Origin of the sequence: Streptomyces sp. NBC_00385 (assembly GCF_035917155.1) — a bacterium.
GTDB classification, from domain to species: domain Bacteria; phylum Actinomycetota; class Actinomycetes; order Streptomycetales; family Streptomycetaceae; genus Streptomyces; species Streptomyces poriferorum.
Genome location: NZ_CP107951.1, coordinates 6259065 through 6373888, shown reverse-complemented (window position 1 = coordinate 6373888; position 114824 = coordinate 6259065). Strand labels below are relative to the sequence as shown.

Annotated in this window: 100 protein-coding genes and 4 pseudogenes (2 of these 104 cut by a window edge); 62 read left to right on the top strand and 42 right to left on the bottom strand. The window is 70.2% G+C overall.

Annotated features, from left to right (window positions below):
* Window positions 1–185, bottom strand: partial view of a carbohydrate-binding module family 20 domain-containing protein gene (locus OG959_RS28460; protein WP_326663030.1) — the 5' portion only. 1531 nt of this gene lie to the left of the window's left edge; only the first 185 of its 1716 coding nucleotides appear in the window; it begins with the start codon at window positions 183–185; its stop codon lies off the left edge, out of view.
* Window positions 186–681: 496 nt separating this feature from the next.
* Between OG959_RS28460 and OG959_RS28455 the strand changes: the two genes are divergently transcribed.
* Window positions 682–1278: an NAD(P)H-dependent oxidoreductase gene (locus OG959_RS28455; protein ID WP_326663028.1), complete on the top strand. Its 597-nt coding sequence runs from the start codon at window positions 682–684 to the stop codon at window positions 1276–1278.
* An 89-nt stretch (window positions 1279–1367) separates the two neighbouring features.
* On the opposite strand, the gene OG959_RS28450 is transcribed toward OG959_RS28455, so the two are convergent.
* The 5 genes from OG959_RS28450 to OG959_RS28430 form a co-directional block, all read right to left on the bottom strand.
* On the bottom strand, window positions 1368–2426 hold the full coding sequence (locus tag OG959_RS28450; protein ID WP_326663026.1) for a LacI family DNA-binding transcriptional regulator: 1059 nt from the start codon (window positions 2424–2426) through the stop codon (window positions 1368–1370).
* Entirely contained in the window at window positions 2411–4087 is a 1677-nt protein-coding gene (locus OG959_RS28445) for a glycoside hydrolase family 13 protein (RefSeq protein ID WP_326663024.1), read from the bottom strand. Before OG959_RS28445 ends, OG959_RS28450 begins: the two co-directional genes overlap by 16 nt.
* 107 nt (window positions 4088–4194) lie before the next feature.
* On the bottom strand, window positions 4195–5079 hold the full coding sequence (locus tag OG959_RS28440) for a sugar ABC transporter permease (RefSeq protein ID WP_389059286.1): 885 nt from the start codon (window positions 5077–5079) through the stop codon (window positions 4195–4197).
* On the bottom strand, window positions 5073–6089 hold the full coding sequence (locus tag OG959_RS28435) for a carbohydrate ABC transporter permease (RefSeq protein WP_326663020.1): 1017 nt from the start codon (window positions 6087–6089) through the stop codon (window positions 5073–5075). Before OG959_RS28435 ends, OG959_RS28440 begins: the two co-directional genes overlap by 7 nt.
* Window positions 6090–6110: 21 nt before the next feature.
* Window positions 6111–7388, bottom strand: coding sequence for an extracellular solute-binding protein (locus OG959_RS28430; RefSeq protein ID WP_326663018.1), 1278 nt, complete (start codon window positions 7386–7388; stop codon window positions 6111–6113).
* A 382-nt stretch (window positions 7389–7770) separates the two neighbouring features.
* Between OG959_RS28430 and OG959_RS28425 the strand changes: the two genes are divergently transcribed.
* Both OG959_RS28425 and OG959_RS28420 read left to right on the top strand, forming a co-directional pair.
* Window positions 7771–8838, top strand: a complete 1068-nt coding sequence (locus tag OG959_RS28425; RefSeq protein ID WP_148017618.1) for a LacI family DNA-binding transcriptional regulator — start codon at window positions 7771–7773, stop codon at window positions 8836–8838.
* A gap of 135 nt (window positions 8839–8973) precedes the next feature.
* Window positions 8974–9894 (top strand): phosphatase PAP2 family protein, encoded by a 921-nt coding sequence (locus OG959_RS28420; RefSeq protein ID WP_326666656.1) that lies wholly within the window; start codon window positions 8974–8976, stop codon window positions 9892–9894.
* Window positions 9895–10011: 117 nt separating this feature from the next.
* Here the strand turns inward: OG959_RS28420 and OG959_RS28415 are convergent, their stop codons facing one another.
* Entirely contained in the window at window positions 10012–13011 is a 3000-nt protein-coding gene (locus tag OG959_RS28415) for a bifunctional [glutamine synthetase] adenylyltransferase/[glutamine synthetase]-adenylyl-L-tyrosine phosphorylase (protein WP_326663015.1), read from the bottom strand.
* Window positions 13012–13347: 336 nt separating this feature from the next.
* Between OG959_RS28415 and OG959_RS28410 the strand changes: the two genes are divergently transcribed.
* On the top strand, window positions 13348–13863 hold the full coding sequence (locus OG959_RS28410) for a pyridoxamine 5'-phosphate oxidase family protein (RefSeq protein WP_326663013.1): 516 nt from the start codon (window positions 13348–13350) through the stop codon (window positions 13861–13863).
* A 49-nt stretch (window positions 13864–13912) separates the two neighbouring features.
* On the opposite strand, the gene OG959_RS28405 is transcribed toward OG959_RS28410, so the two are convergent.
* Complete coding sequence (locus tag OG959_RS28405) at window positions 13913–14704, bottom strand: putative protein N(5)-glutamine methyltransferase (RefSeq protein WP_326663011.1); 792 nt, start codon at window positions 14702–14704, stop codon at window positions 13913–13915.
* A gap of 214 nt (window positions 14705–14918) precedes the next feature.
* Here OG959_RS28405 and OG959_RS28400 point away from each other — a divergent pair, with 214 nt between their 5' ends.
* The gene (locus OG959_RS28400) at window positions 14919–15509 is read left to right on the top strand and encodes an acyl-CoA-like ligand-binding transcription factor (protein WP_326663009.1); all 591 of its coding nucleotides are present in this window, start codon (window positions 14919–14921) and stop codon (window positions 15507–15509) included.
* Window positions 15510–15541: 32 nt separating this feature from the next.
* On the opposite strand, the gene OG959_RS28395 is transcribed toward OG959_RS28400, so the two are convergent.
* From OG959_RS28395 to glnA, 5 genes are all read right to left on the bottom strand, one after another.
* Window positions 15542–15964 carry a universal stress protein gene (locus OG959_RS28395; RefSeq protein ID WP_326663007.1) on the bottom strand — a complete coding sequence of 141 codons (423 nt, stop codon included), beginning with the start codon at window positions 15962–15964 and terminating at the stop codon, window positions 15542–15544.
* Window position 15965: 1 nt separating this feature from the next.
* Window positions 15966–17459 (bottom strand): APC family permease, encoded by a 1494-nt coding sequence (locus tag OG959_RS28390; protein ID WP_326663005.1) that lies wholly within the window; start codon window positions 17457–17459, stop codon window positions 15966–15968.
* Window positions 17460–17588: 129 nt separating this feature from the next.
* Complete coding sequence (locus OG959_RS28385; RefSeq protein WP_326666654.1) at window positions 17589–18809, bottom strand: saccharopine dehydrogenase family protein; 1221 nt, start codon at window positions 18807–18809, stop codon at window positions 17589–17591.
* Between the two features lie 153 nt (window positions 18810–18962).
* Complete coding sequence (locus OG959_RS28380) at window positions 18963–20186, bottom strand: NADH:flavin oxidoreductase (RefSeq protein ID WP_326663003.1); 1224 nt, start codon at window positions 20184–20186, stop codon at window positions 18963–18965.
* A gap of 183 nt (window positions 20187–20369) precedes the next feature.
* Window positions 20370–21731, bottom strand: coding sequence for a type I glutamate--ammonia ligase (glnA, locus tag OG959_RS28375; RefSeq protein ID WP_136324925.1), 1362 nt, complete (start codon window positions 21729–21731; stop codon window positions 20370–20372).
* 243 nt (window positions 21732–21974) lie between these two features.
* Between glnA and OG959_RS28370 the strand changes: the two genes are divergently transcribed.
* The 6 genes from OG959_RS28370 to OG959_RS28345 all read left to right on the top strand — a co-directional run bounded on the left by OG959_RS28370 (window position 21975) and on the right by OG959_RS28345 (window position 28052).
* A complete protein-coding gene (locus tag OG959_RS28370; protein WP_326663001.1) occupies window positions 21975–22652 on the top strand; it encodes a DUF3105 domain-containing protein in 678 nt (225 codons plus the stop codon).
* Window positions 22649–23395 (top strand): DUF305 domain-containing protein, encoded by a 747-nt coding sequence (locus tag OG959_RS28365; protein ID WP_326662999.1) that lies wholly within the window; start codon window positions 22649–22651, stop codon window positions 23393–23395. The genes OG959_RS28370 and OG959_RS28365 overlap by 4 nt, the downstream gene beginning before the upstream one ends.
* Before the next feature lie 121 nt (window positions 23396–23516).
* Window positions 23517–23942, top strand: a complete 426-nt coding sequence (locus tag OG959_RS28360) for a CBS domain-containing protein (protein WP_326662998.1) — start codon at window positions 23517–23519, stop codon at window positions 23940–23942.
* Window positions 23943–24143: 201 nt separating this feature from the next.
* A complete protein-coding gene (locus OG959_RS28355; RefSeq protein WP_326662996.1) occupies window positions 24144–24590 on the top strand; it encodes a hypothetical protein in 447 nt (148 codons plus the stop codon).
* Window positions 24591–24649: 59 nt separating this feature from the next.
* Window positions 24650–26218: a multicopper oxidase family protein gene (locus OG959_RS28350; protein WP_326662994.1), complete on the top strand. Its 1569-nt coding sequence runs from the start codon at window positions 24650–24652 to the stop codon at window positions 26216–26218.
* 79 nt (window positions 26219–26297) lie between these two features.
* Window positions 26298–28052: an NAD+ synthase gene (locus OG959_RS28345; protein ID WP_326662992.1), complete on the top strand. Its 1755-nt coding sequence runs from the start codon at window positions 26298–26300 to the stop codon at window positions 28050–28052.
* 167 nt (window positions 28053–28219) lie between these two features.
* On the opposite strand, the gene OG959_RS28340 is transcribed toward OG959_RS28345, so the two are convergent.
* The 4 genes from OG959_RS28340 to OG959_RS28325 all read right to left on the bottom strand — a co-directional run bounded on the left by OG959_RS28340 (window position 28220) and on the right by OG959_RS28325 (window position 33353).
* Window positions 28220–29461: an MFS transporter gene (locus tag OG959_RS28340; RefSeq protein ID WP_326662990.1), complete on the bottom strand. Its 1242-nt coding sequence runs from the start codon at window positions 29459–29461 to the stop codon at window positions 28220–28222.
* 223 nt (window positions 29462–29684) lie between these two features.
* Window positions 29685–30707 carry an endonuclease/exonuclease/phosphatase family protein gene (locus tag OG959_RS28335; protein WP_326662988.1) on the bottom strand — a complete coding sequence of 341 codons (1023 nt, stop codon included), beginning with the start codon at window positions 30705–30707 and terminating at the stop codon, window positions 29685–29687.
* A 204-nt stretch (window positions 30708–30911) separates the two neighbouring features.
* Window positions 30912–31664: a TetR/AcrR family transcriptional regulator C-terminal ligand-binding domain-containing protein gene (locus tag OG959_RS28330; RefSeq protein WP_326662986.1), complete on the bottom strand. Its 753-nt coding sequence runs from the start codon at window positions 31662–31664 to the stop codon at window positions 30912–30914.
* A gap of 90 nt (window positions 31665–31754) precedes the next feature.
* Window positions 31755–33353 carry an MFS transporter gene (locus OG959_RS28325; protein WP_326662985.1) on the bottom strand — a complete coding sequence of 533 codons (1599 nt, stop codon included), beginning with the start codon at window positions 33351–33353 and terminating at the stop codon, window positions 31755–31757.
* A gap of 185 nt (window positions 33354–33538) precedes the next feature.
* Here OG959_RS28325 and panB point away from each other — a divergent pair, with 185 nt between their 5' ends.
* The 3 genes from panB to OG959_RS28310 all read left to right on the top strand — a co-directional run bounded on the left by panB (window position 33539) and on the right by OG959_RS28310 (window position 36434).
* Window positions 33539–34426, top strand: coding sequence for a 3-methyl-2-oxobutanoate hydroxymethyltransferase (gene panB, locus OG959_RS28320; protein WP_219568687.1), 888 nt, complete (start codon window positions 33539–33541; stop codon window positions 34424–34426).
* A 143-nt stretch (window positions 34427–34569) separates the two neighbouring features.
* On the top strand, window positions 34570–35580 hold the full coding sequence (locus OG959_RS28315; RefSeq protein WP_326662981.1) for an ATP-binding cassette domain-containing protein: 1011 nt from the start codon (window positions 34570–34572) through the stop codon (window positions 35578–35580).
* The gene (locus OG959_RS28310; protein WP_326662979.1) at window positions 35577–36434 is read left to right on the top strand and encodes an ABC transporter permease; all 858 of its coding nucleotides are present in this window, start codon (window positions 35577–35579) and stop codon (window positions 36432–36434) included. The genes OG959_RS28315 and OG959_RS28310 overlap by 4 nt, the downstream gene beginning before the upstream one ends.
* Before the next feature lie 27 nt (window positions 36435–36461).
* On the opposite strand, the gene OG959_RS28305 is transcribed toward OG959_RS28310, so the two are convergent.
* Window positions 36462–39779, bottom strand: a complete 3318-nt coding sequence (locus tag OG959_RS28305) for an ATP-binding protein (RefSeq protein WP_326662977.1) — start codon at window positions 39777–39779, stop codon at window positions 36462–36464.
* A gap of 112 nt (window positions 39780–39891) precedes the next feature.
* Between OG959_RS28305 and OG959_RS28300 the strand changes: the two genes are divergently transcribed.
* Window positions 39892–41460, top strand: a complete 1569-nt coding sequence (locus tag OG959_RS28300) for a recombinase family protein (RefSeq protein ID WP_442805647.1) — start codon at window positions 39892–39894, stop codon at window positions 41458–41460.
* Between the two features lie 30 nt (window positions 41461–41490).
* Window positions 41491–42288 (top strand): site-2 protease family protein, encoded by a 798-nt coding sequence (locus OG959_RS28295; RefSeq protein WP_326662975.1) that lies wholly within the window; start codon window positions 41491–41493, stop codon window positions 42286–42288.
* A 13-nt stretch (window positions 42289–42301) separates the two neighbouring features.
* Here OG959_RS28295 and OG959_RS28290 read toward each other — a convergent pair whose 3' ends face one another.
* Both OG959_RS28290 and npdG read right to left on the bottom strand, forming a co-directional pair.
* Entirely contained in the window at window positions 42302–42481 is a 180-nt protein-coding gene (locus OG959_RS28290; RefSeq protein ID WP_326662973.1) for a hypothetical protein, read from the bottom strand.
* Between the two features lie 96 nt (window positions 42482–42577).
* Window positions 42578–43288, bottom strand: a complete 711-nt coding sequence (gene npdG, locus OG959_RS28285) for an NADPH-dependent F420 reductase (RefSeq protein WP_326662971.1) — start codon at window positions 43286–43288, stop codon at window positions 42578–42580.
* 140 nt (window positions 43289–43428) lie between these two features.
* Between npdG and OG959_RS28280 the strand changes: the two genes are divergently transcribed.
* Both OG959_RS28280 and OG959_RS28275 read left to right on the top strand, forming a co-directional pair.
* The gene (locus tag OG959_RS28280) at window positions 43429–44031 is read left to right on the top strand and encodes a hypothetical protein (protein WP_326662969.1); all 603 of its coding nucleotides are present in this window, start codon (window positions 43429–43431) and stop codon (window positions 44029–44031) included.
* An 80-nt stretch (window positions 44032–44111) separates the two neighbouring features.
* Window positions 44112–45422: an MFS transporter gene (locus OG959_RS28275; protein WP_326662967.1), complete on the top strand. Its 1311-nt coding sequence runs from the start codon at window positions 44112–44114 to the stop codon at window positions 45420–45422.
* 57 nt (window positions 45423–45479) lie between these two features.
* Here OG959_RS28275 and OG959_RS28270 read toward each other — a convergent pair whose 3' ends face one another.
* Window positions 45480–45713: a hypothetical protein gene (locus OG959_RS28270; RefSeq protein ID WP_219573907.1), complete on the bottom strand. Its 234-nt coding sequence runs from the start codon at window positions 45711–45713 to the stop codon at window positions 45480–45482.
* Between the two features lie 58 nt (window positions 45714–45771).
* Between OG959_RS28270 and map the strand changes: the two genes are divergently transcribed.
* Window positions 45772–46629, top strand: a complete 858-nt coding sequence (gene map / locus OG959_RS28265) for a type I methionyl aminopeptidase (protein ID WP_148017596.1) — start codon at window positions 45772–45774, stop codon at window positions 46627–46629.
* 222 nt (window positions 46630–46851) lie between these two features.
* Complete coding sequence (locus tag OG959_RS28260) at window positions 46852–47517, top strand: biliverdin-producing heme oxygenase (RefSeq protein ID WP_326662963.1); 666 nt, start codon at window positions 46852–46854, stop codon at window positions 47515–47517.
* Window positions 47518–47625: 108 nt separating this feature from the next.
* On the opposite strand, the gene OG959_RS28255 is transcribed toward OG959_RS28260, so the two are convergent.
* From OG959_RS28255 to OG959_RS28245, 3 genes are all read right to left on the bottom strand, one after another.
* Window positions 47626–48300 carry a PhzF family phenazine biosynthesis protein gene (locus tag OG959_RS28255; RefSeq protein WP_326662961.1) on the bottom strand — a complete coding sequence of 225 codons (675 nt, stop codon included), beginning with the start codon at window positions 48298–48300 and terminating at the stop codon, window positions 47626–47628.
* Between the two features lie 68 nt (window positions 48301–48368).
* On the bottom strand, window positions 48369–49928 hold the full coding sequence (locus tag OG959_RS28250; protein ID WP_326662958.1) for an HtaA domain-containing protein: 1560 nt from the start codon (window positions 49926–49928) through the stop codon (window positions 48369–48371).
* 66 nt (window positions 49929–49994) lie between these two features.
* Window positions 49995–51404 carry an HtaA domain-containing protein gene (locus tag OG959_RS28245; protein ID WP_326662956.1) on the bottom strand — a complete coding sequence of 470 codons (1410 nt, stop codon included), beginning with the start codon at window positions 51402–51404 and terminating at the stop codon, window positions 49995–49997.
* Between the two features lie 136 nt (window positions 51405–51540).
* On the opposite strand from OG959_RS28245, the gene OG959_RS28240 reads away from it, so the two are divergent.
* The 7 genes from OG959_RS28240 to OG959_RS28210 all read left to right on the top strand — a co-directional run bounded on the left by OG959_RS28240 (window position 51541) and on the right by OG959_RS28210 (window position 59024).
* A complete protein-coding gene (locus OG959_RS28240) occupies window positions 51541–52620 on the top strand; it encodes a heme/hemin ABC transporter substrate-binding protein (protein WP_326662953.1) in 1080 nt (359 codons plus the stop codon).
* Window positions 52617–53693, top strand: coding sequence for a FecCD family ABC transporter permease (locus OG959_RS28235; RefSeq protein ID WP_326662951.1), 1077 nt, complete (start codon window positions 52617–52619; stop codon window positions 53691–53693). Before OG959_RS28240 ends, OG959_RS28235 begins: the two co-directional genes overlap by 4 nt.
* On the top strand, window positions 53690–54529 hold the full coding sequence (locus OG959_RS28230; RefSeq protein WP_326662949.1) for a heme ABC transporter ATP-binding protein: 840 nt from the start codon (window positions 53690–53692) through the stop codon (window positions 54527–54529). Before OG959_RS28235 ends, OG959_RS28230 begins: the two co-directional genes overlap by 4 nt.
* A gap of 190 nt (window positions 54530–54719) precedes the next feature.
* Window positions 54720–55856, top strand: a complete 1137-nt coding sequence (gene efeO, locus OG959_RS28225; protein ID WP_326662948.1) for an iron uptake system protein EfeO — start codon at window positions 54720–54722, stop codon at window positions 55854–55856.
* Window positions 55857–55879: 23 nt separating this feature from the next.
* Window positions 55880–57145, top strand: coding sequence for an iron uptake transporter deferrochelatase/peroxidase subunit (gene efeB / locus OG959_RS28220; protein WP_326662946.1), 1266 nt, complete (start codon window positions 55880–55882; stop codon window positions 57143–57145).
* A gap of 30 nt (window positions 57146–57175) precedes the next feature.
* Window positions 57176–58159 carry an iron uptake transporter permease EfeU gene (efeU, locus tag OG959_RS28215; RefSeq protein ID WP_326662944.1) on the top strand — a complete coding sequence of 328 codons (984 nt, stop codon included), beginning with the start codon at window positions 57176–57178 and terminating at the stop codon, window positions 58157–58159.
* Window positions 58092–59024, top strand: a complete 933-nt coding sequence (locus OG959_RS28210; RefSeq protein ID WP_326662942.1) for a hypothetical protein — start codon at window positions 58092–58094, stop codon at window positions 59022–59024. The genes efeU and OG959_RS28210 overlap by 68 nt, the downstream gene beginning before the upstream one ends.
* Before the next feature lie 76 nt (window positions 59025–59100).
* Here OG959_RS28210 and OG959_RS28205 read toward each other — a convergent pair whose 3' ends face one another.
* Entirely contained in the window at window positions 59101–59847 is a 747-nt protein-coding gene (locus tag OG959_RS28205) for a bifunctional DNA primase/polymerase (protein WP_326662940.1), read from the bottom strand.
* A 351-nt stretch (window positions 59848–60198) separates the two neighbouring features.
* Between OG959_RS28205 and ddaH the strand changes: the two genes are divergently transcribed.
* Complete coding sequence (gene ddaH / locus OG959_RS28200) at window positions 60199–61014, top strand: dimethylargininase (protein WP_326666652.1); 816 nt, start codon at window positions 60199–60201, stop codon at window positions 61012–61014.
* Window positions 61015–61187: 173 nt separating this feature from the next.
* Here the strand turns inward: ddaH and OG959_RS28195 are convergent, their stop codons facing one another.
* Complete coding sequence (locus OG959_RS28195; protein ID WP_326662938.1) at window positions 61188–62186, bottom strand: small ribosomal subunit Rsm22 family protein; 999 nt, start codon at window positions 62184–62186, stop codon at window positions 61188–61190.
* A gap of 177 nt (window positions 62187–62363) precedes the next feature.
* On the opposite strand from OG959_RS28195, the gene OG959_RS28190 reads away from it, so the two are divergent.
* Window positions 62364–63719 carry a hypothetical protein gene (locus OG959_RS28190; protein WP_326662937.1) on the top strand — a complete coding sequence of 452 codons (1356 nt, stop codon included), beginning with the start codon at window positions 62364–62366 and terminating at the stop codon, window positions 63717–63719.
* Window positions 63720–63792: 73 nt separating this feature from the next.
* Here OG959_RS28190 and OG959_RS28185 read toward each other — a convergent pair whose 3' ends face one another.
* Entirely contained in the window at window positions 63793–65106 is a 1314-nt protein-coding gene (locus OG959_RS28185) for a multidrug effflux MFS transporter (RefSeq protein ID WP_326662936.1), read from the bottom strand.
* Window positions 65107–65532: 426 nt separating this feature from the next.
* Between OG959_RS28185 and OG959_RS28180 the strand changes: the two genes are divergently transcribed.
* The gene (locus OG959_RS28180; RefSeq protein WP_326662934.1) at window positions 65533–66537 is read left to right on the top strand and encodes a Gfo/Idh/MocA family protein; all 1005 of its coding nucleotides are present in this window, start codon (window positions 65533–65535) and stop codon (window positions 66535–66537) included.
* 19 nt (window positions 66538–66556) lie between these two features.
* Here the strand turns inward: OG959_RS28180 and OG959_RS28175 are convergent, their stop codons facing one another.
* Window positions 66557–68185, bottom strand: a complete 1629-nt coding sequence (locus OG959_RS28175) for an alkaline phosphatase D family protein (RefSeq protein ID WP_326662932.1) — start codon at window positions 68183–68185, stop codon at window positions 66557–66559.
* A 292-nt stretch (window positions 68186–68477) separates the two neighbouring features.
* Here OG959_RS28175 and OG959_RS28170 point away from each other — a divergent pair, with 292 nt between their 5' ends.
* Together OG959_RS28170 and OG959_RS28165 are read left to right on the top strand one after the other, a co-directional pair.
* A complete protein-coding gene (locus OG959_RS28170) occupies window positions 68478–69251 on the top strand; it encodes an SDR family oxidoreductase (protein WP_326662930.1) in 774 nt (257 codons plus the stop codon).
* 184 nt (window positions 69252–69435) lie between these two features.
* A complete protein-coding gene (locus OG959_RS28165; protein ID WP_326662928.1) occupies window positions 69436–70320 on the top strand; it encodes a PhzF family phenazine biosynthesis protein in 885 nt (294 codons plus the stop codon).
* 36 nt (window positions 70321–70356) lie between these two features.
* Here OG959_RS28165 and OG959_RS28160 read toward each other — a convergent pair whose 3' ends face one another.
* A complete protein-coding gene (locus OG959_RS28160; RefSeq protein ID WP_326662926.1) occupies window positions 70357–71289 on the bottom strand; it encodes an NAD-dependent epimerase/dehydratase family protein in 933 nt (310 codons plus the stop codon).
* A complete protein-coding gene (locus OG959_RS28155) occupies window positions 71286–72362 on the bottom strand; it encodes a ScbA/BarX family gamma-butyrolactone biosynthesis protein (protein WP_326662924.1) in 1077 nt (358 codons plus the stop codon). Before OG959_RS28155 ends, OG959_RS28160 begins: the two co-directional genes overlap by 4 nt.
* Window positions 72363–72488: 126 nt before the next feature.
* Between OG959_RS28155 and OG959_RS28150 the strand changes: the two genes are divergently transcribed.
* Window positions 72489–73151: a ScbR family autoregulator-binding transcription factor gene (locus tag OG959_RS28150; protein WP_326662922.1), complete on the top strand. Its 663-nt coding sequence runs from the start codon at window positions 72489–72491 to the stop codon at window positions 73149–73151.
* 130 nt (window positions 73152–73281) lie between these two features.
* Window positions 73282–73659 (top strand): VOC family protein, encoded by a 378-nt coding sequence (locus tag OG959_RS28145; protein ID WP_442805643.1) that lies wholly within the window; start codon window positions 73282–73284, stop codon window positions 73657–73659.
* A gap of 150 nt (window positions 73660–73809) precedes the next feature.
* Here OG959_RS28145 and OG959_RS28140 read toward each other — a convergent pair whose 3' ends face one another.
* The gene (locus tag OG959_RS28140; RefSeq protein WP_326662920.1) at window positions 73810–75063 is read right to left on the bottom strand and encodes a tyrosine-type recombinase/integrase; all 1254 of its coding nucleotides are present in this window, start codon (window positions 75061–75063) and stop codon (window positions 73810–73812) included.
* 127 nt (window positions 75064–75190) lie between these two features.
* The gene (locus tag OG959_RS28135; protein WP_326662918.1) at window positions 75191–75430 is read right to left on the bottom strand and encodes a helix-turn-helix domain-containing protein; all 240 of its coding nucleotides are present in this window, start codon (window positions 75428–75430) and stop codon (window positions 75191–75193) included.
* 594 nt (window positions 75431–76024) lie between these two features.
* Between OG959_RS28135 and OG959_RS28130 the strand changes: the two genes are divergently transcribed.
* Window positions 76025–77208 (top strand): IS3 family transposase gene (locus OG959_RS28130; RefSeq protein ID WP_326662916.1). Its coding sequence is split into 2 segments (ribosomal slippage): window positions 76025–76312 and window positions 76315–77208, totalling 1182 coding nucleotides; the frame shifts between segments, so codons are not numbered across the junction.
* Between the two features lie 12 nt (window positions 77209–77220).
* Here the strand turns inward: OG959_RS28130 and OG959_RS28125 are convergent.
* The 4 genes from OG959_RS28125 to OG959_RS28110 form a co-directional block, all read right to left on the bottom strand.
* Complete coding sequence (locus OG959_RS28125; RefSeq protein ID WP_326662914.1) at window positions 77221–78186, bottom strand: hypothetical protein; 966 nt, start codon at window positions 78184–78186, stop codon at window positions 77221–77223.
* Window positions 78187–78188: 2 nt separating this feature from the next.
* A complete protein-coding gene (locus tag OG959_RS28120) occupies window positions 78189–78356 on the bottom strand; it encodes a hypothetical protein (protein WP_326662912.1) in 168 nt (55 codons plus the stop codon).
* 612 nt (window positions 78357–78968) lie between these two features.
* The gene (locus tag OG959_RS28115) at window positions 78969–80903 is read right to left on the bottom strand and encodes a UvrD-helicase domain-containing protein (protein WP_326662910.1); all 1935 of its coding nucleotides are present in this window, start codon (window positions 80901–80903) and stop codon (window positions 78969–78971) included.
* A complete protein-coding gene (locus OG959_RS28110; RefSeq protein ID WP_326662908.1) occupies window positions 80900–82759 on the bottom strand; it encodes an ATP-dependent nuclease in 1860 nt (619 codons plus the stop codon). Before OG959_RS28110 ends, OG959_RS28115 begins: the two co-directional genes overlap by 4 nt.
* A gap of 140 nt (window positions 82760–82899) precedes the next feature.
* Here OG959_RS28110 and OG959_RS38765 point away from each other — a divergent pair.
* Window positions 82900–83053 (top strand): annotated as a pseudogene (locus OG959_RS38765) (DUF5655 domain-containing protein); the annotation flags it as partial.
* A 46-nt stretch (window positions 83054–83099) separates the two neighbouring features.
* On the opposite strand, the gene OG959_RS28105 reads toward OG959_RS38765, so the two are convergent.
* Both OG959_RS28105 and OG959_RS28100 read right to left on the bottom strand, forming a co-directional pair.
* The gene (locus OG959_RS28105) at window positions 83100–84254 is read right to left on the bottom strand and encodes a hypothetical protein (RefSeq protein WP_326662906.1); all 1155 of its coding nucleotides are present in this window, start codon (window positions 84252–84254) and stop codon (window positions 83100–83102) included.
* A gap of 168 nt (window positions 84255–84422) precedes the next feature.
* Window positions 84423–85169 carry a DNA-methyltransferase gene (locus tag OG959_RS28100; RefSeq protein ID WP_326662904.1) on the bottom strand — a complete coding sequence of 249 codons (747 nt, stop codon included), beginning with the start codon at window positions 85167–85169 and terminating at the stop codon, window positions 84423–84425.
* 577 nt (window positions 85170–85746) lie between these two features.
* Between OG959_RS28100 and OG959_RS28095 the strand changes: the two genes are divergently transcribed.
* A complete protein-coding gene (locus OG959_RS28095) occupies window positions 85747–86880 on the top strand; it encodes a C40 family peptidase (protein ID WP_326662902.1) in 1134 nt (377 codons plus the stop codon).
* A 148-nt stretch (window positions 86881–87028) separates the two neighbouring features.
* Here OG959_RS28095 and OG959_RS28090 read toward each other — a convergent pair whose 3' ends face one another.
* Window positions 87029–87466, bottom strand: coding sequence for a cytidine deaminase (locus OG959_RS28090; RefSeq protein WP_326657776.1), 438 nt, complete (start codon window positions 87464–87466; stop codon window positions 87029–87031).
* A 326-nt stretch (window positions 87467–87792) separates the two neighbouring features.
* On the opposite strand from OG959_RS28090, the gene OG959_RS28085 reads away from it, so the two are divergent.
* The 10 genes from OG959_RS28085 to OG959_RS28040 all read left to right on the top strand — a co-directional run bounded on the left by OG959_RS28085 (window position 87793) and on the right by OG959_RS28040 (window position 100804).
* Window positions 87793–88452 carry a TnsA-like heteromeric transposase endonuclease subunit gene (locus OG959_RS28085; protein ID WP_326657777.1) on the top strand — a complete coding sequence of 220 codons (660 nt, stop codon included), beginning with the start codon at window positions 87793–87795 and terminating at the stop codon, window positions 88450–88452.
* On the top strand, window positions 88449–90503 hold the full coding sequence (locus OG959_RS28080; RefSeq protein ID WP_326657778.1) for a helix-turn-helix domain-containing protein: 2055 nt from the start codon (window positions 88449–88451) through the stop codon (window positions 90501–90503). The genes OG959_RS28085 and OG959_RS28080 overlap by 4 nt, the downstream gene beginning before the upstream one ends.
* On the top strand, window positions 90500–91588 hold the full coding sequence (locus tag OG959_RS28075) for an ATP-binding protein (RefSeq protein ID WP_326657779.1): 1089 nt from the start codon (window positions 90500–90502) through the stop codon (window positions 91586–91588). Before OG959_RS28080 ends, OG959_RS28075 begins: the two co-directional genes overlap by 4 nt.
* Window positions 91585–94599 carry a TniQ family protein gene (locus tag OG959_RS28070; protein ID WP_326657780.1) on the top strand — a complete coding sequence of 1005 codons (3015 nt, stop codon included), beginning with the start codon at window positions 91585–91587 and terminating at the stop codon, window positions 94597–94599. The genes OG959_RS28075 and OG959_RS28070 overlap by 4 nt, the downstream gene beginning before the upstream one ends.
* A gap of 106 nt (window positions 94600–94705) precedes the next feature.
* Complete coding sequence (locus OG959_RS28065) at window positions 94706–95014, top strand: DUF6112 family protein (protein ID WP_103510059.1); 309 nt, start codon at window positions 94706–94708, stop codon at window positions 95012–95014.
* On the top strand, window positions 95014–95703 hold the full coding sequence (locus tag OG959_RS28060; RefSeq protein WP_326662898.1) for a hypothetical protein: 690 nt from the start codon (window positions 95014–95016) through the stop codon (window positions 95701–95703). Before OG959_RS28065 ends, OG959_RS28060 begins: the two co-directional genes overlap by 1 nt.
* Window positions 95704–95730: 27 nt before the next feature.
* Window positions 95731–97158, top strand: coding sequence for an SCO6881 family protein (locus tag OG959_RS28055; protein WP_326662896.1), 1428 nt, complete (start codon window positions 95731–95733; stop codon window positions 97156–97158).
* A 146-nt stretch (window positions 97159–97304) separates the two neighbouring features.
* A complete protein-coding gene (locus tag OG959_RS28050) occupies window positions 97305–98777 on the top strand; it encodes an SCO6880 family protein (RefSeq protein ID WP_326662894.1) in 1473 nt (490 codons plus the stop codon).
* 42 nt (window positions 98778–98819) lie between these two features.
* Window positions 98820–99272, top strand: a complete 453-nt coding sequence (locus tag OG959_RS28045; RefSeq protein ID WP_306104624.1) for a DUF6238 family protein — start codon at window positions 98820–98822, stop codon at window positions 99270–99272.
* 26 nt (window positions 99273–99298) lie between these two features.
* The gene (locus OG959_RS28040; protein WP_326662888.1) at window positions 99299–100804 is read left to right on the top strand and encodes an ATP-binding protein; all 1506 of its coding nucleotides are present in this window, start codon (window positions 99299–99301) and stop codon (window positions 100802–100804) included.
* Between the two features lie 184 nt (window positions 100805–100988).
* On the opposite strand, the gene OG959_RS28035 is transcribed toward OG959_RS28040, so the two are convergent.
* Entirely contained in the window at window positions 100989–101309 is a 321-nt protein-coding gene (locus OG959_RS28035; protein ID WP_326662886.1) for a hypothetical protein, read from the bottom strand.
* A gap of 180 nt (window positions 101310–101489) precedes the next feature.
* Here OG959_RS28035 and OG959_RS28030 point away from each other — a divergent pair, with 180 nt between their 5' ends.
* The 9 genes and pseudogenes from OG959_RS28030 to OG959_RS38755 all read left to right on the top strand — a co-directional run.
* Window positions 101490–102179, top strand: a complete 690-nt coding sequence (locus OG959_RS28030; RefSeq protein WP_326662884.1) for a hypothetical protein — start codon at window positions 101490–101492, stop codon at window positions 102177–102179.
* An 807-nt stretch (window positions 102180–102986) separates the two neighbouring features.
* The gene (locus tag OG959_RS28025) at window positions 102987–103748 is read left to right on the top strand and encodes a hypothetical protein (RefSeq protein WP_326662882.1); all 762 of its coding nucleotides are present in this window, start codon (window positions 102987–102989) and stop codon (window positions 103746–103748) included.
* A gap of 26 nt (window positions 103749–103774) precedes the next feature.
* On the top strand, window positions 103775–104272 hold the full coding sequence (locus OG959_RS28020; RefSeq protein ID WP_266412469.1) for a hypothetical protein: 498 nt from the start codon (window positions 103775–103777) through the stop codon (window positions 104270–104272).
* Between the two features lie 183 nt (window positions 104273–104455).
* A pseudogene (locus OG959_RS28015) lies at window positions 104456–106244 on the top strand (type IV secretory system conjugative DNA transfer family protein).
* A complete protein-coding gene (locus tag OG959_RS28010) occupies window positions 106241–106468 on the top strand; it encodes a hypothetical protein (protein ID WP_266412468.1) in 228 nt (75 codons plus the stop codon). Before OG959_RS28015 ends, OG959_RS28010 begins: the two are co-directional and overlap by 4 nt.
* Entirely contained in the window at window positions 106465–107634 is a 1170-nt protein-coding gene (locus OG959_RS28005) for a DnaB-like helicase N-terminal domain-containing protein (protein ID WP_326662879.1), read from the top strand. Before OG959_RS28010 ends, OG959_RS28005 begins: the two co-directional genes overlap by 4 nt.
* Window positions 107635–107717: 83 nt before the next feature.
* A complete protein-coding gene (locus OG959_RS28000; protein ID WP_326662877.1) occupies window positions 107718–108251 on the top strand; it encodes a hypothetical protein in 534 nt (177 codons plus the stop codon).
* Window position 108252: 1 nt separating this feature from the next.
* A pseudogene (locus tag OG959_RS38760) lies at window positions 108253–108435 on the top strand (hypothetical protein); the annotation flags it as partial.
* Window positions 108436–108550: 115 nt separating this feature from the next.
* Window positions 108551–108760: pseudogene (locus OG959_RS38755) on the top strand (DNA cytosine methyltransferase); the annotation flags it as partial.
* A 165-nt stretch (window positions 108761–108925) separates the two neighbouring features.
* Here the strand turns inward: OG959_RS38755 and OG959_RS27990 are convergent.
* Window positions 108926–110152 carry a hypothetical protein gene (locus OG959_RS27990; protein WP_326662873.1) on the bottom strand — a complete coding sequence of 409 codons (1227 nt, stop codon included), beginning with the start codon at window positions 110150–110152 and terminating at the stop codon, window positions 108926–108928.
* Between the two features lie 3 nt (window positions 110153–110155).
* On the bottom strand, window positions 110156–110818 hold the full coding sequence (locus OG959_RS27985; RefSeq protein WP_326662871.1) for a DUF6000 family protein: 663 nt from the start codon (window positions 110816–110818) through the stop codon (window positions 110156–110158).
* Between the two features lie 314 nt (window positions 110819–111132).
* Between OG959_RS27985 and OG959_RS27980 the strand changes: the two genes are divergently transcribed.
* The 6 genes from OG959_RS27980 to OG959_RS27955 all read left to right on the top strand — a co-directional run.
* Window positions 111133–111366: a hypothetical protein gene (locus OG959_RS27980; RefSeq protein ID WP_326662869.1), complete on the top strand. Its 234-nt coding sequence runs from the start codon at window positions 111133–111135 to the stop codon at window positions 111364–111366.
* A 93-nt stretch (window positions 111367–111459) separates the two neighbouring features.
* On the top strand, window positions 111460–112053 hold the full coding sequence (locus tag OG959_RS27975) for a DUF4913 domain-containing protein (protein ID WP_326662867.1): 594 nt from the start codon (window positions 111460–111462) through the stop codon (window positions 112051–112053).
* On the top strand, window positions 112050–112823 hold the full coding sequence (locus OG959_RS27970) for a glycosyl hydrolase (protein WP_326662865.1): 774 nt from the start codon (window positions 112050–112052) through the stop codon (window positions 112821–112823). The genes OG959_RS27975 and OG959_RS27970 overlap by 4 nt, the downstream gene beginning before the upstream one ends.
* The gene (locus OG959_RS27965) at window positions 112820–113293 is read left to right on the top strand and encodes a hypothetical protein (RefSeq protein ID WP_266796363.1); all 474 of its coding nucleotides are present in this window, start codon (window positions 112820–112822) and stop codon (window positions 113291–113293) included. The genes OG959_RS27970 and OG959_RS27965 overlap by 4 nt, the downstream gene beginning before the upstream one ends.
* A complete protein-coding gene (locus tag OG959_RS27960; RefSeq protein ID WP_326662863.1) occupies window positions 113290–113961 on the top strand; it encodes a hypothetical protein in 672 nt (223 codons plus the stop codon). Before OG959_RS27965 ends, OG959_RS27960 begins: the two co-directional genes overlap by 4 nt.
* A 128-nt stretch (window positions 113962–114089) precedes the next feature.
* Window positions 114090–114824, top strand: partial view of a DUF317 domain-containing protein gene (locus OG959_RS27955; RefSeq protein WP_326662861.1) — the 5' portion only. Its footprint extends 126 nt past the window's final position; 735 of the gene's 861 nt are visible here — the first part of the coding sequence; the start codon lies at window positions 114090–114092; the stop codon falls past the right edge of the window.

Sequence of the window (114824 nt, the reverse complement as noted above, 5' to 3'; positions counted from 1 at the left end):
CCGTAGCCGGCCGGGCCGAGGGAGTCCGTACAGGCCTTGGCCACGGAGTCGAACTTCCACTCGAAGAGGACTGCGGTGACGTCCTTGGTACCCGGGGCGGAGGCCTGCGCGTTCGTGGCGGGGACCACGAGTGCGGCGGCGCCTGCTATCAGTGCGAGCGCGGCAGACAGGGGTCTGCTGGCCATGGTTTCCTCCTGCGGTGGGGGAAATGCGGGTGAGGTGCAGCCTCATACGGCAACGCGCCCTGCCCTCAAGGCTCCTGAATGTTCTTGCTGCAAGAATGCAAACCTTGCTGCGGGGAGACCGTACGAGTCCGCCAGGTCCCGGTCAACCCTTTGGACACGAGCTGCTCACATCCACGAAATACTGGAGATTTCTTCCTGCAAGGACTTACGCAAGACATTGCAGCGCTGTTACCTTTCTCCCGACTCCGGTCCGGCCGGCCGGGGGTCCCGTCACCCACGGGCCCCACGCGCCCGGCCGGCCGGACCGGTCACGTACGAGGGGCACCTGGGGGTCACACTCCCCGCCGACCCGTCCGGGTCGACTCCCGGTGCCCCTCGTGTGCGTGACGGGGCCCTGTCCCCCGGCCCCACCCGACCCGTCATGATGGGCACCGAGCGGGGGTTGCTCCACGCCCCCGCGGCTGATGACCACGCAGGACGCCATGGGGGAAACGGCATGTCACGTACCGGGGTCTACCTCGCCCATCCGCGGCCCGGAAGCTTCAACCACGCGGTGTTCGACGCCGTGGTGCGGGAGCTCCGCGACCGGGGTTCCGACGTACGGGCGCACGATCTCTGCGCGGAGGGATTCGCAGCCGGGCTGACCGCCGGCGAGACGGAGACGGTCCGGTCCGCCTCGGACAGCCCGGACGCCCAACTGGCCTCGTACCGGGCCGAGGTGGCCACGCTCGACGCCCTGGTGTTCATCCACCCCAACTGGTGGGGCATGCCGCCCGCCGTCCTCACCGGGTGGGTCCAGCGCGTGCTGGTGCCCGGCGTCGCCTACAAACTCGGCACCTCGGACGGGGAGCCGCAGGGGCTGCTGAAGGCCGGCCGGGCCCTCGTCCTGAACACCTCCGACACCCCCGCCGACCGTGAGGCGCGCGAGTTCGGGGATCCGCTGGACCGGATCTGGTCGGCATGTGTCCTGCCGTACGTGGGCGTGACCGATGTACGCCGGGTCGTCTTCCGGACGGTCACCGACTCCTGTGACGAGACCCGCGCTTCCTGGCTGCGCGAGGCACGCGAACACGCCCGCGCCCTGCTGACCTGACACACCCGGCCACCCGGGCCGTACGTGGAAGCGGGGCCGGTTCCCCCCTCCGGAACCGGCCCCGCTCACACGTCGCCTCAGGCGCGGCCTCAGGCGCTGCGGAGCGCCGCCGTCGAGCCCCGTACCACCAGCTCCGGCTGGAAGACGTACTCCGTGCGCTGTACGGGACTTCCGCCGATCTCCTCCAGCAGCGCGCCCACCGCGGCCGCCGCCATCGCCTGCACGGGCTGGCGCACCGTGGTCAGCGGCGGGTCGGTGAACGCGATGAGCTGCGAGTCGTCGAAACCGACCACCGACACGTCGCGCGGCACGTCGAGCCCGCGGTCCCGGGCGGCACGCACCACGCCCAGCGCCATCAGGTCGCTGCCGCAGACGATGCCGGTGCACCCCTGGTCCAGCAGTGCGCCGGCCGCCACCTGGCCGCCCTCGACGCTGAACAGCGTGGAGCAGACCAGGTTCTCGGCGTCCTCGCGGTCCAGCCCCAGCAGGGAGACGGCGGCGTCCACGAAGCCGTCCCGCTTGCGGCGGGAGGGAACGTAGCGCTGCGGTCCGATCGCCAGGCCGACCCGGCGGTGGCCGAGTTCGGCGAGGTGCCCCACGGCCATCCGCACGGCAGCGTTGTCATCGGGCGAGACGAACGGGGCGCTGATCCGCTCGTTGTAGCCGTTGATCAGCACGAACGGCACGCCGCGGTCGGTCAGCGCGGCATAGCGCGCCGGGTCGGCCGAAGTGTCGGCGTGCAGTCCGGAGAGGAACACGATGCCGCCGACGCCGCGTTCGACGAGCTGCTCGACGAGCTCGTCCTCGGTGGCGCCGCCGGGCAGCTGGGTGCAGAGCACCGGGGTGTAGCCGTGGCCCGCCAGGACCTGTTCCACGGACTGAGCGAACGCCGGGAAGATCGGGTTGGTGAGCTCGGGCGTCACCAGTCCGATCAGCCCGGCGCTGCGCTGCCGCAGCCTTACGGGGCGCTCGTAGCCCAGGATGTCGAGCGCCGCGAGCACCCGCTGACGCGTGGTGTCCGCGACGCCCGGCTTGCCGTTGAGCACCCGGCTGACGGTCGCCTCGCTGACGGACGCCTGACCGGCGATGTCCGAGAGCCTCAGCGCGCTGCCGGCCCTGGGCGGGGGGACGGTCACACCGTCCACCACACCGTGGTGTCCGCGGGCAGCTCGATCTCGGCGCCGTCGGCCTGGACCGGGCTGCTCGACAGCAGGACGGTGCCGCGTACGGGGATGCGGACCGGCGCACCCGTGGTGTTGACGGTGCAGACGAAGCCGGGACGGGCGAAGACCAGCACGCCCTCGGGGCCGTCCAGCCACTCCACCGCGGTCCCGGCGCCGAGACCCGGGTGCACCCGGCGGGCGGCGATCGCGGCCCGGTACAGCTCCAGGGTGGAGCCGGCCGCGCCGGTCTGGGCCTCGATGCTCAGCTCGCCCCAGCCGGTGGGCTGCGGCAGCCAGCTGCCGCCGTCGCCGAAGCCGTACGAGCTGCCCTCACGGGTCCACGGGATCGGCACACGGCAGCCGTCGCGGAAGCCGTCCTGGCCCTCGGCCCGGAAGAACGACGGGTCCTGGCGGGCCTCGTCGGGCAGGTCGGTGACGTCGGGCAGGCCGAGCTCCTCGCCCTGGTAGACGTACGCGGAGCCGGGCAGCGCCAGCATCAGCAGGCTGGCCGCACGGGCCCGGCGCAGGCCCAGCTCGCGGTCGCCCGCGGTCCGGATCTGGGTGCCGAGGCCGGCCGGGTTGGCGAACCGGGTGGCGTGCCGGGTGACGTCGTGGTTGGAGAGCACCCAGGTGGTGGGGGCGCCGACCGGACGCATGGCGTTCAGCGAGGTGTCGATGACGGTGCGCAGCTCGGCGGCGTCCCAGGCGGTCGACAGGTACTGGAAGTTGAAGGCCTGGTGCATCTCGTCGGGGCGCACGTAGTTGGCGGTGCGCTCGACGGTCGGGGTCCAGGCCTCGGCCACGGCAATACGGTCGCCGGGGTACTCGTCGAGGATGGTGCGCCAGCTGCGGTAGATCTCGTGCACACCGTCCTGGTCGAAGAACGGCATCACATCGTTTCCGAGCAGCTTCAGCTGGTCGTGTGCGCCCAGGTCGGGCAGGCCCTCGGCCTTGACGAGCCCGTGTGCGACGTCGACCCGGAAGCCGTCGACGCCCATGTCGAGCCAGAAGCGCAGGATCGAGCGGAACTCGTCGGCGACGGCCGGGTGTTCCCAGTTGAAGTCGGGCTGCTCGGGCGCGAACAGGTGGAGGTACCACTCGCCGGGCGTGCCGTCCGCGTCGGTGGTCCGGGTCCAGGCCGGGCCGCCGAAGATGGACTCCCAGTCGTTGGGCGGGAGTTCGCCGTCCGCGCCCTTTCCGGGGCGGAAGTGGTAGCGCTCGCGCAGGGCGGAGGCGGGGCCCTCGGCGAGCGCGCGCTTGAACCACTCGTGCTGGTCGGAGGAGTGGTTGGGCACCAGGTCGACGATGATCCGCAGGCCCAGGTCGTGGGCGTCCCGGATCAGGGCGTCGGCATCCAGCAGGGTGCCGAACATGGGGTCGATGGCCCGGTAGTCGGCGACGTCGTAGCCCGCGTCGGCCTGCGGGGAGGCGTAGAAGGGGCTGAGCCACACCGCGTCGACGCCGAGGTCCCTGAGGTACGGGAGCCGGGCGGTGACGCCTGCGAGATCGCCCATGCCGTCGCCGTTGCCGTCGGCGAAGCTGCGCGGATAGACCTGGTAGATCACCGCGTCCTGCCACCAGCCGGTGCGGTGGCCCGGGGCGTCGTCGGACGTGCCGGTGGAGGGGGCAGCGAGGTGCTGGGTCATGTCGTCCCTGGGGTGTCTGGGTGGGGGGTGGCGCCGGGACCGGGTCGGGATGCCGGCGCCACCGTGACTGGTGCGTGCGGGTCGTACGGCCGTGCTGTCGCTGACGCTCAGCCCTTGACGGCTCCGGCGGACATGCCGGTGACGAGGTGCTTCTGCGCGAACAGGAAGACCAGGGCCGCGGGTATCGCGATGAGCACGGACGCGGCGGTCATCGGACCCCACTGGGCCCCGTACTGGTTGACGAACAGCTGGAGTCCGCCCGCGAGCGTGAGGTTGTCCTCGCCGACCATGAAGGCGGAGGCGTACGCCACCTCGCCCCAGGCGGTGATGAAGGAGTAGAACGCGGTGACGGCGAGGCCCGGCTTGGCCAGCGGCAGGATGAGCCGCCAGAACGTGCCGAACGGGGTGAGGCCGTCGACCTGGCCCGACTCGTCGATCTCGCGCGGGATGGTGTCGAAGAAGCCCTTCATCATCCAGGCGCAGAACGGCACCGAGATGGTGAGGTAGGTGATGACCAGACCGGCCGGCTGATTCAGCAGCCCCATGCCCGCCATGATGTTGTAGATCGGCACGATGAGGACGGCGACCGGGAACATCTGGGTGATCAGCAGCGTCCACATCAGCCCGCGCTTGCCGGGGAAGCGGAAGCGGCTGACCGCGTAGCCGGTGGAGGCGGAGACGATCACGCCGAGGAGCGTGGTGAGTCCCGCGACGACCACCGAGTTGCCGAACCAGGTCAGGAACTTCGTGTTCTGGAGCAGGTTCGTGTAGTTCTCGAACGTCGTCTCTTTGAAGAAGTCCGTGGTGGTCGCGAACGCGGCGGGCTTCAGCGAGGTGAGCAGGACCCAGAGCACCGGGAAGACGGCGATCACGGACGCGACGATCAGCGTCAGGTGCAGTGCGGTGGAGGCCAGCGGTGAACGTTCCCCGCGCAGCCTGACCTTGGGCGCGGAGTGCCGCGCGGCGGTGGTGGGTGCGGTGGTGGTCACCAGTCGTCTCCCTGGGTGCGGAGGACTCGCCGGTACACGGCGGCGAAGAGCAGCAGGAGCACGAGGATCAGCACGCCCCACGTGGAGGACTGCGCGAAGTCGCGCGGGCTGATCTCGAAGGAGAACTTGTACGCCTGCGTCACCAGGATCTGAGTGGCGTCACCGGGTCCGCCCCGGGTCAGCAGGAAGATCACCGGGAACATGTTGAAGGTCCAGATGGTGGAGAGCAGGATCACCGTCGTGGAGACGGGCCGCAGTCCGGGCAGCGTGATGTGACGGAAGCGCTGCCAGGCGGTGGCGCCGTCCATCTCGGCGGCCTCGTAGTGCTCGCTGGGGATGGACTGCAGTCCGCCGAGGAGGGCGACCATCATGAACGGCACGCCGAGCCACACGTTGACGGCGATGACGGAGACCTTCGCCCAGGTGGGGTCGTCGAGCCAGGCGATGCCGTCGAAGCCGCCGCCGGAGAGGATCTTGTTGAGGAGGCCGCGGTCCTCGTTGTAGAGGAAGCGCCAGGCGAAGACGGAGACGAAGCCGGGGATGGCCCAGGGCAGGATGAGCGCCATCCGGTACGCCGAGCGGCCGGCGATCCTGCGGTTCAGGATGTTGGCGAGCGCCATACCGAGGGCGAAGGTGATGGCCACGCAGGAGACCGTCCACACCAGGGTCCACCCGAGCGTGCCGAGGAACTGGTCACCGGTGAGCGCGTCGGCGTAGTTGTCCAGGCCCACGAACTCGTACGTGGCGGGCATGTGGTTGACACCGATGGACCGCGCGACGTTGCGCTCGTTGGCGTCGGTCAGCGACAGGTAGATACCGCGGACCAGGGGGTACCCGATGATCACGCCGATCACGACGACGACCGGGGCCACCATCGTCCAGGCGTACCAGTGCGTCGACAGAGCCCGCCGGAGCCTGCTCGGCGGCGGGGGGTTACCAGTACCGCGGCTCCGGCCGCGGGCGACGTCGTCGCCCGCGGCCTTCGCCACCGACTGGCTGGTGTGGACAGCCATCAGTCGGCCTGCCTTCCTGAGTTACTTCCAGCCCTTGAGGAGCTTGCGGTAGGAGTCGCCGGTCGTCTTGACGGCCTTCTCCGGGGAGGTCTGGCCGGTGAGGACCTTGGTGTACTCGGTGACGAGCGGCGCGAAGAGGCTGCCGGTCTCCGGGATCCAGGGGCGCTCGACGGCGGACTCGACGACCGGCTTGAAGAAGCCGACGATCTCGTTGTCGACGACGGCCTCTTCGGCGTAGGCCGAGGTGCGGGTCGGCAGGAGGTTGAGCTCCTTGGTGACCTGGGCCTGCGTCTTGACGGAGGTCATGTAGTCGACGAAGGCGTAAGAGGCGTCAAGGTTCTTGGAACCGGCGTAGACGGCCAGGTTGTGACCACCCTGCGGGGCACCCTGCGCGGCGGAGCCGGCCGGGACCGGGGCGACGCCCAGGTTCGTCTTGTCCTTGAACTCCTTGCCGGCGTACGTGTCGGCGACGGCCCACGGGCCGTTGATCATCATCGCGACGTCGCCGTCCTTGAAGGACGACTGCATGTTCTCCCAGCCGTCCGTCGCGTCGGTCTTCGCGGCACCGGAGTCGACGAGGTCCTTGACCACGGTCATGGCCTTGACGCCGGCGGCGTTGTCGATCGTGACGGACTTGTTGGCGGCGTCGACCATGTCGCCGCCCTCGCCGTACAGGAAGGAGAGGAACCAGTACGCGTCGTCGCCGCGCAGGTAGAGACCGGTCTTGCCGGTCTTCTCCTTGATCTTCTTGGAGACGGTCTTCAGGTCGGCGATCGACTCGGGAACCTCGACGCCGGCCTCCTTGAAGATCTTCTTGTTGTAGAAGATGCCCATGGAGTCGATGACCTGCGGCACCGCGTACGTCTTGCCGTTGTACTTGGTGGACGCGGCGGCCTGCTTCAGGAAGTCGTCCTGCTTCACCAGGGCGGCGGTGCCGTCCAGCGGGGCGAGGTAGCCGAGGTCGGCGAACTCGGGCGTCCAGGCGACCTCGGAGCGGATCACGTCGGGCGCGCCGGAGCCGGACTGGGCGGCGTTCTTGAACTTGTTCTGCGCATCGCCGAAGGGGACGTTGACGTACTTGACGTCGACCTTCGGGTGCTCCTTCTCGAAGCCCTCGGCGATCTTCTTGAAGACCTTGTCCTCGCTGCCCGCGGTGGAGGTGTCCCACCACGTCACGGTGCCGGAGAGCTCGCCCGAGCCCTTGGAGGTGCCGTTGGAACTGTCGTCATCGCTGCCGCAGGCGGTCGCCGCGAGCGCCAGGGCCGCGACCAGGGCGGTGGCCGTTATGCCACGTCGCATCTGAACTCCTTCAACTGCCGTACCGCTCCGTCGCGGCGCCGGGTCGACGTGAACGTAACAAGGATGAAAGACGGCCGAAAGAGTTTGCGGAAGATTTCTGCAAGCTCCGGCGATCGTTACATTCGCGTGTCCTCACGGTTGCCGTCAAGCCTCTTGACGGCAGCGCCCGACCCCTGGCAGTAGCGGGCGACCGCGCCTGATTCCTCAGTGCGACGATCTGATCGCACCCGGCAAACCCGCCCCGCAAGACCTTGCAAGACGTTGCTGCCGACATGGCAGGCCACCCACTCCCGACCGGGCACGCAAGGGTCCACCCGGGCCCTGTCGCCCGATTCCTGCGCATGGTGGGCAATCCGACCCACGCCCGGTACAGTCCAGTCACATGACCGCACGGCTTGCCGATATCGCAACTCAGGCGGGGGTCAGCGAAGCGACGGTCAGCCGCGTACTGAACGGCAAGCCCGGTGTTGCCGCGACCACCCGCGAATCCGTCCTCGCGGCGCTCGACGTCCTCGGCTACGAACGCCCCGTCCGGCTGCGCCGGCGCAGCGCGGGCCTGGTCGGCCTGATCACGCCCGAGCTGGAGAACCCCATCTTCCCGGCGCTCGCCCAGGTCATCGGCCAGGCGCTGACGCGGCAGGGCTACACGCCGGTGCTGGCGACCCAGACGCCCGGCGGCTCCACCGAGGACGAGCTCACGGAGATGCTGGTCGACCGGGGCGTCTCCGGCATCATCTTCGTCTCCGGTCTGCACGCCGACACCTCGGCCGATATGCAGCGCTACGAACAACTGCGCGCCCAGGGCGTCCCCTTCGTCCTGGTCAACGGCTTCTCCCCCAAGGTGCAGGCACCTTTCATCTCACCGGACGACCGGGCCGCGATGCGGCTCGCGGTGACGCACCTGGTGTCGCTCGGCCACACCCGGATCGGTCTGGCGGTCGGCCCGAAGCGTTTCGTTCCCGTGCTCCGCAAGATCGAGGGCTTCCACGCCACGATGCAGGAGCAGTTGAACCTCACGGCGGACCAGGTCGAGGCGCTGATCCAGCACTCCCTGTACACGCTGGAAGGCGGTCAGGCCGCCGCCTCGGCTCTGATGGAGCGCGGCTGCACGGCGGTCGTGTGCGCGAGCGACATGATGGCGCTCGGTGCGATCCGCGCCGCCCGCCGGCTCTCCCGGGACGTCCCGCGCGACCTCTCGGTGGTCGGCTACGACGACTCCCCGCTCATAGCGTTCACCGATCCGCCGCTGACCACGATCCGCCAGCCGGTGACGGCGATGGGCCAGGCCGCGGTGCGCACGCTCCTGGAGGAGATCGGCGGCACACCCGCCCCGCACAGCGAGTTCGTCTTCATGCCGGAGCTCGTCGTGCGCGGCTCGACAGCCGCGGGCCCGGGCCCGGACGCAGCCTCGGGTGCTCCGGCTGTTCCAGGGTCCCACGCGCGTTCGTAACCCGCAGGACGTGCAACCCGCTCCCCGCCGGAGGATCATCGGTGAGAGGGGGCAAATCTGGCAGACTCTGTGCCTATGGGTGAATTGAGCGTGAAACCACAGGAAGGCCGCACGGAGGCCACCCCGTCACCCATCGTGAACGAGGCGGCCCCCGAGGCGAATACGCAGCAGAACCGCGACGGAACCCGGATCGGCAGACTGCTCGACCGCGGTCTGGCAGGCCTTCGCTCCCCACGGTCGCCCCGGCGGCCACGCATCTGGTTCGAAATCCTGCTGATCGCGGTCAGTTACTGGCTGTACTCCCTGGTGCGCAACGCCGTCCCCGAGCAGAAGGCGGCGGCCCTGTCCAACGCCGACTGGCTCTGGTCGGTCGAACGGTTCCTGGGCATCGCCGTGGAACAGTCCGTCAACCACGCGGTCAACTCGGTGACATGGCTGATCGTGTCGATGAACTACTACTACGCGACCCTGCACTTCGTCGTCACCATCGGTGTGCTCATCTGGCTGTTCCGCCGCCACCCCGGCCGCTACGCACCGGCCCGCCTGGCCCTGTTCGCGACCACGGCCGTGGCGCTGCTCGGTTACTACCTGTATCCGTTGGCCCCGCCCCGGCTGATGAACGGCGGCAACTTCATCGACACGGTCATGGTCCACCAGACCTGGGGTTCGATGGCTTCGGGCAACTTCAAACAGATGTCGAACCAGTACGCGGCGATGCCGTCGATGCACATCGGCTGGTCGCTGTGGTGCGGCCTGACCGTCTTCGCCCTGGCCTCCGCCCCGTGGGCGCGCATCCTGGGCCTCGTCTACCCGACGGTGACCCTGATCGTCATCGTGTCGACCGCGAACCACTTCTGGCTGGACGCGGTGGGCGGCATGGCGTGCCTGGCCTTCGGTTACGCGGTGTCGTACGCCTGGTACGGGGCGCTGCCGCACCACCTGCCGAAGCTGATCCCCCCGAAACCCACACGCCGCCCCCGCCTGGCCGCGGTGACGAGACGCCACACGGGCCGCCTCAAGAGGCACCCGGCCACCTCAAGCCCCTCCGGCGATTGAGGAGCGGGGCCCGACTCAAGCCCCTCCGGACGATTGAGGAGCGGGGCCCGGGGCAGCGCCCCGGAAACCCCGACGCACCCGCACCCACGCACCCCGGCCCGGCCCGCCCCGCACACCTCACCCCCCGTAGAACCGCTCCTCCACCACCGCCCGGGCCCTGCGCGTAATGCGCCGGTAGTCGTCCAACATGTCCCCGACATGCCCGGGCTCGTACCCCAGATACCGCCCCACCGCGGTCAGCTCCCGCGGCCCGGAGGGGAACGTGTCCGAGGGCCTCCCCCGCACCAGCATCACCGCGTTGCGGACCCGCGTCGCCAGGACCCACGCCTCGTCCAGCGTCTGCGCGTCCTCGCCCGAGATCAGCTCCGCCGCGCACGCCGCGGCCAGCGCCTCCCTCGTCCGGGTGGTCCGCAGCCCCGGCTCCGCCCAGCCGTGCTGCATCTGCATCAGCTGGACCGTCCACTCCACGTCGCTCAGCCCGCCCCGGCCCAGCTTCGTGTGAAGGGTCGCGTCCGCGCCGCGCGGCATCCGCTCCGACTCCATCCGGGCCTTCAGCCGCCGGATCTCCCGCACCGCGTCCTCCCCGAGCCCCTCCATGGGGTACCTCAGCGGGTCGATGAGCTCGATGAAGTCGCGGCCCAGGTCGATGTCGCCCGCCATCGGCTGGGCGCGCAGCAGCGCCTGGCTCTCCCAGACCAGCGACCAGCGCCGGTAGTACGCCTCGTACGACTTCAGGGTGCGCACCAGCGGCCCGCTCTTGCCCTCGGGGCGCAGATCCGCGTCGATGAGCAGCGGCGGGTCGGCGGTGGGCAGCTGGAGCAGCCTGCGCATCTCGGCGACCACCCGGTTCGCGGCCCGGCTCGCCTCCTGCTCGTCGACGCCCTCGCGGGGCGCGTGGACGAACAGGACGTCCGCGTCGGAGCCGTACGAGAGCTCGTGGCCGCCGAAGCGGCCCATGCCGATCACCGCGAACCGGGTGGGCAGGGTGTCGCCCCACTCCGCGCGGACGGCGGCGCGGAGCGCTCCGGCGATCGTGACGGCGTTCAGATCGGTGACGGCGCTGCCGACCCGGTCCACGAGGGCCCCGGGGTCGGGTTCGGCCGGGCTCTCCTCGGTGCCGTACGAGCCGATGAGGTCCGCGGCCGTCGTACGGAACAGCTCGCGCCGCCGCACCCCGCGCACGACCGCCACCGCCGACTCCGCGCCCTCCGAGCGCCCCACCGCGGCCAGCACCTCCTGTTCCAGGTGCTCCCGGCTGCGCGGCTTCAGCCCCTGCGGGTCGCCGAGGATCGCCACCGCCTCGGGGGCGCGCAGCAGCAGGTCGGGGGCGAGCCGGCCGGCGGACAGGACCCGGGCGAGGTTCTCGGCTGCCGCGCCCTCGTCCCGCAGGAGGCGCAGGTACCACGGGGTCTTGCCGAGCGCGTCGGACACCTTGCGGAAGCCGAGGAGTCCGGCGTCCGGGTCGGCGGAGTCGGCGAACCAGCCGAGCAGTACCGGCAGCAGCGTGCGCTGGATGGCGGCCTTGCGCGACACCCCGGAGGACAGCGCCTCCAGATGCCGCAGGGCGGCCGCGGGGTCCTCGTAGCCGAGAGCGACGAGACGGTGGGCGGCTGCCTTCGCGCTGAGCCGGGACTCGCCGGGGGCGAGCTGGGCGACGGCGTCGAGCAGCGGCCGGTAGAACAGCTTCTCGTGCAGCCGTCGCACCACGGAGGCGTGCCGCCTCCAGGCCTGGTTCAGTTCGGCGATGGGATCGGTGCGCATACCGAGGGAGCGCCCGAGCCGCCGCAGGTCCGGCTCGTCGACCGGGACGAGATGGGTGCGTCGCAGCCGGTAGAGCTGGATGCGGTGCTCCATGGTGCGCAGGAACCGGTAGGCGTCGTCCAGCTGGGCGGCGTCCACCCGCCCCACGTATCCGCCCCGGGCGAGCGCGCCCAGGGCCTCCAGCGTGGATCCGCTGCGCAGGCTGGGGTCGTTGCGGCCGTGGACGAGCTGGAGCAGCTGGACGGCGAACTCGACGTCCCGCAGTCCGCCGGGGCCGAGCTTGATCTCGCGGTCGACGCGGTCGGCGGGGATGGTGTCGATGACCCGGCGGCGCATCTTCTGTACGTCGGGGACGAAGTTCTCCCGGTCCGCGGCCTGCCAGACGAGCGGCGAGACGGCCTCGACGTACTCGGCGCCCAGCTCGGGGTCGCCGGCCACCGGGCGGGCCTTGAGGAGCGCCTGGAACTCCCACGTCTTGGCCCAGCGCTGGTAATAGGCGAGGTGCGAGCTCAGCGTGCGCACCAGGGGCCCGTTGCGGCCTTCGGGCCGGAGGTTGGCATCGACGGGCCAGATGGTGCCCTCGACGGTCTGGTCGGAGCAGATCCGCATCATGTGCGCGGCCAGCCGGGTGGCGGCCTGCATCGCCGCGCTCTCCTCGGCGCCGTCGGTGTGGTCGACGGGTTCCGCCACGAAGATGACGTCGACGTCGGAGACGTAGTTCAGCTCGTGGCCGCCGCACTTGCCCATCGCGATGACGGCGATCCTGCACTGCGTGGCGTCGGCGGGCGTGGCCGTACGGGCGATGGCGAGCGCGGCCCGGAGCGTCGCGGTGGCCAGGTCGGCCAGCTCGGCGGCGGCCTCGGCGACATCGGTCGTACCGCACACGTCGCGTGCCGCTATCGACAGCAGGCACCGGCGGTAGGCGACGCGCAGCGAGTCCGGGTCGACGGCCCCGGCCAGCTCGCACTCGAACTCGGGAACCCCGGGGTGCAGATCGGCCGCCTCGTACGTGACGAGGGCCTGCCAGTCGCGCGGATGCCGGGCCAGGTGGTCACCGAGCGCCTCGGAGGCCCCGAGCACCCCGAGGAGCCGGTCCCGCAGGGGCTTGGCGGTGACAAGGGTGTCCAGCAGGATCTGCCGCTCGTCGGCCTCCTCGGCCTCGACGAGCCGGACGACCCCGCGCAGCGCCAGATCGGGGTCGGCGGTGGCCCCTAGGGCGTCGAGAAGGACCGGGTCGGAGCGAACGGAGGAGAGTTCCGGCAGGTCCAGCAGCCGCTCGGCGGCGGACGGATCGGTGAAACCGTGCCGCAACAGTCGGGTGAACGTACTGCTCCTGCGCCCCGGCAACGTCGTCATTCCGCGCTCTCCTGCCCGCCGCCCGATCACCACCCGCTTCTACGAGCTTAGACCGACCGGCACATGGGGGGCGGGTGAAGGAGCGGGGCTGGGTGCGTGGAGCTGCAAGTCGGAGGACTGAGGCATGGCGGAGCCATGGTGGTTGACGACAACGCGGGAGGGGGCCCCTCCCGGCTCGAGCGAAGCCGAGAGTTGGGGGAGCGCGTGCCCAGCCCCGCGACGCCGCCCCCCGTGTGCCGGCCGGTCCAAGCCCTGCACCGATGAATGTGGGGCGGATGCGCAGTCCGTACTCGGTAGGCAGGATTGCTTTTCCGGACCCGACCAGGAGGACCGACCATGTCCGCATCCGAACCCGTCGCCGAGCTGGACCCCCGCTACAGCAGCCCCGGCGCGGTGGCCGGCCCCTGGGCCGGTGCCCGGCGGCTGCTGTCCGAGGCCGAGCTGTACTGGCTGAGCACGGTCCGTCCGGACGGCCGCCCGCACGTCACCCCGCTGATCGGTCTCTGGTGGGAGGGCGCGCTGCACTTCTGCACGGGCTCCGAGGAACGCAAGGCCCGCAACCTGGCGGGCAACGACGAGGTCGTCCTCACGACCGGGAGCAATTCCTGGTCGGAAGGGCTCGACGTGGTGGTCGAGGGCCGGGCGGAGCGGGTGACCGACGACAGCAGACTGGCCCGGCTGGCGAAGGCGTGGGAGGCGAAGTACGGCACGGACTGGCACTTCGACGTGGCGGACGGCGCGTTCGTCGGCGCGCAGGGCAACCGGGCCGAGGTCTTCGCGGTGTCCCCGCGGACGGTGTTCGGCTTCGGCAAGGGCGATCCGTTCACGCAGACCCGGTGGCGCTTCGTCTGAGACGGCGACCCGAACGGGCCCGGCGTACGGGCCCGTTCGGGGTTCCGGCTCAGCCGGCCGGCAGGGTGCCGATGACGACGGTGGCGTACCACTCGTCGGAGGTGACCACGCGCGGGACGAGCCCGCTGCCGGCCACGGCCTCCTCGGCCCGTGCCGCCTGACGTTCGCTCGTCTCGACGAGCAGGCTGCCGCCCGGGGCGAGCCACTGCGGCGCCTCGGCGGCCACCCGCCGCATCACGTCGAGGCCGTCGCCGCCTCCGTCGAGGGCGACGAGGGGTTCGTGGACGCGCGCCTCGACGGGCAGCAGGGCGACATCGCCCGTCGGTACGTACGGCACGTTGGCGAGGAGCACGTCGACGCGTCCGCGCAGGGAGCCGGGAAGGGGGGCGAAGAGGTCGCCCTCGTAGACCCGGCCGAGCTCGCCGACGTTGCGCCGGGCACAGCGGACGGCGGCGGGTTCGACGTCGGCGGCGTGCAGCTCGACCCCGTCCAGCGCGGCGGCGAGGGCTGCGCCGAGCGCACCCGAACCGCAGCAGAGGTCGACCACGACGGCCGGGCTCGGGGCCAGTTCCGCGGCCTGGCGGATCAGGAACTCGGTGCGGCGGCGGGGGACGAAGACACCGGGGTCCACGGCGATGCGCAGACCGTTGAACTCGGCCCAGCCGAGGACGTGTTCCAGGGGGTGTCCGGCGACGCGCCGTTCCACCATGGCCGTGAGTTCGGCATGACCGGCCGCGGTGGCGGCGATCAGATCCGCCTCGTCCTCGGCGAAGACGCAGCCGGCGGAGCGGAGGGTGGTGACGAGAGAGGAGAGAGCGAGCGGTGACAGCGGGACCGGCATGGAGCGGAGAGCCTTTCGGGAAAACGCCGATGGGTGCTCCGCGGCCGGTTACGTCCGGTCGACCACGCGATCATGTGGGGCGAGCACCCAGCCTGATACAGCGGTAATGGGTCCCACCTCCTTCGGTACGTCCCCGTGCGGGGATGCGACACACTACCTCAGCCCGGCCCCGGCCGGGCCCGCCCGCCTGCTCCGGCCCCGGATAATGGCGGCCATGGAGCGCGCTGTGGGACTGCGGGAACGCAAGAAGGAAGCCACCCGGCAGGCCGTGCACGAAGCGGCCTTGCGGCTGACCGTCGAGCACGGCTTCGACCAGCTCACGGTGGAGGCCGTGGCGGATGCGGCCGGGATCTCCCGCAGAACGTTCTCCAACTACTTCGCCGGCAAGGAGGACGCCCTGCTTTACGGCGAGGAGCAGCAGACCAGGGAGCTCGTCAGGGCCGTACGCGAACGTCCCGCCGAGGAGGCTGCCTGGACGGCGCTCCGGGCGGCCATGACGCAGTTCGCCGAGCGCGTCGCACCACCGGAGCGCGAATGGGCCGTCCGCACCCGGCTCGCCATGCGCCACCCCTCCCTCCTGGCCCGCCAGCTCGCCAACCACGCGACCCTGGAACAGGACTTGGCCGAGGCCGTGGCTGCCCGCCCGTCCCACTCGCCGGAGCCGGTCCGCCCGCTGGTCCTCGCCGCGGCGTTCCTGTCCTCGCTGCGGATCGCGATGCGCCTGTGGATCGAGGAGGACCTGGCCCGGGAGCCGATCGAGGTGATCGACGAGATCCTGGACGAGATGGGCCGGAGCTTCGGCTGAGGGCTGTCGGCGGCCATGCCCGTGCACAGGTCTCAGTCCTCCGCCTCCGTCGGTACGCAGAGCACCGGCACGGTCGACAGGTGGAGGAGCTTGTGCGGGGTGGAGCCGAGCAGCGCCCCCCGGATCGGGCTCTCGCCCCAGCTGCCCACCACGATGACCCGGGCCCCGTGACGTGCGGCGGCCTCGATCAGGGCCTGCGCCGGACTCCGGTCGATCACCTCGACGGTGGCCGGCACGCCCGCCTCGTCGGCCGCGGCGACCGCGCGTTCCAGGCCCGAACGGCCTGCCTGACGGACGGCTTCGTAGTGAGCCCGGTACTCCTCGCCGGACGGGCCGGGCGGCGCCGCCCCGTAGACCAGGACCAGCGGCTCGCCGTAGGCGGCGGCCACCTCGATGGCGATGCGCAGAGCGCGTGCCGCACCGGGAGACTCGTCGTAGCCGAGGACCACGGACATGTCAGGACTCCTTGCCGTGCACGAGGCCCGGGTCGACCACACTGCGGCGCTCGGCCCAGAAGAGGGGCGACCGGAACCGCCACACCACCATGAGCACCACGCCGATCAGGCTGATGCAGATGCCGATGACGAGCGGCGGGCCGAGGCCGAACCACGAAGTACCGCTGTAGGAGTTCGCCGGATCCGACATGTCGATGACGGACCGCACGAGCAGCCAGGCCAGCAGACCGGATCCGATCAGCGGGGCAAGGCCGATGAGCACGAAGCTCCGTACGCTCTCGGTCAGATGGTGGCGGTAGTAGACCGCGCAGGCCACACCGGTCAGCGCGTAGTAGAAGGCGATGAGCAGGGACAGTGCCGTCAGCGAGTCGAACAGGGCGTTCTCGCTGATCCTGTTGACGACGAGATACCAGGCGATGGCGATGGCCGCCACCCACCAGGTGCTGACGTCAGGTGTCCGGAACCGCGGGTTGATCCGGGCGAAGTGCGCCGGCAGCGCATGCCTGCGGGCCATCGACAGAGCGGTGCGGGAGGCGGGAATGATGGTGGTCTGGGTCGAGGCGAGCGCGGACGTCGCGACCGCGAGCAGCACGATCCAGTCCCAGCCGCCCATGACCTCGCGGGCGAGCAGGGCGAAGACGAACTCCTCCTCGTCGGCGTTCTCGGCCAGGTACGCCGTTCCGGCGAACGCGACGACGGCGAAGCCGACGGACAGGTACGTCACCAGCAGGATGACGGTCGACCACACACCCGCCTTGCCGGGGGCGGTCGCGGAGTCCTCGACCTCCTCGGTGAGGTTGACGGCGGACTCCCAGCCCCAGTAGATGAACACGCCCAGCAGCAGGCCGCTGGTGAGAGCCGCACCACCCGCCCCGAAGGGGTTGAGCCACTCGGCCGAGGGACGGATGGAGTCGAACGAGGTCGTGCCCGCGTAGACGCGGTACAGCGCGACGATCACGAAGACGATGAGGAAGGCCACCTGCGCCAGGATCAGCACGTTCTGCACCTTGGCCGACAGCTCGGTACCGATGACGCACAGGCCCGTCATCACCAGGATCAGGATCACGGTGAGCAGCTGGCGTACGAAGGTGTTGTCGGCCCAGCTGTCGAGTCCGACGGCCAGCAGGCCGAAGCTGACGGCAACGTCCGCGAGCGACCCCACGACGAGCACGCCGGTCATCGTGATGGCCCATCCCCCCAGCCACCCGGTCCACGGCCCCATCGCGCGGGTCACCCAGGAGAACGTCGTCCCGCAGTCCTGGTCGACCTTGTTCAGGTAGTAGAACGCCGAGGCGATGAAGAGCATCGGCACGAAGGAGGCGAAGAGCACTCCGGGTGCGTAGATACCGACGAGCGCGACGATCGGCCCGATGACGGCCGCCACGGAGTAGGCCGGGGAGGTGGCGTTCAGCCCGATGACGAGCGCGTCGACGAAACCGATCGCGTTGGCCTTCAGGGTCGCCGGCCGCGCGGGTCCGGCCAGTTCCTCTGCCATGTGTCCTCGCTACGTCACGGGCCCGAGGAGGAAGCGGAATGGGCCTTTTCCATGCTAGGGAGACGGCTCGGATCCGCGCGTCCGCCACGCACACGGGCCGGCGGATGTACGCACCATCGGTCGCACCGGTCACTGCTCGCGCATGCCCCACGGTGAGCCGTACTCGGTCAGCAGATCGAGGAACGGCCGCGGTGGCAGCGCCTCGGGCCCCAGCACTCCGCTGCCGCCCCACACACCGCCCGCGAGGAGTTCGAGGGCGGCCACGGGATTGATCGCGGTCTGCCAGACGACGGCCTGGGATCCGTACTCCCGCATCGACCACTGGTTGTCGACGACGTGGTAGAGGTACACCTCCCGTGGCCGGCCGTCCTTGACGCCCTTCACCCAGGTTCCCGCGCACGTCTTGCCGTGCATCCGCTCGCCGAGTCCGGCGGGGTCGGGCAGGCAGGCGGCGACCACGTCACGGGGCGAGACCGCGGCCCGCCCCAGGTCGCTCTGCACGGACACCGGATCGGTCCGGTCGAGTCCGAGCAGGTGGAGGGTCCGGAGCACCCGGATGAACTCGTCGCCGAGCCCGTACTTGAAGGTGACCTTCCCGGCCTTCAGCCACCGCGGGACCAGGAGCACTTCCTCGTGCTCCACGTTGACGCACTCCACGGGCCCGATACCGTCGGGGAAGTCGAAGACCTCCGGCTCGCTGAAGGGGGCGGTGGTGTACCAGCCCCGCTCCTGCTCGTACACGACCGGCGGGTTCAGGCATTCCTCGATGGTCGTCCAGATACTGAAGGACGGTGCGAAGTCGTAGCCGTCCACCGTCAGATTCGCCCCGTCACGGATTCCGATCTCCTCGATCTCGTCGAAGAGTTCGTCGGAGGCGTACCGGGCGAACAAATCGGACATCCCCGGCTCCACCCCCATCCCCACCAGCGCGAGCCGCCCCGCGGCCTCCCACTCCGCGGCCCGCTCGAACTGCGCGTCCCCGAGCTTGACCCCGCACTCCTCGTACGGACGGGCCGGGTGCGGCCGGGACAGGGACATGGCCATGTCCAGGTAGTGGGCGCCGTGGGCGAGGGCCGACTCGAACAGTGGCATCACGAAGCGGGGGTCCGTGGCGTTGAGCAGGACGTCGCAGCGGTGCCGGCCGAGCGTTTCCAGCACCGCTGCCCGGTCCGAGGCGTCCAGCCGGACGGCGTTGAACCGGTCGCCCCGCTCCCCCAGGGCCGCGACGGCACTCTCCGCCCGTCCGAGGTCGTAGTCGGCGACCGTCATGTGCTCGAAGAACGGCCGGCGGGCCGCGATCCGCGTGATCGCCGTACCCACACCTCCCGCTCCGACCAGGAGGACACGCAAGGGGACACGCATGGGGACACCGCTCCTTCTCCGTGACGCCGGGGCGTCACCGGCACAGCCGTCCGTCCGGTGGAGAGCGGACGCTAACAGCCGAAGGGCCCCGGGACGCGCAACCGGCCTGCGGTGTCCGGAACACCGCACCGCCGGTGCCGCTCAGGGCGCCCGTTCCCCGATCAGCGGGCAGTGGGTCCCCGTGTAGATGGTGGGCATGCAGCGGTTGCAGTGGACGCACTGCGATCGGGTGGCGGCGTCGCGCCCGATGCGGTGCAGCAGGTCGGGCTCGCGCAGGAGGGCGCGGGCCATCGCGACGAACTCGAACCCCTCCGCCATGGCACGGTCCATGCCCTCCCGGTCGGTGACCCCGCCGAGCAGGACGAGCGGCAGACCGAGCGCGGCGCGGAACCGCTGCGCGGATTCGAGCAGGTACAGGGGCCGGTAGGGATACGTACGGAACACCCCGCGCCCCACCGCCCGGATCGCGAGTCGCTGCGGAAGCGGGAAGTTGGCCGCGAACTCGGCGACGGGGGCGCCGCCGCGGAACAGGTACATCGGGTTCAACAGGGAGCTGCCCGCCGTCAGTTCCAGGGCGTCGACACTGCCGTCCTCCTCCAGCCAGCGGGCGACCTGGAGGCTGTCGTCCACCGTGAGTCCGCCGGGCGCCCCGTCCTTCATGTTCAGCTTGGCGGTGATGGCGAGCCGGTCGCCCAGCGCGTCGCGCACCGCCCGGGTGACGCCCAGCGCGACGGAGGCGCGGGCGCGCAGGGAGCCGCCGAAGGCGTCGGTGCGGCGGTTCAGCCGGGGACTGAGGAAGGCGCTGGCCAGGTAGTTGTGGCCGAGATGGATCTCCACGGCGTCGAATCCGGCCTCGGCCGCGAGGAGGGCCGCCTCCGCGTGTGCCTTGATGACCCGGTCGATGTCCTCGGCGGTGGCCGCCTTGTTACGGCGCATGCTCAGCGCGTTGAACCCGGCCATCGGGGCGAGGGAGGCCAGCCCGTTGGACCGCCCGTCAGCCACCGGCCCGGCGTGGCCCAGCTGGGCGGAGACGGCCGCACCGGTACCGTGCACCGCCTCGGTCAGCCTGCGCAGCCCGGGCAGCGCCTCGGGCCGCATCCACAGCTGACGGCGCTCGGTGCGGCCTTCCGGCGCCACGGCGCAGTAGGCCACGGTGGTCATGGCGACCCCGCCCTCCGCGGGGCGCAGGTGGTAGTCGATGAGCTCCTGGGTGACCAGCGCGTCGGGCGTGGCACCCTCGAAGGTCGCGGCCTTGATGACCCGGTTACGCAACCGGAGCGGCCCGAGCCGGGCGGGCGCCAGTACATCCGGGGCGCCGCGGGGTGCCTCTCCGGTGGGCTCTCCCGTTCCCGGTCCATCCGCCATGGCGCGGAGCATCGCAGAGATCTGACGAATAGTCAGTAGCCGTGCGGCCGCGGATTACACCCTTGCGCCCCGCCCCGAGAACCGCGTTCCGACCGGAAAGCCGCCCGGAACGGCTTCGGGCCGACGGTAGGAAACCGTCGGCCCGAAGCCACGCTCAAGCGCCTCAACGGCGCCGGCCAGAGGTTACAGCACCGGCAGGAGCGCCTTCAGCTCGAAGGCGGTGACCTCGCTGCGGTACTCCTCCCACTCCTGCTTCTTGTTGCGCAGGAAGAAGTCGAAGACGTGCTCGCCGAGCGTCTCGGCGACCAGTTCGCTCTTCTCCATCAGCGCGATCGCCTCGCCCAGGTTCTGCGGCAGCGGCTCGATGCCCATCGCGCGGCGCTCGGCGTCGGACAGGGCCCAGACGTCGTCGTCGGCACCGGCCGGGAGCTCGTAGCCCTCCTCGATGCCCTTGAGGCCCGCGGCCAGGAGCACCGCGTACGTCAGGTAGGGGTTGGCGCCGGAGTCGATGGAGCGGACCTCGACGCGGGCCGAGCCGGTCTTGCCGGGCTTGTACATCGGGACACGGATCAGCGCGGAGCGGTTGTTGTGGCCCCAGCAGATGTACGAGGGGGCCTCGCCGCCGGCGCCCGCGGCGCGGGAGGAGCCGCCCCAGATGCGCTTGTAGGAGTTGACCCACTGGTTGGTGACGGCGGAGATCTCCGCGGCGTGCTTGAGCAGACCCGCGATGAACGAGCGGCCGACCTTGGAGAGCTGGTACTCGGCGCCGGACTCGTAGAACGCGTTGCGGTCGCCCTCGAAGAGGGAGAGGTGGGTGTGCATGCCCGAGCCGGGGTACTCCGAGAACGGCTTCGGCATGAAGGTGGCCTGCACGCCCTGCTCCAGCGCGACCTGCTTCATGACCAGGCGGAAGGTCATGATGTTGTCGGCCGTGGAGAGCGCGTCCGCGTACCGCAGGTCGATCTCCTGCTGGCCGGGGGCGCCCTCGTGGTGGCTGAACTCGACCGAGATGCCCATGGATTCGAGCATGGTGATCGCCTGGCGGCGGAAGTCCATGCCGACGTTCTGCGGGGTGTGGTCGAAGTAGCCGGAGCTGTCCGCGGGGGTCGGGCGGGTGCCGTCGACCGGCTTGTTCTTCAGCAGGAAGAACTCGATCTCGGGGTGGGTGTAGAAGGTGAATCCCAGGTCGGAGGTCTTGGCCAGGATCCGCTTGAGCACGTAACGCGGGTCGGCGAAGGACGGCGAGCCGTCGGGCATCAGGATGTCGCAGAACATCCGGGCCGTGCCGGGGGCCTCCGCGCGCCAGGGCAGGATCTGGAACGTGCCCGGGTCCGGCTTGGCGATCATGTCCGACTCGTACACCCGGGCGAAGCCCTCGATGGCGGAGCCGTCGAAGCCGATTCCCTCGTCAAACGCCTGTTCCAGCTCGGCGGGGGCCACGGCCACGGACTTGAGGTAACCGAGCACGTCGGTGAACCACAGCCGTACGAACCGGATGTCGCGCTCCTCAAGCGTCCTGAGGACGAATTCCTGCTGCTTGTCCATAGCCACATCCTTGCAGTTCAGACGGTCCGTGCACCACCGCCCGGGGTAAGGGGGAGAGTCCAGTATCACGACCCCGGATTTCACCCAGATTACGCACCCGACGTGAGATGGAGCACTCGGCCACCCACTACGATCGTCGGCCATGGTGCGTACGGGGTGCGGCGGCCTCGCAACTGCCCCGCGCGCACCGGCCTCCCGACCCGTTCCGTCCTCTCATCGCCCCTTCGCAGAAGGACCCACGACATGAGCTTCGACCGCAGGACCCGCATAGAGCAGATGCGCAAGGCCGACCGCGCGCGTGACCGCCGCACCCGCGTGCTGGTCATAAGCCTCAGCGCCGTCGTCGTCGCAGGTCTCGTCAGCTTCGGCGCCTACACACTCGTCGACCGGTCCGAGGCCTCGGCCGACCAGAAGGCCTCCGACGCCAAGAACGCCGAGCAGTCCGAGGCGGAGAAGAAGGAACTGGCCGACGGGCCGATCCAGGGCGAGAAGACGTGGGACGCGAAGAAGCTGACCCGCAACCACGTCACCGAGACCGTCTCGTACCCGATGAAGCCGCCGGTCGGCGGTGACCACAGCCCCGTCTGGATGAACTGCGACGGCGACGTATACAAAAAGGCGATTCCCGACATGAACGCCGTGCACGCGCTGGAGCACGGGTCGGTGTGGGTGACGTACACGGACAAGGCCTCGGCTGCGGACGTGGACAAGCTGGCCGACCGGGTCGCGAAGACGCCGTACTCGCTCATGAGCCCGTACAAGGACCAGGCCGGCAGCATCATGCTGAGCGCCTGGGGCAAGCAGGTCACGGTGGACAGCGCCGACGACCGCAGGGTGGCGCAGTTCTTCGCCAAGTACGTGCAGGGCCCGCAGACGCCCGAGCCGGGCGCCGCGTGCACCGGCGGACGGGCGGCTCCGTGACAGAGGGGCCGGAGGAAGGGGAGGCTCCAGGGAGCCTCCGGCGCATCCGGTGGGCCGCCGGTTCCGCCGTCGCGCTCGCGCTCCTGTTCGCGGGCGCGGCGACCGTCGCCTCCGCGCGGGGCGACGGGGACGGGGACGGGCAGCACGCCGCCCCCGCCGCGCGGGTCCCGGTATCCGCTTCCGCGGACGCAGGGTTCGCCCGCGACATGGCCGTCCACCATCAGCAGGCCGTGGAGATGTCCTTCATCGTGCGCGACCGCACGGACGACGAGGACGTACGCCGTCTCGCCTACGACATCGCCAACACGCAGGCCAACCAGCGGGGCATGCTGCTCGGCTGGCTGGACCTGTGGGAGCTGCCGAAGGCGGCCGCCGGGCAGGAACCGATGGCCTGGATGGCCGCCGGACAGCACGCGGGCCACGACATGGCCGGGATGCCGGGCATGGACGGCGGTTACGAGGCCCATGACGGGTCCCTCATGCCCGGTATGGCGACCCGTACCGAGCTCGGACAGCTCCGCCGGGCCAGTGGCAGACAGGCCGAGGTCCTCTACCTCCAGCTGATGACCGACCACCACAAGGGCGGTGTCGCCATGGCCCGCGGCTGTGCGGACCTGTGCACCGTGAAGGCCGAGAAGCGCCTGGCCCGGGGCATGGTCGAGGGTCAGCAGTCCGAGCTGGCGGCCATGGCCGGGATGCTGGCGGAACGGGACGCCGCGCCCCGGCCGGGCGGGGTGTCCTGAAACCGCCTTCCCCGGAGTGCACCCGAATGGGTGATACCGGTCGCGTGCCCCGGGCGAGCCCCCCACGATGGGTTCGCTCGGGGTCGTACGCGAGTGCCATCGGCACGCAGGAGGAAACCCCATGACCACCGCCAAGGACATCATGCACACCGGTGCCACCTGGATCCCGGCGCACGAGACCCTCGACCGCGCCGCCCAGCTGATGCGCGACCACAACGTCGGCGCGCTGCCCATCTCGGAGAACGGCGAGCAGGACCGGATGGTCGGCATCCTCACGGACCGCGACATCGTGGTCGCCTGTGTGGCGATGGGCCGGGACCCGTCGAAGGTGACCGCCGGCGACCTCGCCCGGGGCACGCCGCGCTGGATCGACGCGGAGGCCGAGGTGGAGGCGGTGCTGGAGGAGATGCAGACCCACCGGATCCGCCGGCTGCCGGTCGTCGAGAACAAGATGCTGGTCGGCATGATCAGCGAGGCCGATCTCGCCCAGCACCTCTCCGACGACCAGATCGCCGGCTGGGCGGAGAAGGTCTACTCCCGCAACTGACCGGCACGCCGCACGACCGGCCGGTGGCCCGCCCCTCCTGCCGCCCTGCCCGTCGCCCCCGCGGGACGGCTGGTTATCCCCGCCGGGTGGCTCGTTGTCCCCGCCGATGGCCCGTCGCCCCCTCCGTATGGTCCGTTGTCCGCCGCGCGGGGGCGGCGGGCCGCCGCGTTCCGTATACCCGGCGGGGGTAAGGTGGCCGGCATGTCCGGGACGAGGAGCGCGACGTGCGGGCGGCTGCTGCTGTTCGCCGCGCTGCTCTTCGGGATCTTCACCATGCACACGGTCGGGCACCCGGCGGAGCACGGCGGACCGGGGCTCACGATGCCGGCCGCCTCGCACGCGATGACCGGATCAGCGATGACCGGGCCGGTCGTGACGCCCGGACCCGCGGTGGCCCCCGGACCCGCGGTGGCCCTGCGGCACGACACCCCGGCGCCGATGCCCGGCATGGACCCCCTGTCGGTGTGCGTCGCGGTGCTGGGCGCCTGGGGCATCGCCCTGCTCACCCTGTGGCTGGTGGTGCGGCGGTGCGCCGCCCTGCGGCCGGGCCCGGGCCGCGGCCGGTCGCCGCGGATGCCCCGGCCTCCTCCTCCCCCGCCCCGGCCGTGCAAGGCCGTCCTCACCGGACTGTGGGTGCTTCGGATATAGGCGCCCCGCGCCCTTCCGTCCTCCAGCACACCGACCACATCCTTGAGGTGCACTCAGTCATGCCCGCTCAGCACACCCGACGCGCCGTGCTCGGCGCCTCGATCGCCCTTGCCGGTACGGGAGTTCTCACCGCCTGCACCGGCCGCGACGCCACCGCGGACCACTCCGCCATGAACCACCCCGCCCCCTCCGGCACCACCGTCCCGGAGGGCTACGTCTCCCCCGACGGCCCGGAGGTCGCCGCGGCCGAGCAGCGGCGGGGCACCGGCCCCGAACGCAAGGTGACCCTGACCGCGACCCCGTCCCGGCTCGACCTGGGCGGCGGGCACACCGTCAGCTCGTGGGCGTACGGGGACCGGCTCCCCGGGAAGGAGATCCGGGTCACCGCGGGCGACACGCTCGCCCTCACCCTCGCCAACCACCTGCCGCAGCCCACCTCTCTGCACTGGCACGGACTCGCCCTGCGCAACGACATGGACGGGGTGCCCGGGCTGACCCAGCGGGCCGTCGAGGCGGGGGCGGACTTCACCTACCGGTTCGCGGTGCCGGACCCCGGCACGTACTGGTTCCACCCGCACTCGGGCGTCCAGCTGGACCGCGGGCTCTACGCGCCGCTGATCGTGGACGACCCGAAGGAGCCCCTCGGTTACGACAAGGAGTGGACCGTCGTCCTGGACGACTGGGTCGACGGCGTGGACGGCTCCACCCCCGACGCCGTGCTCCAGGAACTCACCGGAGGCAGCGGGCACAGCGGGCACGCCATGCAGTCGACGGCCTCGCCCGCGAGCGGCGGGCCCTCGCGGATGCTGATGGGCGCCACCAGTGAGCTGCTGGGCGGCGACGCCGGCGACGTGGACTATCCGTACTACCTGGTCAACGGTCGCGTGGCCGAGGACCCCTCCGCCTTCACCGCACGGCCGGGCGACCGGATCCGGCTGCGGATCATCAACGCGGGCGGCGACACCGCCTTCCGCGTCGCGCTCGGCGGCCACCGGATGACGGTGACGCACACCGACGGCTTCCCGGTCCGGCACACCACGACCGACGCGCTGCTGATCGGGATGGGTGAGCGGTACGACGTGCTGGTCACCGCCGGGGACGGGGTGTTCCCGCTGACCGCGCTGGCCGAGGGCAAGAAGGCCTCGGCCATGGCCCTGCTGCGGACCGGAAGCGGTGCGGCGCCCGGCGCCTCCGTGCGGCCGAAGGAGCTGGACGGCGAACTGGTGACGGCCGACCGGCTGCCCCCGGACGCCTCCGTGGCCCTGGCCGCGCGCGAGCCCGACCGCACGGTGCGGATGCGGCTGACGGGTTCCATGGAGGCGTACGACTGGGCCTTCGACAAGAAGCCGTACACCGCCGACCAGCGGCATCCGGTGAAGGCCGGCGAGCGGGTCCGGATGGAGTTCCACAACCCGACCGCGATGTGGCACCCGATCCATCTGCACGGGCACACCTTCGCGCTGGCCGGTGGCGCGGCCGGGGCCCGTAAGGACACCGCGATCGTGCTGCCCCGGCAGACGCTGACCGTCGACTTCGACGCGGACAACCCGGGTCTGTGGATGCTCCACTGCCACAACCTCTACCACGCGGAGGCGGGCATGATGACGGTCCTCGGCTACCGCCGCTGACCGTCCGCCCGGCGGGCCGCGGCACTTTTCGCCCGGCCCGCCAGGACATCGCGTCAGTCAGACGATTACACTGGGCGGCGTGCCTCAACTACGCCTCGCACTGAATCAGATCGACTCGACCGTCGGCGACCTCGCCGGCAACACCGAGTCGATCCTCCACTGGACCCGGCACTCCGCCGAACAGGGCGCCCACCTGGTGGCGTTCCCCGAGATGGTGCTGACCGGATACCCCGTCGAGGACCTGGCCCTGCGGTCGTCCTTCGTCGAGGCGTCGCGGGAGGCGCTGCGTGCGCTCGCCGCGCGCCTGGACGCGGAGGGCTTCGGGGAACTCCCGGTCGTCGTCGGTTACCTCGACCGTTCCGAGTCCGCCGCGCCGCGCTACGGCCAGCCCGCCGGATCGCCGCGGAACGCCGCCGCGGTGCTGTACCGCGGACAGATCGCGCTGAACTTCGCCAAGCACCACCTGCCCAACTACGGCGTCTTCGACGAGTTCCGGTACTTCGTGCCGGGCGACTCGATGCCTGTCGTACGGGTGCACGGCGTCGATGTGGCGCTCGCGATCTGCGAGGACCTCTGGCAGGACGGCGGCCGGGTGCCGGCCGCGCGTGCCGCGGGGGCCGGGCTGCTGCTGTCGATCAACGCCTCGCCGTACGAGAGGGACAAGGACGACACCCGGCTGGAACTGGTCCGCAAGCGGGCCCAGGAGGCCGGCTGCACGACCGCGTACCTCGCGATGATCGGCGGCCAGGACGAGCTGGTCTTCGACGGGGACTCGATCGTCGTCGACAAGCAGGGCGAGGTCATCGCACGTGCGCCGCAGTTCGCCGAGGGCAGCGTCATCCTGGACCTCGATCTGCCGGCCGCCTCGCCCGAGGCGCCGTCCGGTGTGGTCAACGACGGGCTGCGGATCGACCACGTGGTCCTCTCCGAGAAGCCGCTGCCGGCGTACGAGGCGGAGCTGGCCGGCGGGTACGCGGAGCGGCTCGACGACGACGAGGAGCTGTACTCGGCGCTCGTGGTGGGCCTGCGGGCGTACGCGGCGAAGAACGGCTTCAGCAGTGTGCTGGTCGGGCTCTCCGGCGGGATCGACTCGGCGCTGGTCGCCGCGATCGCCTGCGACGCGCTGGGCGCGCAGCACGTGTACGGCATCTCGATGCCGTCGAAGTACTCCTCGGACCACTCCAAGGGCGACGCGGCCGAGCTGGCGCGGCGTACCGGGCTGAACTTCCGGACCGTACCGATCGAGCCGATGTTCGACGCGTACATGGGCTCGCTGGGGCTCACCGGGCTCGCCGAGGAGAACCTGCAGTCGCGACTGCGCGGCACGATGCTGATGGCCGTGTCCAACCAGGAGGGCCAGATCGTCCTGGCTCCGGGCAACAAGTCGGAGCTGGCGGTCGGCTACTCGACGCTGTACGGGGACTCCGTCGGCGCGTACGGGCCGATCAAGGACGTCTACAAGACGTCGGTCTTCCGGCTGGCGAAGTGGCGCAACCGGGCGGCGGAGGAGCGTGGGCAGACCCCGCCGATCCCGGAGGCGTCCATCACGAAGCCGCCGAGCGCGGAGCTGCGGCCGGGTCAGGTCGACACGGACTCGCTGCCCGACTACGACGTGCTGGACCGGATCCTGGAGATGTACGTCGACCGGGACCAGGGACTCGACGCGATCGTCGCGGCCGGGTTCGACGCGGCGCTGGTGGCGAAGACGCTGCGGATGGTGGACACGGCGGAGTACAAGCGGCGGCAGTATCCGCCGGGCACGAAGATCTCGCCCAAGGGGTTCGGCAAGGACCGGCGGCTGCCGATCACGAACCGGTGGCGCGAGTCCGGCTGACGCCGGGGGTACGGGTGTGCTGCGGGCCCGTCCGGCCCTGGGGGTGTCCTCAAGCGCCGGACGGGCTTGATTTTCGGCGCCGCCCGTCCGGCCGAGGTCTTGTCCTCAAGCGCCGGACGGGCCTGATGGTGCCGGGCAGCGTCTTGATCCGACGGGTCGTGGTGTCCTCAATCGCCGGACGGGCTTGATGGTGCCGGGTGTGCGCTGGAGGTGACCGGGCTCCGCTCGGCCGCCGTCGCCGCCCGGGCCACCACCCTCGACGGGGTCCGGTCGCGGTCCAGTACGCCCGCCGTGACCGCCACCGCGAGGCCCGCCACGGCCAGCACCGCGCCGACCAGGGCCGGGGAGGTCCAGCCCCAGCCCGCCGCGATGGCCACGCCGCCCAGCCACGCGCCGCCCGCGTTGGCCAGGTTGAAGGCGGAGTGGTTGGAGGCCGATGCCAGGGTCGGGGCGTCCTTGGCCTTGTTCATGACGAGCATCTGCAACGGCGTGGTCGTCATGAAGCCGACCCCGCCCAGCAGCACGACCATCACCAGCGCGGCCCACCGCACATGGGCGGCGAACGGGAAGACGACCAGGACGACGGCGAGCGCGCCCAGTGAGCCGTACAGCGTCGGGCGCAGCGCCCGGTCCGTGAGCGGGCCCGCGGCGAGCGCGCCCAGGGTCATGCCGATGCCGAAGAGCGCCAGCACCAGGGTCACCGAGGACTCGCCGAAGCCCATCGCCTCGGTCGTCATCGCCGAGAGGTAGGAGTACACGGCGAAGACCCCGGCGAAGCCGAAGACGGCCGTCAGGAGTCCGAGCAGGACCTGGCGGTTGGCCAGGGCACGCAGCTCGTGGCGTACGTTCTGATGGGCCTCGACCGGGATCTGCGGGACGAGGCGGGCGAGCGCGGCCATCGCGCACAGCCCGATCACCGCGACCACCAGGAACGTGGCCCGCCAGCCGAGGTGCTGGCCGAGCAGGGTGGCCGCCGGGACTCCGACGATGTTGGCGACGGTCAGGCCGAGGAACATGGTCGCCACGGCCCGTGCCTGGCGCCCGTCGGAGACCAGCCGGGCGGCGACGACCGCGCCGACGCCGAAGAAGGCTCCGTGGGGCAGCCCCGCCAGCACGCGTCCCGCGACCAGCCAGCCGAAGTCCGGAGCCAGCGCGGAGGCGAGGTTGCCGAAGGTGAACAGCGCCATCAGCAGCAGGAGCATCCGCTTGCGCGGGATGCGCGAGCCGACGGCGGTGAGCAGCGGGGCGCCGAGCACCACGCCGATCGCGTACGCCGACACGAGGTAGCCCGCGGTGGGGACGGAGGTGCCCAGATCGTCCGCGACGTTGGGCAGCAGGCCCATCATCACGAACTCCGTAGTACCGATGCCGAAGGCGCTCACCGCGAGTGCGAGCAGAGCCAGAGGCATGAAGAGAGACCTTTCCGAAGTGGGCCCCATGCGCTCCGGCCGGGCCCGGTGGGCCTCGGGGAGCGGGAGGGGGCGGGAGGGAACGCGGCCGTCCGTGCGCCGGCACGGGCCGGCCGGGGCCGGATCGCACGGTGCCGGACCGGCTTCCTCGCCGGCGGCCTTGTTCCCGTTCGGAACAAATTCTCTCAGACGTTTGGTGCCCGGAGGTAAACGGACCGTTGCGTCACAGTTTGACGCGGGCGGCGATCGGAAGATGGTCGCTGTCCGTGGCCGGCAGCGTCCATGACGACATCGGCTCGACGCCCTTCACCATGATCTGGTCGATCCGGGCCATCGGGAAGGAGGCGGGCCAGCTGAATCCGAACCCGTCACCGGCCGCGCCCTGGGTGGAGCGCATCTGCGAGGTGACCGCGTTGAGCGAGCGGTCGTTCATGGTCCCGTTGAGGTCGCCGAGCAGCGCGACCCGTTCCAGCGGTTCGTGGGAGATGGCCTTGCCGAGGGCGTCCGCGCTCTGGTCCCGCTGGCTGGCGGTGAATCCGGCGTGCAGCTTGACCCGCACCGAGGGCAGGTGCGCGACGTAGAAGGCGATCGGGCCCCCCGGCGTGGTGACGGTGGTGCGCATGGCGCGGACCCAGCCCATCTTGATGTCCACCGGGCGGGTGTCGCTCAGGGGGTACTTGCTCCAGAGGCCGACGGTCCCCTGCACCGAGTGGTACGGGAAGCGGTCGGCGAGCGCCGACTCGTAGGCCGTGACCTTGCCGCTGGGGAGTTCCTGGAGGGCGACGACGTCGGCGCCCGAGCCGGCGACCTGCTGGGCGGTGCCGGCGGGGTCGGGGTTGTCCGCGTTGACGTTGTGGGTGGCGACGGTGAGGTCGCCACCGGTGCCCGACTTGTCGGTGAGCAGCCCGCCGAAGACGTTGAACCAGACCAGGACCGGCAGCAGCAGCGCGATCAGCGCGGTCGCCGAGCGGCGCACCAGGCCGAGGATCAGCAGCAGCGGGACGAAGACGGCGCACCACGGCAGGAACGTCTCGGTGAGGCTGCCCAGGTTGCCGATGGTGTTCGGGATCTGTGCGTGGAGGAGCATCACGAGGGCCAGCAGGACCGAGCAGCCGGCCAGGACGATTCCGCGCCGCCAGATGCCGGGGTCCCGGGTCAGTCTGTCGCGCAGGTCCCGGAAGCGGGATCCGGTGCGCTGCGGTCCTGCGCCGCCGTTCCCGGTGTCCGCCCTGTACGCCTGCACCATTGCGCTGTCCTCACTGCCTTGCCGTACACATCGCCGCGCCCACGACCCTAGGGGATACGCGATGCCTTTCCGGCCGTCGGCGACGGCCGTACTGCCACGAGGACGACCCGGGCGGTGCGAAGGGTTCCGGCCACAGGGGGTCTGTGGTGGCTTGTGACAGAACGCTCACACTCGCCTCGGCCCGGGCGAGTCAGCCGGGCGGTCTCAGCGGTGACCTGCGTCTTCACCTCGGCCGGAGACCGCGGGACGCGGCCCGAGGCCCTCGATCAGCAGGCGGACGATGCGGTCGGCGAGGTCCTCGGGCAGCGGCGCGTCGGGCCGGTGGATGGTGCGTACGAGCATGGGGCCGAGGAACAGGTCGTCCATCAGCTCCACGTCCGCGTCGCCCCGCAGCTCACCCGCCTCGACGGCCCGGGCGACGGCGGCGAGCATCGCGGCCCTGCGGGGCGCGATCACGGTGCGCTGGTACTCCGCCCACAGCTTGGGGTGGCTCTTCATCTGCGCGAAGACGTTGTGCAGCAGCACCGAGGAGCGCTGGGCGAGTCCGCGGGTGCGCATGGACTCCAGCAGGACGCGCAGGTCACCGAGGCCCCCGGTGCCGGAGACCTCGGGTTCCGGCGGCTCGATCTCGCGCAGGACGTCGACGAAGAGCTCCTCCTTGCCGGTCCAGCGCCGGTAGATGGTGGCCTTGCCGACCCCGGCGGTGCGGGCGATCCGCTCGATGGACAGGCCGGCGAGGGGCTCGCCGGCCTCCAGGAGCTCGACGACGGCGTCCAGGATGGCCCGCTCGGCGGCGGCGCTGCGCGGGCGGCCGCGACGGGGCTCCTGTTCGTCGACGGGGTGCGGTGCCGGGCCGCCGTCGTGGGTCCGCGGGTCCTGGTCCGGGCCGCCGTCGTGGGCCGGCCGGTCCTGCTCCCCGGGGGCCCGGCCGTCCCGGTCCGATGCTTGCGCCTGCACGTGGAACCACCTTTCGCCACCGCCGATTCTCGCCGACGCGGGAGGCGGCCGGGCACGTCGGCGCCCGGCCGCAACCGCCGGGTTTTCCCGTCAGGCCTCCACGGGGACCGTCCGCTCGTCCTGCGCGGCCGGCTGCCCGGCGGGCGGCCGGCCCGGCAGGAACAGGGCGACCACGATCGCGCCGATCAGGGCGACGCACGCCGAGCCGACGGCCGTGACGTGCATGGCGCCCATGAACGCGTCCTGCGCGGCAGCCACCAGCGGGGCGCCCGCCGGCCCCATCTTCTCGGCGACACCGAGTGTCGCCTCGATGGACTCCCCCGCCACGTCCCTGGCGGCGGCCGGGACCGCGTCGAGATGTCCTTCGATGTCGCCGCGGTAGACGGCGGAGAGCACCGATCCGAGCACGGCGATCCCGAGAGCGCCGCCGACCTGCCGGAACGTGTTGTTCACGGCCGAGCCCGATCCCGCCTTCTCCCGGGGCAGCGCCTGCATCACGGCGACGGTGACCGGCGGCATCACGTGCGCCATGCCCGTGCCCTGGACGAAGAAGACCAGGCACATCACCCAGACCGGGGTCGTGGCGTCGAACAGGGCGAACGCCGCAAGGCCAACGGCGACCATCAGCATGCCCACCGTGCACACGGCACGGGCGCCGAACCGGTCGACCACGAACCGGGCCCGCGGGGCGAAGACCATCTGCGCGACGGCCAGCGGCAGGATCAGCAGCCCGGACTGCAGGGCGCTCCAGCCACGCACGCTCTGCATGTAGAAGGCGGAGAAGAACGTCACGCCCATCAGCGCGAAGAAGACCAGCGCGATGGCGGCGACGGCGGCGGAGAACGCCGGCTTCCTGAAGTACGAGACGTCGATGGCCGGGCTGCTGCTGCGCTTCTCGTGGAGGACGAACACGACCAGCACGGCCAGTCCCCCGACGACCGGCAGGAGCACGGAGGCATCGGTGAAGTCGGCGAGCTCGCCGCCGCGGATGATCCCGTACACCAGCAGCACCAGGCCGATGATGGAGAGCACCACACCGACCGGGTCGAGGCGGCCCGGCTTCGGGTCCCTGGAGTCCGGCACGAGCACGGCCATGGCGATCAGCGCGACGACCACGACGGGCACGTTGACGAGGAAGATCGAACCCCACCAGAAGTGTTCGAGGAGCAGGCCGCCGGTGATCGGGCCGATCGCGATGCCGAGCCCCACGCTGCCGGCCCAGATGCCGATCGCCTTGGGCTGCTCGTCGCGCTCGAAGACGTTCATCAGGACGGCGAGCGTGGCCGGCATGACGAAGGCGGCACCGAAGCCCATCACGGCGCGCCAGGTGATGAGCTCGCCGGGCGATGCCGACATGGCGGCGAAGGCCGAACCCAGGCCGAAGAGAACGATGCCGAAGAGCAGGATCTTCTTGCGCCCGAGGCGGTCGCCGAGCAGGCCCGCGGTGAAGAGCAGTCCGGCGAAGACGAGCGTGTAGGAGTTGATGGCCCACTCCAGCTCGCTCTGGGTGGCTCCCAGACCGGTGGGCGAGGGGGAGGCGATGGTCTTGACGGCGACGTTCAGGATCGAGTTGTCCAGCACCACGATGAGCAGGCTGAACATCAGGACGGCGAGGATCGCCCAGCGGCGGCGGTGGACCGCCTCGGGGACCTGGGGCACGGCGACGGGAGCGCCGGACGATATGGACATGGACAGAACGTACCTCTATTTCGATACGAGACCGTCTCGTATTGGAAAGTCTTTACCGGCTGCGTGACACCGGGTGCCATCCCGTGCGGCGGGCCCACTTCCCGTGAGCGGCTCCGGGATGCCACCATGGAAGCGGTCCGGGGACGCCGTCAGGGCGCCTCGAGATGACGAAGGAGCCGTTGGCAATGTCGCTTCAGGCTGCGCACAACCAGTCCCCCACTTCCCCCGCGGGAGCCCCCTCCGACAGCAGCAAGGCGCTGTACGGCGGCAAGAGCAACCGCCGCGTCACCGTCCACGACATCGCCGCCGCCACCGCGCGCGGCGAGAAGTGGCCCATGCTCACCGCCTACGACGCGATGACCGCGTCCGTCTTCGACGAGGCCGGCATCCCGGTCATGCTCGTCGGCGACTCCATGGGCAACTGTCACCTCGGCTACGAGACCACCGTGCCCGTCACGATGGACGAGATCGCCATCCTTTCCGCCGCCGTCGTCCGGGGCACCAAGCGCGCCCTGGTCGTCGCCGACCTGCCTTTCGGGGCCTACCAGGAGAGCCCGGTCCAGGCCCTGCGCAACGCCACCCGGCTGATCAAGGAGTCCGGGGTCGGCGCGGTCAAGCTGGAGGGCGGCGAGCGCAGCCATGAGCAGATCAAGCTCCTGGTCGACGCCGGCATCCCGGTCATGGCCCACATCGGTCTGACCCCGCAGTCCGTCAACGCGATGGGCTACCGGGTGCAGGGCCGCGGCGAGGAGGCCGCCCAGCAGATGCTGCGCGACGCGAAGGCCGTGCAGGACGCGGGCGCGTTCGCCGTCGTCCTGGAGCTCGTCCCGGCCGAACTGGCCGCCGAGGTCACCCGCACCCTGCACATCCCGACCGTGGGCATCGGCGCCGGTCCGGACACCGACGCGCAGGTACTGGTCTACACCGACATGGTCGGCCTGACCGGCGGCAAGGTGCCGCGCTTCACCAAGCAGTACGCCGACCTGCGCCAGATCCTCGGCGACGCCGCGAAGGCGTACGCGGACGAGGTCGTCGGCGGCACCTTCCCGGCGCCGGAGCACACCTTCCACTAGGCAGTACGCCGGCACAGCGCCGGCAACCGACCGACCACTGCCGCACCACCGACAGCCCGCCGACTTCCCCCATCGGCGGGCTGTCGCCCTGCTGTCGGCGGACTGTCGGTGCGTTGTCGGTGGCGGCTGGTCTGATAGTCGGCATGACGCGAATCGACAAGAACCCCAGGAACGGCAAGAACGCCGTCGAGGTACGGGGGCTGGTCAAGCACTACGGCTCGACCAAGGCTCTGGACGGCGTGGACCTCGATGTGCGCGAGGGCACCGTCCTCGGCGTGCTCGGCCCCAACGGCGCCGGCAAGACGACCCTCGTACGGGTCCTGTCCACCCTGATCCAGCCCGACGCCGGGCACGCGGTCGTGGCCGGCTACGACGTGGTGAAGCAGCCCCGAGCGCTCCGCCGCACCATCGGCCTGACCGGGCAGTACGCCTCGGTCGACGAGAAGCTCTCCGGCTGGGAGAACCTCTACATGATCGGGCGGCTGCTCGACCTGCCGCGCAAGAAGGCCCGCTCGCGCGCCGACGAACTGCTGGAGCGCTTCTCGCTCACGGACGCGGCGAAGAAGGCCGCGATGGAGTACTCCGGCGGTATGCGCCGCCGGCTGGACCTCGCCGCCTCCATGATCGGCAGCCCGGCCGTCCTCTACCTGGACGAGCCGACGACGGGGCTCGACCCCCGTACCCGTAACGAGGTCTGGGACGAGGTGCAGCGGATGGTCGCGGAGGGGGCGACCGTGCTGCTCACCACCCAGTACATGGAAGAGGCCGAACAGCTCGCCAACGAGCTCACCGTCATCGACAAGGGCAGGATCATCGCCCGCGGCGGCGTCGACGAGCTGAAGGCCAAGGTCGGCGGCCGCACCCTGCAGATCCAGCCCTCGGACCCGGCCCAGCTGGCCGCGATGGCGCAGGCCATCAGGGAGGCCGGTCTCGACGGTGTGGCGGGCGCCCAGGCGGTCCCGGACGAGGGACTCCTGTACGTACCGATTCTCAGCGACGAGCAGCTCACCGCCGTCATCGGCCTGCTCGGCACCCGGGGCTTCTCGCTGGCACACGTCGCCACCGCACTGCCCAGCCTGGACGAGGTGTTCCTCGCCATCACCGGCGACAAGGCCACCGTCACCGACACGACTCCCCAGGAGGTCGCGGCATGAGCACGACGACTCTGACGCCCACCCCCACCGACGCGGCCGCGGCCGCCCCGGCCGCGAAGCTCCACGACGAGGGCCGGATCGGGCTGCGGAACAACCTGCGCCACATCGGTGCGCTGGTGCGGCGCAATCTGCTCCAGATCAAGAAGGATCCGGAGTCGATGTTCGACGCGCTCCTGATGCCGGTGATCTTCGTCCTGCTGTTCGTGTACGTCTTCGGCGGTTCCGTCGGCGGCAGCATGGGCGGCGGCCGGCAGGAGTACCTGAACTACCTGATCCCCGGCCTGATGGCGATGATGGGCATGAACATCGCCATGGCCGTCGGCTCCGGTGTCAACGACGACTTCCGCAAGGGGGTCATGGACCGGTTCCGTACGATGCCGATCGCCCGCTCCTCGGTGCTCATCGCCAAGATCGTGGTCGAGCTCGCCCGGATGATGGTCGCCACGCTGATCCTGCTGGGCATGGGCTTCGCGCTCGGCATGGAGCTCCACGGGTCGGTGCTCGGGCTGATCGGGGCGATCGGGCTCGCGGCCGCGTTCGGCGCCGCCATCATGTGGATCTTCATCCTGCTCGGACTGTCCATGAAGACGGCCCAGGCCGTCCAGGGAATGGGGATGATCGTGATGATGCCGCTCCAGTTCGGCTCGTCCATCTTCGCCCCGCCCACGACGATGCCGGGCTGGCTCCAGACGTTCACCGACTACAACCCGCTGTCCAACCTGGCCGACGCCGCACGCGCCCTGATGATGGGCACCCCGGTCGGCAACTCGGTCTGGCTGACACTCGGCTGGACCGTGGTCATCACCGCGGCCATGGCACCGCTCGCGGTGTCCAAGTTCCGCAAGAAGTCCTGACCGCCTGACCGCAGGGGTTCGGACCCCTCAGTCCCGGTACGCGTCCACGAGGGCGGCGGCCTCCTCCAGCGAGAGGCCGCCGCCCTCGGCGTACGCGGCCTCGAAGGCGGCGTCCCCGAGCGCGGCACGGACCAACTCCTCGGCACGGTCGAAGTTGTCCCGCTCCATCGACGTCAGGAAGTGACCCTCCGGCAGCAGCGCCCGGCCGGCGGCCAGCAGCCGGGCACCGAGCTCCGCGCCGCGCTCCGTGCCCAGCCCTCCCAGCGCCCAGGCCAGGGTGACCAGGTGGATCACGGCCATCTGCGGCGCCACCATCTGCGTCAGCGGATCGCCCAGGCGCAACAGGGCCTGCCGGCCGCGGTCCAGGGCGTCCGCGTAGTTCTCGTCCTGGTTGTCCAGCCAGGCCAGGCCGCCCAGGACGAAGCCCTCGAAGATCGCCATGGTCTGCGACTTGAACTCTTCGAGCAGTTCGAAGAACTGCTCGCGCGCCTCATCGGTCCGGCCGCAGCGGCCCAGCCACATGGCCAGGAAGAGCCGGGCCGCCGGCCGCGCCTCGTGCCCCGCGTGCCGTTCGTCCGCGATCACCCGGCGCAGGATCTCCTCGCCCTCCGCGCCGCGGTCGAGCTCGGTGAGCGCGGAGGCGTACCGGGTGCGGAGCACCGACACCTGGGCCAGGGCGCCGAGCTTCTCCGCACAGCCGATCGCGGCCTGGTAGTCCTCGGCGGCCCTGCGGTAGTCGCCCGTCTTCTCGTACGCCTCGCCACGTGAGGACAGCGCCTCGGCCATGCCCCACTCGTCACCGAGACGGCTGAAAATCTCCAGGCTCTCGGCGGCGTCGATATGGGCGGCGCCCGCCCAGTCCGGGCGGTTGGCCAGCACGTTGGCGCGCATCTGGAGCGCCGCGGCGAGCTCCCACTCGAAGGCGAACTCCCGCGCGGCGCGCACCGTTTCGTCCAGCAGGTGCCGCAGGTCCGCGACACCCCCGGTCAGCATGACGGCGAAGAACCAGAGCGACGCGGGGCTCCGGCAGGTCTGCGGCTGACCCGCCCGGTAGACGGAGGCGATGCCCCGAAGCCGCACCATGCTGGCCTCGTTCGTCCACTCGTCCATCGCGTGGTCCATGCTGACCAGCTGGATCAGCCCCACCTGGCGCCGCGCCTCCTGGAGCAGTTCGGGCCCCATGGGCGGGGGTGCGTCGGTGCAGCGTTCGTGGATCGAGGGCGCCGGCTCCACGGGCGCGGCGAAGGGGTCGGGGCCGAGGGCCGCCGCGGCATCGGCCCAGTGCAGGGCGTCGCTGCGCAGATTGCGGATCTGCCAGTACCAGGAGAGCGCGATCACCAGGCACAGGGACTCCTGCTCGTCTCGCGCGGCGACGGCGTGCCGCAGCGCGGTGCGCAGGTTCTCGTACTCGCTCTGGAGGAGCTCGATCGCGGCGCGCTGTCCGCCACCGCGGAGCAGGGGGTCGGTGGTACGGGCCAGCTCCCGGAAGTACACGAGGTGCCGGCGTTCGACGGCGTCCCGCTCCCCCGCCTCGTCGAGCCGCTGCGCCGCGTACTCGCCGACGGTCTCCAGGAGGCGGTAGCGCATCCCGCCGTCCGCCGCGGGCGCGGCGACGACCAGGGACTTGTCCACGAGGGAGCCGAGCAGCCCGGCGACCTCCCGCGCGTGGCGCGGCCCGTCCGCGCAGACCGCCTCGGCCGCTTCGAGGGTGCAGCCGCCGGCGAACACGGACAGCCGGCGCAGGGTGGTGCGTTCGTCCTCGGCGAGGAGGTCCCAGGACCAGTCGACGACGGCCCGCAGGGTCTGCTGGCGCGGGAGCACGGTGCGGCTGCCGCTCGTCAGCAGCCGGAACCGGTCGTCGAGCCGGTCGGCGATCTGCTGCGGGGTGAGCATCCGCAGCCGGGCGGCGGCGAGTTCGATGGCGAGCGGCAGTCCGTCCAGGCGGCGGCAGATCTCGGCGGCGGCCGCCGCGGTCGCCCCGTCGGCGTCGACCCGGAAGCCGGGCAGTGCGGCGGCACCGCGCTCGGCCAGCAGGCGCAGGGCCGTCGGCTCGGGCAGCGGCTCCACGGGCCGGACGAACTCACCGGGTACGCCGAGGGGTTCGCGACTGGTGGCGAGGACGGTGAGCTGCGGGCAGCGGGCCAGCAGATGGTCGGCGAGGGCCGCGGCGGCCTCGATCACATGCTCGCAGTTGTCCAGGAGCAGCAGCATGCGGCGCCGGGAGCAGTGCTCGGTCAGCCGGGACAGCGGCTCGCCCGCGCCCCGTTCGGCGGCCCGGAGCTCCTCGGCGCCCGCGCCGCGCAGCACGGTCTCGCGGGCGCCGAGTGCGCCGAGGACCGCTTCCGGTACCGCTTCGGGGTCGTCGACGGGCGCGAGTTCGGCCAGCCAGACGCCGTCCGGCCAGGACGCCGGGTCGAAGGACTCCGCGGTCTCCTGGGAGAGCCGGGTCTTGCCGGCGCCGCCGGGTCCGAGGAGGGTGACCAGCCGGGCCCGGGAGAGGTCGCCGCGCAGGGCGTCGATGTCACGCTCGCGTCCGACGAAGCTGGTGAGCCGGGCCCGGATGTTGCCCTGCCGGACGGCCGGTGCGGCGGGCCGGGGAACCGCCTGCGGGGCGGGGCGGGCCGGTTCCTGACGGAGCAGCTCGGCGTGCAGCGCGCTCAGGCCGGGGCCCGGGTCCGTGCCGAGCCGGTCGGCGAGCACCGTGCGGACCTCGTCGTACGCGGCCAGCGCCTGGGCCGTGCGCCCGGCGTCGCGCAGCGCCCGCAGCCGCAGCGCCTGGAGCGGTTCGTCGAGGGGGTGCTCCTCGCAGAGCGCGGCCAGCTCCGGCAGCACCTCGTCGGCCCGGCCGAGCGCGAGCGCCGCGGCGGTCCGGGTCCGGCGGGCGTCGAGGCGGCGGGCGGTCCAGCGGGCCGCGACGGCGTGCCGGTCGGGAAGGTCGGCGAGCACCGGTCCCCGCCAGAGGCCGAGGGCGTCGTCGAGGACGCTCAGGGCCTTCGCCGGATCGCCGGCCTCCAGGGCCCGCGCGCCCTCCCCCGCGAGGCGTTCGAAGCGGTACAGGTCGACGCCGTCCGGTTCGGCGGCCAGCCGGTAGCCGTTGTCCGCGGACACGACCTCCGCATGGCCGAGTGCCCGTCTGAGCCGGCCCACGAGTGCCTGCAGGGCGCCGGACGCGTCGGCGGGCGGGTCGCCGTCCCAGACCTCGTCGACGAGCACCGCGAACGGCACCGTCCGGCCGGTGCGCAGCGCGAGCACCGCGAGCAGGGCGCGCAGCCGCGCCCCGCCGACGGCGACGGCCGTGCCGTCGTCGCGGAGTGCCTGGGTGGTACCGAGGATGCCGTAGCGCACGCGCCCATTCTCCCTGTTCTTCCAGCTGCCGAGCACACAATCAGATGTGAGCGATCGGGATAGATTACGCAACTCTCAGACTCCTCAGATATGCAGGAGTTACCCTCCTCTCGTGTCAAGAAAGCCAAATGCCCTCATTGTTGTCCGCCTATCGACGGACACCGATGTGACCACCAGCCCGGAGCGCCAGCTCAACGAATGCGTGGCCTATTGCGAACGCCGTGGATGGCATGTCGTCGGCACAGCCGAAGACTTCGAATCCGCCACTCGCTCCACGCCATGGCAGCGGCCTCAGCTCTCATCCTGGCTGAACGATCGAGCGCCGGAGTTCGATGTGATCGTTGCATGGCGGCTGGATCGACTCGTTCGCAAGGTCGGTGATCTGCACGACCTGATCGACTGGGCGCGCGATCACGGCAGCAAGGCGATCACATCCGTCACCGAACCCTTCGACCTCACGGACCCGTCCGGGGCAGCCATGGCCTCCATGATCGCTTCGTTCGCACAGATGGAGTCCCTCGCGGCATCCGAGCGCGTTACGTCAATGCGCCAGCATTTGCTCCCCACCTCACGTTGGGGCGGCGGCTCACCACCCTATGGGTATCGGACATTCAAGAAGGAGAGCGGACGATACCTGGAGGTCAACCCCGCCACGGCTCCAGTGGTGCAGGAGGCTGCGCGGCGAGTCGTCTCCGGAGAGTCGATCAACGCAATCTGCAGGGACCTCGAGAACCGAGGGGTTCCGTCCCCGGCCGATTCCTACGCCAGGCGGAAGGTCGACCGGGACTACATCTGGCACCCTGTCACCCTCAAGAAAATCCTTGCCTCCCCCGCACTCCGCGGCCTCAAGACCCGGAATGAGCCGGTGCCGGGAAGGAAATACCACAGAAAAGTCCTGGTTCGTGACGAACTTGGGCAGGTCGTCCGCATGGCCGAGCCCATTCTGACCGAGGCAGAGTGGAACGATCTGCAGAGCGCTCTGGCCTCCACCTCGACCCCTGGGGCCAAGCCCGCATCCCCAAGGACCCCCTTCCTGGGCGTGATCAAGTGCGGCGGATGTGGCAAGAATCTTCAACTTCACATCACGAAGAAGAAGCGCCGGGATGGATCCGAGCGCGTCACGAGCAAGATCCGCTGCCTCTCACGCGCCGGCTCACCGGCATGCAAGGGGTACGTCTTCGAACCGGATGAACAGATCATCGGTCCGGTCACCCGGATGATTCTCTCGACGATCGGCGGCGAGCCGGTCACCAGGCGGATCTACGTCAAAGGCGAAGGGTCAGTTGAGCGGCTCGCGGAAATCGAGGCTTCAATCAACTATCACGTCGCCCAACTGCTGCCGGGCGGCATCTACAGTTCAGACGCCCTCCAGACAAAAGGCGAACAGGCGCTCGCCGGACTGCGCCATGAGTTCGAGCACCTACATCGACTCGGAGCGGGTGGACTGGATCGATGGGAGTACACCGAACTTGGCATGACCTTCGCCGATCGGTGGCGGAACAAGGACACGGCCAGCATCGCTAACGACCTGCTGAACGCAGGTATCACGGTCGAGTGCCACCCCCAGAACGCAGGCGGGCACGTTCTCCGCCTGCCGGATGACCTCAGGCAGCGATTCGCCACAGCGGTTGGCCGAGTGCAGCCCAAGGCCGATGCAGCTCCCCCTCCCCGCCCCTGCTGAACGCGCGACTTCCGCAGCTACCCTCGGACCATGACCACTGGCACCACTACAGCGGGGCGTCGCATCAGTCCGGTCTTCGTCGCGATCGTCGCCATCACGGCCGTCTCGGGCTGGGCGGTGTGGGCGGGCTTCGCGGAGCAAACCACCTTCGCTGTCTTCCTTTTCGTCACTGCAGCGTGGATCGTCTCGCTCTGTCTCCACGAGTACGCACACGCACGCACCGCGCTGCACAGCGGTGACACCACTGTCGGCACAAAAGGATATTTGACGCTCAATCCATTCGCTTATACGCATGCCCTGCTGAGCATCGTGCTGCCCGTGCTGTTCGTGATCATGGGCGGCATCGGGCTGCCCGGCGGCGCGGTCTTCATCGAGCGGGGCCGGATCCGGGGCCGCTGGCGGCACAGTCTGATCTCGGCGGCGGGCCCGCTGACGAACGTCCTGTTCGCGCTCGTGTGCACCGCGCCGTTCTGGCTGGACGCGCTGGACGGCGTCCCGGTCGCCTTCCGGTACGCCCTGGGGTTCCTGGCACTGCTCCAGGTGACGGCGGCGATCCTGAACTCCGTGCCGGTGCCGGGGCTGGACGGGTACGGGGTGATCGAGCCGTGGCTCTCGCACGCGGTGCGGCGTCAGGTGGAGCCGTTCGCCCCGTTCGGGCTGATCGCGGTCTTCGCCCTGCTGTGGATCCCCGGGGTGAACGCGGCGTTCTTCGACGCGATCGACGCGATCCTGCGGTCGCTGGGCGTGAGTGAGTTCGAGACGTACTGCGGTCTCGACGCGTACCGGTTCTGGCAGACGCCGAATCCGGTGTGCGCGATGGCCGGGTAGCCGCCCCGGGCCCCTACGCGCCCTGCGCGTTCACGCGCTGCCGGCGTACGTAGTACCAGGCCATGTTGGACGAGAGGCCGACCAGCAGCACCCAGACGATCCCGAGGAGCCAGCTGCCCTGCACGAAGGAGATCACGGCGGCTGCGACGGCGAGGACGCAGACGGCGATGGCGTAGAGAGCGAGGCGGGGCATGGAGGTGGCTCCTGTCGGGGGATGGTGCGCGGTCCCGTCCAGTGTCCCCCATGCCCCCGGCCGCCGGGCGCAGGGTGCAGGGTGCGGGCCCGTGGCTCAGACGTCGGTGGTGCGCAGCCCGGCGTGTGCCTTGTAGCGGCGGTTGACCGAGATCAGGTTGGCGACGAGCGACTCGACCTGGTGGGCGTTGCGGAGCCGGCCCGCGAAGATGCCGCGCATCCCCGGGATCCGGCCGGCCAGTGCCTGGACGATGTCGGTGTCGGCGCGGGCCTCGCCCAGCACCAGCACGTCCGTGTCGATCTCCTCGATCGCCTCGTCCTGGAGCAGGACCGCCGACAGGTGGTGGAAGGCGGCGGTGACGCGGGACTCCGGCAGCAGGGCGGCGGCCTGCTCGGCGGCGCTGCCCTCCTCGGGCTTCAGCGCGTAGGCGCCCTTCTTGTCGAAGCCGAGCGGGTTGACGCAGTCGATGACGAGCTTGCCGGCGAGCTCGTCGCGCAGGGACTCCAGGGTCTTGGCGTGCCCGTCCCACGGCACGGCGACGATCACGACGTCGCTGTCGCGTGCGCAGGCGGCGTTGTCGGCGCCGCGCACGCCGTGCCCCAGCTCGTCGGCGGCGGTCTGCGCACGCTCCGCCGCACGGGAGCCGATGATCACGGACTGTCCGGCACGGGCGAACCGGTAGGCGAGTCCACGGCCCTGCGGGCCGGTGCCGCCGAGGACGCCGATGGTCAGGCCGGACACGTCGGGGAGGTCCCAGGGGTCCTTGGCGGGGGGCTTGGGCGCGCTGCCGCTGTCATTCGTAGTCATGGCCCCGACACTACTGCCAGGTACGGGCGCGGGACGGCGCGTCCTCGGCCAGTGGGACTGCCCTGCGCACGGGCCTCGTAAGGGTGGTTCCGCCGCCGTTCGCCGGTGCGGGGAGCCGGGGTGGTGCATGATGCCGGGCCATGGATGCCGTACGTGTGGCGCTGCTGCGTGAGGTGTTGGCGAAGACCCAGTGGCCCGCGGCGACCCGGCGGTTCGCCGGGACGCTGCGCTCGTCCGTCGTGCCGCACGGCGGCGGGCTGCTGCTGGTGGGGACCGAGGTGTACGAGCCGTGGCACCTGGCGGCCCATCTGGTCGACGAGTCCACCTGGTCCGGGCTGCCCGAGCTGACGCCCACGCTGGTACGCCACCGGGTGGAGCCGGGCGACCCGGCTCACCTGTCCGTGGGGCTCGGGCGGATCGAGGCGGCCGGGCGGGGCGAGACGCTGCTCGTGGTGGTGCCGGAGCGGCCGGGCGAGGGGCTGCTGGAGCGGGTGCACGATGCCCGCCGGGCCGGGGCGACGGTCCTGACGCTGGACAACGGGGATCCGGAGGTGCGAGGGCTGGCTCACGAGGCGCTCTCCGTGACGGGCGGCGACGACGTGGACCTGGACACGGTCCAGCACCTGGTCAGCGCGGCGGCGGGAGAGAACGGCGCGCCCGTGCAGCGCGGTCGGCTGCGGTTCCGGGACCGGCTGTCCCGGCTGGCCGACCAGCTGACCGCGCCGCCGCCGGCGCGGTGGTGATCAGGAACACCCTCGGCATCCGTCCCCCCGCGTGAAATCTGTTTGCACCAGGCACGCACCGGGACGGACCATGTCTCCTCGTGACCTCTCGCACCTCCCTCGCCGCCAGGCTGGCCGCACTGCTTCCCGACCTCTCCCCCTGGCGTTCCTCGGCGGACTTCCGGCTGCTGTGGGTGCAGGGGATCGTCACCTACTTCGGCAGCTTCATGGCCCTGATCGCGCTGCCGCTCCAGATCAAGGACCTCACCGGGTCCCCGCTCGCGGTCGGCGCGATGGGCGCGGTCGAGCTGGTGCCACTGGTCGTGTTCGGGCTCTACGGCGGTGCGCTGGCCGACGCGGCCGACCGCCGCAAGGTCATCCTGGCCACCGAGGCGGGGCTGGGACTGCTCGCGCTGGTCCTGCTGGTGAACGCGGCCCTGCCCGATCCGATGCTGTGGCCGCTGTACGTGGTGGCGGGCGGTGTCTCCGCGCTGGCCGGGCTCCAGCGGCCCGCGCTGGACTCGCTGATGGCCCGCATCGTGCCGCACGACCAGCTGGGCGCCGCCGCCGCGCTGAACTCGCTGCGCTGGCAGGCCGGCGCGATCATGGGGCCGGCGCTGGCGGGCCTGGTGGTGGCCTATGCCGGGCACGCCACGGCGTACGGGGTCACCGTGGTCACGTTCGCCGTCTCCGTCGCGCTGTGCCGCAGGCTGGCGCCCGCGCCGCCCGCGGAGCAGGGGGCGAAGCCGTCACTGCGCGGCATCGTGGAAGGGGCGCGCTACGCGTGGAGCCGGCCGGTGCTGCTCGGGACGTACGCGATCGACATGGCGGCGATGTTCTTCGCCTTCCCGAACACGATCTTCCCGTTCCTCGCCGACGATCTGGACGCCGAGTGGTCGCTGGGGCTGATGTACGCGGCGGGCTCGGTCGGCTCCCTCGTCCTGGGCCTGACCAGCGGATGGACCTCACGGGTACGCCGGCACGGACTGTTCGTGGTGTGCGGTGCGGCCGTCTGGGGGCTGGCCATCGCGGCAGCGGGCTGGTTCGGCAACGTCTGGCTGGTGCTGGTCTGCCTGACGGTCGCCGGCGCGGGCGACATGCTCAGCGGCCTCGGCCGTTCGACCATCTGGAACCAGACGATCCCGGAGGAGCTGAGGGGCCGCCTCGCGGGCATAGAGGTGCTCTCGTACAGCGTCGGCCCGCAGCTGGGCCAGGTCCGGGCCGGCGGCATGGCCGGGTGGACGGGCACCAGGACCGCGGTCTGGTCCGGGGGCGTCGCCTGTGTCGCCTCGGTGGCGCTGCTGGCCGCGGCCCTGCCGAAGCTCCTCACGTACGACTCGGAGACGGACGAGGACGCGCTGCGCAGGCGGGCGCGGAGCGAGGAGGCGCTGCGGGCGGCGCCGACGGGCTGAGCCCGGGGCGAAGGCCCCGGGCCCCGCCCCGGCCGGTTGTGCCCTCAGCTTGTGCCCTCAGCCGCCCGCGTTCTCGTCCGGGTCCGGCCGGTCGTGCCATTTCGGGTCGGTCTCCCACTCCAGGTTCCGCTCCTGCGCGGTCTCCATCGCGCGCTGCGCCTCCTGGCGGGAGGTGTACGGGCCGAATCGGTCCTTGGCCGGGCACTCGGGGCCCTCCTCGACCTTTTTGTGCTCCAGGCAGTAGAACCACTCGCCCGGCTTGCCGACCGTGCGCTTCTTGAACAGGGCCATCTCCGGCTCCTTTCCTTGGTGCCATGCTGCCCCAGACACAGGCTCTAGACTCGCTGGCATGTCTGGCCAGTCGCTGCTCGTACCAGGGGAGCTCACTCCCGTCCGTTCCGTGCCCGGAAACATCCGGCGCCCCGAGTATGTGGGCAAGCCCGCCCCGACGCCGTACAGCGGCCCGGAGGTCCAGGACGCCGACACCGTCGAGCGCATGCGCGTCGCCGGACGCATCGCCGCCCAGGCGATGGGTGAGGCCGCGAAGCACATCGCCCCGGGCGTCACGACGGACGAACTCGACCGGGTCGCGCATGAGTTCATGTGCGACCACGGCGCGTACCCGTCGACACTGGGCTACCGGGGCTTTCCCAAGTCGCTCTGCACCTCGCTCAACGAGGTGATCTGCCACGGCATCCCGGACTCCACGGTGCTGCGCGACGGCGACATCGTGAACCTCGACGTGACGGCGTACATCAACGGGGTGCACGGCGACAACAACGCCACCTACCTCTGCGGTGACGTGGACGAGGAGTCACGGCTGCTCGTGGAGCGCACCGAGGAGTCGCTGAGGCGGGCGATCAAGGCGGTGCGGCCGGGCCGCCAGGTCAATGTGATCGGCCGGGTCATCGAGTCGTACGCGAAGCGCTTCGGGTACGGGGTGGTGCGGGACTTCACGGGGCACGGGATCAACTCCTCGTTCCACTCCGGGCTGATCATTCCGCACTACGACAGCCCGCACGCCACCACCGTCATGCAGCCCGGCATGACGTTCACGATCGAGCCGATGCTGACGCTCGGGTCCCACGACTACGACATGTGGGACGACGGATGGACCGTGGTCACGAAGGACCGCAAGCGCACCGCGCAGTTCGAGCACACCCTCGTGGTGACGGAGACGGGCGCCGAGATCCTCACGCTCCCGTAGCCCCGCCCACAGCCCCTTCGTCCAACGGCCGCCCCTCGGGGGCGGCCGTTCCCGTTTCCTGCTGCCGGCACTTACCGACAGGTCGTCGGGAAACAGTTGACTTAGGTAAACCTAAGTAGGAAGATCGACGCATCGGCGGATGCCGGGGCGGACAGTCCCGGCGGGCCGATATTTCCGTCTCTTTCTGGACTTCCCGTCCCCCTCGGTCCCCGGAGGCCCGCCTTGGACGCAACCGTCACCGCCACGCCCTTCTCGACGCTGATCCGCACCGCGTCGCACGAACAGCACACCGAGGCGGAGACCTCGACCTTCATGAGCGATCTGCTCGGCGGGCGCCTCGGGGTGGACGCGTACACGCGCTACACCGAGCAGCTGTGGTTCGTGTACCGGGCGCTGGAGGACGGGGCCCGAGCGCTGGCCGGCGACCCGGTCGCCGGGCCGTTCATCCAGCCCGAGCTGATGCGCACCACCGAACTGGAGCGCGATCTGGCCCATCTGCGGGGTGCGGACTGGCGCGAGGGCCTGGAGCCGCTCCCGGCCACGGCCGCGTACGCCGCACGGGTCACCGAGTGCGCCCGCACCTGGCCCGCCGGGTACATCGCCCACCACTACACGCGCTACCTGGGCGACCTGTCGGGCGGTCAGATCATCCGCGACAAGGCGGAGAAGACGTGGGGCTTCGCGCGCAAGGGTGACGGTGTGCGGTTCTACGTCTTCGAGGAGATAGCGAACCCCGCCTCCTTCAAGCGGGGATACCGGGAGCTGCTGGACGCGGTGAACGCGGACGATCTGGAGAAGCAGCGGATCGTGGACGAGTGCAAGCGCGCTTTCGCGCTGAACACCGCGGTGTTCCGGGAGCTGGGTGAGGTGTTCCCGCTCAGCGCGTAGCCCTTGGCGGGCGGCGGTGGGGTACCCGGGCTCGGGTGCCCCACCGCTTCGTTCTGTCCTCAATCGCCGGACGGGCTCGATTGCGCCGCTGCGGGCTTGGACGCGCCGCTACAGGCCCGCTTGTGCCAGCACGACCCGGCCGCCGATCTCCACCGTGCCGTCCGGGGCGGGGGCCGTGAGGATCTGGGAGCCGCGCCCCTGTGTGATGTTCAGGGCGCGGCCCAGCCGCGCGCTGAGCAGCAGCGCGGCCGCCCCGGTCGCCTCGTCCTCCTCGATCCCGTCGGACCTGCGCGGAAACGCCCGCGCTCGCACCCGGCCCGCGGCCTCGTCCTCCCAAGCCCAGGCGTAGAGCCAGCCCTCGCCGGGCGGCGGGGCGGGCAGCGCGTCGACCTCGGCGGCCGTGGCGTACTGCTGGAGCGTGCGCGGCGGCGCCCACTCGGGGCGGGCGGTGATCCAGCTGAACTCCCCGTCCTGGCGGGCGAAGACCTCCCCCACCCCCAGCTCCAGGACCTCCAGGTCGAGCAGCCAGGCGGCGCCGACCACGGGGTGCCCGGCGAACGGCAGCCGGAGGCCGGGGGTGTAGATGCCCAGATGGCCGCGCTCGGGGTCGTCCACGAACACGGTCTCGCTGAAGCCGAGCTTCCGGGCGAGTTCCTGCCGGGACGCCTCGTCGGGGTGGTCGCGTCCGTCGCGTACGACCCCGAGCGCGTTGCCGTGCCGGCCGTCGGGGCCGCAGAACACGCGCAGGACGTCGATGCCGGCGGGTACGTCGTAGTCATTCACGTGCGCATTCAAGCACCGCCCGGGTACCCGCCCGTGACAGGGCCGGTACCCGGGCGGTGCGCCGGGGATCAGACGGTACGGCGACGGCGGGCGACGACGACCGCTCCCGCTCCGGCCGCGACGATGACGCCCGAGGCGGCGAACAGGGTGCCGGCCGGGACGTCGGAGCCGGTGGAGGCCAGGGCACCCGAGCCGCCGACCGTGCCGCCGCCACCCACGGTGCCGGCCGTGGACGAGCCGCCGGTGGTGGACGTACCGCCCGTGGACGTACCGCCCGTGGACGAGCCGCCGGTGGACGGGAGTTCGGCGTCCTTGTCGAGGGCCACCGCGACCGTCAGCGCGTCGAGCTGCGCGCCCGCCTCGTACATGCCGCCGAAGGCCTTGGTGCCGTCGGCGGTGAGGGTGGCCGGTACGGCGGAGAGGGTCACCACGCCGTCCTTGGCGGTGAGTCCGCCCGCGGGCAGCTTGAGGTCGGCGACGGCCAGACCGCTGTAGGTGGCGATCTTCTTCGTCTCACGGTCCTTGGTGGACACGTCGGCGACGAGCTTGCCCTTGGTCCCGTCCGCCTGGACCTTCAGGTTGGTCAGGGACAGGTCCAGGGTGTACGCGCCGTTCTCCTCGTGGCCCAGGAAGCGGACCTTGCCGTCGAAGGCGGCGCTCAGGGTCTGCTTCCCGGCGTCGAAGCGGCCGGTGGCGTCGGGGAAGCGGTAGCCGCTGCCCGTCGCGGTGGCACCGGCGGTCGTCTCGACCTTGCCGTGGGCGATGGGGCCCGTGACGTACGAGCGGAAGGAGGCCTTGACGCCCCAGTTCAGGGTGCCGTCGACGATCGCGCCCGGGTCGGCGGCCGGCTTGTCGGTGACCGTGGCGGTCGGGGACGGCTTCGGCGTCGACTCCGTCGGCTGCGTCGTGGGCTTCTCGGTCGGCTTCTCGGTCGGCTTCTCCGTGGGCTTCTCGGTGGGCTTCTCCGTCGGCTCGGCCGGGTCCGTCGGCTTCTCGGTCGGGGTGGCGACCGCCTTCACCGTGAGCGTGGCCGGGTCGAGCACCTCGCCTTCCTTGTACTGGCCGTTGAAGGCCTCGGAGCCCGCCTTCGTCAGCTTCGCGGGGATGTCCTTGAAGACCATCGCCCCGCCCGCGCCCTGGCCCGGCCGGACGGCCGACAGGTCGAGGTCGGCGACCGCCACGTCGTTCGCGGTGCCCGCCGGGGTCGCCACGTCGGCGGTGATCGCGCCGCCCGTGCCGGCCGTGGAGAGCTTCACGTCCGAGAGCGTGATGTCCAGCACGCCGCCGTGCGCGGAGAAGTTGACGCCGCCCTCGAAGGCGGTGTCGGTGCCGTGCGTGGTCATGTCGTACGTGCCCTTGCCGTTGACAAAGGTGAACACACCGTTGCCCGCGGCCTGGGTCGCGCCGTCCTTGACCGTGATCTTTCCGGCGGCGCCGATGTACTTGCGGAAGGACTCCTTGAAGCCCCAGTCCAGCGTGCCGTCCTTCAGTTCCATCGCGGGGGCGGCCGCGGTGGCGCCCGGTGCGGTCTGTTCGGCCGCGAGCGCCGGGAGAGCGAAGGCGGCGCCGAGGGCGGCGGCCGTGGCGACGGCTGCGGCAAGGGCTATGGGGCGGCGGGTGGCTGCCATGGTCGGGGGTCTCCTCAGGGATGTACAGGAATCAGGGGGTGGTGCGGGGGGGGGTAGTGCGGGGGGTCAGGAAGGGGTGTCCGTCGTGGAGCGGTTGCGGCGTACGAGAACGAGCACGCCGGCCCCGGCCGCGGCGAGTACGCCGACGCCGCCGAGGACCAGGTACAGCCCGGAGCGGGAGTCCTCCTCCGCCACGGGGGCGGCGGTCGCGGGGGCTTTGGACGCGGGGGTGGCGGACGACTGCGCCGAGGGCGCGGCCTCGCTGCCCAGGTCGGGGAGTGCGGGCAGCTCCGCGGTCGCCTCGACGGCCACGGCGAGCGAGACCGGGTCCATCGCGGTGCCCGCCGTGTAGAGGGAGCCGAAGGCCTTGGCGCCGTCGGCGGTCAGGGTGGCGGGGGCCTCCGTGAGAACCGCGAGGCCGTCCTTCGGTGCGAAGTCCTTTGCGGTGAACGTGACGAGGGGGACGGCCTTGCGGGTGGCGCCGTCGCTGCGGACATCCGCGCGGAGCGTGCCCTTGCCCGCGTCCAGCCGTACCGCGAACCGGGAGAGCGTCAGATCGAGGCCGCCGGACCCGGTGAAGCGGACGCTGCCCGCGAAGTCCGCCGCCAGGGCCTGCTTCTTCGGGTCGTACGTGCCCGTGCCCTTCGGGAAGCGGAAGAGGGCCCCGCCGTCCTGGGCGCCTCCTGCCAGGGTCCACTTCCCCCGGCCGATCGAGCCGGTGACGTACTCACGGAAGGTGCGGCGCACCCCCCAGTCGACGGCGGCGTCCTCGAAGCGGCCCGCGGCGGCCTTCGGTGTCGCGCTGCTCGCCGGCTTCTCGGGGGACTTCGACGCGGCGGGCTTCCCGGCGGGGGCCGAGGTGTCCACGGACAGGCTGACCGGGTCCAGGGGGGTGCCGGCGGTGTAGTAGCCGGCGAAGGCCTTGGCGCCCTGTGAAGTGAGCGTCGCCGGGACGTTGTTGAGGGCGACGGGAGTGGTGCCGCCGGTCATGTCGATCCCGGACAGCCCGAGCGTGGCCAGCGGCACCTGGGCGGCGGAGGTGACACGGCCGCTCCCCCGGTCCTTGCTGACCATGTCCGCGTACACCGTGCCGCCGCCGCCCTGGATCCGGACCGTGGGGCGGCTGATGGTGAGGTCGAGCTCGTAGGAGCCGTCGGACTTCTTGTGGCCGGTGAAGTGGACGCCGCCCGAGAAGCCGGCCCGGAACGCGCCGCCCGCCGGATCGTAGGAGCCGGTCGCGGAGTGGAAGCGGAACTGACTGCCGCCGACCGTTGCCGCGCCGCCGGTCAGGCCCCAACTGCCCTGGGCGATCGGGCCGGTGACGTAGCTCTGGAAGGAGGACTTGATACCCCAGTCCAGCCGTCCGCCCCGCACCGTGCGGTCCGCCGCCTCGGCGGCGGTGGCCGGGAGCAGCACTGCCGGCATAACCGCGAGAAGCGCGACGGCGAGCGCGCGGGCAGGTCTGAACGAGGGCATGAGGACCCCTCCGAGGTCTAGAAACTGAGGTAAGGCTAACCTAAGGTATGTACATCCTGTGCCGGTACCCCCTTCCGTCACATTTCTCGCATTCCCTCACCAACTGCACGCCGCAGAACGACAGGACGGTGCCCCAGTGCGCTTCCATCAGGACTTCGCCCCTCCGGGCCGGGGCGCCGGACAACCGAGGCGCAGGCGCACCGGCGTCGCCACGGCCGTGATCGCCCTGGCGACGGCCCTGACGCTGGCCGGCTGCGGCAGTACGGGGACTCCCGCGGCGAAGGCCGCGGGCGCCGGGGCCTCCACGGCTCCGGAGGCGGACCGGATCGAGCCGTTGACCACGACCCCGGCACCGCGGCTGCCCGTCACCGTCACCTCGGCGGACGGCGAGCGGACCACGGTCACCTCGGCGGACCGGATCGTGCCGCTGACCGGCGGCCTGAGCGAGATCGTCTTCACCCTCGGCCTCGGCAAGCAGGTCGTGGCCCGCGACATCACCGCCACCTTCGAACAGGCCGCGGGGCTCCCCGTGGTGACCCGGGCCCACGACGTCTCGGCGGAGAGCGTCCTGTCCCTGCGGCCCACCCTCGTGCTCGCCGAGACGACGACGGGACCGGCCGAGGCCATCGGCCAGATCCGCGACGCCGGGATACCGCTCGTGGTCGTCGAACCCGCCAGGGAACTCGCCGACGTGGGCCGCCGGATCGACACGGTGGCCGCCGCCCTCGGCGTACCGGGCTCCGGCGACGAGCTCGAGAAGCGCACCCAGGACCGCATCGACGCGGTCCGCGAGTCCGTACCCGCGCCGGCCGGCGGGGCGCAGAAGCCGCGGGTCGCCTTCCTCTATCTGCGCGGCTCGGCCTCCGTCTACCTGCTGGGCGGCCGGGAGTCCGGGGCGAGTTCGCTGCTGGAGGCGGCGGGTGCCGTCGACGCGGGCAAGGCGTCCGGGCTGAAGAAGGACTTCACCGCCATCACCAGCGAGGCCCTGGCCAAGGCGGCGCCCGACGCGATCCTCGTGATGTCGAAGGGGCTCGACTCGGTCGGCGGTGTCGACGGGCTGGTGAAGATTCCGGGCGTCGCCGAGACCCCGGCGGGCCTGGACCGGCGGATCGTCTCGATCGACGACGGGGTGCTGCTGAACTACGGGCCGCGCACGGACCGGGTGCTGAGCGAACTGATCGCCCAGCTCTACCCCGAGGGCGGTACGGACAAGTGACGACCGCACACGAAGCATCCGTCGGCCAGGCGGTCCCCCGGGCCCGCCGCTCCACGGCCGTCACGCTCACCGCCGGGCTGCTCGCCGCCCTGCTCCTGTGCTGCCTGCTGTCCGCCGGACTCGGCGCGTACAGCATTCCGCTCGGCGATGTCCTCGCCTCCGCCCAGCACCGCATCGGGCTCGGCGGTCACGCCCTGGACCGGGTCGGCGAGAGCGTCCTGTGGAACGTGCGGCTGCCGAGGGTCGTCCTCGCGCTGCTGGTCGGCGCCTCGCTCGGCTGCGCGGGGGCCCTGATGCAGGGCGTGTTCGGCAATCCGCTCGCCGAGCCGGGCGTCATCGGGATCTCCGCGGGGGCGGCGGTCGGCGCGGTCGCCTCGATCGCGCTCGGGCTGAGCTTCTTCGGCAACTGGACCATCACCGTCTGCGCGTTCGTCGCCGGTCTGCTGACCGTGCTGCTGGTGTACGCGCTGTCGCGGTCGGGCGGCCGGACGGAGGTGGTGACGCTGATCCTCACGGGCATCGCGGTCAACGCCTTCGCGGGCGCGCTGATCGGCCTGTTCATCTTCTTCGCCGACAACGCGCAGATCACCCAGATCACCTTCTGGCAGCTCGGTTCGCTGGCCCAGGCCACCTGGCCGAAGGTGCTCGCCGTGCTGCCGTGTGCGGTGCTCGGCCTCGTCCTCGCCCCGTTCTACGCCCGGAAGCTGGACCTGCTGGCACTCGGCGAGCGGCCGGCCCGGCACCTCGGTGTCGATGTCGAGCGGCTCCGCATGGTGCTGGTGCTCGTCGTGGCGCTGCTGACCGCCGCCGCGGTGGCGGTCGCCGGGATCATCTCGTTCGTCGGGCTGCTGGTGCCGCATCTGCTGCGGATGGCGAACGGGCCCGGGCATCGCTTCCTCGTGCCCGGCAGCGCGCTCGGCGGTGCGCTGGTACTGGTCGCGGGCGACCTCGCGGCCCGCACCGTCGCCGATCCGGCCGAGCTGCCGCTCGGTGTGCTGACCGCTCTCTTCGGCAGCCCGTTCTTCTTCTGGCTGCTGCGCAGGACCCGTCGCAAGCAAGGTGGTTGGGCATGAGGACGCTGCGGAACCTCTTCGCGGTACGGGGCCGGCAGCTGCCCGTGCCCGTCTCCCCGGGCCACCCGGTCGCCGAGGCGCGCGGGCTGCGGGTGCGGCTCGGCGGGCGGCAGGTGCTCGACTCCATCGACCTGACCGCGCACGCGGGCGAGGTGCTGGCGCTGGTCGGGCCGAACGGAGCCGGCAAGTCGACGCTGCTGGCCGCGCTGGCCGCCGATCTGCCCCCCGAGGGCGGGGAGGTGCGGATCGACGGGCGGCCGGTCACCGACTGGTCCGCGGCCGAGCTGGCGCTGCGCCGGGCCGTGCTGCCGCAGTCCGCGGCGCTGTCCTTCCCGTTCCCGGTCCAGGACGTCGTACGGATGGGGCGGGCGCCCTGGGCCGGGACGGACAAGGCGGACGAGGACGATCCGGCGGTCCGTGCGGCGATGGCGGCCACCGAGGTGACCGGGTTCGCCGCCCGCCCCTTCTCCGCGCTGTCCGGCGGCGAGCGGGCCCGGGTGGCCCTGGCCCGGGTGCTGGCGCAGCGCGCTCCGCTGCTGCTCCTCGACGAGCCGACCGCCGCGCTCGACCTGCGCCACCAGGAACTGGTGCTGCGGATCTGCCGGGAGCGGGCCGCCGCCGGGGACGCGGTCGTCGTCGTCCTGCACGATCTGGGCCTCGCGGCCGCGTACGCGGACCGGGCCGCCGTGCTGCACGACGGGCGGATCGCGGTGGCGGGTCCGCCGGGTGAGGTGTTCACGAGTGCGTTGCTCAGCGGGGTCTACCGGCAGCCGGTCGAGGTGTTTCCGCATCCGCGGACCGGGGTGCCTCTCGTCGTCCCGGAAAGGGCCTCTTGACCGTTGCTTGACCCGTTGAGGGCTCGCTCATGGGTCGGCTGTGATCCTTCCGTTTCTGTGCGTTCCCAGTGAGAGCCGAATCACTGCACGGGTGGGTATCGGTCAGGTAAGCCTCGGTTAAGTTAGGTCCGCCTCACCCACCTTTGTCCGGCCCTTTCTGTCTTCTCCTACGTCCCCAAGTGGAGCCCTCATGCGAGCCGTTCGTCTCTCCGTCGTCACCGCTGCCGCCACCGTGGCCGCCCTGACCGCCGTCACGGGCTGCGCCGAGAAGAGCGACGGCAAGGGCGAGGGCGCCGTCCAGGTCATCGCCAAGGACGACTCCTGCGACGTCTCGAAGACGAAGCTGCCGGCCGGGCACGTCGAGCTGGCCGTGGAGAACAAGGGTTCCAAGGTCACCGAGGTCTACGTCCTGTTCCCGGACGACCGCATCGTCGCCGAGCGCGAGAACATCGGCCCGGGCACCAAGGCCACCATCACCGCCGAGATCAAGGCCGGTTCGTACGAGATCGCCTGCAAGCCCGGCATGAAGGGCCACGGCATCCGGCAGAAGATCGAGGTGAGCGGCGGAAAGGCGGCCAAGCGCAGCCCGGAGATGGACAAGGCCGTCGCCGCCTACCGCACCTACGTCCAGGCGCAGGCCGACGAGACGCTGCCGAAGGTCAAGGTCTTCACGGACGCCGTCGCCGCCGGTGACATGGAGGCCGCGAAGAAGGCGTACGCCGACTCCCGTATCGGCTGGGAGCGCACCGAGCCGGTCGCCGAGTCGTTCGGCGACATCGACCCGAAGGTCGACGTCCGCGAGGACGGCCTGGAGGACGGCCAGAAGTGGACCGGCTGGCACCGTCTGGAGAAGGCGCTGTGGCAGGACAAGAAGCTGGGTGCCGAGGAGAAGGCCCTCGCGCCGACCCTCTACAAGGACCTGCTCGACTGGCAGAAGCGCGTCGGCACGGCGGAGATCACCCCGACCTCGATGGCCAACGGCGCCAAGGAGCTCCTCGACGAGGTCGCGACCGGCAAGGTCACCGGTGAGGAGGAGCGCTACAGCCACACCGACCTGGTCGACTTCAAGGCCAACGTCGAGGGCGCGGAGAAGTCCTACGAGCTGCTGAAGACGATCGCCACGAAGAACGACGCGGCGCTGACCTCCACCCTGGACAAGCGGTTCGCGGCGTTGAACACGCTGCTGGACCAGTACCGCACCGACAAGAGCTCCTACGTGTTCACGTCGTACGAGAAGGTCGGCAAGGCGGACCGCAAGGAGCTGTCGGACGCGGTCAACGCGCTGGCCGAGCCCCTCTCGCAGCTCGCCGCCGCGGTGACGAAGTAACCGGCCGGAAAGAGGTAGCGGTCATGACCGAGCAGGCCGGGGAGAGCCGGCAGGAACCCGCGGGTGCCCCTTCTCGGCGCGCTCTGCTCGGCTGGGGCGGTGCCGGGCTCGCGCTCGGCGCGGCCGTGGCGGGCGGCGCGGTGGCCGCGGTGCGTTCCGGGGACACCGCCGTGACGGCCGCGGACAGCGGCGCGGCGGTGCCGTTCCACGGTGCGCACCAGGCGGGGATCGCCACGGCGGTCCAGGACCGGCTGCACTTCGCCGCGTTCGACGTGACGACGAAGGACCGGGCCGAACTGGTCGCGCTGCTCAAGGAGTGGACCCGGGCGGCCGAGCGGATGACGGCCGGTCACGCGGTCGGCGGCGGCGCCTACGGGGGCCCGGCCGAGGCGCCGCCGGACGACACCGGCGAGGCCCTCGGGCTCAAGCCGTCCCGGCTGACGCTGACGATCGGCTTCGGCCCCTCGCTGTTCGCCAAGGGCCGCTTCGGCCTGGAGGACAGGCGTCCGGACGCGCTCGTCGAGCTGCCGAAGTTCCCGGGCGACAACCTCGACCGGGCCCGCAGCGGCGGCGACCTGTGTGTCCAGGCGTGTGCGGACGACCCGCAGGTGGCGGTGCACGCCATCCGCAACCTCGCCAGGATCGGCATGGGCCGCACCGCGATCCGCTGGTCGCAGCTGGGCTTCGGCAAGACGTCCTCGACGACACCCGACGCCCAGACCCCGCGCAACATGATGGGCTTCAAGGACGGCACCCGGAACATCTCCGGCACGGACACCGCCGCCCTCGACGCGCACGTATGGGTGGGCGGGAAGGACAACGCCGGCTGGATGACCGGGGGTTCGTACCTCGTGGCCCGGCGTATCCGGATGCACATCGAGACGTGGGACCGGACCGGACTGCAGGAGCAGGAGGACGTCTTCGGCCGCGACAAGGGCGAGGGCGCCCCGGTCGGCAAGGCGAAGGAGCGCGACGAGCCGTTCCTGAAGGCGATGCTGCCGACCGCGCACGTCCGGCTGGCGCACCCCGACACCAACGACGGGGCGACGATCCTGCGGCGCGGCTACTCCTTCACCGACGGCACGGACGGCCTGGGCCGGCTCGACGCCGGACTGTTCTTCCTCGCCTACCAGCGCGACACCCGCACGGCGTTCGTACCGCTGCAGCGGCGCCTGGCGGCACACGACGCACTCAACGAGTACATCCAGCACGTGGGTTCGGCGCACTTCGCCGTCCCGCCGGGCGTCCACGACAAGGACGACTGGTGGGGCCGGGCGCTGTTCTCGTAACGGGACTCGAAGCGGAAAGGGAACCGAAACGTGTTCAGTAACTTCCTGATCGGCCTGCGCGAGGGCCTTGAGGCCAGCCTGGTCGTCTGCATCCTCATCGCGTACCTGGTGAAGACCCGCAACAGGCACAAGCTGCTGCCGATCTGGATCGGTGTCGCCCTCGCCGTCGTCGTCAGCCTGGGCTTCGGCGCCGGACTCGAGTTCGGTTCGCAGGAGATGACGTTCAAGGCCCAGGAGGCACTGGGCGGTTCGCTGTCCATCGTCTCGGTCGGCCTGGTCACCTGGATGGTCTTCTGGATGCGCCGTACCGCGCGGCACCTGAAGGCGGAGCTGCACGGAAAGCTCGACGCGGCGCTCGCGATGGGCACCGGCGCCCTGGTCGCCACGGCGCTCCTCGCGGTGGGCCGTGAGGGCCTGGAGACCTCGCTGTTCGTGTGGCGCGCGGTGCACGCGGCGGACGACGGCTGGCATCCGATGATCGGCGCGGTGCTGGGCATCGCCACGGCCGTCGTGCTGGGGTGGCTGTTCTACCGGGGCGCGTTGAGGATCAACCTGGCGAGGTTCTTCACCTGGACCGGCGGCATGCTGGTCGTCGTCGCGGCGGGTGTGCTCGCGTACGGCGTCCACGACCTGCAGGAGGCCGAGTTCCTCGGCGGGCTGCAGAACCGGGCGTTCGACATCAGCGCCACGATTCCGCCCGACAGCTGGTACGGCACGCTGCTGAAGGGCACGTTCAACTTCCAGCCCGACCCGACCGTTCTCCAGATCACGGTGTGGGCGCTGTATCTGATCCCCACACTCGCGCTGTTCCTCTCCCCGGTAGGGTTCGGACGGTCAGAGGGCCCCGCAGCGGGTGCGACGGATCAGAAGGCGCGGAAAGCAACGGATGAGAAGCCTGAGGCCGGTTCGGCTGGCGACGGGGCTCGCGACAGCGACGGTGCTGAGCATGACGGCGAGCGGGTGCGTGACGGTGCACGGCGAGCTGGAAGTCGTCCGGGCGGCGACGCGGTCTGAGGCCGCGCAGGCCCTGGCCGACTTCACCGCCGCGTACAACGCGGCGGACAAGGCCTACGACCCCGCGCAGGACGCGGACCGGGTCACCGGTCCGCTCGGCGCGATCAACCAGGCGGGGCTGCGGGCCCGGCAGAAGAACAACCCCGACGGCAACGCGAACCACCGGCCGCTGGAGCTGACCGACGCGAAGTACGTCATCCCGAAGAAGGCCGGCTGGCCTCGGTGGTTCGTCGCGGACACCGACTCCAACCGTGATCAGGACAGCGGGAAGCAGGACACCCGCTGGCTGTTCGTCTTCGTCAGGTCCGGGCCCGACGCGGGATGGAAGGCCGCCTATCTGGCGGTCGCCACCCCGACCCGGATCCCCGAATTCGCGAAGGACGGCGAGGGGTGGGCGACCCCGGTGGCCTCGGACAGCGCCGCCCTGGCGGTGGCACCGCAGGACCTGGGCGCGCAGTACACCGGGTACCTGCAGAAGGGCACGCCGGATGTGTTCGCCCCCGGAGCGGCCACCTCGGTCTGGCGCACCGCACGCCTGAACACCCGGCGGGCCGGGTTCTCGTACCAGTACATCGACCAGCCGCTGAACAGCGGGACGTTCGCACCGGTCGGCCTGGAGACGGCCGACGGCGGTGCGCTGGTCTTCTTCAGCAGCAAGCACTTCGAGCGGCAGACGGCGGCCCAGGGCCTGCGCCCGACGGTGTCCCCGGACGTCGCGGCGCTGATGACCGGAAAGGTGCGGAGCACGCTCACGAAGGAGCGGGTCTCCAGCCAGCTGGTGTACGTCCCGAAGAAGGGTGCCGGTGCGGGCAAGGTGATCGTGCTGAACCGGGTACCGGGCCTGACGTCGGCGAAGGGCTCCTAGGGCGTCGGGCGGTCCTGGGGCTTTCGCGTCGCCCCAGGCCCTTGCCCCATCTCTGCTCGCGCTGTGGCCGCTCCGGCTACCGGCCCATCGGCCAGGCCACCGACTCGTGATCGACGTCGCTCTGCTCCGCGGATCCCACGAACCGGGCGCACGCGTCCGTCAGCGTCTCCAGCAGGGTCAGCGGGTCCGGCAGCGGATTCTCCGGGCCCCGCACCCAGTGGACGTCGAGCTCACCGGGGAGCATGGCCGGCGGCAGCAGGACATAGCTGCCGCGGCAGTGCCACCGCAGTCCGGGGTGCTCGTCCATCGTCTCGGGGTGGCAGTCCAGCTCGCACGGCCACCACTCGTCCTCGTCCTCCGGCGTACCGCGCGTCGCGGTGAAGAAGAGCATCCGGTCGTCGCCGGACCGGGCCACCGGGCCCACGTCGATACCGGCGGCGAGAAGCCGCTCCAGCGCCTGCGTACCGGCCGACAGCGGAACGTCGAGAACGTCGTGGATCATGCCGGTCGCGGTGATGAAGTTGGCCTGCGGCTGGCTGAGGGCCCAGCGCTCGATCTGGGCGCGGTCGGTCGTGGACTGCGTCTGCCAGGCGAAGGAGATCGGGTGCCTGGCGGGGGTGGGACAGCCGACGCGTTCGCACGAACATCGGTAGCCGACCGGATGGGCGGCGGGCGCGATCGGCATCCCGGCCTCGGCCACGGCCAGGAGCAGCGCCAGCCGTGCGCTGCCGTCGGCGTCGCCCTGCTGCGGTTTGGGCCGACGGCGCAGCCAGTGGGAAAACCTGCTCTCTGAGCCGCGAGCACGGCTGAAATCGGCGCCCATCTATCCCCTTACCTCAAGCGTTGCCCCTGCCCATGGTCCCACCATCCTGCGCTCCGGGTGGCCAGAGTCCTGAAGCGGGGTACGACAGCCGTTGCCCCGCAGTGACCGATAACATGCTGATTGTCATGAAATGGCAGATGAATTTCAGGTGATCGGAGGCCCGGGACGGGGTGCCGGCCACCCTCAGCGGGGACGAGTCCGTCACACGTCACACAGCTGTACGGAACCACCCGATCGGTCCACTGTGCCGACGGCCCGGAACGGCGCACCATGGGCTCACGCACAGACCCGTGCGACGCACCGGCCGCAGCGGCCACCAATGCCGCCGCGACGATTCGTGAGGAGCCCTCGTTGCCTCGTGAAGCCACACCCCGCCGCTACCTGATGTGTGCCCCGGCGCACTTCAGGGTGACGTACTCCATCAACCCGTGGATGGATCCCACCAAGCCCGTCGACCTCCCGCTGGCGCAGACCCAGTGGGAGGACCTGCTGGGCCGCTACCGCGCCCTCGGCCACACCGTGGAGCTGCTCACGCCCGACCCGGACCTGCCGGACATGGTCTTCGCCGCCAACGGGGCCACCGTCATCGACGGCCGGGTGCTGGGGGCCCGGTTCGCGTACCAGGAACGGTTCCCGGAGGCGGCCGCCCACCTCGGCTGGTTCCGCGGCCACGGCTTCACCGAGATCCACGAGCCCGTCCACATCAACGAGGGCGAGGGCGACTTCGCGGTGACCTCCTCGTACGTCCTGGCGGGGCGCGGCTTCCGGTCGAGCCCGCTCTCCCACGACGAGGCGCAGGAGTTCTTCGGGCGGCCGGTGATCGGCCTCGATCTGGTCGACCCGCGCTACTACCACCTGGACACGGCGCTGAGCGTCCTCGACGACGCGGCCGACGAGATCATGTACTACCCGGGTGCCTTCTCACCGGGCAGCCGGGCCGTGCTGGCACGGCTCTTCCCGGACGCGCTGCTCGCCGGCGAGGCGGATGCCGCCGCTCTCGGGCTGAACGCGGTGAGCGACGGGCTCCACGTCGTGCTGCCGCAGGCCGCCACGGGCCTGTTCGACCCGCTGCGCGACCGCGGCTTCGAACCGGTGCCGATGGACCTGGGCGAGCTGCTCAAGGGCGGAGGCAGCGTGAAGTGCTGCACCCAGGAGCTGCGGGCCTAGGGCCTGTCGTCAGACTGCCGTCGTCGCCCGAAGGGCGGCAGCGCGGCGTCAGGTGCGTGCTCTCGGCGTGCCGGCTCCAGGTCCCTGTACTGGACGTACCGGGGCCTGGGGCCGGTGCGGCGAGAGTGCGTGCATGGCGTCGCGCGGCAGACGGCAGGTCGTGCGGGGCGACGCTAGGCCGTGTCCTCCGGGGGCGGCCAGGCGTCGCCCCAGTCGGTGTCCCGGGCGGCGCGGTAGAGCGCGCCGTGCCGCTTGGTGACCGTGGCCCGTTGCAGCGCCTCGTCCCGGGTGCAGAGCTCAAGCAGCACCTGGCCCTTGCGGATCTGCGGCCGCCGCGTGACCCGCGCCTGGACGGGCCGCGGGGTGAAGCGGGTGGCGACGACGTAGCTGAACTTCTCGTCCTCGTACGGAAGCGAGCCGCCCTTCACCTTCCGGTGCAGCGAGGAGCGGCTGACCCGGGCCGAGAAGTGGCACCAGTCCGTGCCCGGCTCGATGGGGCAGGCGTCGCTGTGCGGGCAGGGCGCGGCGACGGTGAGCCCAGCGGCGATCAGCCGGTCGCGGGCCTCGATGACGCGGGCGTAGCCGTCGGGGGTGCCGGCCTCGACGATCACGACGGCCTGCGCCGCGCGGGCCGCGGCGTCGACGAGGGCGGTGCGGGCCTCGGGGGTGAGTTCGTTGAGCACATAGGAGACGGTCACCAGGTCGGTGGCGTCCAGTGCCAGGTCCTTGCCGATGCGGGCCCGCTGCCACGCGGCGTCGCGCAGTCCCGGGAGGCCGGAGGCCGCGGCCAGTTCGCGGCCGAGGGCGAGGGCCGGCTCGGCCCAGTCCAGGACGGTGGTCCGCGGCCCGTCCCAGGCCCCGGCGACGGCCCAGCTCGCCGCGCCGGTGCCGCCGCCGACATCGGTGTGCGTGGCCGGCGCCCAGTCCGGGGCGGCGTCGCGCAGGGCGTCGAGGACGGACCGTACGGCCTCGAACGTCGCGGGCATCCGGTACGCGGCGTACGCGGCGACGTCCGAGCGGTCGCGGAGCAGCGGGGTGTCGGTGGGAGTGGTTCCCCGGTAGTTGGCGATGAGCCGGTCGACGGCCTGGGCGGCCTGCTTGGGCGGCAGTCCGTCGAGGAGTCCGGCCAGGGCCGCGCGCAGGGCTTCCGCGGTGGGGAGGGTGGCGTTCACCGAGGAATTGTAGGCGGACGTGAACGGGCCCGGACTCCGTGCGGAATCGGGACGGAACGGGGACGGAACCGAACTGCGAAGGGTTACGGACCAGTTGCTACGCTGACCGGCGCGAAGGCCCTCGTCGGGAATTGCTCGCGCGAAGGCCCAGGTCGGGTATTGCTCATCGGGGGGACCATGAGACTGCAGTTCGGACGCCTGGCTCCGGCCGGCGGAGGGACCACGAGGCAGCGCGTCGTGCGCCTGGCTCTGGTCGGCGGGCTGCTGGTGCTGGCGCTGCTGCTCCTGCTGGCGACGTGCGGGGGCGGCGGCAAGAAGGACGACGGCAAGCCGAAGAAGCCGGTGAGGAAGAGCACGGGCCCGGCGACGCAGCTGACCGTCCCCGCCTCGTACACGACGCGGCGCGGCTGGGAGCTCGTCGACACCTCTCCCGACTACGCGATCTCCCGGACGACCGGCCGGCTCGCCTATCTGGTGCGGACGGCCGAGGGCGAGTACCGGCTGCGGACGATCGACTCGGAGACCGGGCGGGCCGGCTGGAGCGGGGATGCCTGGCGCCCGCCGGCGGCCACGCACTTCCCGAAGCTGTTCACCGTCACCACGGACGACCAGGAGTACTTCGTCACCTGGTCGTACGGGAAGGTCGGCCAGGAGGCACCGGCGCCCGCCGACCGGATCGTCTCGCTCGACGTGTACACCGTGGAGGACGGTGGCCGGCAGCGCGTGGACGTGCCGTGGGCCACGGCTCCGACCGTCACCGGCACCGGCCCCGGCATCGTGATCGGCAACGGCGGGGCCACGAGCGCGGTCGTCGACCCGGCGACGGGCAGGATCACCAGGGTTCCCGCCAAGGCGCTGAAGTACCCGAAGGGCTGCGCGTCGTGCAGGCAGCTCACCGAGGTGCGTGGGCTGACGTCGAAGGGTCTGCTGGTGAGCGGCGCCCGGGAGTTCTGGGTGCAGGGCGGCTGGTTCAGCCGGAACGTGGCGCCGAAGGGCGCCGACCGGCAGAGCGGAATCCCGACGTCCGTGGCCCCCGGAGTGGTGCTGGCGAAGTGGCAGCTGGCCAAGGGCGCGAAGCTCGCGGCGACCCACGACCTGTGGACGGTGCACGACACGGAGACGGGCAAGGCGCTGGTCTCCGTGCGGTGCCACAAGCCGGCCATCGCGCCGGGCCAGTACCCGCAGGCCGTCGTCTCGCCCTCGGGCGGCTATCTGGTGGCCGGGAACCTCGCGTTCGACCTGGAGGCCGGCAAGGGCTTCTGCTTCGAGGACACCGAGGGGTCCAGGACCCTCGCCCTGGCATCGGTGACCGACGACGGAACGGCGTACGGGGCGACGAGCGTGCGCAACGCGGCGGACGCGCTGGCCGGGGGCGGCTTCCCCGTCGAGGCGGAACTCTCGACGGGGTCGACGGAGCTGCTGGCGCCGAATGTGCGGATGCCCGGCGCGGAGGGCGCCGAGGGGGTCGGGCTGTTCCGCTGGACCGACGACAAGGACCGGCTGCATCTGATCGGCTACCCCCGGGCGGACTGACCGCGGCGCGGCCCTCGGAGCCGGGCGGACTGACGCGGCGCTCGGAGCCGGGAGGACTGACGCGCCGCGGCCCTCAGAGCCGGGTGGCCACCTGCCGCCAGGGCCGGCACATCCCCAGGAAGCACGTCATCGCGCCGACCGCACACACCAGCTGCACGACGGCCATCGGCACGGCCGTGGCCTCGCCCGCGATGCCGACGAGCGGCGAGGCGATGGCCCCGATCAGGAACTGTGAGGTGCCGAGCAGCGCGGAGGCGGAGCCGGCGGCGTGCTTGGTGCGCATCAGCGCCTGTGTGTTGGTGTTCGGCATCGCCAGGCCCATCGCCGACATCAGCACGAACAGGCCGGTCGCGACGGGTACGAGCCCGACGTCCCCGAAGACCCCCGATGTCATCAGGAGCAGCGCCGTCGCGGCCAGCACGATGACCGCGAGGCCGAAGCCGAGCGCCTTGTCGAGGCTGACCCGGCCGACGAGGATCTTGCCGTTGATCTGGCCGACGGCGATCAGCCCGATGGAGTTGACACCGAAGAGGAGGCTGAAGGTCTGCGGCGAGGCGCCGTAGATCTCCTGCACGACGAACGGCGAGGCGCTCACGTATGCGAAGAGCGCGGCGAAGGCGAGGCTGCCCGCGATCATGTAACCGGTGAACACCCGGTCGGCCAGCAGCCCGCGCATGGTGCGCAGCGCGTCGCCGACCCCGCCGGTGTGGCGCTCGGCGGGCGGCAGGGTCTCGTGCAGCCACTTCCAGACGACGAGGGTGAGCAGGACGCCGACGACGGTCAGCACGGCGAAGATGCCCCGCCAGTCGGTGATCCGCAGGACCTGGCCGCCGATGACCGGGGCGATCACCGGAGCGACTCCGGAGATCAGCATCAGGGTCGAGAAGAACCTGGCCATCGCCTCGCCGTCGTACAGGTCACGCACCACCGCCCGGGCGATGACGATGCCGGCCGCGCCCGCGAGGCCCTGGAGGAGCCGGAAGCCGATGAGGAGTTCGGCGGTCGGGGCGAAGACGCAGATCGCGGTGGCGAAGATGTAGACGAGCATCCCGACGAGCAGCGGGCGGCGTCTGCCCCAGCGGTCGCTCATCGGGCCGACGACGAGCTGGCCGAGTGCCATGCCGGCGAGGCAGGCGGTCAGGGTGAGCTGGACCGTGGCGGCGGGTGCGTGCAATGCGTCGGTGACGGCGGGGAGCGCCGGGAGGTACATGTCCATGGACAGCGGCGGCAGCGCGGTCAGTCCGCCGAGGACCAGGGTGACGAGGATTCCGGTGCGCCGGGCTGCCGCGGTGGCGGCGGAGCCGGGTGGAGGGGTGAGGGCGGGAACTCTGTCCCCGGTGTCGGTCGTGGGTATCGGCTGGGCCCGGCTGAGGCCGCTGTCCGGCATTCTCATCTCCATAGTTGGTCTTCACAGGGAATTCCGGCCCTGGCCGGGTGGAATACGATCTCGTGACTGCTCTGACGTGATGATCAGAGCTGACGATTCTGCTGCTTGACGATGCTGAACGGTGCTCCGCCTCAAGACCTGTGAGGTACGACGGGGCCAGAACCGGCCATGCATGATCGCCCAGCCGGTAAGGCCGGTGAGCTCGTGGCGCAGATATCGGTAGGAGGCGAAGCTGAACCTTTCTCCTACGGCCCACGCCGACGAGGTCGGGGCACTCAACGTCCTACGGGCCGGGCCGGTCCGTAGGACGCCAACACGGCATAGCGAGAAGCCCCGCCCCTCACGGCGGGGAGGAGTCACAGTTGTTGAATCCGCCTCTATGCTCTCAGCTCAGCCGGAATGGTCGACACCTTTTTGGGAGCGTGCATGAGCAGGACTGTCCGTTGGGGCGTGCTGGCGACAGGTGGAATCGCGGCGACTTTCACCGCTGACCTGCAGGCGATGCCCGATGCGGAGGTGGTGGCCGTGGCCTCCCGGACGAACGCTTCGGCGAACGCCTTCGCGGAGCGGTTCGGCATACCGCGGGCCTACGGGAGCTGGGCCGGGCTCGTCGCCGACGAGGAGGTCGACGTGGTGTACGTGGCCACGCCGCACTCCGCGCACCGGGAGGCGGCCGCCCTGGCCCTGGAGGCCGGGAAGCACGTGCTGTGCGAGAAGGCGTTCACGATCAACGAGCGCGAGGCCCGGGAGCTGGTGAAGCTCGCCCGGGACCGCGGCCTCTTCCTGATGGAGGCGATGTGGACGTACTGCAACCCGGTCATCCGGCGGATGACGGAGCTGGTGCGGGACGGGGCGATCGGCGAGATCCGCACCGTGCAGGCCGACTTCGGCTTCGCGGGTGACTTCGGCGCCGAACACCGGCTGCGCGATCCCGCTCTGGGCGGCGGCGCCCTGCTGGACCTCGGGGTCTATCCCGTGTCGTTCGCGCAGCTGCTGCTGGGCGAGCCGGACCGGGTGCAGGCCGACGCGCTGCTGTCGCCGGAGGGCGTGGACCTGAACACCGGCATGCTGCTGAGCTGGGAGTCGGGGGCCAACGCCCTGCTGTCCTGCTCACTCGTCGGGCACCACCCGACGGCCGCCACGGTGATCGGGACGGCCGGCCGGATCGACTTCCCGGAGGGCTTCTTCCATCCGCGGCACTTCGTGCTCCACCGGGCGGGCCGGGAGCCGGAGGAGATCACCTCCGGACCGGGGCCGGAGGGTCTGTCGGGCATGCAGTTCGAGGCGGCCGAGGTGATGCGGGCGGTCCGGGCGGGCGAGACGGAGTCCCCGCTGGTGCCGCTGGACGGTTCGCTCGCGGTGATGCGGACGCTCGACGCGGTACGTGAGCGCATCGGCGTCCGCTACCCCGTGGACGGCCTGGTGCCGTAGGGGCTGCCGTCCCTCGCGGTCAGGCCGGGGTCAGGCCCTGGTTGCCGGCCTCCGTGACGAACGAGGCGGCCGTCGTCACGGGGGCGCCGGGCGTGGTGACGGCGGACACCGTGCGGTAGTCGGCGCGTGCCTGGCGCTCCTGGAGGGTGACGAGGGCGTACCCGCGCCGGCCGTTGTAGTACTTCATGTGCGGATTGGCGGTCGTGAGGTTCGTCCAGTTCGCGGGCTTCTCCGAGCCGTCCTTGCCGCTGGTGATCGAGGTGGCGACGATCTCCGTACCGACGGTGCGGGACGAGGGGTCGTCGAAGTCCCGCTTCAGGTCGAAGGCGTAGCCGACGTGCACGTCGCCGGTCAGCACCATGAGGTTGTCCACGCCGGTGGCCTCGGCGCCCCTCAGGACGCGGTCGCGGGACGCCGGGTAGCCGTCCCAGGAGTCCATGGAGAGCTTGTAGGCGTCGGTCGGCACATCGCGCCGCTGGGCGAAGGTGACCTGCTGCGGGACGACGTTCCAGGTGGCCTTCGAGTGACGCCAGCCGTCGATCAGCCAGCGCTCCTGGGCGGCGCCGGTCAGGGTGCGCGACGGGTCCTCGGACTCGGGTCCGGGAGTCTGCCAGCCGTCGCCGTACGCCTGGTCGCTGCGGTACTGGCGGGTGTCGAGGATGTCGAACTGGGCGAGGCGGCCGAACTGGAGGCGCCGGTAGAGCTTCATGTCCGGGCCTTCGGGCCGCTGCGGGGCGCGCAGCGGCTGGTTCTCCCAGTACGCGCGGTAGGCGGCGGCCCGGCGGATCAGGAACTCCTCGGGCGGCACGCTGTTCTCGGGGGTCTCGCCCGCGTAGTTGTTCTCGGTCTCGTGGTCGTCCCAGGTGACGACGAAGGGGTGCGCGGCGTGGGCGGCGCGCAGGTCCGGGTCCGACTTGTAGAGGGCGTACCGCAGCCGGTAGTCCTCCAGCGTGGTCGTCTCCCGGTTGAAGAGGGCGGGCAGGGTCCGGTCGGTGTAGTTACGGGCTCCGCCGGTCGCGGTGACGGCGTACTCGTAGAGGTAGTCGCCGAGGTGGAAGACGACGTCGACGTCCTCCTGGGCGAGGTGCTTGTACGCGGTGAAGTAGCCGTCGTGGTAGGCCTGGCAGGAGACGGCGGCCAGGGACAGTTCGCGCTTGTGGGCGCCGGGGGCGGGCGCGGTACGGGTCCGGCCGACGGGGCTGGTCCACTGTCCGGCGCGGAAGCGGTAGTAGAGCACGCGGTCCGGTGCGAGGCCCTTGACCTCCACGTGGACGCTGTGGTGGAACTCCGGGTGGGCGGTGGCGGTGCCGCGCCGGACGACGTACCGGAAGCGCTCGTCACGGGCCACCTCCCAGCGCACCTCGATACGGGCGGCGGGCAGTCCGCTGTCGGGCTCGAACGGGCGGGGCGCGAGTCTCGTCCACAGGAGGACGGATTCGGGCAGCGGGTCGCCGGAGGCGACGCCGAGGGTGAACGGGTCCTCGCCGATCTGCCGGGTGTCGAGCTCTGCGGCGCTCGCCGCTCCCGCGGCCGGCAGGCCGACGGAGAACGCGAGTGCGGCGGCGGCTCCGGTGACGGTGAGAAAGCGGCGGCGGCCGGTGTTCCGGACCGCGTCGCGCAGCTCCTGCTGGTGCGATGAGAGCGTCATCTGTCCCTCCCCTGACTGGTGATGTGGGGGAAGTCCATCGGGCCGACGCATCGGGCGGTTGTCGTGCTCGCGTCGCACGGACGTCGCCCGGATGAGGAATGCGGCAGGAATGGATCCCCAGGGGCAAACTCCGCGTACGCGGCAAAACCATGATCATTAACTTCGGGTGCGGCAGCCGGGGAATCGCCGGTGCCGCGTGCGGGAATCACCCGCGGGACGCGAACCCCCCACCCGGACGCGCCGTTTGCCCCCGGCCGCATCCTCCGGAGCGGGCGGCGTACGCTGCCGCACCATGAGCAACAATCTGTTGAACTCCGCGACGAAGACGGCTGTGGTCACGGGCGCGGGCTCCGGAATCGGCCGCGCGGTGGCTCTGGCACTGTGCGGCGCCGGCTGGTCGGTGGCGCTCGCGGGCCGCCGCCCGGAGCCCCTCGCCGAGACCGCCGCGCTGGCCGGTCCGGAAGCCCAGGTGATCACCGTCCCCGCCGACGTGTCGCGCCCGGACGACGTGGACGCCCTGTTCTCCTCCGTACGGGAGTGCTTCGGCCGCCTCGATCTGCTCTTCAACAACGCGGGCACCTTCGGGCCGCGCGCCGTTCCGGTCGAGGACCTCGCGTACGACGACTGGCGCACGGTGGTCGACGTGAACCTGACGGGGGCGTTCCTGTGCGCGCAGGCGGCGTACCGGCAGATGAAGGAGCAGGACCCGCAGGGCGGGCGGATCATCAACAACGGCTCGGTCTCCGCGCACGCGCCGCGCCCGCACTCGGTCGCCTACACCGCGACCAAGCACGCGATGACCGGTCTGACGAAGTCGCTGTCGCTGGACGGCCGCCCGTACCGGATCGCCTGCGGCCAGATCGACATCGGCAACGCCGCGACCGAGATGACCGAGCGGATGCGGACCGGGATCCTCCAGGCCAACGGCGAGCTGGCGGTGGAGCCGGTGATGGCGGCCTCGGACGTGGCCCGGACGGTGGTCCACATGGCGGAGCTGCCACTGGAGGCGAACGTCCAGTTCACCACCGTGATGGCGACGGGGATGCCGTACGTGGGCCGGGGCTGACGGAACCGGGCGGGAAACGGCCCCCGGCGAACACGACTGACCATCTCTCGGACCCGAACGACCGATACCTGCCGGACTCGCACCCCGACTGCCGCGGTCCGGGTCCTTCCCGGTCCCGCCCGGCAGGGGGGCGGGCGGGACCACTGGGGGGAATGCCCCGGACCGCGGCGCGGTTGTGCCGCACATGACTGATCTTCCCGGGACCGATCTCCTCCGCTACACCGCCTTCTCCGCCGATCCCTCGGGCGGAAATCCCGCCGGGGTCGTGCTGGACGCCTCCGGTATGGACGAGGCGGGCATGCTCGCCGTCGCGGCGGAGGTCGGGTACAGCGAGTCGGCGTTCCTGACCGGCCGGACCGACGCCTCGGAGCCCGGTGCGCGCGGTTACGCGATCCGCTACTTCAGCCCGAAGGCCGAGGTCCCGTTCTGCGGTCATGCCACCGTGGCCACGGCCCTGGCCCTCGCCGAGCGGGACGGCCCCGGGGACCTGGAGTTCGCCACCGCGGCCGGCCCGGTGCCCGTCACCGTCGTCCGCGAGGGGACCGAGCTGCGGGCGACCCTCACCAGCGTGGAGCCACACGTCACGGACGCCGCCGCCGAGGACGTGGCGGAGGCACTGGCCGCGCTGGACTGGCCGGCCACCGATCTCGACCCGGCCCTGCCGCCCCGCATCGCCTACGCGGGCGCCCGTCATCTGGTGCTGGCCGCCGCGAGCCGTGAGCGGCTGGCCGCGCTCTCCTACGACTTCGCGCGTCTCGAAGCCCTGATGCACCGGCTGGACCTCACCACGGTCCAGCTGGTGTGGCGTGCTTCGGACGACGTCTTCCACGTCCGCGACCCGTTCCCGGTCGGCGGTGTGGTCGAGGACCCGGCGACGGGCGCGGCGGCCGCCGCGTTCGGTGCGTACCTGCGCGCCCTGTCGCTGGTCCCGGAGACCGCCTCGCTGACCCTGCACCAGGGTGAGGACATGGGCCGCCCCGGCACGCTGACCGTCACCCTGCGGGCGGGCGACGCACGGGTGCGGGTGAGCGGGACGGGCACGCGCATCCCGGACCCGGCAGGCGCGTGAGGGCCGGCCCCGCCGGCATCGGCGGCCTCAGCGGCCTCAGCGGCTGAGGAACTCCCGGTACCAGGGGGCGTGCTGCGCGAAGGACGTCCGGAAGTCCGGGCCCGGGGCCCAGCCGAGGTCCTCGCCGACCCGTTCGTCGGCGAACCAGTGGTCCACGGTGAGCATGTCGAAGTGGTGCGCGGCGTACGGGACGCCGGCCAGCCGGGTACGGGCCTCGTCCAGTGCGATCTCCGTACCCGCCCAGGGCAGGGCGAGTTCGCCGAGCACCGTGGACAGCAGTTCCGAACAGGTCACCGGCTCGGGATGGTTGACGTGGTAGACGCCGGACGGCGGCTTCGGGGCGAGCGCCGCCCCGAGCAGTGCGCGGCCCAGGCTCTCCACGTCGATCAGCGAGTGGCGGGCGTCGCATCCGGCGGGTGCCGCCGACAGGTACCTCAGCAGGGCAACCAGTCCGGGGATCGCCCACCGGTCCCCCGCCCCGTGCACGACGTGCGGGCGCAGGACGGCTCCCCCGGCCGCCAGGACGTGCTGCTCGGCGGCGATCCGGGTCAGGCTGGTGGCGGAGACGGGGGCGGGCTCGGCCGCTCCGGGAAGCAGCGCGGTGAAGGGGCCGCGGCCGTAGACGGACGCGGTGCTCAGCAGGACGATCCGGCCGGCTCCGCTGCGTACGGCCTCGTCGACCAGCGCACGGGTTCCGTGGTCGTTGACGGTCCGGGCGGTCTGCTCGTCGGAGCCGACCCGGGAGGCGCAGTGGATCACGGCGTCGACGCCCTCGCAGCTGCCGCGCAGCGATCCGGGGTCGGCCAGGTCCCCGTACACCGTCTCGCAGTCGATTCCGTCCGCCGGGGTGTCGAGGGCGGTCCGGTGGGTCATCAGACGCAGCCGGATCCCGGGCGTCGCGCGGGCGGCGGCGGCCACCCGGCTGCCGATGAAGCCGGTCGCGCCGGTGATGAGGATGCGGGGGGTCATGAGAGGTCCGTTCTGACATCGCCGGGCCCGGCCGGGTGGAGTTCCGGCGAGCGGAGGGTGCAGGTGAAAGCCGGTTCGCCGTCCTGAACGGCCCGTACGAACACTCCGGCGGGCGCGAGGGGGTCGTCGCCGTCGGCGGGGAGCGCCGTGGCCTCGATCCGGCAGGGGCGGTCCAGCTCGACGTACTGGAGGAAGTCGGCATCCATCGCCGTCGGCAGGAAGGCCGAGCCGGTGGCCGCGTGCGCGGCCTGCCGGGCCGCCTCCAGCAGCAGGATGCCCGGTACGTGATCGTTGGGCCGGCCGAAGAGTGTCGGGTGCCGGGTGTCGAGCCGCAGGAGCCAGGTGCCGGGGTCCGTGCCGGGCGACAGGACGACGTCGTTCTCGGAGGTCCTGCCGACCGTGCGCGGTGCGACGGCGGGCAGGAGGGGTATCGGGGTGTCGAGAACGGCGCTGCGGTGGCCGCGCAGCCGCTGGTACGCCGCGGCGGAGGTACAGCTGATCCGGCCGCCTCCGGTGGCGAGCACGGTGCCGCGTCGGTGCAGGAGGAGCTCGATGTGCATCGAGCCGAGGCTCCGGCCGCGGCGGCGGATCCGGGAGCAGGACACGTCCACCGTGATGTCCCACGGGTCCTCGCCCAGCTCCAGCCGCTCGGACGCGGAGGTGTACCTCAGCTCCCACATCACGAAGGCGTCGCCGACCGGCACACCGAACTGGGCGTGGGCGATCATCATCGTCGTCTGCCGCATGGTCTCGGCTATGAGCAGGGGGTCCTGGTGACTGCCGACCGGGGCGAAGAAGCGGTGGGACCGCGGCCAGTGGGCCGGTACCGAGAACTGGGTGTCGGTGAGCCGGGTGAGCCCGGTGGGGAAGACGTCGAGCGGGTCGGTCCGGTGGACCAGCTGTCTCAGCCGATCGGGTGAGCCTTCTCTGCGGCCGGGCTCCTCCCCGGCCGGGGCGCCGGCCTCTTCCGGGCTGCCGGAGGAGGCCTCGGCGCGGCCGGCACCCGTGGAGTACACGGCCCGCTCGACGCTCTCCACCGACATCGAAGCGCTGCGTGAGGTGAGCTGAACCATGAAGTTCCCCCAGGAGGATCCGAGTCAAAGGGCCGAGCCGCCCCGCAGTAAGATACTGACAGCCCGGTTTTCCTTTCCAGCCAACCCCCTGTGGCATCAACCACGCCACCAGTTAGAGAGAAGCTGATGGCACAGCAGGCGCGCGCGATCCAGACCCGCAGGTCGATCCTGGTGGCGGCCGCCGACGTGTTCGACGAGCGCGGCTACAGCAGCGCGACCATCAGCGAAATCCTGGCGCGCGCGGGGGTGACCAAGGGCGCGCTGTACTTCCACTTCGCCTCGAAGGAGGACCTGGCCCTCGGGGTGATGGACATACAGCTGCACAGCGATCCGCTGCCGCCCCAGCTCACGAAGCTCCAGGAACTGGTGGACCAGGGCATGCTCCTCGCCTATCGTCTGCGTCATGAGCCACTGGTCCGGGCCAGCGTCGGCCTGGCCATGGACCAGGCCGTGGAGGGTCTCGACCGCGGCACACCCTTTCGCGGCTGGATAGACCGGCTCGAACACCTCCTGGTGGCCGCCAAGGGGCAGGGCGAGCTGCTGCCGCACGTGAATCCGGGCGAGGCCGCGGAGATGCTGGCGGGATCCTTCTCGGGCATCCAGGTGATGTCCCAGGTGCTGTCCAACCGCGAGGACCTCGGCCGGCGGATCTCGGTCCTGCTGCACTATGTGCTCCCGAGCATCTCGACGCCGGCCGTTCTGGCCACGCTGGACATGGCCGAAGATCGCGGTGAGCGTCTGCTCCGCAGCCTCGAAACCGTACCGAGCCAGGCCGGCGCCCCCAACTGACCTCCTCCGCATGCCTCGTGACCGCCGGAACCAGACCATGCGGTCCGCAACCGGCGGCGTGAGCGCTTCGTGGACGGGGGGCGGGTCGTAAGCTCGGTGGCCCAGCGTCAGCCACCGACAGGAGCCGTCGATGTCCGTCCGCCGCGTCGTCCCCAACATCGTGACCGGCACGGGTGACGGAACCGGGGACACCTCCGGAGTCATGCGGGCCAACGCCGCCTTCTACGGGCTCCTGGGTCTCGACGAGGTCATGAACCAGGGCTGGATCATGACGCTCGCCTCGCCCTCCCATCCCACGGCCCAGGTCAGCATCATGACCGCCGACAGGACCGGCCCGGTCACGCCCGATCTGAGCGTGGAGGTGGAGGACGTGGACGCGGTGTACGCGGCGGTGGTGCGCAGCGGGGCGAAGATCGTGTACGGCCCGGCCGACGAGGAGTGGGGCGTGCGCCGCTTCTTCGTACGCGATCCGAACGGGCGCGTCATCAACGTCCTGAGCCACGCCTGAGGACGGAACTGACGCAAGGCCGCTGGTAGCGGCAGACGAGTCGGGCTGTACGCCGGGTTCTGTCCCGCTCAGAGAGCGATCACACTCTGACCTGCATGTATACCGGCACCCGGCTGGCTTCTTTCGCCCCCTGGGACTTCTCAGGGACTTTCAGCCAAGATCCGTGAACCATGCTTCGATCGCGGACAGCCCACGAGCGCCAGCCTGCGGCATGAAGTGAGTGTACGTCCGGAGTGTGAACGCCGGATCGGAGTGCCCCAGCCACTTCGCGAGCGAGACGATCGACTCACCGGCTTCGAGCATCACCGAAGCATATGTATGACGCAGGACGTGGAAGCCGTGCTCTCGGCTGGGTTCCCAGACTCGTGACGGCTTCTCTCCGGGCTGCTGCTTGGGCAGCGGCGGAATGACTCCGGCGCCGGCGAGCGCGGGCTTCCACGCCTTGGTGTTCCAGGTGGTGCGGTTGATCGCACCACGACGCCCGGTGTAGACGAGCAGCGGGACGGTCACCTTGCGCCGGTCCTCGCGTGCGAGGTCGGCCTCCTCGGGATCCAGCCAAGGCAGTGTCACGTCGATCGGCTCGAAGCGCTCCTGGTGCGTGAGGAGCCGCTTCGCGAGAACCTTCGGCAGAGGCGCGTCGCGCTCCTTGCCGCCCTTGGGCGGACCGAAGTACAGCTGCGACTTATGCATGAGGACCTGCCGCTCTATGTGCACGGAGTCACCACGAACGTCGCCTGGGCTGAACCCGAACGCCTCCCCCTGCCGGAGCCCACACCCGACCCCGAGGTCAAGTGCGATCTGGTATCGGTCGGCCAGCGCCTCGCGTACGGCATCAACGCGATCCTGCTGCCAGGCGCGAGCCTTGCGCTCCGGCTTCTTCGGCGGTTTGATCGAGCTGCTGCCCTTGCACGGGTTCCGGAACAGACGCTTGTCCTCGACCGCAGCCTGCATGATCGCCTTGAGGTACACCCATGCGACATATGCCGTGCTTGAGGCCAGTGACCGCTGCACATCGGCCGACCACCTACGCAGCTCCGCGACGCCGATGTCCTTGAGCGCCAGCTCTCCGAGCTGCGGCAGCACGTGCCCCCAAATCCGGTGCCGCATGCTTTCCAGCGTCTGAGCGGGATGCACCTGGGACGGCCACCAGTGCTTCTCGACATACTCACGAAGGCTGATCGCACCGTCGCGCGCGTCGACGAAGTCCCCTCGTCGTGCGTCGGTCTGCGTCTCGGCCAGCCACGCCTTGGCATCCGTGACCGTGTCAAACGAACGGTCCCGGACGCCAGGTATCCCCTTGACGCGGTACCGCGTGCACTTGCCCCACAGTCCCGTGCGTTCGCGCTTGCCCGTCTCCTTGTTCGGCCGCTTCCTGAGCCACCGGTCCTCGATGTAGCCCGCCATGCGCACCTTCTCCTTGGCCTGGTCATGGTTCGCGCGGCGCGAGTTGCGTCGCGATCAGACACACAGACGATCTCTGCGTGCATGAAATTCCGAATACTGCTGATCTCCTCGGAACTGTTTCCCCAGGTCAAGCAGCGCGTCGTCGTTCGCGCTGCTGCGGCGCTGCGTTCAGGGGGTTAAGAATCGGGTTCGACCGCGAGTCAGCCTGCTGCTGGTCGCTGAGCCACGCGTCGAGCAGGTCGCGGCGGTACATGACCCGCCCGCCGGACCCCATCCGGAAGCTGGGCGGCCCTTGCCGGCGGTGGCGCCAGACGTAAAGGGTGTTCACCGAGACGCCCATGTACGTCGCCGCGGTCTGGACGTTCATGAAGGCAGCCTCAACGCCAAGCTTGGACTGGTTACGCATCACGTGTCTCCGAGGTAAGTGCTGCCGAAGCAGCGGACGTTCCGTCGCCTCGCCTGCGCGCCGAGAAGCTGCGCATGTCTACTGGCGAGGAGCACCAGGGTCCGTAGAAACAGCGATTTTGAGCAGCTGGCTCATCGTGATATGGCAAGCACTATGCCGCTGGGGAGACCACTGACTGCCGTCGGCTGGCGCCCCGCGCCGTCGCCGCCCCAGCTGAATGAAGATCTCCAGCACAGACAGCTTCTGAACTGGAGATTCAGAAGAGCCGCCTTCACGGGGGCAGCGCCGCGGGCCTGGTCGTGCTGTGTCGGTGGTCAGCTCTGGAGTGTGGAGCGGCGTCGCCGAGCCCGCCGGAAGGCCAGCTCACCCTCCGCACTCAGGCCTCCATCCCGCCTCTGAATGTGCCCGGATGCGTGGGGTAGGCGACATCCAAGGCGTGCATGAGGGACATGTAGCGACCCAATTCCGCAGCCCAGTCAGGCTCGGTCGGGACTGCTGCACGCGTAGGTGACACCTGACCTGGCTTGCTGAGAGGCGGCCTGGAAGGATGTTGCAGTGCCCAAGCCGTACCCCAAGGAATTCCGCGAGGACGTCGTGCGGGTCGCACGCAACCGCGAGCCCGGCGTCACGCTGGAACAGATCGCCGCCGACTTCGGCGTCCACCCGATCACGTTGTCGAAGTGGCTGCGCCGCGCCAACACCGACGAGGGCGGCGCCAAGCCCGCACCGGTGTCGGGTGAGTCGGCCGAGCTGCGCGAGGCCCGTAAGCGCATCCGGCTCCTGGAGCAGGAGAACGAGGTCCTGCGCAGGGCCGCGGCGTATCTGTCGCAGGCGAACCTGCCGTCAAAATGATGTACCCGCTCGTCCGCGAGCTGGCCGCCGCCGCTGACCCTGACCGGGTGCCGGTGGCGGTGACGTGCCGGGTGCTCAATCTGGCCCGCCAGCCCTACTACCGGTGGCTGGCTTCACCGGTCACCGACACCGAGAGGGCCGAGGCATACCGGGCCGACGCCCTGTTCGACGCGCATCGCGACGACCCGGAGTTCGGACACCGTTTCCTGGCCGACGAGGCCCGGGCGGCCGGTGAGGCCATGGCCGAGCGGACCGCCTGGCGGATCTGCCGCGACAACCGCTGGTGGAGCGCGTTCGGCAAACGCCGAGGCCGAGGCAAGAACACCAAGGCCGGCCCGCCGGTCCATGACGACCGGGTCCGGCGGGACTTCACTGCTGCCGGGCCGAACCGGCTGTGGCTGACGGACATCACCGAGCACGCCACCGGCGAGGGCAAGCTCTACCTGTGCGCGGTCAAGGATGTGTACTCCGGCCGCATCGTGGGCTACTCCATCGACGCCCGGATGAAGTCCAGCCTCGCCGTGAGGGCTCTTGAATCCGCGGTGGCCCGTCGGGGCCAGGTCGCAGGATGCATCGTTCATTCCGATCGCGGGTCGCAATTTCGCTCACGGAAATTCGTCGCCGTTCTCGCACGTCACAGCATGATCGGATCGATGGGGAGAGTCGGTGCAGCCGGCGACAACGCGGCCATGGAGAGCTTCTTCGCGCTGCTGCAGAAGAACGTCCTCGACCGCCGTTCCTGGGTCACCCGCCAGAAACTACGGATCGCGATCGTGACCTGGATCGAGCGCACCTACCACCGACGCCGACGCCAGAAACGCCTGGCCCGATTGACCCCCGTCGAGTACGAAGCCATCATGACCCCACCCGCAGCCCTGGCTGCATAACCCCACTGTCACCTACGCGTGCAGCAGTCCCGTCAGGTACTGGACTGTGTTGAGGGCGACGGCGGCCAAGCCGGGTGCCCCCTCTGGTGTGATGCCACCGGAAACGGCCCACTCCCGCCACATCACATCTCCGGTCAGCGGGGCGAAGATCTCCGGCTCGACCGAGGAGCGCCGCAGCAGGTCGTGAAGGGCGCCAGTCGCCAACGTGCAGGTGTGCACAGCGTGGCATAGGTCCCGGTCGTCGGCCGTCTCTACGGTGCGCACCATGCCGGGAAGGCCCTGAGCCCACGGGGACTGTGCCAATAGGTCGGTTCCAGCGAGCTCAGCTTGTCGGCACTCCTCACGCATACGCTCGATCATCTCGGTGTGGTTCGGCATGGCCTGTTCCAGCGCTCCTAGCAGCTCCTCGCTCCCGAGGTCGGCAGCGCCGCCGAGCAGCAGCCGGGCGCCGGCATTCATCAGGGCCCGGTGGAAGACATTCGGGAGGGCGCCCGGCGAGCGGGGCAGTTCGAGCCCGGCTTCGGCAGCGTGGGCGCGCAGAGTTTCGTCCAGGTCGCGCCGCGGCAAGCGGCGCTTCCCCAGCACCTTCGTGGCTGCGGCCTGTCTGGCCTTGAACGCCCGGTCGGAGTTCCCGGTGGGAATCTTGTCGACGCCCGCCCGCGCCAGCGGCCGTTTCAGACTCGCGACCAGGTCCGTCCGGAGCCGCTGAGCGCTGTCAGTAGTGGCGTTGGCGGCCCACAAGTGCCACCCGATCCACCCCATGCCGCGGCCCTGCCGCGCGGTGATCGCCAAGTGCAGGGCCTGATGCAGGATGTGGGGCTGGATGGTGGGGGAGTCGGGCTCGAACCAGGCCGAAGGCTTGGGAAGCCAGCTGTTTTGTTGCCAGCGCTCCACTTGCGTCGGGGTGGCCTTGAACCCGTGCTCCTTAAGGGCTCGGACCAGGGCAAGGTGGGCGGTGGACGGCTTCGTGCGGGCCATGGTCAATTCCCCCGGTCCTGGCTACCGATGGTCAGGACGGAGTACAGGGCGACGGCAGTTCCAACCGCACTCGCCCATGCCTCGCTCTGCGCAGCTGCGACGGCGGCGACCGTCACCAGGAGCAGCACGGACAAGCAGGGGCCGACGCCTCCGCCAGGGTTGGTGTTCACGTACGTGGTCCCTTTCGTGAGGTCCTACTGCCGGGTGTGCCCGGCAGTGCAGCCCGACCGCGTGGATCCGGGGCGGTGCCGCACCTCTAGGAACCCACAACGTCTCTCGCGAGATGCAGGAAACTTCGCGGGGTTGCCGTCCGTCACGCGCTGCCGCTCCCTTAGGTAGGCCATTGACCAGGGGTAACGCCGGTCAGGCCGGAGTGCTCCAGAAACGCGAAAAGGCCCCCGAGGGCTTGGTCGTGCTGTTGGGTGGTCAACTCTTCGGTGTGGAGCGGCGGATCACGGGTCGGTCGACGGGGAGGTGGACCTGTCGACAGCCAGATGAAGTATCGGCCCTTTCGCTCACCCTGAACGAGAAGCGCACCGACAAGCGGTAGAGCCCTATGCCCGACTGATGGCCTCATGGAAGGGACCGCACCGCACAGCGGCCAGCACTTCCAGGGTGCGATGGGGAGCCGGAACGAGTAGCCCTGGTCATGGAGAGGGCACGCCAGCAGCCGAAGTTGAAGGCGAAGTCGAACCGCCGCGGGCGCTCAGCTCGACCGGAACAATCGACTGCCGCCCCTGAATGCTCTGCTGATCGCTGTACGGAACTGGATTGGCACCTGACTACTCTGCAGTAGGAGCTGTAACCTCATGGATTTGCCACCCAGCGCGGTGGAGGGCTGTGCGGTGCGGGTTGGCGCGCTCTTCGTGGATGGCCAGGGCGAGCAGATGGCGTGGGCGGGTGGCAGCGACGAAGGCGAGCTGCGCTGCGTGAAGCTTGGGGCCGGTCAGGTTCGTGCTGGGGGTATCGCCGAGGATGACCGGTAGGAGCGTGCCGAGATCGTGGGCCGTTGCCTTGTGGTTAGCGCATTCCAGGATGAGCGTGGCCGCGTGGGTTTCGCCTTTCGCGCTGGCAGTCGTGGTAACGATCACGGCGGGGTTAGCATCATCGCCAACCGGAAGGGCGGGCTGCGCCCTGGGGGCGGCAGTGTGAGTCAGCCAGGCAGTACGCAGTCCGGGGGTTACCTGATGGTGCATACCGGTGAGGTCGGCCAAGAGGTCGAGGAGGTTCGTGGTTGCCTTCTCCCACGAGCTGGGATCGTCCAGATCTGCTGTCAGGATCCCGTACAGGGCGATTCGCGCTCGGTGTCCGTCCTGGCCCGGCGTCCTGTCCAGTCGGGACAGGGCGGGGATGGGAAGCGCAGCGCTCCCGGCTGTGGCAGGTGCGCACAGCTGCCGGGCGAGCTCGCGGCAGGACTCCCACAGCCGGGAGATTGCCCTAGCGCCGCTCTCGCGGTGTGCTGAGATTCGTTGGGCCGCGCGTGCCGCTGCGATCAGCCTGCCTTCCTCCGCACGCGCCGCTTCGGTGGTGAAGTCGGGTATGTAGCAGGTGATGGCCTTGGGGAAGAGTTTTGAAGTGCCGGGATCGGCTCGTCCCCCGACGACTCGCGGGGGGCAGTCGGCCAGTGCCTCGGCGGGGACGGTGTCCGTGGCCAGGCGTTCGAAGGCGTGCACGACGTGCCTGATGGTGTCCTGGCTGTACACCAGGACCGCCAGGACACCATCGGGACCAGCACCGTGAATGTGCTGGGAGCGGTGGACGGCCAGTCGGCTGGCGACGGCTGCGATCTGGGGACCGAAGCGCTGGCTCACGGACAGGTCGGTTGCATCGGCCTGAGGGAAGTCGCGATCGGTCGAGGAGGAGGCGTCGAAGATGCGCTGGTTGATGTCGCCAACACATTGGACGACGCTGCCGCCGTGTCCGAACACGCGCTGTATCAAATCCTCTTGGGCCTGATCGGTGTCCTGCATCTCGTCCAGTAGGACGAATGGGAACCGTGCACGCAGAGCGCCGACCAATGACGGGGTGCTGTGCAGATACTGCGCGGCGATGGCAAACATGTCCCGGTAGCGGAAGATGCCACTTTCGCGAAGTCTTTCCTTCAGTGCCCAGAGCTCCTGATAGCTCTTGGTGTGTTCACCGAAGCCCATGGGAACGAGCCGCAGGTCGCCGCTGGCCTGGTCGAAGTCGTAGGTGGAGCCGGTCACCACGCCGAGGCCGTCGTCATGGCGTCTAGACAGGGCGCCGCGCAGCGTCCAGTACCCGCGTGAGCCGTAGATCCGCTCGGCGTGCGCCGCATAGGTGTCGTTGTCGACGACCTGGACCTCAATACCTTGCGATCGCAGGGCGGGCAGGGCCAGGAAGGTGTGTACGAACGTCTGGATGGTGCCGACGAAGTGCGGATACCGCAGCAGCCGGATCCCCAAGGGAACGCTGCCGGCCCCCAGGCGCCCGGTGATCTCGTCCGTCGCGGTGTTGGTGTGCGACAACACGCATACCCCGCGGTGCGGCGAAGTCCACGCCTCGGCCACCAGCGCCAGCTTCAGGGCGACGAGGCTCGTCTTGCCCGACCCGGGCGCCGCCTGCAAGTGCAGGGAATTAGTGCTGCGCAGAAACGCCCGCTGCTCCGGCAGCTTCGTGGTCAACCCCAGCCTTGCGGCCACGGCGTCAATACGCTCGTCGGTGAACGCAGAAGCGGACAGCGGAAGAGCGTTCACTGCTGGTTCCCGCCGGCTAGGTAGCTGAACGCCTCCACCAAGTAGGGCGGCACGTCGTCAGCAGTGATCGAGGTACCGGCCAAGAGCTGTGCGGCATGCTGCGCGGTCACCGCCTTACTCTTGTTGTCCACCCGCAGGGGGCGGTAGATCTTCAAGGCAGCCCTCTCCAGCGAGTCGCCGGCCAGCCTCCAATCCTCGATCTCCTTGGCCGCTCTTTCTGTGATCGCAGCGATCTCCTGTTCATCGGGCCAGCCACTGGCGCAGGCGCACTGGACGGCCTGGTGCATGAGGGTTGCCATGGGCCAGGAAGCCCGGGCCAGGTCGTACTCCAACGTCCACCAGTTGGACACGAAGGTCCGAACGCTACCGCCGTCCCGCTTGCGCTTTGCGTCAGCACGGGCGGTTATCTGCTCAGATGTCATCTCGCCAACGGACGGAAGCTTCTTTCGCATCTCCGCGTCGGCGCTCGCGGGCGCGATGTCCAGGTCCGTGATGCACGCGACGCGAACCGGCAGAACAGTTCCGTCCTGCCGCTGGAACACCCGCGAGTACCGGAACAGCCCCACCGTACCGACGTTGACCACGCTCACGCCGTTCTGTGCGAAGGGATAGCCCAGCTTTCCCGCCAACGACGGCAGCAGCAGCGCCTCGGCATCTCCTTCGACCACGGCGACACCGCGGGCGAAGAACAGATTTGCCCTGGTCGCGTCCAGGAACCTGGTGAGGTAGGCATAGTCCGAGGCATCCAACTTCGTGTGCTGGGGCTCAAGCGAGTACACCTCGCCCCGAAGGACCAATCGCAGCTGCTCCACCGGGACCGTTGAGGCGATGTTCGGACTGTGCGTCGTCACGATCACCTGTACTGGCGCCGGACTCGTCGATTTCTCCACCAGAAGGTCCACCACCCGGCTCTGCAACTGCGGGTGCAGATGCGCCTCGGGCTCCTCAATGAGCAGCAGCGGCGAGAATCCCCGTTTGCCGAGCAGCAGCAGCTCCGCCGCCATGAACAGCGCGTTGTTGTAGCCCAATCCGTGACGCGTCGCGTCGCTCCGCCCGGCCTCCGGGGCGAACGTGAGTTGCAGCCGTTCAAGCGCATTTTGAAGTGACGCGGCGGCGCCCACCCCAATTGCGGTGGAGAGTACGTCGTTGCCGATGGTGAACTTGCTCAGGTAGTCCTTGTTGATCTCGTCCCGGGCACCCTGCACGAGTGAGTTGGCGTTGATGTGATGCTCGGCCCGGTGCATGATGCCCACCAGCGTGCTGGCAGCGTCCCCATCGATGACGAAGTCGCTGTCCTTCTGGCTGTCCATGGACGGATAATGAGTGAGGATCTGCGACAGCCGAGAGTTGCGGCCAGCCCGCATTTCCGCCTCCGCATCCCGTAGAGGCCTCAGATACGTGGCGCTCAGCAGCTCCCGGGCCGCACCATCTAGGGATATATCGCCGGCGCGGACCGTGACCGATACGCGGTGAGGGAGCAGAGGGTCCAGAACCTCCGCGCGCAGGGTCACTTGCAGGAAGGGTCTCTCGGAGCCGGGTGCGGTGAGGAACTCTAGGAAGGCACCGGTCTCCTCCTCGCTGAGATCGCGAAAGGTGCAGGCGATGGAGAGGGCCGTGGCCTGCCCCTCCGCGCCGCAGTGGAAGTCATCCGGAGAGATCCGAAAGTAGTCGGCGGACGAGGTCAAGCACAGGCGGATGGCGTCGATGATCGCCGATTTACCGCTGTCGTTCTCTCCAACCAGCACGGTCAGTCCGCAGCCGAAGGACACATCGAGAACCGGTCCTGACGAGGGCTCGTCATCGTCCCCCGAGCCGTATAGCCGGAAGTTCTCCGCCCGCACATTGGCTAGGTACATATGCCGCCCCCTTGCACCTCGTGACACTTCAACCCGAATGCCCCCACGTGCCGCGCCAGTATGCCAGCACTCCCCCACGGATCCCTGTCGATTGGCGTCGACCGGTCCCCCGTACCCAAGACGATGTACTCGCACGAGTGCTCGACCCGGACACGGTCGAGCTGGTGGAGGACTACCCCCGACATGCGCAGCATCGGCCACCTCGGGACGGGCGACCTGGAGGTGCGTATCGCCTCGGCGGCCGACCTGGAGAAGGCGGGACAGCTGATACGGCGGGCGTTCGAGGCGGCCTGACGTACGAGGCGAGAACGGTGATGGCCTGCTGCGGAGCGTAACCCCTTCACACCTCAAGAAGCCCTTCTTCGAGCTGCGCCCAACTTGGTCGAGTGCCGCCGATCTCGCGTACCACGGTGAGGAGGCGGCCCTCCAAGTGGACGTCAGCCCGTGCCCCTGCCAGCTCAATGCCTTCGGGGTAGCGGCCGGCACGGCGCTCCTCCGACGGGTACTCATCGAGGACACCGATCAGAACCTCGTGCCGGGCAGCGCCCAGATCGTCGGCTGGCGCCCAGGCGCCTCGCACGGGTACGCCCGCGAAGCTTCCGACAGGCGAGGGGGCCGTCTGGTAGAGCGTATCCAGGATCTGCTCCACTCTCTCGTCCGTGCGGTCGCTGACGGCTGCCACATTGGTACGCGGCCTCCGGAGCAGCAGGCCCGGGACGCCGCTTTCCATGCCGTCGTCCGGCGCTCGCCCCCGCTCCCGACGCGGCGAATCAATCCACCAGTCTTGTTCCTGCTCCTTCTGGATCAATCCGAGTTGCACGGCATCACCGCCCCACCACTCGGCTTTGGGAATGAAGATGTCGACTCCCACGCCGATCGCGCCGATCCACACCCAACTCATGAAGTACGGGTGAGCGTTCAAGTCAGCCGACCAGGCGGCAAGCTCAAGGAGCCGCTTCTTCTGGTTCGAGTCCGCGTTCATTGGGAACAGCGTTTTCGCCGCCCGATGGCGTCCACGCGCTTCTCCGGCGACAGGGCCGTTCGGTAGGTGGAACAGGAGGTCTGGTCTCACCCCGAAGGTCCCGTACTTCGTCTGCAAAGGGCCGGGCGGGAGGACGTCGAAGCTATGGAGAGTGCTGCGCCCCGGTTTCCAGGAGAACAGCTCCTCGCTCCCGGCCGTCATCACGCCGAGGCCAGCACACTCGCTGATGAACCGCCGGACGTGTAGCGACGTAGCCAGCAACGACGGGTAGTCAACCTGAAGGGCCAGCCCGCTTGGGGCAGCGAGATAGCTGGTCAGTAGCCGGGCCTCGTGCAAACGGACGCGGTAGTCGACTTCTCGCCGGAAGTCGCAGGCCAGCGCGTTGATGTGAACCAACCGAGAGAGATGGACGGGTAGGTCCATGCTGCCGAGCTTTTTGGCGTGAACCCCGGGATCGCCACCCGCCCCCGGAACGATCTCGAACTGCCAGATCCTGGCGCGCACAGTGTTCATGTCGGCAGCTTACGAAGCCCCGCCGTCAACTGAGGGACAGAGCACAGCCCCCGCAGTACGCCGCCCTCCGGGTGGCCCTCCCCTGGGCGAGGATGGCTGGTGCATGTTTCCAAGTGCGCCAACCATCCTGCCTGTGCCCGCGCTGGCGGCGGTTCCCCGTTCTGCTTCTCATACCCCTGGGGCTGCCAGGACGAAGTCGTTTTGGGTCAGCTCTGCTCGGAGCCTCTGTTCAGCCACGTCGGCGTAGTGCTCGGACAACTCGACGCCCACGAACCGGCGACCCTCGCGCAGGGCGGCGACGCCGGTGGAGCCGCTGCCGGTGAAGGGGTCGAGAACGGTGCCGCCCTCGGGGCAGACCTGGACGAGCTGCTGCATGACCTCGATCGGCTTCTGGGTGATGTGGACGCGGTCCTTGCGGGGCTGGGAGGCGATGAAGTGTCCGGGCAGGTAGAGGTCCCGCCCCTTGGCCAGGCTGCCCTTGACGCCCCACGTGATGAACTCGGCGGACTGCTTGAACCCGCCCTTGCGCGGCCGGCTGGCGGGCTTGATCCACGGGATCGTGCCGCTCCAGGTCCAGCCCGCCATCTGCAGAGCGTCGGAGGTGGTCGGTTCCTGGCGCCAGTCCGAGAAGACGAGGGCCACCGCGTGCTCAGTGGAGGCCCGGTACGACTCGGTGAGCAGGGCAGTCAGCCAACTCCGATAGCTCCGCTGGTCCCGGTTCTCGCCAGGGAAGTTCTGCAGGTCGTGCGCGGATCCGCTGGTGACGTACTTCGCACGAGCGGTGCGGCCGGTGCGGTCCGAGCTGGTACGTCCGCCGGAGTTGTACGGCGGGTCGGTAATGACGGCGTTGACGCTCTCGTCCGGGAGGGACTTCAGCACGGTGAGGGCATCGCCTCGGTGCAGCGTGTAGCTCATGTGTGGGGCCTCTTTCAGCGCGCGGCAGGGCTGTGCCCGCTCCAGACGGCGTTCAACAGCAGTCGCTTCGAGCGGGGTTGTGCCGGAGATTAGCTGCGCGTTCCGGCCGTACCTAACGAGCCGCTTCAGGCTACTGGGTCGGGTCCGGGAGCCGTTTGGTGCGGCCGGAATCCCGGTCTACCGTCTCGCCACGTCACCAGGTCGGAACCTCGTTTCACACCCGTTGACCTGCGCTTATCTACGTTGCCTCGTTCGGACGAGCAGCGTGGCAGGCCCGTTACCTCTTCTTCCCTGAAGCCGTAAGGAGATCCGTTGTATCGCCTGAGATTACGAGCGCGGCAGGCTGCCGCGCATGACCTGAGACCGGCGTCCGGGAGCTGCCAACTCCCCTGACCCAGGCCCGTCCGAGAGGCGGATTCACATCGGCGTGGTGCCGGCGGCTTTGCACGAGAAGCCGGTACCACGCCTCCTACGAACATCGAGGAGCCGCTGCGATGCAGCATGGCCTGATATCCCCGCGTCCCGACCCAGCAACGTTGTCCGGCCGGTATCGCCGTCTCGGTGAGCGGTGTCTGCGGTGAAGAAGACCACCGGAGCCGTCGTCGGTCTCTTCGCGGCCGGTCCGCTGCTCCTGGCGGTTCCGATCCTCGCCATCGGCGCTGGGGCGGCTTCGGCCTCCTGCTCAACCGGCGGTACACCGTCTGTGGATACCTCAGCCGTCGCCGCTCAGGTGAAGGCGATTCTGGACGGCGGCGGAAAGGACGCGGTCTCCGTGCCGGGACTGGATAATCCGGAGGAGCAGGTGCCCAACGCCAAGACGATCCAGGCCACCGGCGTCGCGATGAACGTTCCGGCCCGTGGGCAGGTCGTGGCTCTGGCGACGGCCCTGCAGGAGAGTGGGCTGCGGAACCTGACCTACGGTGACCGCGACTCGCTGGGGCTGTTCCAGCAGCGTCCGTCGCAGGGATGGGGCACCGCGAACGAGATCCTCGACCCGGTACATGCCTCGACCAAGTTCTACGAGGGGCTGAAGAGGGTCTCGGGCTGGCAGTCCCTCTCTGTCACGCAGGCCGCTCAGGCGGTGCAGCGGTCCGGTTTCCCGGAGGCCTACGCCAAGTGGGAGCCCCTGGCCACCGCGTTGCAGCAGGCGATCGAGGCCCTGCTACCGACGGCCGACGGAGCGTCAACGCCTCCTGCGCCGGGCGGTTCAGGGAGTACCACCGGCACTGCGGGCGGCTGCGCGACGGACGGGGACGGTACCGACTTCGGGACCATCCCGGCGGGTGCGGTGCCTGACGGGTACGAGATCCCCGCGGACGCTCCGCGAAAGGTCCAGACGGCGATCCGCTGGGCGCTCGGCCAGCTCGACACCCCGTATCAGTGGGGTGGGAGCTGCACCGATTCCCATGGGCCGGACCCCATGGGAAGGTGCGACTGCTCCTCGCTGATGCAGCAGGCGTACAAGACTGCCGGGGTCACCCTGACTCGGACGACGTACACGCAGGTCAAGGACGGTAAGTCGGTGTCGTCCGACGCTCTCCGGCCGGGTGATCTCCTCTTCACCGAAGGGTCGGTCAACACTCCTGAGCATGTCGGCATGTTCATCGGCCAGGGCCTGATCATCCACGCTCCGCGCACGGGTGACGTGGTCCGCATCACAACCCTCGCGGCCTGGAAATCGCAGATTCTCGCGGCCCGCCGAGTCACCTGACCTGCCGTTTTGTAGGTTCCCATTAGAGATGTCGTAATCCCAGTGTTCTGTCATCGACTTGTCGTAAGTCGCGCCTCTCAGGTTGTTACGCGGCCGCCCAAGCTAGTGCCGCATCAGACAACGTTCGCCCGGTTAATGTCCGGCGGTGTCAGCTCGTGCTGAGTGGTTCGGTTTCTTCCGTTTCGAGCTGGTGGTCGGCCCAGATGTAGCTTTCGGGAAGCAGATCGGTGATGGAGACGGTCCGGAGCCGCTTGCCTGCGCCGACGATGACTTGCAGGGCCGGGAAGTAGTCGAGAAGGATCTGACGGCACCGTCCGCACGGGGGGACGACTCCTCGGTCGCGGTCGCCCACGGAGACGATCGTGTTCAGCTCGTAGGCGCCCTGGGCGGCTGCCGCGCCGAGGAGAACCGGCTCGGCGCAGGGGCCGCCCGTGAAGTGGTAGACGTTCACTGCGGTGACGATCCGGCCGTCCTGGGCGCGGGCTGCGGCCGCCATGGTGTGGTTGTCGCCGCGGCAGCGTGTACGTGCGATGTGGGCTGCGGCCTCGATGAGTTCGTGGTCGACGTCTTGGGTCTGCGTGGTCATCTTCTCTTCCTTCGTGAGGTGTCAGGCAACGTTGACCCGCGTGACGATGGTGCGCAAGGGAATATCGGCTGCGTGCATGTTCCGCCAGATGATGTAGCGGCGGATCATGCTGCACTAGATACTCCCTCAGGCCGAGCATCAGCCTTTCGCTTGGTTTACGAGGCTTACCCGGCAGAAAGCCCCTGCCCACAGACAGTCTCCTTGTGCTGCTTACACGGACACAGGGGGTCAATGTGGTACGCCGTTCCCGCCGGGAGACCACGACAGAAGATGAGACGTCCCAAGTCCGGTACCGGCAGGCCGACGGAGACCTGGTCGATACGGTCTTGGACCAGGTTGACATCAGCCAAGTACTGGCCGGGCAGCCGGTACGGGACTTCCGCTGGCACAAGGGCCAACGTCACTACTCAGGCTGGTACTTCGCCTCCACCGTCGGCCGGTTGATTGCCTACGAGAGCCGCTTGGAGCTGGCCCGCATTCTGCTGGCCGACTTTGACGGGACTGTGGTGGCGATGGCCTCTCAGCCCTTCCAACTGACCGGTCCGGACGGGATCCGGATCCGTCGGCACGTGCCTGACCTGCTCCTCCTCCACGCTGACGGTCTGGTGACCGTCGTGGATGTCAAAGCCCCCTCACGCATGAAGGATTCCAAGGTGATCGCGCAGTTCGACTGGACACACCAGCTGTGTTCGCGCCGTGGCTGGGCCTACGAGACGTGGTCCGGTGACGAGCCTGCGTTCGTGGAGAACGTACGGTTCCTGGCCGCCTACAGGCGCCCGCACCTGCTGGAGTCTCATCTGGCCTCCGACGTGCTGGCCGCGGCACGTCGCCAGTCGACCATCGGCGCGATCGAGGTAGCCATGGCACAGCAGCAGCCGGTCGAGGTCATCCGGCCGGTGGTGCTGCACCTGTTGTGGTCCGGGGGCCTGACCGCAGACCTGCATCACCCGCTCAGCAGCGGAACGAAAGTCACGGTGACAGCATGAACAACAAGGCGATCACGGTCTATCCGGGCGTCCGGCTGCTCTACTGCGGTGACGTCGTCGAGGTGATGGAACTCGACGGCCTGCAGGTGACGCTGCGCAATGAACGGACCGGTGACTTCAGCGCTCTGGCACTGGGGCGGTTGGCCTCCCAAGCCCGTGCGCTGGAAGAGGAACGCGGCGCCGGCGCCGAAGACGCCGGGCTGCTGATGGCGGCTCTCACCCCACAGCAGCGCAAGGATCTGCGCGAACGCGCCGAGCATGTCCGCGAGGTGTTGAGCGGCTACCGGGCAGGCCATGCGGGCAGCGCGCTTGCCGGTGAGCCCCGCCCCGGCTTCGCGCCGGGGACAACAACGTTGCAACAGCGGTCGGCCGCGAAGGCTGCTGAACTGAGGGTGACGCCGCGGACGGTCGATCGCTGGTTGGCGGCCTACCGCGAGAGTGGGGAGGCTGGTCTGGTTGACGCCCGAGCTCTCAAGGGCCGCGGATCCCGAGTCGACCCGCGCTGGGAGATGGCAGTTCGCGCAGTGCTGGCAGAGCTGGTCGATGCCTCCACGCCCAGTCGTTCGGCAGTGCTGGACCGGGCCAAGGAACGTCTGGAGGGCGACTATGGGGCCGACGTGGTCCCGGCTCCGCCGCGGAGCACGGCTTACCGGCGCCTGGCGGAACTGACGAAGGGGACGAACGCGGTTTCGGGCAGCGCGAAGGCCCGCCGTTCGATCGCTGGCCGTCCGCAGGGTACCTATGGGCGGTTGCGGGCGACGCGGCCGGGCGAGTACGTGGTCCTGGACACGCAGGACCTGGACATCTACGCGATGGAGTCGGTGACGTGCCGGTGGGTTCCGGTCCAGTTGACCGTCGCCCAGGACCTGTTCTCGCGCTGCATCGTCGGCCTGCGGGTGACGGCTTGCTCGACGAAGGCAGTGGATGTCGCCGGGGTGCTGTTCGAGGCAGTCTGCCCGCCGCTGGAGAACGCCGCACGGTCCGAGCTGGCGCCCTACCACGGGGTTCCGGACGAAGTGGTGTTCGCCGAGGAGGTACGACCAGGTGGCGGGCTCTGTCCGCCGGAGACGCTGGTCATCGACCATGGGAAGGCATTCATGTCGGCCCATGTGATCAGTGTCTGCACGCGGTTGGGGATGTCCATCCAGCCGGCCCAGCCGAAGAAGCCCACCGACAAGCCGACCGTCGAACGGTTCTTCCGCACTCTGCGTGAGGGCCTGGTCCAGCACCTTCCGGCCTACAAGGGCCCCGACGTCCACAGCCGCGGCGAGGGCATCGAGGACCAGGCGTTCTTCTACCTGCACGAGGTCGAGGAAGTGGTACGCGAGTGGATTGCCGAGGTCTACCACCGCCGGCAGCACGACGGACTCGTCGTCCCGCAGTGGCCGCATCTGGAACTTTCCCCCGTTGAGATGTTGCGGGTGGGTCTCCAGCGGGCCGGACGGCTGCGGATGCTGCCCTCGGCGGAGCTGGCGTTCGAGTTTCTGGCGGTCAAGCCGCGCACGGTCCAGCACTACGGCGTCGAGGTCGACGGGCTGCGTTACAACGGCGAGGCCCTCGACGGTTACCGCAACGCACCGAGCCCCTACGGAGGCGCCTTCGCCGGGCGGTGGCCGATCCGCGTCAACCCCGACGACGTACGGTTCGTCTACTTCCAGGACCCGGCCGACGACCAGTGGCACGCGCTGGAGTGGGAACACGCCGCAGCTCTGAACATGGCGTTCAGCGCCGAGGCCGCTACCTACGCCCGGCGGCTGGCTGCCCGGCAGGGCCGCCACATTGATGCCGCCCAGGCTCTGTCAGATCTGCTGGCCCGCTGGGATACGGGCATGGTCACCGACCGCCGCGAGCGTCGCATGGCGGTGCGGCTGTCGGCCGAACGCACAGCCCTGGCCCTGCCCGCCCTCCCGGAACAGCGAGACGCTCTGACCGCCCCTGACCTACGAGTAGTTCCCGACCCACCGGCCGGTGACTGTGACGAGGAAGACGAGATCTTCGACGCCCCCGAAGCCGACGACTTCTACGCCGATGCCTTCGAGGTGATCGAATGAGGCAGCCCCAGCAGTTCAGTCTCTCCCGCAAGGAAGGCTGGCGCCGCTACGTCGACGCACCGCCGCGCCAGCGCCCCGATGCCCTCACCCGTTCCCAGCTGGCCGCGCTCGGCACACAGGCCGCCGACGACTACAACGACGCCCGGCACGACTGGCACGCCAACTTCGGCATCGTCGCCACCCCACAGCTGGCCGCCATCCACGACGAGCTCGATCAGATCGTGGCCAGCAACCGCCAGGACGGTGACCGCATCCGCTCCGCCGCCGTCATCGACGCCCTGCCCGGCCTGGGCAAGACCACCACCGCCAACCTCTACGGCCGCGACTTCGACCGCCAGCAGATGCGCCGCCTGGGCGAACAGACCGATGCCGGGCACCAGCGGATCTCCGTCTTCCGTGTCGGCCTGACCTCCAACACCACGCTGCGAACTCTCAATCGGATGATCTGCGAGTTCTACGGGCACCCCGCCACCGACCGGGCGAACGCCGCCACGCTGGCCAGTCACGCCCTGGACTGTGTGCTGTCCTGCGAGACCCAGCTGGGCATCATCGACGACGTCCACTTCATCGACCTGGACCGCCGTGACGGCCTCGCCGTCTCCAACCACCTCAAGTGGCTCGCCAACGAACTGCCGGTGACCTTCATCTATGTCGGCGTCGGGCTGGCTGAACGGCGCTTCTTCGCCGACGGGCTGACCGGCAAGAACGTTGTCCTGGCCCAGACCGCCCGCCGCTGGACCCGCCTGGGCGTCGATGCCTTCCGTCTCGACACCGATCAGGGCCGCCGGCACTGGCGGAGCCTGATCAAGGCCACCGAACGCCAGTTGGTCCTGGCTGAACACCGACCCGGCATGCTCGTTTTGCTGGCCGACTATCTCTTCGAACGCACCAGCGGGCACATCGGTTCGTACTTCACGCTGCTGATGCGGGGCTGCTATCGCGCTATCCGCACCGGAGACGAGGCCCTCACCTGCGACCTGCTGGACGACGTCCGCCTGGACGAGGCATCCGAGCAGGCCCGCAAACAGCTCGCCGCGGCCATCGCCCACGGCCACCTGTCCGCAAGCACGGAGGTCGCGTCATGATCCCGACCCGTGTGTTGCCCCTGCGCGTCGCTCCGCTGCCCGGAGAGAGCCTGGACAGCTGGCTGGAAGCCCTCGCCCGCCGCAACCACCTTCGCCTCCGCGCCATGCTGGATATCCTGCAGTTGCCGCAGGCCCCGACCACGCGTCTGTTGGTCAGCAACCTGGAGCCGCATCTCCTTCGGCAGCTGGAGCACGTCACCGGCCTGCCCGACGGCCGCCTCGATCAGGCGGTACTGGACCCCGGCTTCCCGCTGGGACCTCAGCGTCAGCCCCGCTGCCGGTTCTGCCCGCAATGCCTGGACGAGAACAACGGCCGCTGGCTGCTGCGCTGGTGGCTGCCCTGGGGCTTCGCCTGCACCACACACCAGGTGCTGCTGCACGATGTCTGCCCCCGATGCGGCACCGCACCGAGGCGGCTCCTGCCGCCCGCCACCCACCGTCGTCCGCCCGGCAGCTGCCTTCACACCGGCGCCGACCGTTCCGTCTGCGGCACCGGACTGGGAACCGCGCCCGCCCTCGACCTGCCCGCCGGGCATCCGCTGCTGGCGGCTCAGCGCTGGATCGAGAGCCTGCTCGCCGAGAAGGAGCCCGCCGAGGTTCACACGATCTTCGCCGACCTCGACACCTGCACCGCCTGGCTGCTGCGCGCGGTCAGCGCCGAAGACCTCCACGGCCTTGGTGCCATGGTGGTCGATGCCTGGGACCACCAGCCGCCCCCGACACGAAAGACACGCCTTCAGCCTCTGTCCGCACCCGTCCGCGGCATCCTCGTCCACATCGCCCAGCCGATCCTGGCTGGCTCAGACAAAGAGTCCATTGCCGCCATCCGCGGGTTGCGCCAGCGGCACGACAGCACCGGATCTCCCACGCCACCAGGCATGGACTTCCACCCCTGGCGACAGCTGTCAGCACCCGCCCATCGGCGGTTCCTGCAGGCTGCGGACCCGGACATGCGACCGATGGACCGGCTGCGTCTGCGGTCAGTCACACCCCGAGCCGGCTATCCGCCAACCGACTCCGTCTTCTCGACCGACCGCATCCGGCACCTTCCCCAACTGCTTTGGCCCAGCTGGACGGTTCGGCTCATGCCGCGCGAAGGCACGGACGAGGACTACTTCCGGGCCATGGCCTCGGCACTGCTACTCCTGCCCGGAGAACCCCGGCGGAGCACACGCGAAATCACCGACCGGCTCCACCCTCACCTCTCGAACACCATGGGAGTGGTCCTGCGGCGGAGTATCGACCAGCACCCTGACGTGCTCACCGCGCTCTGCCGCCTGGCCGATCACCTCGATGACCACGGCAGCGCTATCGACTACCAACAGCGCCGCGCTCTCATCCCCGATGAGCCCATCACCTACGACACATGGAAACAGCTGTGCTTCGACACCGGTACACAGCCCGGCGAATCGCCCACCAGCACCTCCCAGACACCCCGCTTCGTCCAGGCACAGCGCTACCTGCACAATCTGCTGACCGGCTCCGACCTCGCTGACCCAGCCCATCCCCTGGCCTGGAAGTCAGCCGCCGACCGCGGCCGATACTTCGTCTTCCTGCCCACCCTCACCCTCGCCCAACGCCAAGCCCTTCACGGCCACGCCCGCGCTGTCCTCGAAAAACTGAACATCGCCGAGCCCCTCACCTGGGAACCGCCCGAAGACTGTGCGGCTGGACTGATGCTGCCCGGCCGGCCGCTGATCGACATCGACATCGACGCCCTCAAGCGCATCGTCTTCACCGAACAACGCACCCTCGGCGAAGCGGCCCGGCACCTGGGCACCACTCTCGCCCACGTCCGCTTCGCGCTCGAACGTGTCGGCCCCGAACCGCGGCAATGGACCGGCCGAGCCTCGCCGCTGGTCTCCTGGCAACTGCGCGAACAAGCCCGCGCCATCCTCACGCCCGAATTCTTTGACCGCGAATACAACGAACAGGAGAAGACCCTCGCCCAGATCGCACAGGAGATCGACCTGCCCCGGCACATCGTGGTCGAACAGGCCGAAGCCGTCGGGCTGACCATCTATCGCTCCCGCCGCCCCCTGCCGATCGACGAGACCTGGCTGCGCGAGCAGTACCTCACCCAGCGCCGTTCCACCGGCAACATCGCCCAGCAGATCGGAATCGAATACGAGACGATTCGACGCCGACTCAAGCAACTCGACATCCCTCTGCGACCGCAAGGCGTTCACAGCCGGACCGTCATGATCGCCCAACTCGACGCAGCCATCCCCCGCGACATCTGCGCCGCTGTCGAGGGCACCCTGCACGGCTGGCTCCGGTTGCACCGCTTCCACATCGCCATGGCCTTCCCGAACCTCAAAACCGCCGGCGCCTACCTCGGCGCCGAGCAGACGGCCCTGACCACACAGTTCCAACGCCTGGAGGCCGATATCGGCCACACCCTCATTCACCGCTCCGTCCACACCACATCCCAACGACCCACCACACGCGGCAAGTCACTGCTCCAGCACATCCAGCGACCCGACGTCCAGAAACTGATGAACGATGCTCTTCTCCCCGCCCAGATACTCTGCCCGCCCGACGCCGAAACGATCGCCGGAGCGGAGGCTGCCGCCCGCCGCCCGCGCAAGCACGGCCATCTGAAGCCCTTCGACGGCATCGCCGTCCAACGCCTCCGCATCCGCCAGGAAACCGTCACGCTGCTGGAGGACCTCCTCCACCATGCCGACGAGGAGGTCTACGGAGCCCAGATCCATGCTCGAACCGGCATGGCGCAAGGATCCATCTCAGACCAGCTCCGGCGCCTTCGACGAGCCGGATGGCTGACCAGCCGCCCTGAAGACGACGACAGCTGGCTCCGCCGAGCAACTCCGGGACGCGGCCCCGGCCGCCGCCGCACCTACTACGCCCTCACCCCCGAAGGCGCCCAAGCGGCAACCCACGAAACGCAGCGCTACACGCTGAAGAAAGTGACAAAACAGCGAGACAAAACCGCTGCCAAGAACCCGAGACACCCGCACGAAAACGCAGGTCAGCCTGCCGCCGACTGACAAGTCAGATCGGAACCTACACGTTTCCTCCGCCCTCTTTCCTTCTCGCGCCGCCGCTCCGCCCGCTCGGGCTTTGAAGCGCATTCAATCGAACTGGAGTTCTTATATGTATCTCGCTGACAAGGTCGTCCAGCTCGCCTACGACCCCGGGATCAAGCCGAACGAGGGCGGTTTGCCCGGCCTCGCCGTCCTCAAGCAGGTGATGGGCTCCATCAACCTCTTCGGCATCATCGCCGTGGTCGGCGCGCTGGCCGTCAGTGCGGGCGTGTGGGCGTGGGGTCACCACTCCGGCGGCCACCAGGCCGAGGCCAGCGGCAAGAAGGGTGTGCTGGTCAGCGCCGGTGCGGCGCTCCTGTTGGGTGCCGCAAACGGTGTGGTGGCGTTCTTCAGCACGCTGGGGACGCAGGTCCGCTGATGTCTTCCCGTTCCTCGAATCCCGGCGGCGCATCGAGCGTGCGCCGTCGGGCGTTGCTCGGCACCGCTGTCCTGGTGGTGCTCGTCGCCCTGGCCGGTCTGGCCGCCTATCTCACCCGCGACGGCAGGCAGCCCACCAAGCCCTCTGCGACGCAGGCGACTTCGGCTTCCCCTTCTGCCTCGGCCGTCTCGCCGTCCGGGTCGCCGTGGCCGAGCGCACGCCCCGCCGCCCTCCCGGTCCCGCCGGACACGCACGATCCGATCACGTTCGGGAAAGCAGCCGCCACAGCTCTGTGGTCCTACGACACCCGCGCGTACTCCCAGGCGGAGTTGCTGGCCTCTCTGCACGGGTGGCTGACCGCCGAGAGCAGGTACGCCGACTCTGACTCGGTCGATGCGGTCGTTCCCTCGCCCGTGCTGTGGAAGAACATGGCCGCCAACGGCCAGTTCGCCACCGCGACCGTGAACGAGGGGCACTTCCCGGACGCGTTTACCCAGGCTCTTCAGGCCGATCCCGGAACGATCACTCAGGCGTACGTCTACGCCGTGACCGTCTCCGGCAAACAGTCGATCGCCTGGAAGGGCTCGCCCGCCGGCGGCGCGGAGAACCGCGTCACCACCCTCGCGGTCCAGTGCCGACCCGACCATTCCTGCGCCCTGGCCGGTGTCATGCCGTCCGTCGCGCCCTGATCCCCAGCCCGGAAAGGAGGTACCACCATGGGAGTCTGCGACCTTCCGCTGATGGACAAGGTCTGCGGCACTGTCGACTTCGCCACCAACCCCGCCGGAGCCGTCACCAACGGCATCGGCGCGTGGATCGCGAAGTCCATGGGTGAACTGGCCGCCAGCGCGGCCGACCTCGCCGCCAGGACCGTCAACGCGACCACCGCAATCGATCTCAACGCATCATGGTTCAGGGAGAACTACGAACTGCTGCTGCCCATCGGGCTCGCGCTGACCGTCGGCACGTTCTGCATCCAGTTGATGCTCGCGGCCTGGCGACGCGACGAGCGGGCCCTGGCCCAGGCAGCGATCGGCACCATGACCGGCGTCCTGTTCAGCTTCTGCGCCATCGCCTTCACCTCCGTCGCCATCACCGTGGTCGACGCCTTGTCCGACGGCCTGTTCCAAGCGGCCAACAGCTCGGTCGACGACGCGATCCGCCGGGTGGTGAAGGTCACCGAGCTGGGGGCCATGTACGGCCTCGGCTGGGGAGTCCCAGCCATGGTCGCCCTCGGATGCGCGATCGGCGCGTTCCTGTACTGGGGCGTCATGGTCGCGCGCAAGGTCGGCGTCCTCGTCATGGTCTCCCTCGCTGTCTTCGCGGGGGCTGGCGGAGGGTGGGAGGTCGCCAAGCGGTGGCGGCGCGGCTGGATCGAGGCCACCGCCACCCTGGTCGTCTCGAAGCTGCTGATGACCGTGGTCTTCCTCATCGGTGTCTCGGCGATGGGGAAGTCGGATGCCCACGACGGCATGGCTGCCCTGTCTGACGCGATGGCCGGCATCGTCGTGATGGTGCTGGTCCTGCTGTGCCCGTACGCAACGTACAAGTTCGTCCACTGGGCGAGCGATGGCGGCGGCCATGGCGACCTGCACCGCACCGGCGTCGCCGGCATGGCGGTCGCCGCGGGGGCCGCGAAGACCGCGGGCAGCATGGCGATGCGGGTCGGCACCGGCGCAGGCGCCCCTTCGCCGCAGGGTCCGAGCCAGGTACCTGGTGCGGGCACCGACGGTGTCGCCTCCGGCATCAACCCCGCCGGTGGCAACCTCAGTAAGGAGGGCATCGACTCCGGCCCGCCCAAGCCGCGGACCAGCTTCCGCTACGGCGAGGACCCGAACGCCTCCGGCGACAAGGGCCGCGCCCTGATCCAGCGCCCTGGCATCCCTCCGCTCATCACCCGGCCCAGCGAGGGCGAACCGGAGGATGCCGAAGGAGGAGCCGCCCCGGGTGCTCAGTTCGCCGGCGTGTCGGCCCCGGTCAGCAGCGTCTCCCGCGCTGGTGTCGCGCTGCCCGCTCCCCCTGCGCCCGGGGGAACGAGCAGCCCTTCCGCACCGTCGCTGCTGCCCACGGGGCCGTCGGCAGCAGGCTCTCCGACGCCGACGAGCTGGGGACAGCAGCCCACCCAGCCGCCTGCGGGTTCCTGACCAACCACCACCGGGGGGCGAGCCGCACCCACAGCTCGCCCCCACTCCCCCCACACCACCGACCAGCGGAAACGGAGCCTCGCCATGCCCTGCAGAAGAACGCCGCACGCCTCGCCCTCCGCCCGCTCCCACCCTCTGGAACCACCATGTCCGTCAAACCTCAGGCCGAAGCCACCACGGCCACCGTGAAGTTCCCGCACCGCAGCAGGCGCGGCATCCTGCTCGGCCTGACCGCCCCGCAGCTGATCATCGCCGGCCTCGCCGGTCTGCTACTGCTCTCCGTGATCCTCGCCCGCGGTGTGATCGGCGCTCTTGAACTCATTCCGGTATGGGCCGCCATCGCCCTTCTCGTCTTCGTCCGCCACCGAGGCCGCGCCCTGGCCGACTGGACTCCGATCGTCACCCGATACCTGGTCCGCCGGCTGCGCAAGCAGTTGGTCTGGCTCACTCGCCCTTCGCACCGTCCGGTCCGCGAAGGGCTCCTCCACCTGCCCGGCACAGCGGCCAGCCTGCGCATGGTCACCGCCCCCGATCGCCGCTACGGTGCGGTCCACGACCCGCACACGGGCACGCTGACCGCCGTCGTCAAGGTCTCCTCCCGCGCCTACGCGCTACTCGACCCCGGTACGCAGAACGCCAACGTCAACGGCTGGGGGCGCGCGCTGGCCGCACTGGCCCGCACCGGTCAGGTGGCCAGGATCCAGGTGATTGAGCGCACCGTCCCGGACTCCGGCGATGCTCTGCGCCGGTACTGGGAGGAGCACGGCCAGCCCGACACTCCCGTGGCCGGTGCGATCTACAGCGAGCTGATCCAGAGCGCGGGCCCTGCCGCGGCGCCGCATGAGGCGTACGTCGCGGTGTCGCTGGACGCCAAGGCCGCACGCCGCCTGATCAACCAGGCCGGAGGCGGTCTCACCGGGTCCTTCAACGTCCTGGGCCAGCTGACCTCGACGTTCGACCAGGCCGCACGGACCGCCGGGCTCAACCCCACGGGTTGGCTCACCGCTCGCGAGATCGCGGCTGTCGCTCGAACCGCGTACGACCCCAAGGCGCTCTCCGCACTGGACCGTTGGTCGGTCAGCGGCCGCCCCGAGGCGGATCCCGCTGCCGCCGGCCCGGTCGTGGTCATCGAGAAGGCGGACCACATCGCCACCGACTCGGCCGTGCACGCCACGTACTGGGTGGAGAACTGGCCCCGCACCGAAACCTCGGCCGGCTTCCTGCACCAGCTCCTGTTCACCGCCGGGGTGCGGCGAACGCTGTCGCTGTCGTACGAGCCGAAGGGACTGGACGCCGCCCTGCGCGATGTCCAGCGCAGGAAGGCCAGCGTGATCGCGGATGCTGCGGAACGGACGCGGCGTGGGCAGGTCGACTCCGAGGCGGACTCGATCGAGTACCAGGACATCAAGTCCCGTGAACGCCAGCTCATCGCGGGGCACGCGGACGTCGCGTTGACCGGGCTGCTGACCGTCTCGGCCGACTCCGAGGAGGAACTGCGTTCCGCCTGCGCGGTCGTGGAAACCGCAGCCGTCGGCGCCCAGCTCGATCTGCGGCCGCTCACCTGGCAGCAGGCCGAGGCGTTCACCTCCGCCGCCATGCCGCTCGCCCGCACCGTCTGAAACCGGCCTTCGTCCCCTTCTCTCATGTGAAAGAGCGCCCGCATGTCCCGCACCGCCAGTACGACCGCGCAGGACTTCGTGCCCTTCGCCACCGCCGCGCTCGACTTCCACCGCGCGCTCAACATCCCGGGCGGTCCGCTCGTCACCACCCGCCCCGAGCTGGACGCCCTGCACGCCCATCTCGTCTCGCTGTACGAACTGCTCGACGCCCACGCCTCCCGCACGGGACAGCTCGTCCCTGTCGAGGGCGACGCCCTCCGTGCTGCCCGCACCAGGGCCTGGCAGGCCGCCGACCACATCCACACCGCCTACCACGCGGCGCCCCGGCCGGACTCCGGCGAAGTGCCCGAACCCGAGGCGTGCCGGGCCGCCCTGCCCGAAGGGGCGCCCGAGCTGACCGTCTGCCAGCGCCACCAGCGCACCGCGCGCCTCGTGCGCCGCCGCACCACCCCTGCCGACCTGCACGCACCGTTCACCGGCCTCGTACGCCACTGACCCCGCCTTCCACTTGGAGAACACTCATGCCCCGCACCCGCGCCAGCGCCTCCCACCTGTTCGTCCCCCGCAAGGCGACCCGTGCCGAGCAGCGGGCCGCCCGAAACGGTTTCGCCGAGGCCCGTCGTCAGGCGCGCCTGGCCGGCGCCGCGCCCAAGCACCGTGCCGCGGAATTGCTCGATCCGGAGCTGCGCCCGGTCTTCCCGTCGTCCGGGCGCCCCGGCTCCTCCTCGGCTCGGGGCGGCAAACTGCGCCTGCCCGCCCACCGGATGACCACCGCCACCGTGTCCGGGGCCTACCCCTTCCTCGCGGAGGGCGGCCTGGGCGCGGAGGGCATCTTCATCGGCCGCGATGTACACGCCGAAGCGGCTTTCTGTTACGACCCGTTCTCGCTGTACAGCAGCGGCAGGATCGAGGGCTTCACCAACCCGAACGCCGTCCTGGCCGGGATCATCGGCATGGGCAAGAGTGCACTGGCCAAGTCAATAGCCACCCGGGCGATCGCCCACGGCTACCGGGTCTACGTCCCCTGCGACCCCAAGGGCGAGTGGACGGCTGTCTCACAGGCTCTCGGCGGCTACAGCATCGCGCTGGGGCCAGGACTCCCCGGCAGGCTGAACCCGCTGGATGCTCCGGCCCGGCCCGCGTCGGTGAGCGAGGACGACTGGTCGACCGAGGTCCGAAAGCGCCGTCTCCTGCTCCTGGCCGGCCTCGCTCGTACCGTGCTGAAGCGTGATCTCCTGCCGATGGAGCACACGGCCCTGGACCTCGCGCTCGACCTGGTCGTCGCCGAGGCCAACGCCGGCGGCACGGTGCCCCTGCTCGGCGAGATCGCCCACGCCCTCGGCTCTCCCGAGCGCCTCGACCGGGCCCTCGGCGACCAGGCCGGCCACATGGGGCTTGCCGCACAGGACCTCGCACACGCCCTGCGCCGCCTGGTACACGGCGACCTGAGCGGCATGTTCGACGCCCCGAGCACCGTCGTCTTCGACCCGGCCACCCCGATGCTGTCCATCGACCTCTCCCGCCTCGGCGGTTCCGGCGACGACACCGCCCTCGTCCTCGCCATGACCTGCGCCTCAGCGTGGATGGAATCCGCCCTCACCGACCCGGACGGCGGCCGACGCTGGGTGATCTACGACGAAGCCTGGCGCGTCATGCGGCACGTCGGCCTGCTGGAACGCATGCAGTCACAGTGGAAGCTCTCGCGCGGACTCGGCATCGCGAACCTGATGGTCATCCACCGGCTGTCAGACCTGCTCTCGGCAGGCGATGCCGGCTCACGCGGCCGGGTGCTGGCCGAGGGCCTCCTCGCCGACTGCTCCACCCGTATCATCTACCGCCAGGAACCCGACCAACTCGCCGCCGCCGCTTCACTGCTCGGCCTGACCGGCGTCGAGACCCAAGCTGTGTCCGCCCTGACCAAGGGACGGGGCCTATGGAAAGTCGCAGGCCGCTCCTTCATCACGCAGCACATCCTGCACCCTGCCGAGCGCGAACTGTTCGACACCGATGCCCGCATGTCGGCATAGGCCCGTGGGTTCGTCAATTCTGAAACATCGAGCGGGCGGAACTCATCGGGCGTGTATGCCGGAGAGCCCACGCCCGGTCACCGGTCGGGGAACCGGGGCTTTCCTGTCTGGCAGGCCGGGGAGCTCCGGCCCGTGATCGGAATAGCGGCGTGCCCAAGGGACCGCCACGCCGACACCGATCAGGTCAGAGCCACTGGGCCCAGCCGAAGGTCGCGATGTACGCACGCTCGGTCGCCTTCCAGCCCCGTCCGCCGCGTCGGCGGACAACCCCAAAGGCCAGCGCAAACCAGACCGCGATCGCACCCCCGATGATCAACGGCCACTTGGGACCCGCCAAAGCCCCGACCGCACCGAGTGCCACGGCCGTCACCACCAGACCGCCGTGTGCCCCACCACGGCTGGAGCGCAGTGCCTCCCGGACTACCCGCCGATCCTCTGCGAGGACCCGCTCGTACGCGTTCGGTGCTGCCTCTGCGCTGCGCTCCCGCTCCGTGTCCTTCTCCACAAAACCCCCCTCAACAAACTCGTCCCTACGGGGTGGCACCCACCCGCACGGGCGCATCACCTACACCACGACAAGGGACATGACTGAAACGAATCTGACGAGAACGCACCCACGTATCCCCAGCCCCATCCGCTCGCTACCGCCTCCCAGCGGGCATCGACACAGCAACGAGGACCAACCATGCCTTCTTCTCCCGCTTCCCGTGAAGGCCAGCCCCTGACGGCCACCGATCAACTGGCATGGAGGCAGCACATCCCGGCGCTCGCCTCCGCCGCCGCCGGCATCAGGCAGGCATCCGACGCCTGGGACGCGGTCTCGGACTCCTTCTGCGACGAGGACGGCTGGCCCATCGACGAGAAGGGCTACGCGGACGGCAAGGTGACCCGTGACGCAGAGGCGTGGAAGCACGTCGAGGTCTTCCTCGTCTACGGCCCCGAGGTCCTGGCCGGAGTCCGCGCCGCCACCCACGGTGCCGACTACGTCGAGGGACCGGTCAGCGCGGACCTCCAGCGGCTGCGCGGGATCGACACCACTCTGGAACGAGCAGGCCGGATCCGGCACGAGTGGAACCAGATCATGGCGCTCATGGACGACTCGCTCCCTGGTTCACGGGAAATCTACGCGAGCCAGGCGCAGGAGATCCGCAACTCCGAAGGCTGGCACTACGCCGACGAGTTGTCCTCCCACGGACTGGCGCTCACCCGGGCAGCCGGCTACTTGGCCGAGCGAGCGGATCACGATCGGACCTCGCAGGCCGGCCGCGCCCAGGCGGCCCTCGCTCGCTCCGCTCTCGGCATCCGCGGGGCCTCGCCCGCATCGCCGCCCGCACCACCGCCGTCGAACCCGAAGCCCCCACGTCATTCCCGCTGACGTCGATAGCACCGAGTTCCGGCGGGACCAAACCGGCCGATCGCCGCATCCTCGTGGAACACCGCGCCCCTCACCCCTACCAGCGGCTCGCGCCGTCGGTCACCGGGCACCCGGCCAAGGAGAAGGAGAAAGCTCGTGCGTCCCGATGAACCCCGGGTTCCGCTCCATCAGGAGGACCTACCGATATCCGCCCGCCCGAGCAAACCGCTCCTCCGGCAAGCCGTCGCCGGCCCGCAGGGGCCGGAGCACGGATACGGCCACCTCACCGTGCCCCTTCGGCAGCGTGGCCTGGAGTGCACTGTCGAGTACGGCCTCAGCGACTACATCGTCCACGCCAGCCTCCCGGACGGCAGCTCGCTGATCATCTCGCCGCCCCAGGAACCGCCGACCGACCACCCACCCGGGCACCCAGCAAGCTGGCTGGTGACCCGAGGGCATCCTGACGACTCCACAGTCCACGAAGTGATCTACGACTCGGAGCCAGGCGGCCCCCATGCCCAGCACGGCGGCAGCGCCCCCAGCCTGCTCGCCGCCATCGACGGGCGCCTCGATCAGCTGGGCGTCCCTCCGCGACCGGACGCCGCCTCATCGCGAGTAAGGGCCGCTCGCACACGCTCACCGACCGCCCAGTGCACGCCCGCGGCGCCAGCGGCTCCGGCCGTACGTCCCGCGCTTCCGCCCGCCTGTCCCCCGTCCGCACTCGGTCGCTGACCACATTTCCGCCGGAGTACGCGATGCCCCGCACCAGCAGAACCACCTCGGCCCTCGACCACAGCGTTTCCCGAGCCCGCACCGGAGGGATCAGCCATGCGCACCCACTACGACTCGCTTCCCGACGTCGCGATCGGGCACCACCCCGACTACGGCATCGTCGCCGCGAACCCGAAACAACTCGCCGCCAGTACATGGATGTTGAAGGAATTCGACTTCCACCCCGTCCCGGACCAGCCAACGCTGTACGCACTGGCCGACCAACGACGTGACGGCCAGGGCCGCGCCACCCGGGCGGTCACGCTGCTGCGTGACGCCGGCTACCAGGTCGACGTCGATGCCGCGTTCGACCCCTCACTGGCCTCGGAAACGATCGCCGACCTTGACCGGCCGCCGCGCATGGTTCCCGACGTCGCGTTCGCCGAACATCCGCAGCTCGGCATCATCGCTGCCACCGACGACCACTCCTCCGCACTCGGGGGCCGCCTCGTCCTGAAGGAGCATGGCTGGCGCCATAACCCGGTCCTGGACATCTACACGCTGCCCATCACCACCGACCGCAGCGAAGCCCTGGGGAAAATCGCCAGCGCCACGCTGGCGATGAATCGATCCGATCTCCAGGCCGCGGTGCAGCCCTCCCTCGCCCAGGACGTAGCTGATCGCCGCCCTCCTGCGCCTGCAGCAATCGCGCGCCCCGACCACGACCGGGGCTTCACCCGTGCCTCCCCCGTCAGCGCCGCCGCTCTCACTGCCAGTCCAGCCCGCGCCAGCCTCCCGGCCAGGACGCCGGCTTCCGCCGACGACACTCGGGCGGCCCGGCCGGTCGACCCGCGCATCACCTTCGCCCTCAACCGCTGACCCCACCTCCCGTAAGGAACCGTTCCATGACAGTGAAGACCATCTGGCAGATCACCCATTCCTGTGGCCACCATGCCGACCGCGACCTGTCCAACCGGGCCGCCGACCGGCGTGCGGGCTTTGCCGAGTGGCTCGCCAAGCAGGAGTGCACCGACTGCTGGCGAACCTCCAAGGAAGGCGCCGAACCCAACAAGACCGCCTGGCTGAAGGCCAAGCGCGCCGAAGAACGGGCCGAATCCGAAGCCTGGTCGCAGCAGTACCGGATGCCGCCCCTGGACGGGACCGAGCGAGCCGTCACCTGGGGCGTGCACTGCCGCCACCAGGTACTGGCCGCCGCCTACACCGCCCTCGTCCTCGAAGGCGAGACCAGCGAAACGGAGTGGGCGGAGATCGAGGAGGCCGCCCGCACCGTCACCCGTGCCGGGTGGTGGCTCGACCAGCGATCCTCCGAACCCGACGACCTCACCGAGCTGCTCCAGGCCGCCACCGAGGCCGACCGGACCACCGAGAACCCTCACTTCTGACCGCCCGATGCCCCGCCAAGGTGGTGCATCAGTTGCCTTCCTGCCAGCGATGTAAATCCCCTCGCCGGAGCGCTCACCACGCTGCGTTGCCGCCCGGAATCGGAGTGCCCCGATGACCAACAGAAGAACGCACGTCGCACCCCACCACCCATCACTCGTCTGCGCTCACTCCCAGGACCCACCATGCCCACACCGCGTACCAGCGCGCCCTCGACCACCACCGGGTCGGACGCGCTCCGCTATCTCCTCTTCGGCCTACTCGGCGTCGGGCTCGCCTTCGGTTCGCTGGCCTGGCTGACCGGCAACCTCAGCAACTCCCTCTTCGGTACCGGGCCCTGGGCCCCGTACACGGCCACCGACGCGCTGCTGCACCCCGAGGTGCTGTGGCCGAGCCTGAGCTCCACCTCCCTGCTCGTCGGCGCACGGATCATTCCCGGCCTGCTGTCCGTCTGCCTCGCTGTCCTCGGCTTGGTGGTGTGGATACGGCTGCGCGGCGGTGCGAAGAACGGTCTCGCGCGGAAGGGCGACCTCGCCCCGCTGCTGGACAAGGAAATCACCGCCAAGGCCCGGAGCCTGCGGCCGTCCCTGAGCGGCCGGGAGTGTAAAAGAGGTCGCTCCTGCTGACCGCGGCATCCTGCTCGGCACCCTCTCCCCTGGGCGTTCCGATGTCCGTGCGTCGTGGGAGGACGTGATCGTCGCGATCATGGCCCCGCGCTCCGGCAAGACCTCCGGGCTGGCGATACCCGCGATTCTCGCGGCTCCAGGTCCGGTGTTGCTGACGTCGAACAAGGCGGCGAACGACGCCTTCACCGCGACGGTCGACACCCGGGCCGAGGTCGGCGCGATCTGGACCCTGGACCCGCAGCAGATCGCCCACCACCCGCGCGAGATGTGGTGGGACATCCTGGCCGACGCCCGCGACCTAGCCGGAGCGAAACGCCTTGCCGGGCATTTCGTCGCCGCCAGCGTCGACGAGTCGAACGGCGCCGACTTCTGGTCCACCGCCGCGTCCAACACGCTCGGCGCACTGTTCCTCGCCGCCGCCGGCCACCGGCGGCCGATCACCGATGTCCTGGCCTGGCTCGCCTCCCCCGCCGACCGGACCCCGGTCGATCTGCTCACCGACGCCGGCCACCACGCGGTCGCCGCCCAGCTCCAGGGCACCGTCTCCGGCGCCACCGAGACCCGCGACGGCATCTACGAGACGGCACGGCAGTACGCGAGCTGCCTCCTCGACCCGGACGTCGCCGCCTGGGTCACCCCCGCCAAGAACCTCCCCGAATTCAAGCCCTTCGCCTTCGCCACCTCCCGCGACACCCTGTACCTCCTCAGCAAGGACGGCGGCGGCAGCGCGTCCGCGATCATCGCCGCGGCGGCCGACGCCGTGATGCGGGCGGCCGTCATCGTTGCCGAGCGCTCCGGCGGACGGCTCGACCCGCCAGTCCTGTGCGTCCTGGACGAGGCTGCGAACGTCTGCAAAATCTCCGACCTCCCGGACCTCTACAGCCACTTGGGCAGTCGTGGTGTCATCCCGATGACGATCCTGCAGTCCTACCGGCAGGGCCAGCGGTGCTGGGGCGAGGCCGGCATGGACGCACTCTGGTCCGCCGCCACCATCAAGATCATCGGATCGGGCATCGATGACGCCGACTTCGCCGACCGCCTCAGTCGGCAGGTCGGCGACCACGACGTGCAGACGATCTCGGTCTCCACCAGCGACGGCGGAAAGTCCACCTCGGTCAGCATGCGCACCGAGCGGATCCTGCCACCCGACGCGATCCGTGCCCTGCCCAAGGGCAAGGCACTGCTCCTGGCCACGGGTATCCGGGTGGCGATGCTCGGTCTCCGGCCCTGGTACGAGGAGCCGTCTGCCCAGGTCGTCGGCCTGGCCTCGGCCCGTGCGACGAAGGCCATCACCGAGCGGGCCCTCGCGAAGACGCATGGCCGCGACGACTTCGGGCTGTCGGCGTGAGTGCGCCCACGCCGCGTCCCGGGCGGCTCGTACGTTCGCCGGTCGTTCTGCGTGACGGACAGTGGTGGCTGGTCAGCGGGGCCGGCTCGGTTCTCGCCACCGACCCCGTGTTCACCGGTGTGCTGGACAGGTTCGCCGAGGCGATGGCCGCTGCCGACGAGGCGGTCGCCGATCTCCACGCCCGGCAGGGTGAACCTCCCACCGACGCCGGAGGGCGACGATGAACCCGCTGCTGCGCGCGGAGCAGGCGGTACTGGGCTCCGTGCTGCTCGACCCGGGCCAGTTGGCGCATCTCGACTGGCTCGCACCGGATCACTTCGACCGGCCGGTCCACCGGGCGCTGTTCGCCGCCCTACGCAAGCTTCAAGCCGATGGACACCCCGCGCTGGCAGACGACGGGACGGTGCCGCTGTCGTGGGTGACCGACGCGGTCGACGAGGCCGTCCTCCACGTACGGGGGCTGAGCGCGGTGTACGCCCACACTCTGGTCTCAGCCTGTCCGCGCCCCGAGCATGCTCCGGCATACGGCCGCATGGTGCTGGAGGGGGCGATCCATCGCAGCGTCACCGCGCACGCGATCCGCCTTCACCAGGCGGCGCGCGCCGACGCCCTGCGGGGCGAGGTCGAGGGAGCCCTGCACCACGCGGACGTTCTGAGCGGGGTGCTCGACGATCTCGCACAACGGTGGGGCACCGAACCGCGCCCGGTCCCGCCCACTACGCCGCCGGCCACCGCTCCGGCCGCGACGCCGCCGGTTTGTGCTGGTCAGGTCGCCGAGGACGAACGGTTCCTGCTGGCCGTCCTTGTCGAGCGGCCGACGGCCATGGACGAGGTGGTGGGCTGGCTGCGGCCGGGCGACTTCGCCGACCCGGCCCACGGGCAGCTCTACCGCTGCCTAGGCGCACTGCACCACCGGAGCGAGCCCATCGACCGGATCACCCTGCTCTGGGAGGCGCAGCGGCGCGGTCTGCTGGCCGACGGCACGCTGTCCGGCGGGCAGGTCACCGCCATCTGTGACGGTGTGGGTCCTGGCAGCGCCGAGTGGCTCGGTGAGCAGGTGATCCGTTCCTCGGTCACCCGCACCGCCGTCACCTCCGCTCGCACCATTCGGGGCTTGGCGGAGAACGAGTCGCTGTCCCCTGGGCAGCTCATCAATCACGCCCTGCACGCGCTCGGTCCACTCGATGACGTGCGTACCCGCTGGCGGACGGCGAACGGCCACTCTCCGCCGTCACCGACCCCGGCTTCTTCGTCGAACGGGCCTCCTCCTGCGCGGGTGCACGCCGCTCTCGCTCGCAGCACGCCACACCCAACCCCGCCGTCCTCGGCCCGAACCCGCTCTGCGCCCGGCCCTGCTGCCGTGCGATCTCCCTCGCGCGGCCACAGTTGAAAGCCCCCGTCCTCTGTTCGTCCTCTCCCTTGGGATTCACCGTGAACAACACCCCCAGCTCTGACATCTCAGCCTTGCGTGGCATGGCCTCGGCCTTCGACGCCCAGCGCGGCAAGCTCCCGGTCCTTGGGAACTACCGCCGCTTGCCCGGCATCGTCGCCAGGCAGATGTCCGAACTCGGCGAGCTGATCACCGACCTGGGCCATGAGGTCTTCCTCCGTGCCGCGGCCCAGGACCACGAAGTCCACACGGCCCGGGTCATCGCGGGCTTCGCCGCCGCTGCGCGACCTACCGGCGAGGCGGCATTCGCCCTCGGCGAGACGGCTCACCAGCTCGCCTTCCTGAACCAGACCGAGCATCTCCGTAACCGGCCCGACGCCCAGGAGGCCCGGGAGGCAGCAGTGCGGGTGATGGAAGACGCTCTCGGTGCGGCGGACACGGCCCTGCACGAAGCCGCCGACTCCCTCCACGCCGCATCGACGACGGTTTCGCCTCCGTCCGTACGGCTCCGAGCCGCCCGTAGCCGGTCCACGACCACGGCTCCCGCTCCCCAACCCGCGCCTCCCGCTGCCACGCCGACAGCAGCTGCGCCGGGCCGGATCGTGCGGGGTCGGTGATATGGGGACCAGCAGCGTGCGCCCGCCGTTGATCGGCTCGCTCTGCTCCGGGTACGGCGGGCTGGACCTCGGGGTGCAGTCCGTGCTCGGCGGCAGCCTGGCCTGGCACGCGGAGGTCGATCCGGGCGCCTCGCGCATCCTGGCCCGGCACTGGCCCGGGGTGCCCAACCTGGGCGACATCACGACCGTCGACTGGTCCAACATCCCCCGGGTGTGCGTCCTGACGGCGGGCTTCCCCTGTCAAAGACGTCTCGGTCGCCGGCCGAAGGGCCGGACTCAACTCCCAGACCCGCTCCGGGCTGTGGCTGCACGTCGCCCGTGCGGTCGAGGCCCTCCGACCCTGCCTGGTTGTGATCGAGAATGTGCGCGGCCTCCTCACCTCACCCGCCGGTTCCCCTGGCGACGTGGAATTCTGCCCGTGGTGTCTGGGAGACACCCCAAACCAGCCTCCCCTGCGAGCACTCGGTGCCGTACTCGGATCCCTGGCCGACCTCCGGTACGACGCGAGGTGGCTCGTGCTTCGCGCCTCCGACGTCGGGGCCCCTCACCGCCGCGAGCGGACCTTCCTCGCTTATCTGGACACTTTTGAGATATGCGAGCCGAGATTCACACGCCCGAGTGTCATCCGATCGAGGTATCGGTGGCTCCGACCGTCCTTGCACTGTCGGCTGGTGCTACTGGTGTGTCACCGGGTTCCCGTGAAGGCCGCCGTCCGCGCATGGCCAGACGCCGCTGTCCAAGGGGCCGAGGCCCGTGGATCGCAGTATGAAGAGCTCGTCATGCAGGGCGAAGGCCAGCTGTCCGTGGTCGAGCAGCATGATTTTGCTCATCACGGCGCGCTTCTCATCTTCCAGAGCGAACAGCTCCCGTATCTGGAAATCGGCGTCGACGGCGAGCAGTCGGCCGTCTCGCCAGAAGACCGCAGTACCCTCGGCGTCCAGCGCCGGGTAGGTGGTGTAGTAGCCGGGCAATGCAGGTCCGCGGTGCACTGTGCCGTCGTGGTCGAGGCTGACGAAGCGCGAGCGGGACGGCGTGACGTTCTCGGACTCGGGTCCACTGATGCCGCCGTGTCGGTCGATTAGCAACATTGCGTGCGTCGACCACTCCTGCACCACGGCGCCGGAAGAGTCGTAGCGTGCTGTGGTGAAAGCGCCGTAACCCTGGGATCCGATGAGGAACTCGCCCGGTCCAACAATCGCCTTGTGATGGCTGGGCCCGGGGCGGCTCGCGGCGACGAGCCGACCGGTAGCGGTGTCCAGGAAGAAAGTGACGGCGATGCCGCTCCTGCCGTCGGCAAACGTCGCGGCGATGCGGTGCCCGGCGACCAGCAACGGCTCCCAGTGGTGTGCCTCGATCGTCTGCGGCGCCCACGGCTTCGCGGGTCGCACCTCCCAGCTCGTCTCCGTGCTGATCTCGACGCAGCCCGGAAACGACAACTGGTCGAGCACGGCTGGCGTCGACCATCTCACCGAGCCGTCCTCGCCGTGGCGTGCGATCCGAGCGTGACGGCCTGCCGGGACAGCGCGGTTCCGCTCAGCGGGCAGCCAGGACACGCAGACGCCGTCGGACAGCACCGCGAACGACCCGAGGCGCTCAAAGGGCTCATGCTCGGGCGTGATCGAGCGCAGGATCAAGCCCGCGGCATCCAGTTCAGTCAGCACGGCACCTGTCGGCCCGCGATGGGCGACCCATACAGATCCGCTGGCGCTGACTCGCGGTCGGCTGGGGTGTCCGTCAAACTCGCGGCGCCACAAGACTTCTCCGGTCACATCAATGGCGGTGAGCAGAGTGGTGGAGACGTTCTTGCCGTCGTAAGTGGTGATGAAGATGGGCCCGCCTGTGTCCGACGCCGCCAAGCCCCAGACCTGGCCGGGCATCGGCACGCTCTGCGACTTACTCATGGTTCAGACACCTTCCTGTTGCATCGATCCGAGGCCCTCGCTGTCAGCAGCGAAGGCGCACAGTTCGTCCATAAACCGACTCGGCGGCGACGGCCTGTACTGGGCCTCGTTCCACTGGTGCCAGAGACCACCAGGAGCCAAGAAACGGGCAGACTGTTCGCTTCCCGTCTGGCTGTCGATGTGGAGAAGCGTGCTGATAGCCCAGTGCTGGTCGTACTGGCAGTCAGGCTGTCGGAGGTAGCGGTCCAGGTAGGCAGTCAGGTGCTGGGCGTCCTCTTCGGTGCCGAAGCGTGCGAGGGCGAAGCAGTAGCCCTGACCGGAGAAGCAGAGCTGGCTAGCCAGGAGAAGGTCACCGAGGACGTCGCGGAAGTGTTCACGGCGGTCGAAGCCGATCAGCCAGGCGGCCGTAAGACGGGAGCGCCATTCGCTCTCCAACAGGATCTCGAGTTCCTCGTCCGCAATCTCCTGGGCGGCAGCCCGCAGAGACTGGAGAAACAGGGTTCGCTCGCTCTCGTCGTCTCGCGTGAAGTTGGCGTGGAGGAGGTGCAGGTAGCGCCCAACTCCCTGCGTTTGCGGCTTGACGTAGCGGTCGATGACGTCGAGCAGTTCGGGGTCCGAGGAACGAGGAAAGCGCATGCGGTAATCCTGGCGTTCCTCGCGCCCCATGACCAGGGGCTTCTGCGGTCATACGTGATCGACCGGAGGCGGAATGTGCGGCTCACAGAGGTCGTCGAGGAGCTCTCTGATGCGATCGGCCGTGCGCTGGTGCCGCTCGACCTCGCGTTCCCAACCACGTGTTTCCGCATCGGTGACCAGCTACTGCTCGACACACAGGCGCTCGCGGAGTCGTGGGGCGTAGGACATGACCCTGCCGAGCGCGGCAGCGTCCCTGCTGCCCACACCGCCGGCCCGCGACCCGGGCGCCCCGGAATGCCGACCGGGCTGCGGCGATGGGGTGCGTACGCAGCCGCCATCACCCGGTGGGAGACGCTCACCCCGCCCCGGCGCCCACCGACTCGACCGGACGGCTGCGGGCCGACTTCGTGGAGTGGATGCAGGGCCTCGACGCCGGCTGGGTCACCGCCACCCCGGGGCTCGGCCGCCCCGCTCAGCTCACCGCGCTCGGCAACGGTGTCGCACCTCAACAGGCCGCCCGGGCGGTGCGGTTGCTGGCCCCGCCCTTCCCTCTCTGCGCTCGCTGCGCGGCGGCGTAGCGCCCGGCTACCGGGTTTTCCCGGCCGGGCCAAATCGCGGCTTCTCCGGATCCTCTTCCCCATGTCGCCGTCCCACAGAGGGAGCACGCCCCGATGCCCGACAGCACCACGACCGCCCCCGGCCCCGAGCCGTTCCGCGTCCCCGACGAGAACCTCGACGACCTCGCCAGCAGCCTCGCCAAGACCATGGCCGAGGTCAAACAGCACGGCGTCCTCCTCGACCGCCTCGGCTCCGAGCCCACACCCGCTCCCCAACCGACCGAAGGCGCTCCAGCAACAGCAGCGGGCTCCGAGCCGGCAGCGGGCCCCACCTCAGTGTTCATCATTGCCCTGGGCGGTAAGGCATACGCCGTCGAACTCACCGCCCTCACTGCCTGGGTAAACCACCTCCTCCTCCCGATCTACGGGCGAGAGATCAGCACGACCCGCCCGTGGTGCACGCGGTGGCAAGAACACCCCGAAGCCGTGGCACGGCTGCACGCCCTCTGGCTCGCGTGGCAGCAGTTCACCGACGCCGAGGCCGGCCTGCCCGGTCCCTCGACGTGGCACCGCGACCACCTCGACCAGACGCTGGTCCACCTCCGCGCTCCCGACGGGCCCTTCGCCGCGTGCACGACGAGCCCGACCCGGCCCAACCACCGCGTGCTGGCCACCCCCGCGCCCGACCAGCTGGGACTGACCGCATGAGTAGCGACGAACTCGACTTCCTCCTCGACGACCTCGAACCCGCCGACGCGGCCTCCCAGCACGCGGAGGAGCAATTCTGGGCCGGTGACTTCACCGTCCTTGCCGAGCACCACACCGCCCGCGACGTCTCCCGCAGTTTCGTCGTCGCCCACGACGCCTCGGTCACCTGGGGTGTGCCCGGCGAACCTCAGATCTGCGCGATCAAGGTCGCACGGGACCTGAACCAGAACACCTTCACGTTCGAGTCGTCCTACCACTCCACCGTGTCCTTCGCTCAGAACTGGCTGATCGAGCACGGTTGCCCACCGGAGCACCTTTCCCAGGTCGGAGACGACTTCATACAGCCCGCCGACGTTCTCACCACACAGGTCGAGCAGAAGCTCCGCACGTCTGGCACCCGGTACACGGTCCTGGACAGCTACACCTCGGACTGCGACCCCTGCGAGACATGGACGTTGACCCGCGACTCCAGCGCTGCTCAGGCACCGATTCGCATCTTCCTCGAAGAGGGAGACTTCGAAACACACACGTACACGACGCGTGAGGGCGCCTTCGCCGACGAGAGCGCAGCCCGGCACTGGCTGGACGACCGCAACAGCCCGCTGCCGAACCCACCGGGAGACGGCAGGGACACCGGCGCTGCCCTGCGGACCCGCGCCGCCCTCACCCGCTCAGCCGGTGCCTCGGCAACTCCGAAGGCCGGCCTCGATACCCACAGCCTGCCGTCGCCAGGACCGACCCAGCGGCCGAGCCCTGGGCGGTCGATGTGAGCCGCGCCCGCTTCGCCTTCGCCGCGCACCCGGACGCCATCGCTGACCTGCGCGAACTCCCCGACGAGATACGCGATCTGGCGCTGCTGGAGCTACAGAACCTGGTCCACGGAAGTGACGACTGCCTGCCGCTGAAGGGCCGTCTCGCAGGCTTTCACAAGGTGTACGTCGACCCATCCGTCTCCTATCGGATGGTCATCCAGTTCCGCCCCGCCCCGTCCACCTCGCACCACAAGCGCGAGGTCTATCTCGTCGCCGCGGGCAGCCGGAAGGAGTACGCGGTCTACCGCACGGCCCACCTGCGCACCGGCCTCCACCAGGACGCGGACGTCGAGACAGCCTCCGCCGTCGAAGCACGCGTGCAGGCCGCACGCTCCCGCTCTCCCCACGCGGCAAACCAGCCGACGCCCCTCCCAGTGGCGGCGGCCCAGCCCCCTGCCACCGCTTCCCGAAAGGCTCCCCACCGATGATCGTCGACCGCGCCCCGCTGACTCGTGCCGAACTGGCGGGCCTGCTCACCGACGCCGCGCAGAGTGTCTCCGGGATCCTCACCGCCGAGTACCCGACGGCTGCCAGCCGCTCCTACCTGCACCCCGTACTGGGTGCGCTGTCGGCAGGACCAAGGGTGATCTGCGAGCTGAACGACCGGCTCGAAGAATTCCTGGCCGCCGAGCCGCGCCCCGCGACGCCGGCGGGTCTGTTCACCCTGGCCTCCTACGCCTCCGCGCTGGGGTGGCTCACCGAGTCCTTCGCCGAGCTCACCACCTCGGTCGACCAGATCTGCACCCGCGTCGGCATCCCCACACAGCCACCGGACGACCCGACCTTCACCACGCCCGACGGCACCGAGCAGGACAGCGAGCTCGACTTCGCCTTGAGCGACCTGGAGTTGACGGAAATCCGCACCGCTGCCAAGGCCGCCCACCTTCCGCCGGGCGACTACGTCGCCGTGCTCTCCGAGTCTCTTCTCGCCATCACCCGGATCACCGACGCCTGCATGGAGATCTCCAGCGGCCTCCTCGACGACGCCACGTACGTCCTCGGCGAAGCGACCGACCACGTCTGGATCAACGATGGCCCAGGCCACTTGCCCACTCTGGTCCGTTCACTGCTCGCCCGGATGGAAACCGCCGGGTGAGCCCCCACAACCCGTTCCGGAGCCGGTGATCCGGCTCATTTCCACAGCGCCCGTGTGCGGCCGAACGGCCCGTTCCACGGCGTACGTAAGCGCGTCCCCCTCCCCCTTCTCTTCTTCAGGAACGCCCCATGACCTTCAGCTCGGATGACGAGCAGTGGCGCGAGTACCACGTCAGCCCCCGCTACCTCGCCGGATCAACGTTCACCGGTGACCCCGCGCTCCGTCCGCTCCTCGACAGCGGCTGGTCGCTGAACCACGACGACGTGGGCAACGTGTACGTCAACACCCCTGACCAGCGGGTCCGCCTGGCCTACCTGCCCGAGGGCGACGACGACGCCCTGTGGAAAATCACCGCGTACAGCTCGGACTACGCGACGCCACGCTGGCTGGTCACCTTCCAGAGCGGCACCCCCACCGAGATCGTCGCCGGCTTCACCACGGCGCTCGCCGCCGCCTACGCCGAGGGCCCCGATTCCTACCTCCACCACGGCAACAGCGCCCTGACCGCACTGGATGCCGGCACACCGCTGGCAGCGGCGGGCTGGAGCCACAGCTACAGCCCCCAGAACGTCTACTTCCAGTCGCCCGACCGCCTGGCCGAGGTCTACCTGCGCCACAACCACCGTGACCACACCGCCGAGATGCGAGGCCATCAAGAACGCTGGCTCACCCTTGCCGGGCCGCCAGGAAACCAGTGGTACGCCACCGCTTCCTCCTTCACCCCGCAGAGGCTGGTGACCGCGATGAACACCGCCCTCACCGACCCGTCGCCAGTCATCCGTTACGGCTACGACCTGCAACGCCTTCCCCCACAGGCCACCGCGACACCGGTCAAACCGCGCATGCCCACTCCCCTGGACATC

Bases quoted from the DNA above. Each gene is read 5' to 3' on its own strand.
- OG959_RS28455 (WP_326663028.1), top strand. From the start codon at position 682: ATGTCACGTACCGGGGTCTACCTCGCCCATCCGCGGCCCGGAAGCTTC.
- OG959_RS28445 (WP_326663024.1), bottom strand. From the start codon at position 4,087: ATGACCCAGCACCTCGCTGCCCCCTCCACCGGCACGTCCGACGACGCC.
- OG959_RS28435 (WP_326663020.1), bottom strand. From the start codon at position 6,089: ATGGCTGTCCACACCAGCCAGTCGGTGGCGAAGGCCGCGGGCGACGAC.
- OG959_RS28430 (WP_326663018.1), bottom strand. From the start codon at position 7,388: ATGCGACGTGGCATAACGGCCACCGCCCTGGTCGCGGCCCTGGCGCTC.
- OG959_RS28425 (WP_148017618.1), top strand. From the start codon at position 7,771: ATGACCGCACGGCTTGCCGATATCGCAACTCAGGCGGGGGTCAGCGAA.
- OG959_RS28415 (WP_326663015.1), bottom strand. From the start codon at position 13,011: ATGACGACGTTGCCGGGGCGCAGGAGCAGTACGTTCACCCGACTGTTG.
- OG959_RS28410 (WP_326663013.1), top strand. From the start codon at position 13,348: ATGTCCGCATCCGAACCCGTCGCCGAGCTGGACCCCCGCTACAGCAGC.
- OG959_RS28405 (WP_326663011.1), bottom strand. From the start codon at position 14,704: ATGCCGGTCCCGCTGTCACCGCTCGCTCTCTCCTCTCTCGTCACCACC.
- OG959_RS28400 (WP_326663009.1), top strand. From the start codon at position 14,919: ATGGAGCGCGCTGTGGGACTGCGGGAACGCAAGAAGGAAGCCACCCGG.
- OG959_RS28395 (WP_326663007.1), bottom strand. From the start codon at position 15,964: ATGTCCGTGGTCCTCGGCTACGACGAGTCTCCCGGTGCGGCACGCGCT.
- OG959_RS28390 (WP_326663005.1), bottom strand. From the start codon at position 17,459: ATGGCAGAGGAACTGGCCGGACCCGCGCGGCCGGCGACCCTGAAGGCC.
- OG959_RS28380 (WP_326663003.1), bottom strand. From the start codon at position 20,186: ATGGCGGATGGACCGGGAACGGGAGAGCCCACCGGAGAGGCACCCCGC.
- glnA (WP_136324925.1), bottom strand. From the start codon at position 21,731: ATGGACAAGCAGCAGGAATTCGTCCTCAGGACGCTTGAGGAGCGCGAC.
- OG959_RS28370 (WP_326663001.1), top strand. From the start codon at position 21,975: ATGAGCTTCGACCGCAGGACCCGCATAGAGCAGATGCGCAAGGCCGAC.
- OG959_RS28360 (WP_326662998.1), top strand. From the start codon at position 23,517: ATGACCACCGCCAAGGACATCATGCACACCGGTGCCACCTGGATCCCG.
- OG959_RS28355 (WP_326662996.1), top strand. From the start codon at position 24,144: ATGTCCGGGACGAGGAGCGCGACGTGCGGGCGGCTGCTGCTGTTCGCC.
- OG959_RS28350 (WP_326662994.1), top strand. From the start codon at position 24,650: ATGCCCGCTCAGCACACCCGACGCGCCGTGCTCGGCGCCTCGATCGCC.
- OG959_RS28340 (WP_326662990.1), bottom strand. From the start codon at position 29,461: ATGCCTCTGGCTCTGCTCGCACTCGCGGTGAGCGCCTTCGGCATCGGT.
- OG959_RS28335 (WP_326662988.1), bottom strand. From the start codon at position 30,707: ATGGTGCAGGCGTACAGGGCGGACACCGGGAACGGCGGCGCAGGACCG.
- OG959_RS28325 (WP_326662985.1), bottom strand. From the start codon at position 33,353: ATGTCCATATCGTCCGGCGCTCCCGTCGCCGTGCCCCAGGTCCCCGAG.
- panB (WP_219568687.1), top strand. From the start codon at position 33,539: ATGTCGCTTCAGGCTGCGCACAACCAGTCCCCCACTTCCCCCGCGGGA.
- OG959_RS28315 (WP_326662981.1), top strand. From the start codon at position 34,570: ATGACGCGAATCGACAAGAACCCCAGGAACGGCAAGAACGCCGTCGAG.
- OG959_RS28310 (WP_326662979.1), top strand. From the start codon at position 35,577: ATGAGCACGACGACTCTGACGCCCACCCCCACCGACGCGGCCGCGGCC.
- OG959_RS28295 (WP_326662975.1), top strand. From the start codon at position 41,491: ATGACCACTGGCACCACTACAGCGGGGCGTCGCATCAGTCCGGTCTTC.
- OG959_RS28290 (WP_326662973.1), bottom strand. From the start codon at position 42,481: ATGCCCCGCCTCGCTCTCTACGCCATCGCCGTCTGCGTCCTCGCCGTC.
- npdG (WP_326662971.1), bottom strand. From the start codon at position 43,288: ATGACTACGAATGACAGCGGCAGCGCGCCCAAGCCCCCCGCCAAGGAC.
- OG959_RS28280 (WP_326662969.1), top strand. From the start codon at position 43,429: ATGGATGCCGTACGTGTGGCGCTGCTGCGTGAGGTGTTGGCGAAGACC.
- OG959_RS28270 (WP_219573907.1), bottom strand. From the start codon at position 45,713: ATGGCCCTGTTCAAGAAGCGCACGGTCGGCAAGCCGGGCGAGTGGTTC.
- map (WP_148017596.1), top strand. From the start codon at position 45,772: ATGTCTGGCCAGTCGCTGCTCGTACCAGGGGAGCTCACTCCCGTCCGT.
- OG959_RS28250 (WP_326662958.1), bottom strand. From the start codon at position 49,928: ATGGCAGCCACCCGCCGCCCCATAGCCCTTGCCGCAGCCGTCGCCACG.
- OG959_RS28245 (WP_326662956.1), bottom strand. From the start codon at position 51,404: ATGCCCTCGTTCAGACCTGCCCGCGCGCTCGCCGTCGCGCTTCTCGCG.
- OG959_RS28230 (WP_326662949.1), top strand. From the start codon at position 53,690: ATGAGGACGCTGCGGAACCTCTTCGCGGTACGGGGCCGGCAGCTGCCC.
- efeO (WP_326662948.1), top strand. From the start codon at position 54,720: ATGCGAGCCGTTCGTCTCTCCGTCGTCACCGCTGCCGCCACCGTGGCC.
- efeB (WP_326662946.1), top strand. From the start codon at position 55,880: ATGACCGAGCAGGCCGGGGAGAGCCGGCAGGAACCCGCGGGTGCCCCT.
- OG959_RS28210 (WP_326662942.1), top strand. From the start codon at position 58,092: ATGACGGCGAGCGGGTGCGTGACGGTGCACGGCGAGCTGGAAGTCGTC.
- OG959_RS28205 (WP_326662940.1), bottom strand. From the start codon at position 59,847: ATGGGCGCCGATTTCAGCCGTGCTCGCGGCTCAGAGAGCAGGTTTTCC.
- OG959_RS28190 (WP_326662937.1), top strand. From the start codon at position 62,364: ATGAGACTGCAGTTCGGACGCCTGGCTCCGGCCGGCGGAGGGACCACG.
- OG959_RS28185 (WP_326662936.1), bottom strand. From the start codon at position 65,106: ATGCCGGACAGCGGCCTCAGCCGGGCCCAGCCGATACCCACGACCGAC.
- OG959_RS28180 (WP_326662934.1), top strand. From the start codon at position 65,533: ATGAGCAGGACTGTCCGTTGGGGCGTGCTGGCGACAGGTGGAATCGCG.
- OG959_RS28175 (WP_326662932.1), bottom strand. From the start codon at position 68,185: ATGACGCTCTCATCGCACCAGCAGGAGCTGCGCGACGCGGTCCGGAAC.
- OG959_RS28170 (WP_326662930.1), top strand. From the start codon at position 68,478: ATGAGCAACAATCTGTTGAACTCCGCGACGAAGACGGCTGTGGTCACG.
- OG959_RS28165 (WP_326662928.1), top strand. From the start codon at position 69,436: ATGACTGATCTTCCCGGGACCGATCTCCTCCGCTACACCGCCTTCTCC.
- OG959_RS28160 (WP_326662926.1), bottom strand. From the start codon at position 71,289: ATGACCCCCCGCATCCTCATCACCGGCGCGACCGGCTTCATCGGCAGC.
- OG959_RS28155 (WP_326662924.1), bottom strand. From the start codon at position 72,362: ATGGTTCAGCTCACCTCACGCAGCGCTTCGATGTCGGTGGAGAGCGTC.
- OG959_RS28150 (WP_326662922.1), top strand. From the start codon at position 72,489: ATGGCACAGCAGGCGCGCGCGATCCAGACCCGCAGGTCGATCCTGGTG.
- OG959_RS28145 (WP_442805643.1), top strand. From the start codon at position 73,282: ATGTCCGTCCGCCGCGTCGTCCCCAACATCGTGACCGGCACGGGTGAC.
- OG959_RS28140 (WP_326662920.1), bottom strand. From the start codon at position 75,063: ATGGCGGGCTACATCGAGGACCGGTGGCTCAGGAAGCGGCCGAACAAG.
- OG959_RS28135 (WP_326662918.1), bottom strand. From the start codon at position 75,430: ATGAACGTCCAGACCGCGGCGACGTACATGGGCGTCTCGGTGAACACC.
- OG959_RS28125 (WP_326662914.1), bottom strand. From the start codon at position 78,186: ATGGCCCGCACGAAGCCGTCCACCGCCCACCTTGCCCTGGTCCGAGCC.
- OG959_RS28110 (WP_326662908.1), bottom strand. From the start codon at position 82,759: ATGTACCTAGCCAATGTGCGGGCGGAGAACTTCCGGCTATACGGCTCG.
- OG959_RS28105 (WP_326662906.1), bottom strand. From the start codon at position 84,254: ATGAACACTGTGCGCGCCAGGATCTGGCAGTTCGAGATCGTTCCGGGG.
- OG959_RS28100 (WP_326662904.1), bottom strand. From the start codon at position 85,169: ATGAGCTACACGCTGCACCGAGGCGATGCCCTCACCGTGCTGAAGTCC.
- OG959_RS28090 (WP_326657776.1), bottom strand. From the start codon at position 87,466: ATGACCACGCAGACCCAAGACGTCGACCACGAACTCATCGAGGCCGCA.
- OG959_RS28080 (WP_326657778.1), top strand. From the start codon at position 88,449: ATGAACAACAAGGCGATCACGGTCTATCCGGGCGTCCGGCTGCTCTAC.
- OG959_RS28075 (WP_326657779.1), top strand. From the start codon at position 90,500: ATGAGGCAGCCCCAGCAGTTCAGTCTCTCCCGCAAGGAAGGCTGGCGC.
- OG959_RS28070 (WP_326657780.1), top strand. From the start codon at position 91,585: ATGATCCCGACCCGTGTGTTGCCCCTGCGCGTCGCTCCGCTGCCCGGA.
- OG959_RS28065 (WP_103510059.1), top strand. From the start codon at position 94,706: ATGTATCTCGCTGACAAGGTCGTCCAGCTCGCCTACGACCCCGGGATC.
- OG959_RS28060 (WP_326662898.1), top strand. From the start codon at position 95,014: ATGTCTTCCCGTTCCTCGAATCCCGGCGGCGCATCGAGCGTGCGCCGT.
- OG959_RS28055 (WP_326662896.1), top strand. From the start codon at position 95,731: ATGGGAGTCTGCGACCTTCCGCTGATGGACAAGGTCTGCGGCACTGTC.
- OG959_RS28050 (WP_326662894.1), top strand. From the start codon at position 97,305: ATGTCCGTCAAACCTCAGGCCGAAGCCACCACGGCCACCGTGAAGTTC.
- OG959_RS28045 (WP_306104624.1), top strand. From the start codon at position 98,820: ATGTCCCGCACCGCCAGTACGACCGCGCAGGACTTCGTGCCCTTCGCC.
- OG959_RS28040 (WP_326662888.1), top strand. From the start codon at position 99,299: ATGCCCCGCACCCGCGCCAGCGCCTCCCACCTGTTCGTCCCCCGCAAG.
- OG959_RS28030 (WP_326662884.1), top strand. From the start codon at position 101,490: ATGCCTTCTTCTCCCGCTTCCCGTGAAGGCCAGCCCCTGACGGCCACC.
- OG959_RS28025 (WP_326662882.1), top strand. From the start codon at position 102,987: ATGCGCACCCACTACGACTCGCTTCCCGACGTCGCGATCGGGCACCAC.
- OG959_RS28020 (WP_266412469.1), top strand. From the start codon at position 103,775: ATGACAGTGAAGACCATCTGGCAGATCACCCATTCCTGTGGCCACCAT.
- OG959_RS28005 (WP_326662879.1), top strand. From the start codon at position 106,465: ATGAACCCGCTGCTGCGCGCGGAGCAGGCGGTACTGGGCTCCGTGCTG.
- OG959_RS28000 (WP_326662877.1), top strand. From the start codon at position 107,718: ATGGCCTCGGCCTTCGACGCCCAGCGCGGCAAGCTCCCGGTCCTTGGG.
- OG959_RS27990 (WP_326662873.1), bottom strand. From the start codon at position 110,152: ATGAGTAAGTCGCAGAGCGTGCCGATGCCCGGCCAGGTCTGGGGCTTG.
- OG959_RS27985 (WP_326662871.1), bottom strand. From the start codon at position 110,818: ATGGGGCGCGAGGAACGCCAGGATTACCGCATGCGCTTTCCTCGTTCC.
- OG959_RS27975 (WP_326662867.1), top strand. From the start codon at position 111,460: ATGCCCGACAGCACCACGACCGCCCCCGGCCCCGAGCCGTTCCGCGTC.
- OG959_RS27970 (WP_326662865.1), top strand. From the start codon at position 112,050: ATGAGTAGCGACGAACTCGACTTCCTCCTCGACGACCTCGAACCCGCC.
- OG959_RS27960 (WP_326662863.1), top strand. From the start codon at position 113,290: ATGATCGTCGACCGCGCCCCGCTGACTCGTGCCGAACTGGCGGGCCTG.